This is a genomic window from Klebsiella sp. S69 (assembly GCF_016516145.1).
Lineage (GTDB): Bacteria > Pseudomonadota > Gammaproteobacteria > Enterobacterales > Enterobacteriaceae > Klebsiella > Klebsiella oxytoca.
This window is the reverse complement of the sequence record NZ_JACVUU010000007.1, coordinates 113,830-204,476: the sequence shown is the minus strand read 5'-3', so window position 1 is coordinate 204,476 and position 90,647 is coordinate 113,830. Positions and strand designations below refer to the sequence as shown.

At 53.8% G+C, this 90,647-nt stretch carries 78 protein-coding genes, 3 pseudogenes and 1 other annotated feature (1 of these 82 running past the window's edge); of the genes and pseudogenes, 19 read left to right on the top strand and 62 right to left on the bottom strand.

What is annotated here, in order from left to right; all coding sequences use genetic code 11:
• Positions 1–1,005: sodium ion-translocating decarboxylase subunit beta (locus IAE27_RS09465; RefSeq protein WP_200092338.1), on the top strand; the 1,005-nt coding region annotated here is incomplete at its 5' end.
• Positions 1,006–1,288: 283 nt separating this feature from the next.
• Here IAE27_RS09465 and IAE27_RS09460 read toward each other — a convergent pair.
• Positions 1,289–2,275 (bottom strand): transposase, encoded by a 987-nt coding sequence (locus tag IAE27_RS09460; RefSeq protein ID WP_115239579.1) that lies wholly within the window; start codon positions 2,273–2,275, stop codon positions 1,289–1,291.
• A gap of 339 nt (positions 2,276–2,614) precedes the next feature.
• Here IAE27_RS09460 and IAE27_RS09455 point away from each other — a divergent pair, with 339 nt between their 5' ends.
• A complete protein-coding gene (locus tag IAE27_RS09455) occupies positions 2,615–4,243 on the top strand; it encodes a sensor histidine kinase (RefSeq protein ID WP_108704214.1) in 1,629 nt (542 codons plus the stop codon).
• Positions 4,236–4,934, top strand: a complete 699-nt coding sequence (locus tag IAE27_RS09450) for a response regulator (RefSeq protein ID WP_004108295.1) — start codon at positions 4,236–4,238, stop codon at positions 4,932–4,934. The genes IAE27_RS09455 and IAE27_RS09450 overlap by 8 nt, the downstream gene beginning before the upstream one ends.
• Before the next feature lie 45 nt (positions 4,935–4,979).
• Here the strand turns inward: IAE27_RS09450 and IAE27_RS09445 are convergent, their stop codons facing one another.
• The gene (locus IAE27_RS09445; protein WP_108704215.1) at positions 4,980–5,609 is read right to left on the bottom strand and encodes a hypothetical protein; all 630 of its coding nucleotides are present in this window, start codon (positions 5,607–5,609) and stop codon (positions 4,980–4,982) included.
• Between the two features lie 92 nt (positions 5,610–5,701).
• Here IAE27_RS09445 and IAE27_RS09440 point away from each other — a divergent pair, with 92 nt between their 5' ends.
• Positions 5,702–6,655, top strand: coding sequence for a LysR family transcriptional regulator (locus IAE27_RS09440; RefSeq protein WP_004110488.1), 954 nt, complete (start codon positions 5,702–5,704; stop codon positions 6,653–6,655).
• Positions 6,656–6,710: 55 nt separating this feature from the next.
• On the opposite strand, the gene IAE27_RS09435 is transcribed toward IAE27_RS09440, so the two are convergent.
• The 4 genes and pseudogenes from IAE27_RS09435 to IAE27_RS09420 all read right to left on the bottom strand — a co-directional run bounded on the left by IAE27_RS09435 (position 6,711) and on the right by IAE27_RS09420 (position 13,109).
• Positions 6,711–8,999, bottom strand: coding sequence for a hydratase (locus tag IAE27_RS09435; RefSeq protein ID WP_200092336.1), 2,289 nt, complete (start codon positions 8,997–8,999; stop codon positions 6,711–6,713).
• Between the two features lie 70 nt (positions 9,000–9,069).
• A complete protein-coding gene (locus IAE27_RS09430) occupies positions 9,070–10,329 on the bottom strand; it encodes an SLC13 family permease (RefSeq protein WP_064356518.1) in 1,260 nt (419 codons plus the stop codon).
• 183 nt (positions 10,330–10,512) lie between these two features.
• A pseudogene (locus tag IAE27_RS09425) lies at positions 10,513–11,946 on the bottom strand (anion permease).
• A 107-nt stretch (positions 11,947–12,053) separates the two neighbouring features.
• Positions 12,054–13,109, bottom strand: coding sequence for a 4-oxalomesaconate tautomerase (locus IAE27_RS09420; protein WP_200092334.1), 1,056 nt, complete (start codon positions 13,107–13,109; stop codon positions 12,054–12,056).
• 279 nt (positions 13,110–13,388) lie between these two features.
• Between IAE27_RS09420 and IAE27_RS09415 the strand changes: the two genes are divergently transcribed.
• Positions 13,389–14,327 carry a LysR family transcriptional regulator gene (locus IAE27_RS09415; RefSeq protein WP_070557718.1) on the top strand — a complete coding sequence of 313 codons (939 nt, stop codon included), beginning with the start codon at positions 13,389–13,391 and terminating at the stop codon, positions 14,325–14,327.
• 28 nt (positions 14,328–14,355) lie between these two features.
• Here the strand turns inward: IAE27_RS09415 and rihC are convergent, their stop codons facing one another.
• The 6 genes from rihC to ribF form a co-directional block, all read right to left on the bottom strand.
• A complete protein-coding gene (rihC, locus tag IAE27_RS09410) occupies positions 14,356–15,270 on the bottom strand; it encodes a ribonucleoside hydrolase RihC (protein WP_200092322.1) in 915 nt (304 codons plus the stop codon).
• Between the two features lie 65 nt (positions 15,271–15,335).
• Entirely contained in the window at positions 15,336–16,286 is a 951-nt protein-coding gene (gene ispH / locus IAE27_RS09405; protein WP_004108315.1) for a 4-hydroxy-3-methylbut-2-enyl diphosphate reductase, read from the bottom strand.
• A gap of 1 nt (position 16,287) precedes the next feature.
• Positions 16,288–16,737, bottom strand: coding sequence for an FKBP-type peptidyl-prolyl cis-trans isomerase (gene fkpB, locus IAE27_RS09400; RefSeq protein WP_004098486.1), 450 nt, complete (start codon positions 16,735–16,737; stop codon positions 16,288–16,290).
• 97 nt (positions 16,738–16,834) lie between these two features.
• Positions 16,835–17,335, bottom strand: a complete 501-nt coding sequence (lspA, locus tag IAE27_RS09395) for a signal peptidase II (protein WP_004108317.1) — start codon at positions 17,333–17,335, stop codon at positions 16,835–16,837.
• Positions 17,335–20,151 carry an isoleucine--tRNA ligase gene (gene ileS, locus IAE27_RS09390; RefSeq protein WP_024273713.1) on the bottom strand — a complete coding sequence of 939 codons (2,817 nt, stop codon included), beginning with the start codon at positions 20,149–20,151 and terminating at the stop codon, positions 17,335–17,337. Before ileS ends, lspA begins: the two co-directional genes overlap by 1 nt.
• 44 nt (positions 20,152–20,195) lie before the next feature.
• Positions 20,196–21,134, bottom strand: coding sequence for a bifunctional riboflavin kinase/FAD synthetase (gene ribF, locus IAE27_RS09385; protein ID WP_004108323.1), 939 nt, complete (start codon positions 21,132–21,134; stop codon positions 20,196–20,198).
• Positions 21,135–21,464: 330 nt separating this feature from the next.
• Here ribF and rpsT point away from each other — a divergent pair, with 330 nt between their 5' ends.
• Entirely contained in the window at positions 21,465–21,728 is a 264-nt protein-coding gene (gene rpsT, locus IAE27_RS09380) for a 30S ribosomal protein S20 (protein ID WP_003018940.1), read from the top strand.
• Positions 21,729–21,827: 99 nt separating this feature from the next.
• Here the strand turns inward: rpsT and nhaR are convergent, their stop codons facing one another.
• From nhaR to IAE27_RS09300, 16 genes and pseudogenes are all read right to left on the bottom strand, one after another.
• Entirely contained in the window at positions 21,828–22,763 is a 936-nt protein-coding gene (nhaR, locus tag IAE27_RS09375) for a transcriptional activator NhaR (RefSeq protein WP_004108338.1), read from the bottom strand.
• 52 nt (positions 22,764–22,815) lie between these two features.
• Positions 22,816–23,991 (bottom strand): Na+/H+ antiporter NhaA, encoded by a 1,176-nt coding sequence (nhaA, locus tag IAE27_RS09370; protein ID WP_115240010.1) that lies wholly within the window; start codon positions 23,989–23,991, stop codon positions 22,816–22,818.
• A gap of 148 nt (positions 23,992–24,139) precedes the next feature.
• Complete coding sequence (locus IAE27_RS09365; protein WP_070557720.1) at positions 24,140–25,402, bottom strand: cytoplasmic protein; 1,263 nt, start codon at positions 25,400–25,402, stop codon at positions 24,140–24,142.
• A gap of 232 nt (positions 25,403–25,634) precedes the next feature.
• Positions 25,635–27,128 (bottom strand): annotated as a pseudogene (locus tag IAE27_RS09360) (sulfatase).
• A 433-nt stretch (positions 27,129–27,561) separates the two neighbouring features.
• Positions 27,562–27,861, bottom strand: a complete 300-nt coding sequence (locus tag IAE27_RS09355; protein WP_004108350.1) for a hypothetical protein — start codon at positions 27,859–27,861, stop codon at positions 27,562–27,564.
• Between the two features lie 62 nt (positions 27,862–27,923).
• On the bottom strand, positions 27,924–28,769 hold the full coding sequence (locus IAE27_RS09350; protein ID WP_017145021.1) for a DsbA family protein: 846 nt from the start codon (positions 28,767–28,769) through the stop codon (positions 27,924–27,926).
• A 29-nt stretch (positions 28,770–28,798) separates the two neighbouring features.
• Positions 28,799–29,503 carry a pili/flagellar-assembly chaperone gene (locus IAE27_RS09345; protein ID WP_070557722.1) on the bottom strand — a complete coding sequence of 235 codons (705 nt, stop codon included), beginning with the start codon at positions 29,501–29,503 and terminating at the stop codon, positions 28,799–28,801.
• Positions 29,496–29,993 (bottom strand): fimbrial protein BcfF, encoded by a 498-nt coding sequence (locus IAE27_RS09340; protein WP_064345449.1) that lies wholly within the window; start codon positions 29,991–29,993, stop codon positions 29,496–29,498. The genes IAE27_RS09345 and IAE27_RS09340 overlap by 8 nt, the downstream gene beginning before the upstream one ends.
• 35 nt (positions 29,994–30,028) lie before the next feature.
• On the bottom strand, positions 30,029–30,565 hold the full coding sequence (locus IAE27_RS09335; RefSeq protein ID WP_070557723.1) for a fimbrial protein BcfE: 537 nt from the start codon (positions 30,563–30,565) through the stop codon (positions 30,029–30,031).
• A complete protein-coding gene (locus tag IAE27_RS09330; protein ID WP_108704219.1) occupies positions 30,566–31,573 on the bottom strand; it encodes a fimbrial protein BcfD in 1,008 nt (335 codons plus the stop codon).
• Entirely contained in the window at positions 31,574–34,183 is a 2,610-nt protein-coding gene (locus IAE27_RS09325) for a fimbrial biogenesis usher protein (RefSeq protein WP_064345448.1), read from the bottom strand.
• A 10-nt stretch (positions 34,184–34,193) separates the two neighbouring features.
• Entirely contained in the window at positions 34,194–34,877 is a 684-nt protein-coding gene (locus IAE27_RS09320; RefSeq protein WP_070557726.1) for a fimbria/pilus periplasmic chaperone, read from the bottom strand.
• A gap of 84 nt (positions 34,878–34,961) precedes the next feature.
• Positions 34,962–35,504 carry a fimbrial protein BcfA gene (locus IAE27_RS09315; protein ID WP_200092319.1) on the bottom strand — a complete coding sequence of 181 codons (543 nt, stop codon included), beginning with the start codon at positions 35,502–35,504 and terminating at the stop codon, positions 34,962–34,964.
• A gap of 417 nt (positions 35,505–35,921) precedes the next feature.
• The gene (locus IAE27_RS09310; RefSeq protein WP_168217150.1) at positions 35,922–36,638 is read right to left on the bottom strand and encodes a winged helix-turn-helix transcriptional regulator; all 717 of its coding nucleotides are present in this window, start codon (positions 36,636–36,638) and stop codon (positions 35,922–35,924) included.
• Positions 36,639–36,950: 312 nt separating this feature from the next.
• Positions 36,951–40,010, bottom strand: a complete 3,060-nt coding sequence (locus tag IAE27_RS09305) for a chitinase (RefSeq protein WP_200092317.1) — start codon at positions 40,008–40,010, stop codon at positions 36,951–36,953.
• 91 nt (positions 40,011–40,101) lie between these two features.
• Entirely contained in the window at positions 40,102–42,216 is a 2,115-nt protein-coding gene (locus IAE27_RS09300) for a glycosyl hydrolase family 18 protein (RefSeq protein ID WP_200092315.1), read from the bottom strand.
• Positions 42,217–42,606: 390 nt separating this feature from the next.
• Between IAE27_RS09300 and IAE27_RS09295 the strand changes: the two genes are divergently transcribed.
• Together IAE27_RS09295 and IAE27_RS09290 are read left to right on the top strand one after the other, a co-directional pair.
• Entirely contained in the window at positions 42,607–43,050 is a 444-nt protein-coding gene (locus IAE27_RS09295) for a winged helix-turn-helix domain-containing protein (RefSeq protein ID WP_004108388.1), read from the top strand.
• Positions 43,051–43,066: 16 nt separating this feature from the next.
• Entirely contained in the window at positions 43,067–43,600 is a 534-nt protein-coding gene (locus IAE27_RS09290) for a glycoside hydrolase family 108 protein (RefSeq protein WP_004110420.1), read from the top strand.
• A 76-nt stretch (positions 43,601–43,676) separates the two neighbouring features.
• Here the strand turns inward: IAE27_RS09290 and IAE27_RS09285 are convergent, their stop codons facing one another.
• From IAE27_RS09285 to dnaK, 4 genes are all read right to left on the bottom strand, one after another.
• A complete protein-coding gene (locus tag IAE27_RS09285; protein WP_004108395.1) occupies positions 43,677–44,024 on the bottom strand; it encodes a phage holin family protein in 348 nt (115 codons plus the stop codon).
• 124 nt (positions 44,025–44,148) lie between these two features.
• Positions 44,149–45,096, bottom strand: a complete 948-nt coding sequence (locus IAE27_RS09280; RefSeq protein ID WP_154022786.1) for a LysR family transcriptional regulator — start codon at positions 45,094–45,096, stop codon at positions 44,149–44,151.
• Between the two features lie 166 nt (positions 45,097–45,262).
• Positions 45,263–46,396, bottom strand: coding sequence for a molecular chaperone DnaJ (gene dnaJ, locus IAE27_RS09275; RefSeq protein WP_004108399.1), 1,134 nt, complete (start codon positions 46,394–46,396; stop codon positions 45,263–45,265).
• Positions 46,397–46,483: 87 nt separating this feature from the next.
• A complete protein-coding gene (dnaK, locus tag IAE27_RS09270) occupies positions 46,484–48,400 on the bottom strand; it encodes a molecular chaperone DnaK (protein ID WP_004108401.1) in 1,917 nt (638 codons plus the stop codon).
• Between the two features lie 386 nt (positions 48,401–48,786).
• Between dnaK and IAE27_RS09265 the strand changes: the two genes are divergently transcribed.
• The 3 genes from IAE27_RS09265 to satP all read left to right on the top strand — a co-directional run bounded on the left by IAE27_RS09265 (position 48,787) and on the right by satP (position 50,625).
• Positions 48,787–49,191, top strand: coding sequence for a DUF2541 family protein (locus IAE27_RS09265; protein ID WP_115240015.1), 405 nt, complete (start codon positions 48,787–48,789; stop codon positions 49,189–49,191).
• A 28-nt stretch (positions 49,192–49,219) separates the two neighbouring features.
• A complete protein-coding gene (gene msyB, locus IAE27_RS09260) occupies positions 49,220–49,969 on the top strand; it encodes an acidic protein MsyB (RefSeq protein ID WP_004108405.1) in 750 nt (249 codons plus the stop codon).
• Positions 49,970–50,058: 89 nt separating this feature from the next.
• Positions 50,059–50,625, top strand: a complete 567-nt coding sequence (gene satP / locus IAE27_RS09255) for an acetate uptake transporter (RefSeq protein WP_004110413.1) — start codon at positions 50,059–50,061, stop codon at positions 50,623–50,625.
• Between the two features lie 47 nt (positions 50,626–50,672).
• Here satP and IAE27_RS09250 read toward each other — a convergent pair whose 3' ends face one another.
• The 3 genes from IAE27_RS09250 to tal form a co-directional block, all read right to left on the bottom strand.
• Positions 50,673–51,983 (bottom strand): MFS transporter, encoded by a 1,311-nt coding sequence (locus IAE27_RS09250; RefSeq protein WP_200092313.1) that lies wholly within the window; start codon positions 51,981–51,983, stop codon positions 50,673–50,675.
• A 120-nt stretch (positions 51,984–52,103) separates the two neighbouring features.
• Positions 52,104–52,691, bottom strand: a complete 588-nt coding sequence (gene mog / locus IAE27_RS09245; RefSeq protein WP_004108410.1) for a molybdopterin adenylyltransferase — start codon at positions 52,689–52,691, stop codon at positions 52,104–52,106.
• Positions 52,692–52,790: 99 nt separating this feature from the next.
• Positions 52,791–53,744, bottom strand: a complete 954-nt coding sequence (tal, locus tag IAE27_RS09240; RefSeq protein WP_004108412.1) for a transaldolase — start codon at positions 53,742–53,744, stop codon at positions 52,791–52,793.
• Positions 53,745–53,947: 203 nt separating this feature from the next.
• Between tal and IAE27_RS09235 the strand changes: the two genes are divergently transcribed.
• Positions 53,948–55,378 carry an alanine/glycine:cation symporter family protein gene (locus tag IAE27_RS09235; protein WP_004108414.1) on the top strand — a complete coding sequence of 477 codons (1,431 nt, stop codon included), beginning with the start codon at positions 53,948–53,950 and terminating at the stop codon, positions 55,376–55,378.
• Between the two features lie 77 nt (positions 55,379–55,455).
• Positions 55,456–56,229, top strand: coding sequence for a peroxide stress protein YaaA (yaaA, locus tag IAE27_RS09230; RefSeq protein ID WP_070556339.1), 774 nt, complete (start codon positions 55,456–55,458; stop codon positions 56,227–56,229).
• Between the two features lie 51 nt (positions 56,230–56,280).
• Here the strand turns inward: yaaA and thrC are convergent, their stop codons facing one another.
• The 6 genes from thrC to yjjY all read right to left on the bottom strand — a co-directional run bounded on the left by thrC (position 56,281) and on the right by yjjY (position 62,546).
• Positions 56,281–57,561 (bottom strand): threonine synthase, encoded by a 1,281-nt coding sequence (thrC, locus tag IAE27_RS09225; protein WP_004108418.1) that lies wholly within the window; start codon positions 57,559–57,561, stop codon positions 56,281–56,283.
• Between the two features lie 3 nt (positions 57,562–57,564).
• Positions 57,565–58,494: a homoserine kinase gene (gene thrB, locus IAE27_RS09220; protein ID WP_004110407.1), complete on the bottom strand. Its 930-nt coding sequence runs from the start codon at positions 58,492–58,494 to the stop codon at positions 57,565–57,567.
• Position 58,495: 1 nt separating this feature from the next.
• Positions 58,496–60,958, bottom strand: coding sequence for a bifunctional aspartate kinase/homoserine dehydrogenase I (thrA, locus tag IAE27_RS09215; protein WP_023320300.1), 2,463 nt, complete (start codon positions 60,956–60,958; stop codon positions 58,496–58,498).
• 25 nt (positions 60,959–60,983) lie between these two features.
• Positions 60,984–61,101: a sequence feature (Thr leader region), on the bottom strand.
• Positions 61,040–61,108 carry a thr operon leader peptide gene (gene thrL, locus IAE27_RS09210; RefSeq protein ID WP_004222578.1) on the bottom strand — a complete coding sequence of 23 codons (69 nt, stop codon included), beginning with the start codon at positions 61,106–61,108 and terminating at the stop codon, positions 61,040–61,042. (Overlaps the previous feature by 62 nt.)
• Positions 61,109–61,320: 212 nt before the next feature.
• Positions 61,321–62,007, bottom strand: coding sequence for a tRNA/rRNA methyltransferase (locus IAE27_RS09205; RefSeq protein WP_017145035.1), 687 nt, complete (start codon positions 62,005–62,007; stop codon positions 61,321–61,323).
• Positions 62,008–62,405: 398 nt separating this feature from the next.
• A complete protein-coding gene (gene yjjY, locus IAE27_RS09200; RefSeq protein WP_001541509.1) occupies positions 62,406–62,546 on the bottom strand; it encodes a protein YjjY in 141 nt (46 codons plus the stop codon).
• 95 nt (positions 62,547–62,641) lie between these two features.
• Here yjjY and arcA point away from each other — a divergent pair, with 95 nt between their 5' ends.
• Positions 62,642–63,358: a two-component system response regulator ArcA gene (arcA, locus tag IAE27_RS09195; RefSeq protein WP_002887843.1), complete on the top strand. Its 717-nt coding sequence runs from the start codon at positions 62,642–62,644 to the stop codon at positions 63,356–63,358.
• A 53-nt stretch (positions 63,359–63,411) separates the two neighbouring features.
• On the opposite strand, the pseudogene creD reads toward arcA, so the two are convergent.
• The 4 genes and pseudogenes from creD to creA form a co-directional block, all read right to left on the bottom strand.
• Positions 63,412–64,770 (bottom strand): annotated as a pseudogene (creD, locus tag IAE27_RS09190) (cell envelope integrity protein CreD).
• 57 nt (positions 64,771–64,827) lie between these two features.
• Positions 64,828–66,252 (bottom strand): two-component system sensor histidine kinase CreC, encoded by a 1,425-nt coding sequence (gene creC, locus IAE27_RS09185; RefSeq protein ID WP_154022784.1) that lies wholly within the window; start codon positions 66,250–66,252, stop codon positions 64,828–64,830.
• A gap of 2 nt (positions 66,253–66,254) precedes the next feature.
• Positions 66,255–66,941: a two-component system response regulator CreB gene (creB, locus tag IAE27_RS09180; protein ID WP_154022783.1), complete on the bottom strand. Its 687-nt coding sequence runs from the start codon at positions 66,939–66,941 to the stop codon at positions 66,255–66,257.
• Positions 66,942–66,953: 12 nt separating this feature from the next.
• Positions 66,954–67,427, bottom strand: a complete 474-nt coding sequence (creA, locus tag IAE27_RS09175) for a protein CreA (RefSeq protein WP_004110391.1) — start codon at positions 67,425–67,427, stop codon at positions 66,954–66,956.
• Between the two features lie 209 nt (positions 67,428–67,636).
• On the opposite strand from creA, the gene robA reads away from it, so the two are divergent.
• Positions 67,637–68,506, top strand: a complete 870-nt coding sequence (robA, locus tag IAE27_RS09170; protein ID WP_004108433.1) for an MDR efflux pump AcrAB transcriptional activator RobA — start codon at positions 67,637–67,639, stop codon at positions 68,504–68,506.
• Here robA and gpmB read toward each other — a convergent pair.
• Positions 68,503–69,150, bottom strand: coding sequence for a 2,3-diphosphoglycerate-dependent phosphoglycerate mutase GpmB (gene gpmB, locus IAE27_RS09165; RefSeq protein WP_004108435.1), 648 nt, complete (start codon positions 69,148–69,150; stop codon positions 68,503–68,505). The genes robA and gpmB overlap by 4 nt on opposite strands.
• A 114-nt stretch (positions 69,151–69,264) precedes the next feature.
• On the opposite strand from gpmB, the gene yjjX reads away from it, so the two are divergent.
• Entirely contained in the window at positions 69,265–69,786 is a 522-nt protein-coding gene (gene yjjX / locus IAE27_RS09160) for an inosine/xanthosine triphosphatase (protein ID WP_016809140.1), read from the top strand.
• Here yjjX and trpR read toward each other — a convergent pair.
• Complete coding sequence (gene trpR, locus IAE27_RS09155) at positions 69,767–70,099, bottom strand: trp operon repressor (protein WP_004108439.1); 333 nt, start codon at positions 70,097–70,099, stop codon at positions 69,767–69,769. The two genes, yjjX and trpR, sit on opposite strands and share 20 nt — an antisense overlap.
• 117 nt (positions 70,100–70,216) lie before the next feature.
• A complete protein-coding gene (gene sltY / locus IAE27_RS09150) occupies positions 70,217–72,154 on the bottom strand; it encodes a murein transglycosylase (protein WP_004108446.1) in 1,938 nt (645 codons plus the stop codon).
• A gap of 223 nt (positions 72,155–72,377) precedes the next feature.
• Between sltY and ettA the strand changes: the two genes are divergently transcribed.
• Positions 72,378–74,045: an energy-dependent translational throttle protein EttA gene (gene ettA, locus IAE27_RS09145; protein ID WP_004108448.1), complete on the top strand. Its 1,668-nt coding sequence runs from the start codon at positions 72,378–72,380 to the stop codon at positions 74,043–74,045.
• 189 nt (positions 74,046–74,234) lie between these two features.
• Here ettA and nadR read toward each other — a convergent pair whose 3' ends face one another.
• The 3 genes from nadR to serB are packed head-to-tail and all read right to left on the bottom strand — an operon-like array spanning position 74,235 to position 77,852.
• A complete protein-coding gene (nadR, locus tag IAE27_RS09140; RefSeq protein ID WP_004108450.1) occupies positions 74,235–75,467 on the bottom strand; it encodes a multifunctional transcriptional regulator/nicotinamide-nucleotide adenylyltransferase/ribosylnicotinamide kinase NadR in 1,233 nt (410 codons plus the stop codon).
• Positions 75,468–75,488: 21 nt separating this feature from the next.
• Entirely contained in the window at positions 75,489–76,871 is a 1,383-nt protein-coding gene (radA, locus tag IAE27_RS09135) for a DNA repair protein RadA (RefSeq protein ID WP_004110386.1), read from the bottom strand.
• 9 nt (positions 76,872–76,880) lie between these two features.
• On the bottom strand, positions 76,881–77,852 hold the full coding sequence (gene serB / locus IAE27_RS09130; RefSeq protein ID WP_004108454.1) for a phosphoserine phosphatase: 972 nt from the start codon (positions 77,850–77,852) through the stop codon (positions 76,881–76,883).
• A gap of 104 nt (positions 77,853–77,956) precedes the next feature.
• On the opposite strand from serB, the gene IAE27_RS09125 reads away from it, so the two are divergent.
• The gene (locus IAE27_RS09125; protein ID WP_004108456.1) at positions 77,957–78,598 is read left to right on the top strand and encodes a YtjB family periplasmic protein; all 642 of its coding nucleotides are present in this window, start codon (positions 77,957–77,959) and stop codon (positions 78,596–78,598) included.
• A 10-nt stretch (positions 78,599–78,608) separates the two neighbouring features.
• Positions 78,609–79,625: a lipoate--protein ligase LplA gene (lplA, locus tag IAE27_RS09120; RefSeq protein ID WP_023329219.1), complete on the top strand. Its 1,017-nt coding sequence runs from the start codon at positions 78,609–78,611 to the stop codon at positions 79,623–79,625.
• A 54-nt stretch (positions 79,626–79,679) separates the two neighbouring features.
• Here lplA and deoD read toward each other — a convergent pair whose 3' ends face one another.
• The 11 genes from deoD to yjjG all read right to left on the bottom strand — a co-directional run.
• On the bottom strand, positions 79,680–80,402 hold the full coding sequence (deoD, locus tag IAE27_RS09115; protein ID WP_004108460.1) for a purine-nucleoside phosphorylase: 723 nt from the start codon (positions 80,400–80,402) through the stop codon (positions 79,680–79,682).
• Between the two features lie 93 nt (positions 80,403–80,495).
• Complete coding sequence (gene deoB, locus IAE27_RS09110; protein ID WP_004108462.1) at positions 80,496–81,719, bottom strand: phosphopentomutase; 1,224 nt, start codon at positions 81,717–81,719, stop codon at positions 80,496–80,498.
• Positions 81,720–81,771: 52 nt separating this feature from the next.
• Positions 81,772–83,094: a thymidine phosphorylase gene (gene deoA, locus IAE27_RS09105; protein WP_004108464.1), complete on the bottom strand. Its 1,323-nt coding sequence runs from the start codon at positions 83,092–83,094 to the stop codon at positions 81,772–81,774.
• A gap of 78 nt (positions 83,095–83,172) precedes the next feature.
• Positions 83,173–83,952, bottom strand: coding sequence for a deoxyribose-phosphate aldolase (gene deoC, locus IAE27_RS09100; protein WP_004098396.1), 780 nt, complete (start codon positions 83,950–83,952; stop codon positions 83,173–83,175).
• A gap of 414 nt (positions 83,953–84,366) precedes the next feature.
• The gene (locus tag IAE27_RS09095) at positions 84,367–85,644 is read right to left on the bottom strand and encodes a NupC/NupG family nucleoside CNT transporter (RefSeq protein ID WP_004108467.1); all 1,278 of its coding nucleotides are present in this window, start codon (positions 85,642–85,644) and stop codon (positions 84,367–84,369) included.
• A gap of 145 nt (positions 85,645–85,789) precedes the next feature.
• Complete coding sequence (locus tag IAE27_RS09090; protein ID WP_004108469.1) at positions 85,790–86,569, bottom strand: metal-dependent hydrolase; 780 nt, start codon at positions 86,567–86,569, stop codon at positions 85,790–85,792.
• Positions 86,566–87,639: a patatin family protein gene (locus IAE27_RS09085; protein WP_004108471.1), complete on the bottom strand. Its 1,074-nt coding sequence runs from the start codon at positions 87,637–87,639 to the stop codon at positions 86,566–86,568. The genes IAE27_RS09090 and IAE27_RS09085 overlap by 4 nt, the downstream gene beginning before the upstream one ends.
• A 120-nt stretch (positions 87,640–87,759) precedes the next feature.
• Positions 87,760–87,921 (bottom strand): DUF1328 domain-containing protein, encoded by a 162-nt coding sequence (locus IAE27_RS09080; protein ID WP_003856556.1) that lies wholly within the window; start codon positions 87,919–87,921, stop codon positions 87,760–87,762.
• 124 nt (positions 87,922–88,045) lie between these two features.
• Positions 88,046–88,657: a molecular chaperone OsmY gene (gene osmY / locus IAE27_RS09075; protein ID WP_154022770.1), complete on the bottom strand. Its 612-nt coding sequence runs from the start codon at positions 88,655–88,657 to the stop codon at positions 88,046–88,048.
• Between the two features lie 217 nt (positions 88,658–88,874).
• Positions 88,875–90,464 (bottom strand): peptide chain release factor 3, encoded by a 1,590-nt coding sequence (gene prfC, locus IAE27_RS09070; protein WP_004108474.1) that lies wholly within the window; start codon positions 90,462–90,464, stop codon positions 88,875–88,877.
• A gap of 92 nt (positions 90,465–90,556) precedes the next feature.
• Positions 90,557–90,647 carry the 3' end of a pyrimidine 5'-nucleotidase gene (gene yjjG / locus IAE27_RS09065; RefSeq protein WP_135800797.1) on the bottom strand. It continues 587 nt past the right edge of the window, so the window shows 91 of its 678 coding nt (coding positions 588–678); its start codon lies beyond the right edge, outside the window; the stop codon is at positions 90,557–90,559.

Below are 90,647 nucleotides of genomic sequence, written 5' to 3'. Positions count from 1 at the left end.
CTGGCCCTGCCGTCGGTGCAGGGGCAGATGGAGGACCTCGCCGTGGATATGGGCTACTCCGCCGGGGTGCTGGCGATTTTCTATAAGGTCGCCATCGGCTCGGGCATCGCCCCGCTGGTGATTTTTATGGGCGTCGGGGCGATGACCGACTTCGGCCCGCTGCTGGCCAACCCGCGGACCCTGCTGCTGGGGGCGGCGGCGCAGTTCGGCATCTTCGCCACGGTGCTGGGGGCGCTGACGCTGAACTACTTCGGCATCATCAGCTTCACCCTGCCGCAGGCGGCGGCCATCGGCATCATCGGCGGCGCGGACGGCCCGACGGCGATTTACCTCTCCGGGAAACTGGCGCCGGAATTACTCGGTGCCATCGCGGTGGCGGCGTACTCGTATATGGCGCTGGTGCCGTTAATCCAGCCGCCGATTATGAAGGCGCTGACCAGCGAGAAGGAGCGGAAAATCCGCATGGTGCAGCTGCGCACGGTGAGTAAGCGGGAAAAAATCCTCTTCCCGGCGGTGCTGTTGCTGCTGGTGGCGCTGCTGCTGCCGGACGCGGCGCCGCTGCTGGGGATGTTCTGCTTCGGCAACCTGATGCGCGAGAGCGGGGTGGTGGAGCGCCTGAGCGACACGGTACAGAACGGGCTGATAAATATCGTGACGATATTCCTCGGATTATCGGTGGGCGCGAAGCTGGTGGCGGACAAGTTCCTGCAGCCGCAGACGCTGGGGATACTGGTGCTGGGGGTGACAGCGTTCTGCGTGGGCACGGCGGCGGGCGTGCTGATGGCGAAGCTGCTGAACCTGTGCAGCCGGCACAAAATCAACCCGCTGATTGGCTCTGCCGGGGTGTCGGCGGTGCCGATGGCGGCAAGGGTGTCGAACAAGGTGGGGCTGGAGTCGGACGCGCAGAACTTCCTGCTGATGCACGCGATGGGGCCGAACGTGGCGGGGGTGATTGGCTCGGCGATTGCCGCCGGGGTGATGCTCAAGTACGTGCTGGCGATGTGAATCGTTACCTTTCCCCGGATTGCGCCGTAAACGGCTTATCCGGGCTACTGTATCGCAGACGGCTGTAAACCCGTAGCCCGGGATAAGGCGTCAGCCGCGACCCGGGGATCCTCCCGGAGGCGGCGCTTAACGCGCCTTGTCCGGGCTACCGGATCGCAGACGGCTGTAAACCCGTAGCCCGGGTAAGGCGTCAGCCGCAACCCGGGGATTTTCCCGGAGGCGGCGCTTAACGCGCCTTGTCCGGGCTACAGGATCGCAGACGGCTGTAAACCCGTAGATACTGTTATGCCATGCAAGCATTTTTCGTATGCAGTGTGGCATCGAACGGGCGTCCTGATTTCAGGACGCCGTATGCCACCTGGGCCAGTTTCCTCATCATCGCACCGATTATCAGCTTTGCATTTTTTCCGTTCTTTTCCAGCCGTTCCCTGAACACCCGACCCCATTCTGTTTTATACAGCGTCACCATCGCCGGCATATACAATGCACGACGCAGCGACACATGGCCCATTTTACTCATCCTGCTTACCCGCCTGATGCTGCTGCCTGACTCATGTTGCCGCGGCGTCAGACCCGCATACGCGGCGAACTGCCTCCCCTCCCTGAACCTGTCTTTCAGACCCACATAAGCCAGCAGCACCGCCGCGGTTTTGGGGCCGATGCCCGGGATACTGTCCAGCAGTTTGCGCCGGTGTTTCAGATCCGGGTCATCATCCGTCAGGTCTTTTATCTGCTTTTCAAGACGTTTCAGTTCCGTCTCCAGCCACAGCAGATGCATGTCTATGCTTGGCAACTGTACCTCACGCGCGCTTTCCCGCCGGTTCTGCTCCTGAACATGCATCTCCGTCAGCGCCTGATACCGCAGAACCAGCGCCCGCAGGGCGCGTTCAACCGGATGGGGAGCTTCCCATATCGGCGGGCGTTTCTCCCGGCAAAAATACGCCAGCTGGCGGGCATCCACCGTATCCGTTTTGCTGCGTATTCCCTGACTCTGGACGAACGCTTTGCTGAGCATCGGATTGATAACAGAGACCGGATACCCCGCATCAGAGAGATGAGTGGCGACATCTTCCATATACGTCCCGGTCGCTTCCATGCAGACATGGGCATGGATGACCTGATGTCCCCGCAACCAGCTGACGAGCTCGTCATGTCCTGTTGGGGTGTTGGCAAATTTCTTGCTGCGGTGACGGCCATCAGGCCGCAACATATCGACATCGAGTTTAGCTTTGGCCACATCAATGCCGATAAAGTGAATGTCGTTTTCCATGGTGTAACCATCCTTGCAAATGCGGGGTACCGGGTGAACCGGTCCATGATACTGTTCGGTTTGTCACTTGTGGATAGCGGTGGTCCGGTGCAGGCATCTACTGTACAGACTAAAAGTCTGAGCCCGGGTACGGCATCCGGACCACCACCAGAGAGAACTGGCCGGTTCTTTCTGGTTTTTTAATAATACAAGCCCGGGTAAGGCGTCAGCCGCGACCCGGGGATACGTAAAACGTCGTATTCCATCTGGATGTGTTCTGAAATCCATAAAACTGTGGGCCGATTCCGCGCCGTCGGTCGCTAAAAAAGAGAAAATGGCCTTTTGATGTCAATTCGCCCAATGTTTAGCCGAAAAATCACGCACTGGTTTGCCCGACGTTCGTTCCAGAACCGCATCTTCCTGTTGATCCTGTTTACCTCGACAATAGTGATGCTGGCGATGTCATGGTATCTCACCAGCATCACGGAAGAGCGTCTGCATTATCAGGTCGGCCAGCGCGCGCTGATCCAGGCGATGCAGATCTCCGCCATGCCTGAGCTGGTAGAGGCGGTCGAAAAGCACGATCTGGCGCGAATTAAAGCGCTTATCGACCCCATGCGATCGTTTTCCGATGCCACCTACATCACCGTCGGTGATGCAAAAGGCCAGCGTCTGTATCACGTGAATCCGGATGAGATCGGCAAATATATGGAAGGCGGAGACAGCGACGAAGCGCTGTATAACGCTAAAAGCTACGTGTCGGTGCGTAAAGGATCGCTCGGCTCTTCATTGCGCGGTAAGTCGCCGATCCAGGACAGCACCGGGAAAGTGATCGGCATCGTCTCGGTGGGCTACACCATCGAACAGTTAGAGAACTGGCTGAGTCTGCAAATCGGATCGCTGATGATCCCGATGGCGATCATGCTGCTCCTGCTGCTCTACTGCGCCCGACGCTTCTCGCTGCATATCAAAAAACAGATGCTGAATATGGAGCCGCAGCAGTTATCACAGCTGCTTATCCAGCAAAGCGTCTTGTTTGAATCGGTCTTTGAGGGACTGATAGCCATTGACTCTCACTACCGAATTACCGCCATCAACCAAACCGCAAGGAGATTATTAAACCTCAGCCAGCCGGAAACCATGCTGATTGGCAAAAGCATCAGCAGCGTGATCTCTCAGGAGACGTTCTTTTATGACGCGCCGCAGACAAATAAAAAAGACGAAATTGTCACCTTTAATCAGATCAAAGTTATCGCCAGCCGCATGGCCGTCACGCTCAATAGCGAGCCCCAGGGATGGGTCATTAGCTTTCGTAGTAAAGACGATATCAACACCCTGAGCCTGCAGCTCAGCCAGGTCCAGCAGTATGCGGATAACCTTCGCGCCGTGCAGCACGAGCACCGCAATTTGATCTCCACCATTGCCGGGCTACTGTTTTTGAAACGCTACGATAACGCGCTGGATCTCATTCAGCAGCAGTCTGAAAGCCACCAGAAAGTTCTCGATTTTATTGCCCGTAATTTTAAAGTGAACCATCTTGCCGGGCTGCTGATCGGCAAATATTACCGCGCCAAAGAGCTCGGATTAGAGCTGGTCTTCGATCCCGCCTGTCACGTGGAAACCCTCCCCTCATCGCTTTCGCATAATGAGTGGATCTCGATCGTCGGTAACCTGCTGGACAATGCCTACAATGCCGCCTTACGTCAGCCGGCAGGATCGAAGCAGATCGAGTGCCTGATCAACAGCGAGGGCGGCGAAGCGATCGTCGAGATCGCCGACCAGGGCTGCGGAATTGATGAATCGCTGCGCGATCGTATTTTTGAGCGCGGCGTCACCAGCAGCGACAGCGGCGATCACGGTATCGGGCTATGGCTGGTACGCAGCTACGTCGAGCAGGCGGGCGGCAATATCGTCGTCGACGACAACATCCCTTTTGGCACTATTTTTACTCTTTATATCCCCCTGACCCGAGATGAACACCATGGATAGCATCACAACTCTCATCGTTGAAGACGAACCTATGCTGGCGGAAATTCTGGTGGATACCATCAAGCAATTTCCCCAGTTCGAAGTCATTGGCATTGCGGATAAGCTGGAAAGCGCAAAAAAAATGCTTCGTCTCTATCAGCCCCAGCTGATTCTGTTGGATAACTTTTTGCCCGATGGCAAAGGCCTCGATTTGATCCGTCACGCCGTCAATATCAATTATAAAGGACGTATCATTTTCATCACCGCCGACAACCATATGGATACCATCAGCGAAGCCCTGCGGATGGGCGTTTTCGATTATCTGATTAAGCCGGTTCACTATCAGCGATTGCAGCATACGCTTGAGCGTTTTGCCCGCTATCGCAGCTCCCTGCGCTCGAGCGAGCAGGCGAGCCAGACCCACGTTGACGCCCTTTTCAATATTCAGGCCAAAGAGCACGCGGAAGCCGCCGGCACTGCCCTGCGCGGAATCGATGAAAGCACCTTTAACCGCGTATTACAGCTCTTCACCGACCCGGGGATCGTCCATACCGCAGACTCCCTTGCGCGTATCCTCGGCAGCAGCAAAACCACTGCCCGCCGCTACCTGGAGCAAGGGGTCAAAAACGATTTTCTTGAGGCCGAAATAAGCTACGGTAAAGTCGGCAGACCGGAGCGGATTTATCACGGCAAAAATAGTGAGCACGTTTAAGGATCGCGGAGATGCTTTGTTTAGCATGCATCTCCTTTTATTCGTTTACGCTATAGCGTAGCTAACAATCATCTGGCCTTTTTTCATCTTCACCTGGGTAATGACGACCTCTCCCAGTTCTGACAGGCTGGCCACGTGCGTGCCGCCGCAGGGATAGCTCGGCATATCGCCGAACCCGACCTTGCGCAGACCTTCGGCAAAAGAGATCCGACGCGGTAAATCCTCCGCCTGCCATCCTTCGATCTGCGCCAGCAGGGCGCTGGCTTCGGGCAGTGACGCGTTCGTCCCGGCGGCAAAGGTGATGCGCCCTTCTCCCGGCCAGTGATGCGCCTTAATCGGCCGCCAGCCAAAGCGCTCTCCGGCCTGGCCAATCAGGTGCCCGGCGGAATGTAGCCGGGCGTGCAGCCGTCTCGCGTCCTCGTCCACCCGGATCGCCACCTCGCCGGACGGTAGCGGCTGCGCAACAATATGCACGATGCTCTCGCCGCGCGCGGCAACGCTCTCGACCGCAAGCTCGCCAATCCAGCCGCGATCCGCCGGCTGTCCCCCGCCCTGCGGATGAAACAGCGTGCGGTCCAGCTCAATGGCATAGCGGCCGTCGGCTTCGCCCAGGCAGTTGACGACTCGCGCAGGGCATTCAGTGGCATCGCTGGTGTAATAAAGTCGTTCAGTCATGGTTGTCCTCCCCTTAGTCAGGACAGTATATTGATATTAACGACAGCGATAATCCCGCCGATCATCAATGCAATTTTGCTCTGGAAGCACAAATGAATCTGAACTTACTGCCCGATCTCGCCCTGTTCGTGCAGATTGTCGATCAGGGCAGCTTTTCCGCCGTCGCGCGCCAGACAGGCGCGACGCCTTCCGCCATTAGCCGCAGCGTCTCGCGGCTGGAGCAGGAAATGGGCTGCAAGCTGCTGCATCGCACCACGCGCAAGCTGCGCCTTAGCGATGCCGGGAAAACGGTGTATGAACATGCGCTGGAGATGCTGGACTCGGCGCGTCTGGCCATGGATTCCGCCGGCAGCGCCCAGGCGGTGCCGCAGGGTAAGCTCACGCTAAGCGTGCCGAAAGCCGTGGGACGGTTTGTCATTCATCCGCTGATGCTGGAGTTTTTTAGCCGCTACCCGAAGATCGACGTCTGTCTGCGCCTTGAGGATCGGGTTCTCGATTTTATCGATGACGGTATCGATCTGGCGCTGCGCATCACCCATACGCCCTCGCCGGGGCTGCACGGTAAGCCTTTGCTGTCCGTCAGCCATATCGTCTGTGCGACGCCCGGCTACCTGGCGCAATATGGCAGACCGCGAACGCCGCAGGATCTGCGCGAACATAGCTGTATCAGCCTTGGGGAAACGCCCGCCGATTCGCGCTGGAAGTTTCGCCGCGACGGCAAAACGGAGACTATCCAGACCCACGGTCGTTACGCGGCAAACCACACCGCCGTACGCCTTGATGCCGTCAAGCAAAATCTGGGTATCGGCAGCCTGCCGTTGTTTACCGCCCGTGAGGCGCTGGCGAACGGCGAGATTGTGCAGGTTTTACCGGAATGGGAGTTTATCAGCCGCTATTCCGGCCAGCTCTGGCTACTGTGGTCGGGCAATAAGCACATGCCCGCCAGAATGCGGGCAATGATTGATTATCTTAGCGAGAAGATGAAGCCGACTGCAGGCAGCACAGCCATAGCGCAACGTTCGAAAATCACGGATAAGCCGCTATGAATAAAAACGGGGATGCTATATCACCCCCGTTTATTACCTTAATGAGGACTATCGTTTACTGATGGTGGGAAGTTAAGCGTGATTTATTATAATTAATCAGGCTTCCTGCCTTAATAATCTCCCGCTCTGATGAGGTCAGGCCCTCCATGTAAAGCGCGATCTCTTTTATGGGGCGCTCGCGGCTAATGACAAACGCGGTAATATGACCCAGCTCGCTGTCTAAGGCGGATTTTATGCCCGGAATAAAGATAAAATCCCCCACTTCAAATTCGGGTAAGGCTTTCATTTGCAGCGGCAGCATTCCCCAGTTAATCACATTCGAACGATAACGTTTCGTGGCGTATTCCTGCGCAATATTTGCCAGCCCCCCCAGCACGCGCTGGCAGCTGGCCGCTTGTTCTCGTGCTGAACCATCGCCCGGTTTTATCGCATAAACCATACTACCTATTTCCGTCTGCTGCAGGGTGACGCTCTCCTGTCCCGGCAGCTGGCGGATTTGGGTAAAGATGTCCTCAAGTTCAGGATGCAGCCTGCAAGGATTGTCCCCCGCGACGCGCAATTGTTCCAGAGCGGCAATCTCCTTACTGCGGCCAACATAGCCCGGATCGCGCCGTGAGAGGGTAAACTCCGCCAGTCCTGAGGGGTTAGAGCGAAATGATGAGGTTTCTCCCGATGGGATAAGCTCGTCAGTAGTCGTCACCGGATCCATGATTTTAGAGGTAACGTTTAAGAGAATATTTTCCGTTAACTCACTCATTTCCGGCCAGTCTTTTATATTGGGTCCATAAATCAGCGATTGCTGGGATGCGCCTTTAATAAAGCCTTGATAGACACGGTTTTTATAGGGTGAAGCGTCAAATTCATATTGCGGTATGTTCTCCCAGCAATCGAGCTCTGACGCCGAGGTCAGAATACCACCGTTGGCAGCCGTCGCCGCAATTGAGCGGGCATCCATCAGCGCGACAGCCGACATTTGCCCATTTCCGGGTTTTGAACCTTCCCGGTTTGGGAAATTGCGCGTTGTATGGCGAATGCTCAATCCATTATGCATAGGCGTGTCGCCTGCGCCAAAGCAGGGCCCACAAAATGCGGTACGCATAATCGCGCCAGCGCTTAATAAATCGGTCGTTATCCCTTTTTTGGTCAGATCCATCAGCACCGGCTGGGATGAGGGATATATCGAGAGAGAGAAAACGTTGTCGCCGCAGGAGTGATGCTTTAAGGCATTTGCCGCTTCAACTACGTTGACGTAATTCCCGCCGGCACAACCGGCAATAATTCCCTGCTGGATCCGGAGCTTACCCTTTTCGACTTTATCCAGCAGGGAGAGTTTTGCGCGCCCAAGCGAAATTTTTTCGGATTCCATTTCGACTTCATGCAAAATATCCGGCAAGTTCTCCTTCAGCGTATCAATTTCATAGACGTTGGCGGGATGAAAAGGTAAGGCGATCATCGGCTTGATAGCGCTTAAATTGACTTCTATACAACCATCGTAATAAGCCATATCGGATGCTGAGAGCGAACAATAGTCTTGCTCCCTGCCATGAACGCGCAAGTAGCTTCGAGTCTCTTCATCGGTTTGCCAGATAGACGATAAGCAGGTGGTCTCCGTCGTCATGACATCAACACTGTTGCGGAAATCGGTAGACATTGTCGCCACCCCCGGTCCCACAAACTCCATTATCTTGTTTTTCACATAACCGCGCCGGAACACTGCGCCAATTATCGCCAGGGCAATATCCTGAGGCCCCACGCCAGGGCTGGGTTTACCTGTCAAATACACCGCAACAACCTCGGGATAATCAATATCCCAGGTCCCTCCCAGCAGTTGCTTAACTAACTCGCCGCCCCCCTCGCCGACGGCCATCGTCCCTAAAGCGCCATAGCGGGTATGGCTGTCCGAGCCCAGCACCATCTTGCCACCGCCGGCCATCATCTCGCGCATATATTGATGAATAACGGAAATATGCGGCGGAACATAAATCCCGCCGTACTTTCTGGCCGAAGATAAACCGAATATATGATCATCACTATTAATGGTACCGCCGACCGCACATAGCGAATTATGACAATTAGTTAATACGTAAGGCAGTGGAAAACGCTGCATTCCAGACGCTTTAGCGGTTTGGATTATCCCCACAAATGTAATATCGTGTGAGGCCATACAATCAAATTTTATTTTTAACTTGCGGTGATCGCCTGAAGTATTATGGGCGGAGAGGATCGACCACGAAATCGTGCCTTTACGCGCCTCCTGCTTGTCCACCGGGAAGGAAGGATGACCAACAGGGATAATACCATGCTGGTGTGATATACATACTCCATGGTCATACAGTTTTATCATGACATATATCCTTATATAAAAAACAAGGTCTGACAGAATAGCAACGTTTTTTAATCACTACCGTTATCGGCTAATAAAATGGAAAAAACACAGGCAATAAAATAAAGCTGACGATTACCGATATAACAATAAGCGGCAATCCGGTTTTAACGTAATCAATAAACTTATAGCCGCCCGCAGAAAAAATCATCATATTGGCGGGCGTACCCACAGGGGTTGCATACGCACACGAGCAGCCAATAACTATAGCCATTAATACCGCCCGGGGATCGGCCCCCATCGAATGCGCAATAGATAGACCAATCGGCATTAATAAAGCGGCGGTTGCCGTATTGGACATGAAGTTTGTTAACACACAGGAGATGAGCAATACCGCGCTTAAAAGTAAGAAGGGGGAAGCGTGATTACCCAGTTGTTCAATCATTGCACGCGCCATGATCGCACCAGCGCCGGTGGTTTCCAGCGCTTTTGCTAGTGCCAGCGTTCCGCCGAACAGGAAAATGGTCTGTGAATCGATGGCCTGGTATGCCTGTTTTTCAGTAATCACCCGGGTGACAATCAGCGTTAAAGCACCAATTGAGCCAACAATAGCAATCGGCAATCCAATCTGTTCTTCGAAAATCATGCCGGATACGGTTACGATTAGTACCGACAGCGCAATCACCTGCTTGTATTTCGGGCACGCTATCTTGCGCATACTTTCAGCGCGTTGCTGGTGTAGCGTACTTTTTTGCGGTAATAGTCGGTAGCCTATCGTGACAAAATAGAGAATACCGCAAGCCAGCATCGGAATACCCAGCTTAGCATATTCAAAAAAACCAAAACGTTGGCCAACCTGCTCCAGCGCCGACTGCGCAATCAGATTTCCTGGGGAACCGATAAGCGACAAATTTCCCCCCAACGCAGAGGCAAAGGCCAGGGGCATAAGCAGACGTGACTGGGCATAACCTGATTTTATCGCTGCGCCGATCACAACAGGTATTAACACTGCAGCCGTCCCGGTATTCGATAAAAATCCAGAAAGGGTCCCACACACTAACATAATAATGACTATCAGCTGTTTTTCTGTACGCGCATAGCGTGTCACGATACCGCCAATTTTATCGGTTACGCCGGTTTCGAATAAAGCCCCGCCTACCACAAACATAGCCACAAATAAAATAACATTCTGATTAATAAAACCTGCAAAAGCAGTTTTGACATCGAAGACCCCGGTGACAACCAGAGTAATACAAACTATCATGGCAGTTACAGCTAATGGTATTTTTTCCCAAACGAACATGACGATCGAAAAAACCAATAGCGACAACGTAATCGTAACTGGAGACATAAATATATTGCACCTCACCTTGTTAAAGGTCATATAATAATATTTGCGATCATGTGAGTTTTTTCATACTTAAATCATTAAACTCCAGGTAAGATAATAACCACATGGCAATGGCATCATCTACAATTGTCCTGGGCATCAACCGATGCCCAGAGATTCACGGCATTCTTTCTCAGTAACGACTTAAATCATCCCGGATGATATGAGTATTTCCCACCACCATACCCCGAGGGTGATGTGCAAGAGGAATGTCAGTACCGCCAGTATTCCACCTATAATCCACCAGGATTTGATATCGTTATAACCCACACCAAAAATAACTGGTCCCGCCGCGCCACCATAGTGAGTGACCATTCCGCCATAAGAATTGCTGAATAATAGCGCGAGTGCGGTGAGGGTTATCGGTGCGCCAGATACATTCGCCAGCATGGCAAAGACCGGAACCATAGCGACGATATAAGCGCTTCCCGAGGCGAAGAAATAACGAACCAGTATGCTCAAGGCGACAATAACAATAAAGGCTATATTACCGTGACCATCAAATTAAATATTATTTTTTAATAAATCAGCCAGCCACACGAAAAAGCCAACTTTTGATAATAACGAGCTTAAGCCAATAATCCCACCGTACCAAATGAGCGTATTCCAGCCGCCTTTATTTTTTATCACATCATCCCAGGTTACGATTTTCAGCACTAACATCAAGGCCATGACGCAGATAGCAACGGTTGACTCATTAACCCCCAGGGCGCTGCTGAACACCCAACCGCCCAGTGCCAGAACAAAGAGGCAAGAGAGCATCTTTTCACGCAGGGTCATGGGTCCCAAAGCTTCGATGCCCGTTTTGGCGATCTTTTTATTATCAACCCGCTTTAATTCCGGCGGATAAAGCTTGTAGGTAATCAGCGGCGTCAGCAGCAGCATAATGATACCAGGTAATCCTGCGGCCAGCGCCCAGCCACCCCAGCTTAATTTGATGTGGCAGATATCTTCAATCATCTTCAGCGCAAGAATATTGCCGGCCATTGCGGTAAAGAACATATAGCTGGTTGTTTTCGTCACCATATAGATGTTCAACATAAGATAGTGACCAACTCGCTTTGCGCTGTGCTCCGGCTCCGAGCCAAGGGCGACTGCGACGCTATTAATGATCGGTAAAACAATCCCCCCAGCACGTGCTGTATTCGATGGCGTTGCGGGGGCCAGGATCAGGTCAAGGAAGGCGGTTACATAGCCAAGGCCCAACGTTGTACTACCAATTTTTCCGATAAGAAAATAAGCAATTCTTTTACCTAGCCCGGTAATAACAAAAGCTGCACTCAGAGTAAATGCGGAGAAAACTAACCAGGTGGTGCCGGATGAATATCCGCTTAATACGCTGGCGGCTTTTACCGAACCATCACCCAGATTGCCGGTGACCACCATTGATGCGGCGACGGCAATCAGCAGTACCACAGGCTCTGAAAAGGGTTTAATGACTAACCCCACAATGGCTGCCAGATAAATGCCTGATAAAACCCAGGCAAGTGTTGATAATCCTTGCGGTGCCGGGAATAAACTCATGAGTAACGGTATTGCTATTATAACCAGCAGCTTCCATAACTTATTCTTTTGCATTTCCATTCCTTAGCTGTACTCAATATTTAAGGATGCTTGTGGAACGCATTCACATAGCTCCCCGCCTCAATCCACGGTAATTTTTCGTTAAGGAGGGGACTCGGTATTTAGTCGGCAATATAAACCGAGCCGGAAAGAATCTTCCGTGCCGTGCGAATAACAGAGGCGCGGATCGCTTCAGGGGCTTCGGTCGTATTACTTAAGTCGACCGCAATACTCCCGCTGGGGTGCTCGATTTTAACGATGCCATCACCAGACAATTTCGTCAGTTCATTAGCAATCGTTCCCGGAATAATACATGCACTCGCCAGGCCGATAGCGCCGGTAATCGCCAACGATTTATGGCAACTGTGGGGCATAAAATATCGAACATTTAAATTTCCGCCGCTAAGCGCAGGAGAAATCAGAACCGGTTTCGGGATAACCATATTTGTCACATCGCCAAACCCCATCGCCTTTCCCGCTTGTCGACGAATAGACTCCAGCGATTCTAAAAGCGCTGTGTCCCGGTCTAATTCGCAGGCAGATTCATAACCGGTTTTTCCCAGGCTCTGAGCTGGAATCACGACCATCGGCATTGCCATGTCAATACAGGTGACTTGCGCATTATCAAATACGTCCAGCCGATTCCCGGTAGGGAAAAGCTGGCCGGATTTTGCACCCGCAGAATTCAAAAAGGTTAATGCAACCGGTGCGGCACGGCCGGGAACGCCGTCTATCTGCGTATCGCCGTCGTAGATAACCTTTACCTCAGGCGTTTGAATGTCAGCCTCAATAAAAGTATTGGTGTTCACATTCCTTATGCGCACTCTCGTGACCGGAGAATCCGCTTTAATTAACCCCTGTTCTATTGCGAATCCCCCTACAGCACACAGCATATTACCGCAGTTCGGCGTGGTATCGACCCGCCGTTCGTTGACGATAACCTGAACAAACAGATAATCAATGTCCGCTTTTTCACTAACAGATCGACTAATAATGGCCACTTTGCTGGTTTGTGGGCTTCCACCGCCAATTCCGTCAATTTCCAGCTCATGGCCCGATCCCATGATGGATAACAGGAAGTCATTACGTTGGTTAATATCCCTAGGTAAATCATCCGCTAATAAAAAGGCGCCTTTGGATGTTCCACCACGCATTAATACACAGGGAATGCTCTTCATAGCAAGTTCCTCACCCGATAAAACATAGAAGAATTAAACGAAATGCCTTGTGAATTTAATTTGCTTTATGCTGTTTAAGTTTTTTATTTACTTAATTCACCTGCTACATCATTCACGCCAGGCATTTTACAAATTCATTCTACTTGCAAGATTTTTACCGGTTGATAAAATTTCGCCATAAGAGTTATTCCTGCCAGGAATTAATAAAAGTGCCATTGCCGATTAATAATCACTTGTCATCTACTTAGAGAAACACTTATTAGGCCCTACGGAGCAATAATGAAAAATGAACTATCCGGGATGAAAGCCTTTGTCACCGTTGCAGAGCTAGGCTCTTTTAGTAAAGCCGCCGAACAATTAAATCTTACGCAACCGGCATTAACTAAGAAGATAAAAAAAATAGAGAGTAATCTGGATATTGCGCTGTTCGAACGAACGACGCGAAAGATTGCGCTGACGCAAGCCGGGAAAATGCTTCTCCCAAGAGCTAAATCTTTGATCTCCGGCCTTGATGCGGCAATATTTGACCTCAACGATTTAACGTCTCAATTGCATGATACGGTTACGCTATCCTGCATTCCTACTGCCGTATTTTATTTTTTACCGCGCGCTATCGTGCAATTTAATCAAAGCTACCCCAACATTAAAGTACGAATTTATGAACAAGGTATTGAAACCTGTATGGACTCGGTACGAAAAGGCGATGTTGATTTTGGTATAAACATGAACTTCATCACACATCCGGATATCGATTTCATTCCCCTGGTGAACGAGCCTTTTGTTCTGGCCTGCCGGCAAGATCATCCTCTGGCAACCAGGAAACTGGTCGAATGGCGGGAGCTTGTTAGCCAGACGTTAATCGGCGTCAGGAAATCAAGCGGCAATAGACAGTTGATCGAGAAATGCCTGGCGGATCAACCCTGGCAGCTGAGCTGGTTTTATGAAGTCAGACATTTGTCGACCTCGCTCGGCCTTGTCGAAGCAGGCCTCGGAGTCTCGGCACTCCCCTGTCTGGCAATGCCCCAAAGCGGAGGGAGCGCCGTGGTGAGCGTCCCGCTTGTGGAGCCGGTCATCAGACGCACGCTGGGTATGATTCGCGTTAAAAACAGGCCTCTTTCCGCAGCGGCAGAGCGCTTAGCTTCCCTGCTACTGATGATGTGGACGGATGAAGCGGGCACGCTCTGGCGCAACGTCGTGGATTCAACGCAGAAAACCTGAAAGCCATACCGGCCGCTTCATCGCCAGATTAGGGCGCTAAAGCAATCACCTCCGCTGCCCAGCGCTGAAAACCTTCTACATCCAGAGCCAGCGCCACCTGCACGTTTGCCGGTTGGCCCAGTTTGCCTTCGATATCGACCACCGTCGTTCCCGAAGTCCAGGTTCCCTGGGTTTCTACCGTCACAAAACAGGGCTTGAGGGTGAAGAGCTGCGGACGAACCAGCCAGGCAATCGCGCACAGGTCATGCATACGCAGGCCGCTGCTCATGCTCCCGCTCCGGTAGTGGCTAAATAGCGCATGCAGCATCTTCCCGGTCTGATTCAGCGTCGGTAGCGTAGCAAGGTAGTCCGGAGCCAGCATCGCCTCGTTGGTGACATCCAGCCCGCACATCACAATCTCCAGCCCGCTATGGAAAACTTTCGCCGCCGCTTCCGGGTCGATAGCGATATTGAACTCCGCATTCGGCGTAAAGTTACCGCGCCCGGCGGAACCGCCCATGATAAACAGCCGACGGATATTAAAGCGGCATTCGGGATACTGGGTCAGCAGAAGCGCGATATTGGTTAGCGGGCCAATCGCCACCAGGGTCATCGGCTCCGGAGCGTGCATCAGCGCATCGCGGATCGCCTGAAATGCCGGTTTTGCCAGCGGCTGACGGTTATGTTCCACGAAATCGTAGCCTTCCATCCCGGACTCGCCGTGTACGGAGGCGGCGTCGCGCAGCGGGCGGACCAGCGGCATAGAGGCGCCTTGAGCCAACGGAACATCGGCGTTCCAGAAATGCAGGAGCTGCAGGGCGTTGCGGGTGGTTTTCTCCACGGATACGTTCCCCGCTACCGTGGTCATCAGCTGTAGGTCCAGCTCGGGAGCGAACAGCGCCGCGGCAATCGCTGCGGCGTCATCAATGCCGGGATCGGTATCCAGAATGATAGGTAAGCGCATAGTTTCTCCATAAAAAATGCCAGACGTTAAGCCTGGCATCTTCCCATACTGCGGGGAAAAAGAACTTACTCTACTTCACGGACGTCTACGCGCAGCTCTTTCGGCACTTCGAAAACAATGTTCTCTTCACGGCCTTCCAGCGGCACAGCTTCGCCGCCGCCCAGCTCCTGCAAACGCGAAATCACGTTCTGTACCAGAATATCCGGCGCCGATGCGCCTGCGGTTACGCCGACGCAGGTTGCGTCTTTCACCCAGGCTTCCTGGATATCGGTCGCATCATCGATCAGATAGGCAGCTTTCCCCATCCGCTGGGCCAGTTCGGCCAGACGGTTAGAGTTCGAGGAGTTCTTCGACCCCACCACCAGCACTACGTCAGCCTGCCCGGCCAGCGCGCGGACGGCCTCTTGCCGGTTTGTCGTCGCATAGCAGATATCATCTTTGCGCGGCCCGACGATTTTCGGGAACCGTTCGCGCAGGGCGTCAATCACGTCGGAGGTATCATCAACGGAGAGCGTCGTCTGAGTCATAAACGACAGCTTAGCGTCGTTTTTCACATCCAGCTTCCAGACGTCATTCGGCGATTCCACCAGGTACATCCCCCCCTGCGGGTTACTGTACTGGCCCATGGTGCCTTCAACTTCCGGGTGACCGGCGTGACCAATCAGGATCGACTCTTCCCCCCGACGGCTGGCGCGAGCAACTTCCATATGGACTTTGGTCACCAGCGGGCAGGTAGCGTCAAAAACCGTCAGATCGCGGCTTTTCGCCTCGTTGCGTACGGCCTGAGAGACGCCGTGGGCGGAGAAAATCAGGATCGCGCCGTCCGGCACTTCGCTAATCTGCTCGATAAAAATAGCGCCGCGTTGACGCAGGCTGTCGACAACATAGCGGTTGTGCACGACTTCATGACGCACGTAGATCGGCGCGCCATATAGCGTCAGCGCGTTTTCAACAATGCTGATAGCGCGGTCAACGCCTGCGCAGAAGCCGCGCGGGTTAGCCAACAGAATCTGCATGTTACCCCTCCAGCGCCGGATCGATCTCCAGCACTTCAACATCAAAATGAACGGTACGCCCGGCCAGCGGATGGTTGAAATCAACGGTAATCGAATCGCCGTTTACTTCACGGATCACGCCGGGCATTTCGCTGCCATCCATTGCGGTAAAGAGCATAATCGCGCCGACTTCCGGCTCGCCCGCATCGATAAATTCCCGACGCGAGAAATATTGGATCAGGTCCGGGCTCGGTACGCCAAACGCGGCGTCCGGTTCCAGCGAAAAGGTGGTTTTATCCCCCTCTTTTAGCCCCAGCAGATGCTGTTCCAGACCTTCAGACAGGGAAGTATCGCCCAGACGAAAGAGCGCCGGTTTACCGTTGTTGCGGGTTGACTCTGCGGTGGAGCCATCGTCGAGCTTTAAGGTGAAGTGCACCAGCACCGCACTGTTGCTCTGTACTGATTTAGACATGCAGGTTGCTCACTAGTTTTGTCCGGTGACGCTGGCGCTGAACGGGCCTACGGAGAACGTAGACCCGTGCAAGCGTCGCGCCGCCCGGCGGGTATTGTTACGCCTGTTTCTTCGCAGCCGCGTTCGGCAAGAAGCCTTCCAGCACAATCAGCGCCGCGCCGATACAAATAGCGGTATCGGCAAGGTTGAAGGTGGCGAAATGCCAGTCCCCGACGTAGAAATCGATCATATCGACGACAAAACCATGCCAAAGCCTGTCGAATAAATTGCCCAACGCGCCGCCAATAATCAGCGCATAGGCAATGTTATTCAGCTTTTGCGTCGCCTTAGAGCGATACATCAGCACCGCAAGGATCACGCAGATACCGATAGCGATACCGGCGAAGAACCAGCGCTGCCAGCCGCCACTGTCGGCGAGGAAGCTAAAGGCCGCGCCATAGTTACGCGCATAATGCAGATTAAGCGATGGGAACAGCGATACCGTATCCCCCAGAGCGAAGTTCTGGAGGATCAGGAATTTGCTGCCTAAATCGATAATCAGCACGGCTACGACGACCCAGAGCCAGCGTAGCCCCGTTGAACTAATCGGTTTACTCATCAGGCAAATTTACGTTTTTCGCCGTCACCGGCGATGTTGCTGACACAGCGTCCGCAGATATCCGCGTGTTCCGCCACCTTGCCGATGTCCGTCGTGTAATGCCAGCAGCGCGGGCACTTATCACCTTCGGCTTTGCTCAGCACGACTTTCAGGCCTTTCAGCAGCTCACTCTGCCATGCGTCGGCCGGAGCCTGCGCATAATCGGCAACTTTCGCTCCTGAGGTCAACAGGACAAATCGCAATTCGTCGCCCAGCGCGTTGAGCTTCGCCGCGAGATCGGCGTCGGCATACAGCGTTACCGCCGCTTCCAGAGAGCCCCCCACCTGCTTGTCAGCACGCGCCTGTTCGATAACCTTGTTGACTTCGCCGCGCACTTTCAGCAACTCGTCCCAGAAACCATCGTTCATCGCTTCGTCGTCGGCCAGGCCAAACAGACCGGTGTACCATTCGCCGGTAAAGACGTATTTCTCGCGGTCGCCCGGCAGGTAACCCCAGATTTCGTCAGCGGTAAAGGACATGATCGGCGCCATCCAGCGTACCAGCGCTTCGGCAATGTGATACAGCGCGGTCTGGCAGCTACGGCGCGCGACGCTGTCCGCCTTGGTGGTGTACTGACGGTCTTTAATGATATCAAGCCAGAACGAACCCATTTCGATGGAGCAGAAGCGCATCAGACGCTGCACGACTTCGTGGAAATCGTAAGATTCATAGGCTTTGACGATATCGTCCTGCGCCGCTTGCGCGCAGCCTACTGCCCAGCGGTCCAGCACGACCATCTCTTCCGGTTTCACCATATCTTTAGCTGGATCGAAACCATTGAGGTTCGCCAGCAGGAAGCGCGCGGTGTTACGGATACGACGATAGCTGTCGGCGGCGCGTTTAAGGATCTCGTCGGAGACCGCCATTTCGCCAGTGTAGTCGGTGGAAGCCACCCACAGACGCAGAATATCCGCGCCCAGTTTGTTCATCACGTCCTGCGGAGAGACGGTGTTGCCGATAGACTTGGACATCTTGCGGCCCTGGCCATCAACGGTAAAGCCGTGGGTCAGTACCTGGCGGTAAGGCGCTTTGCCCTTCATCGCGGTAGAGATCATCAGGGATGACATGAACCAGCCGCGGTGCTGGTCAGAACCTTCGAGATACATATCGGCGGCGTGACCGGCAAATTCCGGACGCACGTCAACAACGGAGGAGTGGGTCGATCCGGAGTCAAACCACACGTCCAGCGTATCCGGCACCTTCTCATAGCTATCGGCATCGGCGCCGAGGATGTCGCGGGAATCGAGATCCCACCACGCCTGAATGCCGTCGATCTCAACGCGTTTCGCCACTTCTTCCATCAGTTCGAGAGTACGCGGATGCAGCTCCTGCGTCTCTTTATGCACGAACAGCGACATCGGTACGCCCCAGGTACGCTGACGGGAAATACACCAGTCAGGACGGTTGGCGACCATCGATTCAATACGCGCCTGGCCCCAGTCAGGGATCCACTGCACGCCTTTGATTTCGGCAAGCGACTGCGCGCGCAGGCCTTTCTGATCCATGCTCACGAACCACTGCGGCGTGGCGCGGAAGATGATCGGCGTTTTGTGACGCCAGCAGCACGGGTAGCTGTGCTGCATTTTCTCTACGTGCAGCAGCGCGCCTTTTTCAGACAGCAGCGCAACGACAATATCGTTGGCTTTAAACACGTTTACGCCATCCAGCGTCGGGTAAGTTCCCGGCAGATAGGCGCCGTCCGGACCCACCGGGTTAGCGACTTCCAGGCCATATTTTTGACCGATGACATAGTCATCCGGGCCGTGGCCTGGCGCGGTATGTACCGCACCGGTACCCGCGTCCAGAGTGACGTGATCGCCCAGGATCGCCGGGACGTCGAAATCGAGGAACGGATGCTTAAAGCGCATCAGCTCCAGCTCGGCGCCGTTTACCACCGCAAGGATGGTGTAATCAGCAATGCCGGCGCGTTTCATGACGCTGTCGACCAGATCTTTCGCCAGGATCAGCGCCTGGCCGTCAACCTGCACCAGCGCATAGTCAAACTCCGGGGACAGGGAGATGGCGCGGTTCGCTGGCAGGGTCCACGGGGTGGTGGTCCAGATAACCAGAGAAACCGGACCGTTAACGTCGGCCACGCCGAATTTCGCCAGCACCGCCGCTTTATCGGTCGCGTGGAACGCCACGTCGATGGACGGAGAAGTTTTGTCGTAATACTCAACTTCCGCTTCCGCCAGCGCGGAACGGCAGTCTACGCACCAGTGCACCGGCTTAGCGCCTTTGTGCAGGTGGCCGTTGCCGATGATTTTACCCAGCGCGCGGATGATGTTGGCTTCCGTTTTGAAGTCCATGGTCAGGTACGGGTGCGACCAGTCGCCGAGCACGCCCAGACGGATAAAGTCTTTGCGCTGCCCGTCAACCTGGGTGGCGGCATATTCGCGGCACTTGGCGCGGAACTCGGCGGCGGTGAATTTCTCGCCCGGCTTGCCGTATTCCTGCTCTACCTTCAGCTCGATTGGCAGACCGTGACAGTCCCAGCCCGGTACGTACGGAGAGTCATAGCCCGCCAGCCCTTTGGACTTAACGATAATGTCTTTCAGAATCTTGTTAACCGAGTGACCAATATGAATGCTGCCATTCGCATAAGGAGGGCCATCATGCAGAATGAAGGTTTTTTTGCCTTTTTTGGCTGCACGAATGATGCCGTACAGGTCATCATCGGTCCAACGCGCCAGCATTCCCGGTTCACGCTTGGCGAGGTCGCCGCGCATCGGGAACCCTGTTTCCGGCAAATTCAGGGTCGATTTATAGTCACTCATCAGATTCTCGGTTCCGTATTTCGGTTTGATAAACACCGTCAGGGTTATGCCTGCCCGGTTAGCCCAAAGAAGTCGCGGGCCGTTAACTCATCACGTGCGATTTGCGCTTTTAGCTCATCAAGCGACGCAAATCGCTGCTCGTTACGTATTTTTTTACGCAGTATTACATCTATATGGCGACCGTAGAGGTCCATTACAACATCCAGGAGATGGACTTCCAGCTGCTGACGCACGCCGGACACCGTTGGACGAGTACCAATGTTGGCGACGCCCATAAAAGGTTTGTCGCCAAGCCCTGTCACTTCTACCGCATAGACCCCTTTAACCGGGGAAACCTGACGACGCAGCGGTAAATTCGCCGTCGGGAAACCTATTGTGCGCCCGAGTTCATCACCGTGCACAACGCGGCCGGAGATGGTAAACGGATGCCCCAGCAGCGTCTCCGCCAGGGGCAGATCGTCGTCTGCCAGCGCCTGGCGCACCGCGGTGCTGCTGATGCGCACGCCGCCTTCACAGAAGGTTTGGGTGCTGGTGACGTCAAAGCCGTACTCCACGCCGGCTTTTTGTAATAACAAGAAATCCCCCTGGCGACCTGCGCCAAAGCGGAAATCATCGCCAACGGCGAGGAACTGAACGCCCAGCTGGCGGACCAGCAGTTCGCTGATAAAGTCCTGGGCGGTCAATGCCGCGAAGCGCCGATCGAAACGCACGCACAGGACGTAATCGACGCCGCTTTCAGCCAGATAGTTCAGCTTCTCACGCAGGCGCGTTAAACGTGCCGGCGCTTTATCGGCGGCAAAAAGCTCAAGCGGCTGCGGCTCAAAAATCATCACCACCACCGGTAAGCCACGCTGGCGACCTTCTGCGCGCAAACGCTGCAATAATGCCTGGTGCCCGCGATGCACGCCGTCAAAATTTCCAATGGTCAGCACGCACCCGTGCGGGGCCTGACTGAGATTATGTATGCCGCGTATCAGCTTCATGTCTGGCTCAAAACAGTGAAAATCGTCCGAGTATACCTTGTACAACTGGCGACGTTAACCAGCGATTGCACCTCTTCACCGAAAGATCCCGGGAATTCATTCACTCAGCGCGAGATTGCGGGAAAATCTCTCCGGCGTCGTCGATTTTTATGGTTGAAAGGCTGTATTCGCCTGCAACAAGCTGGTAGAATCTTGCGCCATCACTACGTAATGAAGCGTTGTTCGTTTAAACGACGCTTATTTGCACAAATCCATTGACAAAAGAAGGCTAAACGGGCATTCTCCTCGGCCTTTGAATTGTCCATATAGAACACATTTGGGAGTTGGACCTTGGCTAATATCAAATCAGCTAAGAAGCGCGCCGTTCAGTCTGAAAAGGCCCGCAAGCACAACGCTAGCCGTCGCTCTATGATGCGTACTTTCATCAAGAAAGTATACGCAGCTATCGAAGCTGGCGACAAAGCTACTGCACTGAAAGCATTTAACGAAATGCAACCAATCGTGGACCGTCAGGCTGCTAAAGGTCTGATCCACAAAAACAAAGCTGCGCGTCATAAAGCAAACCTGACCGCTCAGATCAACAAACTGGCTTAATCGTCTGCTTGTTGTCGCTTTGTAAAAAAACCCGCGAAAGCGGGTTTTTTTATGTCTGTCGTCTATCGCTCAAAGCGGCAACCATCGCGCTTCTGGCAACTATTGCTTTGCCGAACCGCCAGAAACAGCGCTGTCCTGGGCCTGCGGCGGCGTAAAGAGCGCCGAATAGTCGCGATGACAAATACGCTGCACCGCCGGATGCTGGATCATTCGTTCAGCGAAGATCGCGTGATACTCTTCCATGACGTTGTCCATCCGTCCGATCTCAACTATCGACTCATCGCTATAGAAATCATGCGCATACAGCGTCGGGGCAACGAATATCGCATTATGCGCCGCGCCGAAGGCTTTCATCAACGCCGCATCGTCAAACTCGCCGAGGATTTCCACCTGCAATCCCTGCGAGTTAAACCAGTTGAGCAGCTTGCGCCCTAACATCGAACGACGGCCAGGGATCAGTAAGCGACGCTCTTCCAGACAGGCCGGGAACGGCTTTTTCGGCGGCGGATTCATGCACCAGAAGCTGACGCTGCATTCGCCAATTTTCACTGAAAACAGCCCTTCCTGCTGGGTTGAATCAATAGGGCAGTCGGAAATAATCATATCGAGCTTATGCTGGCTAAGCTGCTCCAGCAGCATTTCGTGGGTCGATTCGAAACAGCGTAAATGGATCTGTTCGTTATCGACAACGGCAGCATCCAGTACCCCGCTCACCAACCTTTTCGACAGCGCGTCCGCGACGCCGACGTCAAACAGCAGATTCGACTCTTTACGATAGTTAACGATATCGAGCATTTCCTGGCTCAGCGTAAACATGCGATCCGCATAGCGGAAAACCAACTCGCCTAATTCGCTGGGCTCCAGCCCTCTTCCTTTTCGCTTGAACAACTTCCCCTGCAGGCGCTCTTCCAGCGCCTTAATTTGCCCGGTAATGGTCTGCGGCGTCAGGAACAGCGCTTCCGCCGCGCCAACAACGGAGCCTTCTTTATAGACATGCCAGAAGTAGTACAGATGGTTGTAGTTGATATGCGACATGCTTCTCTCCCTGATAATGTCCAGGAGAGCCGTAGCGGCTCTCCGTGAGATGTTAAGCCGCGTAGCCCGAATCCGTTACGCGCTTACGCAGTATGATGTATCCCGTGACTGCCGATAATATCGATCCAATCAGGATGCCAAGCTTGGCCCAGTTGATCAATCCGGGGTCGACGCTGCCGAAGGCCAGGGTGGCAATAAAAATCGACATTGTGAAGCCAATCCCACATAGAATGCCGACCGCCATAATTTGCTTGCAGGTTGTCCCTTCCGGCAACGAGGCCCATTTCAGCTTCAGCGCCAGCCAGCAGAATACGCTAATTCCCAATGGCTTACCGATAAACAGCCCGGCAATAATACCTAACGGCAGCAGCGAGGTCAGCCCTTCTACCGTGACGCCCTGCAAAGAAACGCCCGCGTTAGCGAAGGCGAACAGCGGCAGGATCAGGAAGGCCACCCACGGATGCAGCACGTGCTCAAGCTGCTTCGCCGGCGATTTACCGTTCTGCTCTTTTAGCGGGATCATAAAGCCGACAATGACGCCAGCCAGCGTTGCGTGAACCCCCGACTTCAGCACCGCAGTCCAGAGTATGGCGCCGACCAGAATATAGATCCCGGTACGCCGTACGCCGCTCAGATTCAGCGCCGCCAGCACCATAATGGCGCCGGCAGCGACAACCAACGACACCACGGAAAGATCGTGCGTGTAGAACAGCGCAATAATAATAATGGCGCCCAGATCGTCGATAATGGCCAGCGCCATCAGAAAGATCTTCAGCGCAGCGGGAACCCGATTGCCCAGCAGGGCCAGTACGCCCAGCGCGAAGGCAATATCGGTCGCAGCCGGAATCGCCCACCCTTCTCTGGCAATCGCATCCTGGCCGTTAAAGGCCAGATAGACTAACGCCGGAACCACCATGCCGCCCAACGCCGCGACGACCGGGAATACGGCCTGGCGACGGCTGGCCAACGCGCCCTGTTTCATCTCGCGCTTTACTTCCAGACCTATAAGCAGGAAAAATACCGCCATCAGCGCGTCGTTTATCCACAACAGCATGTTTTTGTTGATCTCTAACGCGCCTACGCGCAGCTGAACGGGCGTCTCCAGAAAAGAGCGATACAGGCTGCTGGTCAGGCCCGTATTGGCTAATAGCATCGCCATAGCGGCGGCGAAGATGAGGATTATCCCCCCGGATGCCTCGCTATGAAAAAAACGCTGTAGATGTTTCACTTTTACCTCACCTTATCGGCAAACAACTCGATAAAAGTATAATACAGACGCAAATACATCGAAAAAAGTAGGTTTAAATTGCCGTTAAGATCGTTTTTTACGAATGCACGCCCGTCAAATGCTGACCGGGTTAACCTGGAAGCGAAGTTTAAAAAGGCAGGCAGGAAAGACGGTTGTTATATTCATATTTCAAATGATTTAGCGCAGACGTCACGTTGGCAGGCGACATCCTGGTGAGCCAGGGAAGGAAAGGATGGCGATAAATATAGTCTATAAATTCGCTGGCGCTTCGTAGGGTCGCATGCCGTAACAGGCCGGTTTTCTTACTTCCGGTCAGGTTACAAACGGCCATGGCGTAGTCCCGCGTGGAGAATGTTCGCCAGACATTGTTGCGGATCCCGCCGCTGTAGAACAGTCGCGGTGGCATTTCGCCCTGCGGGGGGTTAACACCGCGTTCTCTGACGAATGAAATATGGCAGCGCCCCTGCCGGACCTGCGCCAGGTTTGCCATCATACATCCGCCAAGGATGAAACACTCATGATCGAGATAATGCTGCACATTCAGCGAACGCTCATCGGTTAACATTCGCACCAGTTCAAAATGTCGATAGGCCGGCAATACGGGTTTAACCAGCATACCTCGCACATGCCGGTGCAACGTTCCCGGCCCGTAATCAATATCAAACAGCGCGCCACGACGCCGCATAGTCAGCATTTCTTTGCGTTGCACGAGATACGCCAGCGTGCCTGGGGGCAGTCGTTCTTCATATTGCGATTGATACTGATACGCCGGCTCAACCGGGCGTGGAGTATAGTTCGTCGAGATAGCCACCACTTTACCGCTTTTTTCCTCAGCGGTGACCAGCACATACAGCCGATTCTCTCCACCGTTAAAACCAAGGCTAAACGCCCGGGTGGTGAGAACAATATCAAACGCCGGAAAGTCAAAAGCGCGCTCCGCCAGGTCCGCGCGATAAGAGAGGTTAGCTAATTCGCGGCCTAATGTAGTGTTATCGATAGCCAGTAGAGTGCGAATATCGTTAAGCGAGCTGCCTTGCTGGATGAGAGCGGCAAGCTCCTGCTGGCGAGGCGTGAGAGTCAGACTGTCCGGTATCACGAAGGTCTTGCTGCAGTCGCGACATGCCATACGCCGCTCGCCCTGCGCCGAGTAGCCGTAGCGTTTTAGAGAAACGCTGCCGCATCCCGGACACTGCCTAACCAGCCCCTTCCATCCCTGGTTTACCGTGCGGCGAAAAGCGTTAAGGGAAATCGCCGAAATGGGCGGAAAGAGAAAGCCGCATTCCCGGCACAGGATATTTTCTCCCTGACGAAGGTAATCAGGGCTATTAAGCACGCCAAGATTTTTACAACCGGGCGTTTTGCAACTATTAACATTAACGTCGTTAAACATATTCACTCACTGCGAATATTTCCCTCGGGCCTCGCTGATTTTATCACTATTATTTCTCCAGGGTAAAAGCGCGTTATCACCCTTTTTTTGATTATGAGTAACGGTTCAGGTTATTGCAGCCTCTGTCTATCCGCCGATGCGGGCCAATAAAAATACCTGATTCAACGTCAGAACGCTGAATCAGGCAGGTATGGCGCCTGGTAGCATACGATTATGATATGCTAATATTTCATCAGCCCCACGTCACCGGCGTCGGTTTATCGCCGCGGGCTTTCATCAGTGAATCATTATCGATGTCATTTTTATATTTCAGAAACTCAGCGAACATCCGCTGCTCAATTTCGGGCTGCTTACCGATTTGATTTAGCGTTTCTGCGCGATCCTGCTTCAGATTATAGAGGTATTTAGCCTTACCTTGGCGGTCAATAATCATTTTCCAGTCGCCGTCGCGAATCGCCCATTCATCGGTCGGATCGTCCTGGAACGGCATATCGATACCGAAAATCAGCGGTTTTTCCCGCTTGAACGCTTGCTTCTCCAGTACCGGTACGATTGACTGGCCGTCATAGGTACGGTCCTTCGGCAGAGGGAAGTTCATCATCTGCGCCAGCGTCGGCATCCAGTCCAGACCCGACATCGGCGTTTCTGAGACCATCCCCTGCGGAATATGGTGACCATATTTGATAATCGCCGGGACGCGAATTCCGCCTTCCCACAGGTTATCTTTACGACCCCGCAGCCCATCCGTTTCACCAGCAAGGTTCAGCTCATAAACTTTTCGCGCTTCGCGGGTAACCGGGCCGTTATCGCTGGTAAAAATTACGATCGTGTTATCTTCTTCACCCATTGCTTTAATCTTGTCGAGAACTTTCCCTACCTGAGCATCCATATAGCTGATGTTGGCATAGTACTCACCGGCGCCGCGCCAGGGCTTATCCGCCCAATCACCGTAGAACAGATCCGGGTGCTGCTTCGCATAAGCGCTGATATAAGGCGCGTACATATCGAGATATTTCTTCGGCGAGGCCAGCGGGCTATGCACTTCGGTAAAGGCGACGTAGAGGAAGAAGGGGTTGTTATCTTTCTTCTTATCCAGCCAGTTGACGACTTCCGAACTCACCAGCTCGCCGCTGAACGTCTTCGCGCGACCGATAGGTTTCTCGTTGCGGGTAAAACCGGTGGGATAGACCATGCCCTAGCGAGGACGCTCTTTGGCGTTATCCAGCGTTGAGTCGCTCACGAACCCGGCGGTATTGACCAGCCTGTAGTCAAAGCCCATGTCCTTCGCCTGCGGCTGGTCGGTACGATCGCCGCCGGCGTTGAGATGGAGTTTGCCCATAATCGCCGTATCGTAACCCTGCTGCTTCAGCAGATTCGCAATCGTCAGCTCGTTACGGCCTAAGGCAACATTTTTCCCCTCCGGGATCCACGATCTAATGCCCGTACGAAACGGCATGCGGCCGGTCAACAGGCCCGCCCGCGAAGGTGAGCAGAGCGGCGCCGGAGCATAATAATCGGTGAACTTCACCCCTTCCTGAGCCAGCTTATCAATATTGGGCGTTTTGACGATTTGATGCCCATAGGCGCCCAGGTCACCATAGCCTAAATCATCTGCCAGAATGATGACCAGATTGGGATGTTTAGCATCAGCGGCATAAACAGAATGCATGGCGCTACCTGCGCATAATGCCAGGCCAATCAGGCCGGCAACACATGTTTTTGTCATGTTAATCCCTCAGAAAAAAATTTAAAAATTGATAACGCAACATATAACGCATTTAATCCCATAAGCCCTCTGGCCAGATGTATTATTGCTCTCTCACCAGCCTATAATTGCAGATATTCATGGGAGTAAAATTGATGTATCCATAGCCAAACCGGCCAATCGGGAAAGAAGTATCAATCGAAAAGAAAATGATATTAGTGATTGAAATCTCACATAGCAACGGCATAAAAACTCATGCCAAAAGGGTGTCAATGAATGTTGTTAATAACCACATAAATGAATGTTTCTGTTGCAGAGAATATTCTCTTAACAATAATGAAAACGGCACTGACTCATTAAACAGATGCGCAAGAAATACCCTCTTCTCCGCTCCCTCTCTTGCCTGAGGGACCGGGGCGATCGGGTTATTGGCAATGACAGACGGGCGTGAGGATCAGTCATAGACCACGCGTAGCAGCGTTAGCTGTTTGTCCTCATCCAGGTAGGACTTTTCAATCGTGGCATAGGGGGAGGATATGGGCACAATGAGGTTTTCCACGGTGATATGACGCTCAAGACGATCCTGACGCTGGCATAAAATATCGGAGGTTCCCGTTTCGTTCCAGCAGGCGGCGGTTATCACGCTACCGGAAAACTGAAGCTGACCGCCGGAGGCGAGGCACGCGCAGCCGATAAACCATAGCGGCAAGACCAGCGCGGGCATCACACTATGTATGAGGGGCATTTTTTCCATGTTTCGACACTCCTGTGTTTGATTTCACCGGGGCGTGACCACCCCGGTGGAGAACGCCGTCCCTAGCCTTTCGCTTTCTGAATCGCCGTCTGCAGAGCGTCCTGCGAGGAGCTGCCGGGCATCACCGAGACGCGGTTAGCCTCCGGCGTTTTCGCCTGTGGCATCACGACAAACGCGGGGGTACCGGAAAAGTTCATATGCTGGGCCAGCGCCTGATTTGCCAGCAGAGCGTCATGAACCGCCCCGCTATCCTGCGCCTGCTTGACCTCCGCGATCTTCTCTTTCGACAGATAATGCTGCGCCAGGCCATAGACATCCTGTTCCGTGAGCGCGCCTTCCACTTTACCGGTGGCATAGAGCGCGTTATGCCAGTCAAGATATTTGGCGCCGCCGTCGCTTAACCACACCTGTTCGCCGATCCTTGCTGCCAGCCCCGATACCGGCCAGCGCGAAGAAAAAATAGGGAACTCTTTGAAAACAAAGCGCGTATCCGGGTTGGCTTTGATCAGCGCCTCGATAACCGGCGCCATTTTGCTGCACCATGAACACTGATAATCAAAGAACATGACCACTGCAGCTTTCGCATCTGCCGGGCCAACGGATGGGCTGGCGCTGCTCAACAGCCCGGCCTGATACTGCAGGGCCAACTGTACGTAAGCCTGCTGTTGGGCGATCTGCTGCCGCTGATGTAGCGTTTCGCTGGCGGCGATGAGAAATTCCGGGTGATTCGCCAGATACGTGGCTACGGCTTCGCCGACTTTATCCGGATGGCTGGCGATATAGGCCTCCGCCGCCGGACCAATCTGCGACGCCGGCTCGCCGTTCTCCGCCTGCGCCGGTAAAGAAATCGCGCCGCTAACCAGCGCCAGCGCCGCCAGGCAGCTCAGCTTTAAAGATGAATCGTGCATAAAACAAACTCTCATTCCAGGGATAAAAATCAGCGCGCCAGCAGTACGTTCGCCGCTATCGGCGGCAGCACGCGGCCATAATCATTAATGCTTTGCCAGCGCACCTCGCAGCGGGTCGCCCGCTGGCACCAGTCGGTTTTGCGCGTCGAAAAAGGGGCGACGACGCCTGCGGTATCGATGGGCCGGCCGTTGGCCTTGAGCGAGAAGAGCGTGACGTAATAAGGGCCCGGGTTCTGTACCGACAGCCCCTCCGGGGTCAACGTCCAGCGCAGCCCCCGGTACGCCTGCTGGGGATTGCCTGCCAGGCCAGCAGGACGATAGATAAGTTTCAGCGCGGAACGAAAGGCCATCTGAACATGATGGTCGCCAGGCTTACCGGAGGGTATGGCGGCAATACTCAATGTGAACAGGCTTTCCCGGTCGGGGGGGAGCGCGTCGCCGGTCCAGGTCACGCGCAGCGTATTCTCCTGCTCTGCCGCAAGACGGAACAACGGCGGCGTAATGATAAAGGGGGGTCTGTTCCCTGCGGCAATAGCCGCGCCGGTCCATCGTCGCGCCGACTGAATGTGGCTATCAATAAGCCAGCTCTCAGAAGAGGTGTTGCTCACCGGCACGCTTAGGGTCGGCATCTGCGCATGATAGATAAACCGCGTCCCGCCGATCACCACGCCCGCCTGAGCCACAGGGATCGGCAGCAGCCAGATCATCACGATATAAAAAAGAAGTTTATTCATAGGCGAGGATAAACGTGGCTGAAGCATTCGCCTTTCCGGCCGTAACCGCGCTGCCGTCCGCGACATAACGAGCATAGAACTGCAGATGCGCGGAAGTCTGCCCCGGAGAAAGCGCGATGACTTCGCTCGTCTGCCCTGGCGGAATAAGATGTTTATCCTGGTCATAGAGGCCAATGCCAATCCCTGTGGCATCGTCCGCCGCGTCGATAAGCGCCAGGAGATCCGTATTTCGCTGATTTGCCGTCCCGCTGAAGCTCACCGTAACGCCACTGACGGTGCTGCCGCAGTTTTGCAAATCAATGGCGAAAGGCTGCCAGGCGGAACCATCGCCAGCATGGTAAAACTGACGGTTCGATACGCTGCCCATCTCCACGTTAATGTTTTCTGAATCCGGCGACAGCGTGCAGGTATTGTCGGTAATCGTGCCGGTGACATAGACACGCCCGTCATGCGCGTCTGCTGTTGCTGTCGTCAGAAGGCAGCAAGCCATGCAGGCATAATAAGCATATTTATTCATCGCCGCGCCTATTCGTATTGCAGGTCGAAATACATCACCGCCGTCGCATTGCCGGAGGTGACCACTGGCCGTGTCGATTTGTAGCGAATGTAGAAGGAGAGCGTATTGCGCCCGGCCTTGAGGGGATAAATTACTGATTCGCTATTATTCATACTGACATCATCTTGATCTTCATCAAGCAGCTCCACGCCGATGCCGCTGGCCAGCATATTTTCGTTACCCATGCCGGTATCGGTCAGCGCCAGCAGCGATGGATCATCACTGTCTGCCGTGCCGGTAAACCAGATTTTGGTTCCGGTAATTCCCCGGGAGCAGTTTTTCAGATTAATGTTAAACGGCTTAAATTTTGTCGTCGTTCCGGTTGCGGGAAAATCCTCAACCGAAAACTGCCCCAAATCGATACTCTGGCTGACGCTGGAAATCTCCACATCGCAGGTTTGCGCAACGATCGTGCCGGTAAATTCCAGGTTATTGCCGGTATCACTGGCCTGGCAAAATGGGCTCCCGCAGAGGAGCGCTAAAAAGAGACCGCGTTTTAAGCTCATTTAGTCGAAGTCCACCCGCAGGTTAGCCAGCGCGGTAAATACGCCCTCTGCGGGGATTTCACCGGTCGTGCTAACCGGATAAGCCTGCAGCGCGATGTTGGCTTTGCCCGCATCGTCAGTGACGAAAGGCACCACGCTGCTGGCATCGTTTGGCGTCAATACCGCGCCATCGTTGGTCTCAACCACCACGCCGACGTCCGGATTATCCGAGGCGATAGCCTGGTTAAGGTGAGTATCCGCTGTCGCAATCAGCCGCAGGCTTAAATTAACCTGCGAATTCACGCCGCTGCATTTCACCGGCACCCTGAATTTTTTATTTCTGACGCTCACCGGCTTTGCCCCGGCGCGGTTGAAGCCACCGCTATAAAGCGAGCCGAAATCCACAAGAATGGTCTGCCCTGCGTTGATTTCGCAGCTTTGTGGCACGGTTACCGTTCCGCTGTAAGCAATGTTGTAAACCACGTTGCTCAGGGGATCGCTCGCCCCTGTCGTCACGTAGACGTTAAACATGGTCTTCGGAGTGATAGTGACGGTCCCCACGAAAGGCCTGGCAATCTTGAGCTGAAACACCAGGTTAGAGTCGCGGATGTAGAACGGTTTGCCGGCGTTTACGCTGTCATCGGTGCCCATATAGGCGTAGTTGGTAGGGAGATAAAGGGTTCCTGCCGCGGAGTCGTCAATTCTCATCGCCCCCTCCAGATAGTCAGGGTCGAGCTTTAAATACTTCCAGGGGCCGCTGGTTTCAACCACGGCGTAGGGTGAAACATAGGAACGATACGTCCGGTTCGAGAATGCCGATCCAGCGGGACACACGGCCTGAACGTTCACTTCCTGGTTTTTGGTCAACTGAACCGTATTCCCCGCCGCGTTTTGGGCCGCCGTGAGGGTGGTACTCAGATCGTAATCGACCGTAGTAGGCGCGCCGTTGACGTTTTGACAGACGGCAGCCTGAGCCGCATTGGCTAACAGCAGACCCACCAGCGGAATAAAAAATAAACCTGTCTTCATTTAGCGGCATTCCACGCGTTGTCGCACCAGGGCCTGCCGGGTTGCGGGAAGTTGATAATGCACCAGACACTGGCGGGAAGCTCCCCGGCCCCACTGCACCTTAAGCGTCCCCTGAGGGCTCAGACCGGCCAGGTAAACTTCGCCGCCATCGCCGACGATCGCCTCCTCCGCTGACGCATCGGTCGAGGCGGTCGCGCCGAACGGTACCGGCTGCCCGTCATGCAGCAGCGTCAGGAGCGCACGTTCGCCGACGCGCGCTTTAAAGCTGGCCAGTACCAGCGCGCCCTGCGTAGGCACGACGTTCACGACGGCATCGTCGATATCCACGTCATCCGCCATCGAGTTCACATCCAGCGCCATGCGATTTTGGCGATAGGTGGTGGCGTAAGGCACCACCGCATAGCCCCGGCGATCGGTATGAATGCCCGGCTCGTCATCAATATTGACATTGCCTGCTCCCGGAGCGGCGATCAGCACGTTGGTCTCGCCCAGCGGCTGGCTCAGCGTTAAGCCGTGCGCATGCGCCACTATGCCGCCGCTCAGACCGTAATTTATCTGCTGATAATCGCCGTTATTGCTGGTGTTATAGCCCACGTTGACATTGCCTTCGGCGCCATCATATTCGAGGCTGGCGGCGCCGCTTTTGCCAACACCATGATTTTGATAACCCTGCTGTACGCTATAGCTGAGATTGTTTTGCGCCAGCGCGGTACCGCTTATTCCGGCATTTTGGCTGACGCCGCCGTGCCGATCGGTACTGGTGCTGAACGTGGCGTAGATATTGTGATGCTTGTGGGTGATATCATCGCTGTGATGTAGCCACTGGCTGAGCGGCAGCGAGAGATTCAGGGCAATAAGCTGGTCGCTCTTGTCCTCTCCCGGGGCACGGCTTTGGTTATAAGACAGGCTCCATGACACGCCCGCCAGGGTATCGCTATAGCCCACTTGCAGCAGCGTGTTCTTCTCATCGGTATGCCAGTAGCTCTGCTGACTACCGGTTACATAAAGCGAACCAAAACGCCCAAGCTGCTGCGAGATATTCAGCTGAATCTTGCCGCGTTTGGTGTAATAGAGGTTGTAGTAATCGCTCCAGCTACGCTGGTCTTCGTTTTCGTCGGTTGGACCGCTATAGCCAGACATGCGCTTCCACGCCGTCTCGTCGAGGGTATAAAAACCCGATGTTGAGTAGCGATAGCCGAGCAGCTGAAAGTTAGTTCCCAGACTATTCAGCGATTTAGCGTAAAGAAAACGCGTGGATTGCCCCTGATGCTCGCTATCATCAGCCAGGGTGCTGCGCGCCTGGGTCAGGTCGACGGAAATCGCCCCCCAGTCGCCCAGATTGGCTCCCGTACCTAACGCCAGCGCGCGATAATGATCGGCAAACTGCGTCCCGCCGTAAACGGTAAAGCCGTGCGGCAGGCCCCATATCAGCGTCGCCTGGCCAAACTTAACGTCCTCTTTCTGGCTGCTGTCGCCGCGATAGCTCGCCGCCGTGGCCGCGTATTTCAACCGCCCTTCACGTTGCAGAATTGGGACAGCGGAATACGGCACGCTATAGCGAGTGATGCTGCCATCGGACTCTTTTATCTCAACGCTCAAATCACCGCTGCTGGCCGTGGAGTAAAGGTCGTCAATGGTAAATGCGCCGGGAGAGACGTAGCGCTGGTCGATGGTGTAGCCATTCTGCCGAATGGTCACCTGGGCATTGCTTTTAGCGATACCGTGGATGGTCGGTGCGAAGCCTTTCATACTGTCAGGCAGCATGTTGTCATCGGAAGCCAGCTGAATGCCGCGAAAGGGCAAACTGTCGAAGATCGCGGAAGGCGTATAGCTATCTCCTGCGGTCAGTTCGCTTTTCAGAGCGCGCAGATCGCGCTCTACATACGTGCTGATATGCTGCCAGTCGCTTTTATTACTCTCGCCGCCGCTGTTATCGTTCCAGGTGGAATAATTACGCAAGCGCCAGGCGCCGAGGTTCAGGCCGCTGTTGAGGCCGAGAAACAGGGTATGGGCATCAACACCGCCCTCGCTGCGATCGCGGCTATTCGCACCGGTAAACGTGTAATTAAGCAATAGCGCGTTGATCCCTTCATCCCAGTATTCAGGTGCAATATAGCCCCTGGCGCTGTTCTTCATCGCCGCCTGGGGAATACTGATATTCAGGCGCTGCTGGGTGAAATCAAAGCGCGCGAAGGCCGCAGGAATGGCGGCGGCAATATCCACGCACCCTTGAGAAGAGGGCTTTAACAACCCCGGAAAGGCCTCAACGTTCACCTTCATCTCTTTGAGCATATCAGGCGTCAGACAAGCGCTTAGCCCGGAGTCATCTGCGGCTGGCGTCCTGGCGGAGGGTTTCGCTTCGTAGAAGGTCATATCGCGGGTGGCAAGAAAGGCGCCATTCAGATAGACGTCGACCCGATAGACGCCAGGCGCCTGGCCATTGCCTTCAAAACGTGAAAGATCGGCGATCTTTGACGGATCGTCCGATAAAAACGCGGGATTAAAATAGTTATCCGCCCAACTCTTCGGCAGCGTTAACACGCTGACTAAAGTCAGGGTCATCAGCACCGGTTTACTGACAGACGGCGATTGACGCTTTATAGCAGCCATTTTCTGCACGCTAAGATTGGCTCTGGCAGGTTTGTACAGGCGTGGTCGCACCAAAATCATTGACGGTCTGGAAGGTTACCCGGCTTTCACTGCTCTGCAACGTCAGTTCGCTTTTCGGCGCGACCATGGCATTCGGCAGTTTTCGGCTTCCAGCATGTATTTCAACCAGAGAGACATAGTAGGGCGACGGATTGGTAACGATTAATCGACCGTTTTGGCTATGGCAGCGCAGCATCGCGGGCGCATTTGCGGAAGGAACGGGCAAATCCGCAGGACGAATAAAAAGTTTAATGACGCTTTGGGTCGCAATTTGCAATGAATTATTCGCCAGCCTGGTTTTATCGACCGAGGGGATCGCTTTGCTATTGAGATAGAACACGCTTTCCCGGTCGGTGGGCAAAGACGGACCGATGTACATAATTCGCAGGGTGTTCTCTTTTTTCGGCTGAATCACGAACAGCGGCGGGGTAATAATAAAATCAGCGCTCCGGCTACCATCAGCATTGGCAACCCAGGACTGAATCAGGAAAACGTTGTTCTCCGAGGAGTTAATAACCGGCAGAGAGACCTGCTTGCTTCCCTGCGGATAGATAACGCGGGTTGATCCCAGAGCGATACCGCCCGCGTGCGCCTGGTTTATTATTCCAGCGATAGCCAGCAGCAGCGATAAAAATTGAATTGTTCTTTTAAGCATTTTCTAAGTAAATAAACGATTTTGGGCGCAACACAAATAGCGTTTCCTCCGCGCAAGATGCGCGGAGGAATACCTGAAAAGAAATCAGGAGTACACCATACTAAAGGTGGCGGTGGCAGAGACGTTACCGGCAACTACAGCGCCGGTGGCGATATAATCGACGCTCAGCGGAACCACGTTTTCACCATCAATTAACGTTACGGTGCCAGAAGTATCGCCAATATTGAGCGGCTGGCCGTCCGGACCATACAGCTGCAGAGCGACGTTGGTAGCCGCACCAGCACCTGCGGTGTTGGCAAGGGAGCCGGCCAGCGTACCGTCCTGCTGACCGTTAAAAATAACTGCGGCTTCCTGGCTTACCGTGGTATCGCAATCTTCCAGTTTGATCGAGAAATCTTCTTTTTGATTCGCAACCATGCCGGCGGCCGTTAATTTGCTGGCACGAACCTGGCTTGAGGTGACCGTTTGATCAACGGAGTCAGCAGAAACAGAACAGGCGGCATTAACAACCTGGCCAACAAAATTAACAGTGCCACCAGAAACGGTCGCCGTATCCGCAAAAGCGGAAGTCATCATGCCGCCTGCAGAAATAGCAGTCACCATCATGGCTAATAGATGCTTTTTCATATAATCCCTTTTAAATTTAATAAAAACCCAGTGTTATAGTTTGATAAATATCAGACATTGGTGGACAAGGGCTTTCGCTCAGGCCAGCCTGACGACTTCTGGTTTTATATGCTACAGGAAGACACTCACGTCATTAATATGAGATAACTTACTGACCAGTAATCGCCTCACTCAAATAAACACTCTGACATTAGTTAATTATTATAAAAGGTATAAACAGTTGCAATCATCACCTGCTGTTTTTATAGGACTACAGATAACCTCATGTTTTAAAAGAGCTATAGTCATGAGGCACACCCTATGCCATCAGGACTATTGACTTTTTAATTAATACATGAATGCACGAAAGGCAACCGTTCGTAATATTTTTTAAAAGGTGTTTAATTGATGTAAAAAAACACCTTTTATGCAACATTGTTAATAGGCTGTCGGTAATTTCTTCATGTCTAATAAACGACCGCCATCGATACTAATGTAACCCCCTTTCTTAAGTTCAGAGAGGAGTTTCATCGTACGGCTACGGGATATGCCCGTTCGTCTTTGAATAAAGTTAAGGACGTTAATGCTTTGTCGATATTCGCTGGCATAAGCCCAAAGCTCGATTAATAATGCGCGCACCTTCAGATAAGAATCCACGCCAACCAGCTCCCGATCCCGTACGCTCATCACCATCAGACGATAGGCAAGTATTCGTGCGACATCGTGCCACAGATCGCACTCATCGACGGTCTTAATAAAGTCGGGCAAAGAAACCGCACGTCCACTGCACTCGGTTTCGGCCACCAGAAAGTGCTCCGGTCGGGTCGGAACATCGTAGGTCACCCCGTAGCTGTCAACTAATCCGACAATAGAGGGCGCAAAAGCGGAACATACATGAAGTCCGCTGCCGCAGCGGCAAAATGAAAAAATTCCGGACTGCAGAAGAACTATTTTACTTTCTCCGGAAGAATTCAGTAAAAACTCATCGCCAGGATTTAAATTAAAAGGCTTACCAAAAGACCATAATGCGGAGAAGAGCGCATCAAGCGCTGCATAAGGTTTAGCCTGCTGGGAAAATAAATATGAGTGTAAGGTATTCTCATTATCGTTTTCAGCAATGTCAACTTTCATTTTTTCATTAAAAACCATAATCATAGGTCAACCCAACATATACTTAATGAAAGGTGTCTTCAATTAATTATAAATAAAACCACCTGGTAGTATATCTGTACCAACCCCGCACAAATACGCAATACTTAGCACGATGAGTAAATTCTTAATAAGAATATCAACAAGCTCAATTAATTCTCAAAACATAATATTAACAGGAAAATAAAATTACAAATGAAACTATTTTTCGAAAAATAAAAAAACCTCATAAAAAATAGTGATTCAGAATATTAAACACTCTGAATCACTATGAGCAAGACGATGTTCTTTCACTACATAACAAAGGAAGAAAAGAGATTAGCTAAAATATTTTGGCGCTGAGTAATATTCCACCATTTTTTCTGCCAGCCAACCGCCATCTTCACCGTTAGAGTGAATCGTCGTAATACTTACCGTTGAGCCTCCGCCCCAAAGTACCGAGAAAACGTTATAGTCAGGGAGATTTAATGCCTGCATCTGCCCCCAGTCGTAGCCATTATCCTGGCGTAAAAAGTCACCGACTGTCGCTACGCCATAAGTCGCGCTATTCACCGTCGTATTTAACAGATCCGAAGCGATGGTATTAAGATCGCTGCCAATACGCGCATCGCCCATAAAGAAGCTTCCGCCCGACGCGTAGTGCGCGGCGGCAATTTTACTGTTGCCTTCGTCTACGGTTGGCATATGGCCCCCCGGGATTTGCCATAGCATAGCCGGTTTATGCAGGTCTTTAGCCGCTTGTTTTACCATCCCTAAATAATTAAACCAGCAGGTCGCGTTCCAGCCATAGTGCGCTAATGCATCCGGGCTAAAGCAATCGCGTTCAAATTTATCAAAGGCGATAAAATCTGGCGCATACTCACCGCTATACACTCCCAGCTCATTGATAAAGCTGGCTATCGCTGTCCCCTGGGCCACAGGATCGGCATTTGCTCTGAGTACCCAGTCTGCCGTTCCCGTCGCCCAGACGTTGGTCTGCCAGCCGAAGGCCACGTCCGGCGCAAACTGGCGCACAATATAGTTAATCGCCTGGACATAACCATAAAGATCGTTAGAAAACGTCGGCAACAGCGGCGCGCTGAATCCCGGAAGAGCAGGCAAAGCGTTAATCGCCGCCGCCAGCTGGACATTAACCTGTACGCTATTCGCTTTACGTACTGCGGTATAGCCGTACGGCTCCTGCTGTATCGCGCCAAGGAAATCCGGATTCAGCACAAAGGTGGCGGGTACGGCGTGCTGGTCGTCCTTCCAGGACTGCGCCGCAAGACACTGGGTGATGAAGTTACCAAAGTGGTTACGTAACCGCTGTCCGTCCTGAAGATCCGAGAGCGCGCTGCCGCCGCTGGCGTTAGCGGTATAAACTACCATGACCGGCATCACGGAGCGTCCCGCCTCTTTTTCAATCTCACGCACCAACGGAACGGTTTTGTGAATCGGCAGCGAGTCATAATCAAGGAAGCCGTCACCGTTTTTATCCACTTCCGCCGCCGGTATCGGGTCGCCGCCGCCGTCAAAACCATCATATTTAAACAGGGCGCTAAAAGGGACGTCGCGATATAGCGATACGGTATCCGCGGCATTCACCGTCACCCCGCCGTGGGCAAGATAGTCCGGCCAGCCTTTAACCTGCAGTGGAACGCCCTGCACAAACTCGAGCGTAATGTGGTTGACGCTTTTCAGCAGCCGCAGCGGCGCATCCTTTTCACAGCGCCACGGTGTACCGGCGACGTAAACATCGGGAGTCTCAACGCTATACTGGCCGGGAGCCAGATGCATCGCCAGTGTTTGCAGACGGGCATCGCTCTCCAGCATCACGGTATATTGATATTGCCCGCAGCAGAACCGATAGCGCTGAGGCGATACGCCCTCAGGTAAACCTAGTATCGTCACCTGAACTTCGACAAAATCATGACTATCAACCCCGGTCTGCTGGAAGCCGATGCTCACCTCTTTCACCTGGTCCTGCTCAGGGGTAAAAATCGTCGGTCGGGCGGGATGGCTAATCATCTGGTTATTGATTACCGTCGACTGTAAGCCAATCTCGTAGCAGTGACCGGCGATAAGCCGATCCACCAGCTGTATTTGGTTGACGGGCATCGTCAGGGTTCTTTCGCATACCCCAGACTCCGACCACAGCTCAACCACCATTTCCGCGCCAGCAAACTCAGGGGCATCGACGATAAGGCGTACTGAAGCAAACTGTACCGGCGCCTGATACGCGACCTGACAGGTCTGGCAGTCAGATCCGCCAGCCAGCTTCAGCCTGAACGTCGATTCAACGGGTACGATCTGCATATCATCATTACTCAGCTCCAGCACAGCGATCGTGTACTCACCCGCGCTAAGATCGCTGATGGTCAGCGTCTCTCCCCACTCGCCTGCAAAGCGTCGTGAAGTCGCATCCGGATAGAACAGGTCGATCGTCGGCTTCAGGGTGGTGTTTTGTTTTAACGAAGGGAACTGAATATTGATCTTGCCCTGACGGCCTGGGTCGTGCGCGAGGATTGCCGTTAAGCCGCTCATAGTGACCGGAGTTTGGGTAGCGGAAAGATAGAACTGCAGCTCAGCGCTTGCGCCGCCCTTTAGCCAGAATTGCCCATCATTATTTATCGTAATCGTGTTCTTTTCGATTGGCCAACCGCCGTCGCTGCCCAACGTTACGGGCTTGTTGCCGAGCAAAGATCCGCTGAACGCGCTGTAAGGATCGGGATGCGCGCTGGCGGTAAACTGCAGCTTAAGTTGGTTAAGGTCGATAGCCTGGGCATAGAGGTTGGTCAGCGTCAGAGTCACCCGTTGATACCAGCTGGTCGTGCTCAGCGGGCTTGCGACAACAGTCATTCCCTCTCCTTCCACAACCGCATCATCGCCCTGCTCTTCAGGCTCAGGAGCCATCTCATCCGTACCCTCATCGTCAGGGATAATCTCTTCCGGTTCAGGCGCGACATCATCAGTTTGATCATCGACGGGGGCTTCAGGTTCCGGCTGCCCCTCTTCCGCAGATTCATCAGCGCTATCATCTTGCGCAGATGAGGCCAGGGTTAAGCTAAAAGTTGAGATTTTGACCGGCACCTGAGTGGCGGCAAAGCTGAAGAATAACGTGCCGCTTTCACCGGGCTGCTGTAGCAGCGGTTGGCTGTTATTAATAATGATTTCATTGACATCGAGGGTTCCCTGCGCTTTACCGCTTAAGGTGAGGGGCATATCCCCTTTAAGCGTACCGCCAAAATTGCCCCACGGATCCTGATGTCCGGACCCGGTAAAACCAATGGCCGCATGATTGATATCCACGGCGCTGTTATTTTCATTGGTGATGGTTAAGGTGATTTTTTGATACCAGCTGTTCACATCGATCTGGCTGTTTTTAATCGAGACCGTCATTGACAAAATTCCTCATTCCCTGGTGGAAAAAAGCCCCGGTAAACCGGGGCTTGCATTTTTTAGCCCACTATTTTTCGCTTAACGAAAAGGATCAGTAAGCACCAAGGTCTGTCCATGCCTGGCCCGCAGCGCAGTTCAGATCCGGCTGGTCGCCCTGAGACCACCATTTCACCTGGTAGTTATGGCCTTTCCAGCTGACGGTTTCAAAGGTACCCCAGTTGCCGCCATAAACGGTGCTGGCATCCCAAAGCGGGTAAGGCGTCGTCGCGTCATCCGTGGAAGTGTCATCTTCCGCAGGCGTGGTGTCTTCTTCCGGTTCGACAGGCTCTACCGGAACTACGGTATCGTCCTCTTCAGGCTCAGGCTGCACCTGAGACGCCGACGGAACGACAACCAGCACATAACGCTGCTGGGAAGAAGGCTCGCCCCAGGCATCACGAACGAACAGGGTGAACTGGAAGTTGGTGTTAACGGTCACTTCCGGAACGACGAACTCGATGACGGCACTGGTCTTGTCTGCCACGCTGATTTCAGAAGGAACGCCCCAGCTCCAGGTAATCTCGTCTTTATCTTCATCAGAAGAACCTTCACCAGAGAGCTGTACGGTAGAACCGCCCACAACGCGCAGTTCAATGGCAGCCTTCGGCGCGTGGTTGATCGCCGGTTCAGGCTGAACGCTATCGTCATCCTGTTCATCCGCCGGATCGACGTTGATGCCTTCGAAATAGAACGGCTCCATATCGATAACTTCAGAGGCCATTTCATAGCCCAGACCTTCACGCGCGGCGTTCACCAGCACGCCGTTGTCCTGGTCGATAGTCCAGGTGAACATTCCCCCGAGCCCCAGCTTCGCGGCGTACTCGCCCTTAGCTTTAACAGAACGCGGCGTGTCCAGAGACATGAACAGTTTGCTTTCCGGGTTGTAGAGGTAATCCGCATTGGCCACCTGGTCGGTATAGACGTTGAAACCGTTGCGGCCTTTCTGGTTTTCCAGGTCCAGGTAGTTATAAATAACGTCATACCATTCGGTGGTACCGGATTCGAAGGTACCGGTGGTGGTACCGGTACCCGGGTTATAGGAGCCTTTCAGCGGAGACAGAGATTCCAGCTCAACGCTGCGGCCATTGCGGGTATAACCGGCATAGCCAATGTTAATGCGGTCTGCCGGGAAACCTTCGGCCAGCAGATGGTCGACGATGGTATTGACCGCCCAGCCGCCTTCTTCCAGCGCGTTCAGGTTGGTGTGATGGGTCAGGGTTTCCGCCCACGGCGTACCGAAGAAGTCATAGGTCATCACGTTGATGCCGTACAGACCGGCCTGCAGCAGCGCTTTCACGTTGGAGTAATCGAAGGTCTTCACTACCGCGGAGCTGGCAATGGAGATTTTGACGTTGCTCAGACCGGCGGAATCCAGCTGCTTACGCAGCTCGCCGATCAGCAGCGCATAGTTTTCGCCGTCTTCCGGGCCGTAAGGGTTGCCCGCGCCTTCCGCGTTCGGGTATTCCCAGTCGATATCCACTTCGCTGAACATCGGGAACTGTTTGAACAGTTTTACCACGCCTTTTGCGAAGGTTTTACGGGCGGAATCAGAAGCTGCGGTTTCGTGGAAGCTGTTACTCATGGTCCAGCCGCCGATGCTCATGGACAGCACCAGATCGTGACCCTGCTGCTTCGCTTTGGCCTGCAGATCGCGCAGGCCGCCGAGCAGACCTTTGGTATTCGCCTGAGTGACGGTTTTCGGATCGACGTCCCAGCCGCTGACGGAGTGGCCAACGTTAACGTAGGACTGGAAATCGCCCCACGGGTCGAGGAAGGTCGGCTCATATTTGACTTTTCCGCACTGCTCAGCGCCTTCGGCAACCACATCCCGATACTGACCATCAATTTTATGGAAACCAGTCACCCCGACGAAGCCGACGATGATTTTGTCATAAGCGGTAGGCGCGACGTTGGTCAGATCGTAACCGCGACCGCGGTTATCTTTCGAATCGTCTCCCTGCAGGCGACCATCATACTGGGACCAGTCGGTGTAGTAGCCGAATACTTTGGGCTTAGCCGTGGAAGACTTGTACTGGTTATATACAGGCTTCGCGACGCGAGCAGAAGTATAGCTGTATGCGCTGACTTCTTTCGCTGGGTTAAAGCCGTCTGCGGCGTTGCTGGTTTCGGTCAGCGTATCGCCCTGAATCAGTTTGCTAGTAGCCATTATTAATTTCCTTTTAAGTTTGAAAAATTGTCGCAGTTCGTTCTGCCGGACCAATAATTCAATGCTTACGAGACAATGGCTAATCACATAACATCATGTTTTCAACATCTCATTCACCCTATTTTTATGCGAGAAAAATGATGACGGTAATTCTTAAATCATCAGCGGATATACGTATCTCAGCAAAATCACGGCGAAAACATCAGCAGCACATTAAATCTCATTTATCAGCGGGTTAAATATCATTTACTTTACATGAGATTATGTGATTAAGCTCTCATCATCAAATGACATTAGAATAATACGAATGACAAGTAATAGATTAAGCCAATTCTCGTACAATATATTGAACCCACGCAATCAGGATCTCTATATCTAAAGGACGACAACATGAAAACTTATCTCATCAATGATAATTGCGTTTACAACGAAGGAAAGTATGAGCTGAGAACCACCTCAAACTCACAGGTCATTAAAATGACGGCAATGAGGGCGAAGTGCCTGAGCTTCATCATCGAAAATGCAAATATGGATATTATTGAACGGCAAAAAATAACTTCAGAATTATGGGGAAGCCGTAGTCACTTTGTGAATGACGCAAATTTAACGCAAATACTCTACTTAATCAGAAGAGATCTGAAGTCCCTTGGGATAAATGACCTGTTTATCACCATCCCAAGACAGGGCATTCAGGTTAATAAAGAGATTCCTATTAAAGCCATGGAGAGCGAAAAGAAAGGAACAAAACGACAGGTGTTCAGAAAGACGCTGGCAGCATTAACCACCGTGTTTTCTGTCACCCTCGGCACGGTGATGTACCTGCACATTCATTAATTCAAGGAAATGAAAAATGAACCCAATTATTGATGGTATTTTAGTAATGGAAGGCGGCTATACCAACAATCCTAAAGATAAAGGTGGAGCCACCAACTGGGGGATCACTGAGGCAACGGCCCGAGCTCATGGTTATACAGGAGAGATGATCAACCTGACGCGAGCTGAAGCATTTTCTATCCTCGAAGAGGATTACTGGATCAAACCCGGATTTGAGCAGATCTCAACTATATCCTGGCCCATTTCTTTCGAACTCTGCGATGCCGCAGTCAATATTGGCCCCCACTATCCTTGCGTCTGGCTACAGCGCTGGCTCAACGCGCTAAACCGGGAAGAAAAAAGTTACCAGGATATCAAAACCGATGGCAAAATTGGCCCTCGGACCCTCTCCGCTCTCAATCACTTTCTGGCCTTAAGGGGCAAACAGGGTGAAGAAGTGCTGATAAAAGCGCTCAACTGCAGCCAGGGAGCCTACTATCTGGATATCACAGAAAAAAACAAAGGTAATGAAGAGTTTATTTATGGCTGGATGAAGGCCAGAATCACCTAAGATCATCGTGGCAATACAGCTAATAAAAGACTCAGGGACGAGACTTTTATTAGCATAAATATAGACTGGACATCACTTAATGAATTTTTGCATTTTCCAGAGCCTTTTTAATCTTCTCGCCAAGAATTTTCAAAATCGGCCCTGCAAATACCCCGCCAAGCCCCGCGGCGAGCAACACCATATTAAAACTAAGCTCTTTTTCAATCGCCACGGCGCTGAGCAAAAAACTAGTAAAACAGGAAACCACAACCTGGGTTAAACAGTGCATGATGCCCTTATGGGAATGATCATCACCTTCTTGCTTATCACGCCGGATAAGGTAGCTAACAAACCCGCCCCAGGCTCCGATAGCAATAATGGTGATAAAAATTTCGACTTCCAGCAAAACGACTTCCGTTGTCGCCAAATGATTTGGAATAGACATAGAACACTCCTTGATGAAGGCGTACAAAATGGTACCCAATAAGTGTAAAGAGGTTAGCTATTTACCAGTAATCAAAGAGCATCAAACCAAACCATATTAACTATATCGTTTGAAGTGATACTCCTCAGCGACGAAATGATGACAGAGTGTGTAACATGGAAACAATTTCATTTATCACTGATATATTTTCACTGTTTCTGTTCCATGATGCATAAATCTGTATAGATTTAAAAGTAAGTTCCGGTGGCGGTTGCACAAACTTAATATCATATTTACGCTGATTTTTATAGAATAGCGCCAACTTCAACGGCATTAAGGCTATTAATGAAGTACGTTCAATCATACTCATCAGGCCATTGAGGGAGTCGCTACGATAGCCAATAATACGTGAGCCTTTATAATAAAGAACATCTTTAAAAAGACCCTTATCATTAATAATCATCGGGGAGTGCATGCCCGGCTGATACATCGCGTGACGGGAGGAATAGAAATGATGTAACGAAAGATGAGGTAAGGTGCTTAAGATATGATTACTGGCAAAAATGCAGACAAAGCTTTTGAAGCTATCGATCAGTTGATTATCAATCCCGGGGACGTTCAACGGCTCGGTACCAATCAGAACATCACATTCTGCTGTAAGCAGTAGCTCCGTCATCATCTCACGAGAGAGATTTCTTGATGAATAATGGTTGAGTAATACCCGTTCAAAGATATCTCCGGCATAAAGCTGTGAGAGATAGTAAGCCTCAACGATATCACCGCCTAAAATAGTCAGCCGGGCATCACGACTCCCTTTATGCTCGGGAATAAAGGTACTATTTATCAGTTCCATAACCTGACGGAAATTTTGATGGATCTCGATCGCTTTAGCGGTGGGTAACAGGCCATCTTTACCACGGATAAACAACTCTTCCTGATAATAGCTCTGTAAACGGCGAAGCGCCAACGAGACCGCCGCCGGAGTGATACCAAGTTTTTTTGCTGCTTTGGCAGCATTTCCAGCTGAAATAACAGCGTCAAGGGTCTTGATTAAATTGTAATCAAAATCCTTGTTGGCACCTTTCGATCCCATCCGCTGTCAGCCTCTAAAAACGAAAAAAGCAATATAGATAATACTCAAAATAAATCAATTCTTAGCCCTTATAAATAATAGGTTAATTAAAAAGATAGGGCTGCGGATAGAAAAAAGCCTGAACGCAAAGGCCCAGGCTTAGTGGAAGACTGAAAATGAAATGCAATTAGCGGGTCAAATCATCGAAAAATTTCTTCACGCCATCGAAGAAACTTTTGGAGCGCGGGCTATTCTTTTCACCCGTTGGGCCACCAAAGCTTTCCTGCAGATCTTTCAGCAGCTGCTTTTGTTTATCATTCAGGCCAACCGGCGTTTCGACGACCACGCGGCACAGCAGATCGCCCTGCGCGCCGCCGCGAACGGACTTCACGCCTTTACCGCGCATCCGGAACAGCTTACCTGTCTGCGTCTCGCCCGGTATTTTAAGATTTACACGACCGTCCAGCGTCGGGACTTCGATTTCACCGCCGAGAGCAGCCATAGTGAAGTTAATCGGTACTTCACAGTACAGATTATTTCCTTCACGCTCGAAAATGGCGTGCTGCTTAACCTGAACCTGAACATACAGATCGCCTGCCGGTGCGCCATGCTCGCCGGCTTCACCTTCACCTGCCAGACGAATACGGTCGCCGGTATCAACGCCCGCCGGGATTTTAACCGACAGCGTTTTCGTTTTCTCGACGCGGCCATGACCGTGACATTTATTGCACGGATCTTTGATCAGCGTACCGCGTCCCTGACAGTGCGGACAGGTCTGCTGAACGGCGAAGAAGCCCTGGCGCATCTGAACCTGGCCTGCCCCGTGGCAGGTCGGACAGGTCTGCGGCTGGCTGCCCGCTTTGGCGCCGCTGCCGTGACAAACGTCGCACTCTTCCAGAGTCGGGATACGGATCTCTTTCGTTACGCCGCGAACGGCTTCTTCGAGCGTAAGATCCATGTTATAGCGCAGGTCTGAACCGCGCGATGCGCGCTGACGACCACGTCCGCCGCCGAAAATATCGCCGAAAACATCGCCAAAGATATCGCTGAAATCCGCGCCGCCGCCAAAACCGCCGCCGCCCCCCATACCGCCCTGCTCAAACGCAGCATGGCCGTACTGATCGTAAGCTGCACGCTTCTGGGCATCAGTCAGGATTTCATACGCTTCTTTGATTTCTTTGAACTTTGATTCTGCCTCTTTATCGCCCTGGTTGCGGTCCGGGTGATACTTCATGGCCAGGCGCTTGTACGCCTTTTTGATTTCACGCTCTTCCGCTGTTTTGGAAACGCCTAAAATCTCGTAATAGTCTTGCTTTGCCATTGGTGTTTTTCAGCCCCTTAACATGCGTGCACGGGCGGAGAGGAAACCTCTTCGCCCGTGCCAGTGTTTTACCCGTTCAAAGGGCGATTATTTTTTGTCTTTCACTTCTTCGAACTCAGCGTCAACAACATCGTCGTCCTTCGCGTTGCTCTCGGAAGCGTCAGCGCCGCCAGCCTGCTGCTGGGCGTGCTGCTGCTGAGCGATTTCCATCAGCTTCTGGGAAGCCTGGGCCAGCGCCTGCATTTTCGCTTCAATATCGGCTTTATCTTCACCTTTCAGGGAAGTTTCCAGCGCGGTCAATGCAGACTCGATAGCGGTTTTATCGTCAGCCGGCAGTTTATCGCCCGCTTCTTCAACCTGCTTACGGGTGCTGTGCAGCAGATGGTCACCCTGGTTACGGGTCTGAACCAGTTCTTCAAACTTACGGTCAGATTCCGCGTTAGCTTCTGCTTCACGAACCATTTTCTGGATCTCTTCTTCGTTCAGGCCAGAAGAGGCTTTGATGGTGATCTTCTGCTCTTTACCGCTGTTTTTGTCTTTCGCGGAAACGTGCAGGATACCGTCGGCGTCAATATCGAAGGTGACTTCGATCTGCGGCATGCCGCGCGGCGCCGGGTTAATCCCATCCAGGTTGAACTGACCCAGAGATTTGTTATCAGATGCGCGTTTACGCTCACCCTGCAGCACATGGATGGTTACCGCAGACTGGTTGTCTTCCGCAGTAGAGAACACCTGGCTGTGCTTAGTCGGGATAGTGGTGTTCTTGTTGATCAGCGCAGTCATCACGCCGCCCATGGTTTCGATACCCAGAGAAAGCGGGGTAACATCCAGCAGCAGTACGTCTTTTACTTCACCGGTCAGAACACCGCCCTGGACAGCTGCGCCAATGGCCACGGCTTCGTCCGGGTTAACGTCTTTACGCGGCTCTTTACCAAAGAACTCAGCAACTTTCTTCTGCACCATTGGCATACGAGTCTGGCCGCCAACGAGAATAACGTCGTTGATGTCAGACACGGACAGGCCAGCATCCTGCAGAGCAACTTTCAGCGGCTCGATGGAACGGTTAACCAGATCTTCTACCAGGCTTTCCAGTTTCGCACGGGTCACTTTAATGTTCATGTGTTTCGGACCGGTGGCATCTGCGGTGATGTACGGCAGATTCACGTCGGTCTGCTGAGCAGAAGAGAGTTCAATCTTCGCTTTCTCAGCGGCTTCTTTCAGGCGCTGCATCGCCAGCGGGTCGTTACGCAGGTCGATGCCCTGATCTTTCTTAAACTCGTCAACGAGGTAGTTGATCAGACGGGTGTCGAAGTCTTCGCCGCCCAGGTGGGTGTCACCGTTGGTCGCCAGAACTTCGAAGGTTTTTTCACCGTCAACTTCGTCGATTTCGATAATGGAGATATCGAAAGTACCACCACCAAGGTCGTATACCGCAATAGTACGGTTGCCGACTTCTTTATCCAGACCGTAAGCCAGCGCAGCGGCTGTCGGTTCGTTGATGATACGTTTGACTTCCAGACCTGCGATACGGCCGGCGTCTTTGGTTGCCTGACGCTGAGCATCGTTGAAGTAAGCTGGTACGGTGATTACCGCTTCAGTTACCGGTTCGCCCAGGTAATCTTCAGCCGTTTTCTTCATTTTCTTCAGCACTTCAGCAGAGATCTGCGGCGGTGCGGTTTTGGTGCCTTTCACATCAAGCCATGCGTCGCCGTTATCTGCGGCCACGATTTTGTACGGCATGATAGAAACGTCACGCTGGACTTCTTCGTCCTGGAAGCGGCGGCCAATCAGGCGTTTAATCGCAAACAGGGTGTTTTGCGGGTTTGTCACTGCCTGACGTTTAGCCGGCTGACCAACCAGAGTTTCACCATCCTGGGTATAGGCAATGATAGAAGGCGTGGTGCGATCGCCTTCGGCGTTCTCCAGCACGCGTGCAGTAGTGCCATCCATAATCGCTACACAAGAGTTGGTAGTACCCAGGTCGATACCAATAATTTTACCCATCTAAACGTCTCCACTAAAAATTCAGTCAACATGTGGTTGTGAACCTGTAATAAGGGCGAAACGTGCGGTTTCAACTACCCAGACATCATTTTTTTTCAGGTTCATTCACTGCGGTTGACTACAAGATGGGGTCACCCGCGACTTCATCAAGGGGGGGGATACAAAAAATTTTTACTCTGACCGCGCCGCCGGGTACGTCCCGGCAGCCGAAAACGCGCGAAATGCCGCGCTAAAAACGCCCATTACATAATTTAAAATTATAATTAAACCTAAATACATTCACACCGTAATTGACATAATCCGCAATCATTACGTGCTAAATACAATAAAGTTCCAGTGATAAAATGCGTCGTCCTAATAACCCATCTAATAATCAGGAAATCCTCATGAAATCACTGATTCATATATCAGCAGGATTATTTTTGAGCGCAACGTTAGTCGCGTCGGCGTCCGCTAACGATCATAAAATTTTAGGGGTTGTCGCCATGCCGCGAAATGAGACTAACGATCTCACCCTGAAGCTACCGATATGCAGGGTAATTAAGCGTATCCAGCTGACTGCCGATCGCGGCGATGTCCAGCTGTCCGGCGTAACGGTGTACTTCAAAGTCAGCAACAGCACCAGCCAAAGCCTCAGCGTCCCGTCAACTATAAAAGAAGGGGAAACGACCGGCTGGATTAATATTAATAGCGACAACGACAACAAACGCTGCGTTAAAAAAATCGCTTTTTCTGGTCACACCATTAACTCTTCCGATATGGCCTCGCTAAAAATTATCGGCGACGATTAATATTCCGGTTCACATTATCAAAACGCTTATGAAGATTAATTATCTGGATGATGAAGACCTCTCTTTTCTGCATCGCTGCAGCGAAGAGCATCTGGAAACATTCACTCGAATTCTGACTCACAATGAGAATGGAAAACCCCGGCTTTCAAGTACGCTATTGCGTAATGAAACCTTTCAGGCGATGGAAGGACACCCTGAGCGCTATCGCCGCAACTGGCAGCTCATTGCCGGGGAACTCCAGCACTTTGGCGGTGATAGCATCGCCAACACGCTGCGTCGTCATGGCAAGTTCTATCGCGAAATTTTGCTGGACGTCTGCAAGAGACTAAAAATCAAAACCGATAAACAAGCCTCTACCCCGGAAATAGAACAACATCTCCTGGAACACTTTCTGGAGCATAGCTGGAAAAAGATGGATGAGCGGCAAAAAGCCGACTTCTTTAGTGCCGTTGAGTGTCGTGTCAAAGAGCAGAAAGAACTGCTTCCCCATCTGCTTCAGACAAATAAGTTAGCGCAGGGAGTCTCGCATCTTCTTGAAACCCGACTGACGAAGATCCTCCGCACCCACGCCGCGGTGAGCGTCATCGGCCACGGGCTGGTACGCGGAGCAGGGCTTGGCGGACCGCTCGGCGCCGCGTTTAATGGGGTAAAAGCCGTGAGCGGCAGCGCATATCGGGTGACCATTCCAGCCGTGTTGCATATTGCCTGTTTAAGGCAAATGACCAGACTTCATCAGGGAAAAAATGAAATTGGCGAAAAATACCCCGCCAGATCATAGACAGTATCGTAACGCCTAATTATTATGCCGCGCCCCGACGCAGAGACGGCGGGGAATGCTTCCCTTTCTAATCATTATTTTGAGGAATTATGGGCAACACTAAGTTGGCTAATCCGGCACCGCTGGGCCTTATGGGCTTCGGCATGACCACTATTCTGCTTAACCTGGCAAATAGCGGCCTGTTCGCGTTTGATGTAGCTATCCTGGCGATGGGCATTTTTTATGGCGGCATTGCGCAGATTTTTGCCGGCCTGTTGGAATTTAAAAAAGGCAACACTTTTGGCTTAACCGCATTTACGTCTTACGGCGCTTTTTGGCTGACGCTGGTTGCCATTCTTCTGATGCCGAAAATGGGCCTTGCTGAAGCGCCTGATGCACACTTCCTCGGTATGTACCTTGGATTGTGGGGCGTTTTCACCCTGTTCATGTTCTTTGGCACTCTGAAAGCCGCACGTATGCTGCAGTTTGTTTTCCTCAGCCTGACCGTGTTGTTCGCTCTGCTGGCGATTGGCCACCTGGCTGATAACGAAGGCATTGTGAAGATTGCTGGCTGGGTGGGTCTGGTCTGCGGCGGCAGCGCCATCTATCTGGCGATGGGTGAAGTGCTGAACGAACAGTTTGGCCGCACCGTTCTGCCAATCGGCGAAAAGCATTAATTCATTGTCGCCGCTCGTTCGCGAGCGGCGACATGGGTCACCTTGATTTAAGGCAGACGCTGCAGTTCAGCTTTCGGCGCTGCAACCTGCTGATCCAGTCCCTGACGCAGCCAGATCCCCAACCCCAATCCCATAAACGACAGTGCCAGCACGTACCACGCGGGCGCCATCGGCGAAACGCCCATCAGCATGGTCACCGCAATCGGCGTCAGGCCGCCAAAGATGGCGTAAGAGACGTTATAAGAGAACGAAATACCGGTAAATCGGACCTCCGCCGGGAACGCGCGCACCATCACATACGGAACCGCCCCGACCACGCCAACGCATAACCCCACCGTACCGTAGAGCAGGAACAGGCGCTGCGGGCTATCACCGGAAAGATGATAGAAAGCCCAGCTTGCCGCAGCGAGGAATAAGCTGCCGACAATAAACGTGCGGCTGGCGCCAAAACGATCGGCGGCCAGGCCTGCCAGCAGGCAGCCGATACAGAGCATGATGGTAGCGATGCTGTTCGCCTGCAGGGTGATGGCGGGAGCAAAGCCGTAGTGTTTTTGTAGCCAGACCGGAGACATGAGGATCACCACCACCACGCCTGCGGATAACAGCCAGGTCAGCAGCATTGAGACCACAACCGCCTTCTGATGCTTCAGCGCGACGGCTTTAACCGGCAGCTCCTGCGCTAATGCCTTACGCTGCTGCATTTCGAGGAAAATCGGCGTCTCCTGAAGCCAACGGCGCAGATACATGGCGACGAGGCCAAATGCGCCGCCTAACAGGAACGGGATACGCCAGCCGCCATCGTGGATACCCTGAGGGGTGAGGTGCGTATTAATCAGCGTCGCGACGACCGAACCGAGTAAAATACCCACCGTCAGACCGGCAGTCAGCGTACCGCAGGCGATACCTATTCTTTTTTCCGGTACATGCTCGGCAACGAAGACCCAGGCGCCGGGAACTTCGCCGCCAATTGCTGCGCCCTGAAGAATGCGCATTAGCAACAGCAAAATCGGCGCCACGATGCCCATCGACGCGTAGGTAGGCAGCAGACCAATCGCCAGCGTAGGCAGCGCCATCAGTAAAATGCTCAAAGTAAACATTTTCTTACGACCAACCAGATCGCCAAAGTGGGCCATAATGATGCCGCCAAGAGGACGCGCTAAATAGCCTGCCGCAAAAATGCCGAAAGTTTGTGCCTGTCGCAGCCACTCAGGAATATCCGCCGGGAAAAACAGCTCGCCGACAACGGCGGCAAAGAAAACAAAGATGATGAAATCATAAAACTCCAGCGCGCCGCCAAGCGCGGCAAGCGTCAGGGTTTTATAATCCTGTCGGTTCAGGGGTCGGGTATAGTGTGACATAACGAGCAATCATCCAGAGGTGTGAAGAGATTCTACGCAGTGTGTAAAGTAAAAAACACTATATCGTAAATAAAACAACACACCACTGATGTTGTAGGTTATTTCAGGAATGCATTAAATTCAGGATAATGTTTCACGTCTCGCGCTTTTAGGGCGAAAAGCTGCTACAACATTGCCGTTTGTTTCGACATATGGCCCCTCAAGCAACTGTACACAATACGGTACACTTGCAAAAACTCCGTGCACCAGCACGTTACCCTCAGCATCTTTTACGCCTTCCAGGGTTTCTTCAATCGCTTTCGGCTGCCCGGGCAGGTTAAGGATCAGCGCCTGCTTGCGAATAACGCCAACCTGGCGAGAAAGAATGGCCGTCGGCACAAAATGCAGGCTCACCTGGCGCATTTGCTCGCCAAAGCCTGGCATCACCCGATCGGCAATCGCCAGCGTCGCATCCGGGGTCACGTCACGGCGAGCCGGGCCCGTGCCACCGGTAGTCAGGACCAGATGACAGCCCATTTCATCAACCAGTTCGCACAGCGTTTGCTCGATAATAACCTGTTCATCCGGGATCAAGCGGGTTTGCAATTCGAAAGGCGTGGATAGCGCACGGGCCAGCCACTCTTCGAGCGCCGGGATGCCTTTATCCTGATAGACGCCGCTGGAGGCGCGATCGGAGATGGAAACTAAGCCGATTCGTAAGGTGTTCATGATTATTCCGTTCAAACAGTATTAATAGCCAGAATAATACACCGAGGGGAGCAAGGCAGACAGTTTAATGTGGCCGACGGGCGTCGGCCACATGGGAGATTACAGCAGATCGCCGATCATTTTTTCCAGTTTTTCCTGGTCGATCGCAAACTTACGGATACCTTCCGCCAGTTTGTCTACCGCCATCGGATCCTGATTGTGCTGCCACAGGAATTCGGATTCGGTGATGCGAGCCGGACGGGCTTTCACTTCGCCGCTGAAAGACAGTTTACGCTCAACCGCGCCTTCGCTTTCAGCCAGCTCTTTCAGCAGGGCCGGAGCGATGGTCAGGCGATCGCAGCCGGCCAGTTCCAGGATCTCGCCGAGGTTACGGAAGCTTGCGCCCATAACCACAGTTTCGTAGCCGTGCTGTTTGTAGTATTCGTAGATTTCGCTCACGGACACTACGCCCGGATCTTCTGCCGGCGCGTATTCTTTCTTATCGGTGTTCGCTTTGTACCAGTCGAGGATACGGCCCACAAACGGAGAAATCAGGAATACGCCCGCTTCCGCGCAAGCACGCGCCTGAGCGAAGGAGAACAGCAGAGTCAGGTTACAGTTGATGCCTTCTTTTTCCAGCTGCTCAGCGGCGCGAATGCCCTGCCAGGTAGAAGCCAGTTTGATCAGAATGCGATCGTTACTGATGCCGGCATCGTTATACAGCTTGATAAGGCGCTTAGCTTTGGCGATAGATGCATCGGTGTCATAGGACAGACGAGCATCGACTTCGGTGGAAATACGGCCAGGGATCAGCTTAAGGATTTCGAGACCAATGTTCACCGCCAGCTTATCGGAAGCATCGATAATCTGCTGCGCGCGATCGCTACTCTGGCCGCGAGCCCAGGCAACAGCGTCATCAATCAGCTTACGGTACTCAGGGATCTGAGCCGCGCCGAGAATCAAAGAAGGGTTAGTCGTGGCGTCCTGAGGCTGATACAGCTTCATTGCCGCGATATCTCCGGTATCAGCTACGACAGTGGTGTACTGACGCAGAGAAGTCAATTTATCCGTCATGATAGTGTTTCTCTTAAACAGCAGTTAAGGGGATGTAACCGGTCTGCCAAGATGATAACACGCTGCCGGGGCAGCGCAACCGCCTACAATGCATGAGCGCAGAGTGTGATAAACTGGGCCAATTAATTACCTGAACACTAAAGGATTGTCACTGGATTGGTAGCGCTTACACTCGCGCGCCGATATGGGCAAGAGGATGCTTGATGCCTGATTTTCTGTCGTTTATCAATGAAATACTTTGGGGCTCGGTAATGATCTACCTGTTACTGGGCGCTGGCGTCTGGTTTACCTGGCGAACAAAATATATTCAGTTCCGTTATATCCGCCAGTTCAGCAAAAGTCTGAAAAAAAGCCTTCAGCCGCAGCCCGGCGGCTTAACGTCTTTTCAGGCGCTGTGCATGAGCCTGGCGGCGCGCGTGGGCAGCGGCAATATGGCTGGGGTTGCGCTGGCCATTGCCGCTGGCGGCCCGGGCGCCGTTTTTTGGATGTGGATCTCGGCGCTGCTCGGCATGGCCAGCAGCTTCGCCGAATGCTCTCTGGCGCAGCTTTATAAAGAGCGCGACTCTCGCGGCCACTTTCGCGGCGGTCCGGCCTGGTATATGGCCCGGGGGCTCGGCATGCGCTGGATGGGCGTGCTGTTCTCTATTCTTCTCCTGCTGGCCTACGGTGTTATTTTTAACACCGTCCAGGCCAACTCCGTTGCCCATGCCATGGAGTATGCGTTTCGTTTACCTGATGTCATCACTGGCGGCGTGCTTGCGGCCCTGACCCTACTGGTCATCATTCGCGGTATTCGCGGCGTAGCGCGGTTGATGCAGTGGCTCGTGCCGGCTATGGCTTTGCTGTGGGTGATGGCCAGCCTGGTCATTGGCTTGTGGCATATCAGCGCCCTGCCGACGATTTTTGAAATTATTTTCCGCTGCGCTTTCGGTTGGCAGGAGGCCGCTGCAGGCGCGGTGGGCTATACCATCAGCCAGGCGCTCACCAGCGGCTTTCAGCGCGGGATGTTCTCCAATGAAGCGGGTATGGGTTCGACGCCAAATTCTGCCGCCGCCGCTGCCTCCTGGCCACCTCATCCCGCAGCGCAGGGGATCGTACAAATGATCGGCGTCTTTATTGATACCATCGTCATCTGTACCGCCAGCGCCGTGATCATTATGCTGGCGCCAAGAGACGGCAATGAAGGGGTGGCAAACGGTATTCAGGCTATCCAGCACTCGATGAACAATCTTGTCGGCGACTGGGGTGCCAGCTTTGTCGCTTGTATCGTGCTGCTGTTCGCCTTCAGTTCGATCGTCGCAAACTATATCTATGCCGAAAATAACCTCATCTTTCTGCGCATGGATAGCCTCCGCAACATCTGGCTGCTGCGTCTGCTGACGCTGTGCATGGTCATCACCGGAGCGGTAGTCAGCCTGCCGGTAGTCTGGCAGATGGCGGATATTATCATGGCGCTGATGGCGATAACTAACCTGACGGCTATCCTGCTGCTGTCGCCGACGGTGCGCATCATTGCCAGCGATTACCTGCGGCAGCGCAAGCTGGGCCAGCGGCCGGAATTTGACGTCACCCGCTACCCTGAAATCCATCAACAGCTGGTACCGGGAACCTGGGATAACCTGCCGCGCGAATAGCGCGGCAATCGCAGCTATCGATCCTCTCTTGAGGTTTTTTTGCTAAAGTCGTCAAAAATTTCCCGTAAGGACTGGATATGCTCATTCTGATTTCACCTGCCAAAACGCTTGATTATCAAAGTCCGCTGGCAACGACGCGTTATACTCAGCCAGAGCTGCTGGAACACTCTCAGGAGCTTATCGGCATTGCCCGCCAGCTGTCGGCACCACAGATTGCTAAACTGATGGGCATCAGCGACAAGCTGGCCGATCTGAACGCGACCCGCTTCCACGACTGGCAGCCAGACTTCACCCCGGACAATGCCCGTCAGGCGATCCTGGCGTTTAAGGGCGATGTCTATACCGGCCTGCAGGCAGAGACCTTTAGCGAAGCTGATTTCGATTTTGCCCAGCAGCATCTGCGGATGCTGTCCGGCCTGTATGGCGTTCTGCGCCCGCTGGATCTGATGCAGCCGTATCGCCTGGAAATGGGTATTAAGCTTGAGAATGCGAGGGGTAAAGACCTGTATCACTATTGGGGAGACGTCATCACCGATAAGCTGAATCAGGCACTGAAAGCCCAGGGCGACGATATCGTGGTCAACCTTGCCTCTGATGAATACTTCAGGTCGGTGAAAGCCAAACGGCTTGAGGGCCAGCTGATTAAGCCGGTATTCCTTGATGAGAAAAACGGCAAGTTTAAAGTGATCAGCTTCTACGCTAAAAAAGCGCGCGGCTTGATGAGTCGTTATATCATTGAGAATCGCTTAACGAAGCCTGAGCAGTTGACCCACTTTGATAGTGAAGGCTATTTCTTTGACGCCGAGGCTTCGGATAACGGAGAACTGGTCTTTAAACGCCACGAGCAGTAAAAACACGCTCCCCTGCTGCGGATAATGCAGGAGGGGAGCGCTGAATCAGGCTTAACCCATCATCAGCTTACGCAGCGCGGCAAAATCAGCCGGCAGATCATGCGACAGCAGCGGCAAATCGGCACGATCGGCCAGCTCTTTCGGCAGCGGCAGCGTCTCCTGCAGAATCTCTTCCACGCTCTCTTTAAATTTCGCCGGATGCGCCGTGCCGAGGAACAGGCCATATTCGCCAGGCTGCAGCTGGTCGCGTAGCGCGCGATAGGCAATCGCCGCATGCGGTTCAGAGGTATAGCCGATGGCTTTCAGCTCACGCATGGTCTTCTTGGTGGTTTCATCATCCACCGCCGCGTAGCCCAGCTCGTTCAGACGCCAGATTTTACGGCGGAACAGCTCTTCCACACGCGGCCAGTTGTTCGGCTGGCTGACGTCCATCGCGTTAGACAGCGTGGCCTGAGTCGCTTTTGGCGACCAGTTACCGTCCTGCAGGAAGCGCGGCACGGTATCATTGGCGTTAGTCGCCGCGATAAAACGCTTGATCGGCAGCCCCAGAGATTTAGCCAGCAGACCGGCGGTCAGATCGCCAAAGTTACCGCTGGGTACCGAGATAACCAGCTGATTACGGGCTTCCTGAGGCAGCTGAGCAACGGCTTCAAAGTAGTAGCAAATCTGCGCCAGCAGGCGGCTGATATTGATTGAGTTAGCCGAGTTAAGACCCAGCGCAGCTTTCAGCTCTTCATCATCAAATGCCTGCTTAACCAGCGCCTGGCAGGCATCAAAGTCACCGTCGATTGCTACGGTTTCAATGTTGCCGCCCAGGGTGCAGAACAGCTTTTCCTGCAGCGGGCTGATTTTGCCGCGCGGATAGAGAATGACGACTTTGACGTTAGGCAGACCATAGAACGCATGCGCAACCGCCGCGCCGGTATCGCCCGAGGTGGCCGTCAGAATAGTGACCGGTTTGTCGCCTGCGATATGGGTCAGCATTTGCGCCATAAAGCGGCCGCCGAAGTCTTTAAACGCCAGAGTCGGACCGTGAAACAGTTCGAGGCAGCCGACGTCGTCCTGCACTTTACTTACCGGTGCCGGGAAGGTAAAGGCGGCGCCGATACGTTCTTGCAGAACCTCCTGCGGGATCTCGTCGCCGATAAATGCCGACAAAATTTTTGCGCTACGCGACACGAAGTCCTGCTGCAGCATTTCGTCGATTTCAGTCAGGCTGAATTCCGGCAGATCGTGCGGGAAGAACAGCCCCTGATGCTTGCCAAGCCCCTGCGTAACGGCCTGCGCAAAGCTGACCTGTTCGTTATGATCTTTTAAGTTATAGAGTTTCATTGGTTATCCCACTACTCGAGCGCCCGCCGTGTCCAGCCGGCAAATATGAACGAAGCCTTCCTTATTTTGCAGATAGTGCGTAGCCAGCCAGTCGGCGACGCGCTGCGCGGTTTCCGGTTTATCGCATAATGCAAACAACGTTGGACCGGAACCGGAAATGCCGCACGCCTGCGCGCCAATTTCCATTGCTGCCTGACGCGCTTCGCTGAAGCCCGGCAGTAGTTTGGTACGATACGGTTCGGCAATGACATCTTTCATCAACTTCGCCGCCAGCTGAGGCTGACGGCTATAGCAGGCGTGAATAAAGCCCGCCAGATGGCGACCGTGGGCAATACAGTCCTGACGGCGATACTGCGCCGGGAGAATGGCCCGCGCTTCCGCAGTTGAGACTTTAATCCCCGGATAGGCCAGCACCCACAGCCATTCATCAAATGCCGGTATCTGCTGGCTGATGATGCCGTTTTCCTCAAGCATCAGCTGAATCCCGCCCAGATAGCAAGGGGCGACGTTATCATAGTGAATGCTGCCGGAAATCCGCCCTTCCATCTCGCCCATCAGCGCCAGCATTCGGCTCTCATTGAGCGGCTTACCGCAGAATTCATTCATCGCCACCAGCGCGGCAACCACGGAACAGGCGCTGGAGCCCAGGCCGGAACCAATCGGCATGTTTTTTTCCAGCGTCATCGCCACCGGTACCTGTTTGCCAATCTCCTGGCAAAAACGCTCCCAGCATTGATAGACGATATTCTCCTGCGCAGCCGTCGGCAGTTTACTGGCGAAGCGACCCACGTTTTGCAGGCTAAAGCTCGCCGCCGCTTCAACCGAGACGTTGTCCCCCAGCAGCGTGCCGTCGACCGGCGTTACCGCCGCGCCCAGCACGTCAAACCCGACGCTCATGTTGGCACTGGAAGCCGGGGCATATACTTTGACCATCTTAAACTCCTAACTTCCATGACAGGGTACGCAGCAGATCGGCAAAAACGCCAGCCGCGGTGACATCATTCCCCGCGCCATAACCGCGCAGCACCAGCGGCAGTGGCTGATAATAGTGGCTGTAAAACGCCAGCGCATTCTCGCCGTTTTTCACTTTAAACAGCGGATCGTTGCCGTCTACCGCGGCAATTTTCACGCGGCAGGTGCCATCCTCTTCGATATTGCCAACATAACGCAAGACTTTACCTTCATCGCGCGCTTTAGCGACCCGTGACGCAAACTCATCATCCAGTGACGGCAGACGCGCCATAAAGCTGTCAACATCACCGCTGGCATCAAAATCCGCCGGCAGCGCCGGCTCTACGATAATGTCAGACAGCTCCAGCTCTCGCCCGGTTTCACGAGCCAGAATCAGCAGCTTACGCGCGACATCAACGCCAGAAAGATCGTCGCGCGGATCCGGTTCGGTATAGCCCATCTCACGCGCCAGCTTCGTCGCGGCAGAGAAGCTTACGCCCTCATCCAGCTTGCCGAAGATAAATGACAGCGAGCCGGACAGAATACCGGAGAAGTGCAGCAGTTCATCACCGGCATTCAGCAAATTTTGCAGGTTCTCGATTACCGGCAGCCCCGCGCCGACGTTGGTGTCGTAGAGAAACTTGCGTCGTGAGCTGCTCGCGGCATGACGCAGCTGATGATAGTAATCCAGCGATGAGGTATTGGCCTTTTTGTTCGGCGTCACCACGTGGAAGCCTTCGCGCAGGAAATCGGCATACTGATCGGCCACCGCCTGGCTGGAGGTACAGTCGACAATCACCGGATTCAGCAGATGGTACTCTTTCACCAGACGAATGAGTCGTCCCAGGTTGAACGCCTCTTTGGCTTCCGCCAGCTCATCGCGCCAGTGTTCCAGGTTCAGACCGTGTACGTTGGTCAGTAAAGCGCGAGAGTTGGCTACCCCGCAAACGCGCAGGTCAATATGTTTACTCTTCAACCAGCCCTGCTGGCGCTTAATCTGTTCGATCAACGCGCCGCCGACGCCGCCGATGCCAATCACAAACACTTCAATCACCTGATCGGTATTGAACAGCATCTGGTGAGTCACGCGAACGCCTGTGGTCGCATCATCGTTGCTGACGACAACGGAGATGGAGCGCTCGGAAGAGCCCTGTGCAATCGCCACAATGTTGATATTGGCGCGCGCCAGCGCAGCGAAGAATTTGGCGGAAATCCCGCGTAGCGTCCGCATGCCATCGCCGACAACCGAAATAATTGCCAGGCGTTCCATGATCGACAGCGGCTCAAGCAGCCCCTCTTTCAGCTCCAGATAGAATTCATCTTCCATTACCCGCTTCGCCCGAGCGCAGTCGCTCTGCGGCACGCAGAAGCTGATGCTGTATTCGGAAGAGGATTGGGTGATAAGTACGACGGAGATTCCCGCACGGGACATAGTGGCGAACACGCGCGCCGCCATGCCAACCATCCCCTTCATCCCCGGACCGGAGACGTTGAACATCGCCATGTTGTTGAGATTAGAGATACCTTTCACCGGCAGATCGTCTTCATCGCTGCTGCCGCCGATAAGCGTACCCGGCGCCTGCGGATTACCGGTATTTTTGATTAAACAGGGGATCTGGAACTGGGCGATGGGGGCGATAGTACGCGGGTGCAAAACTTTAGCGCCGAAGTAGGAAAGCTCCATCGCTTCCTGATAGGACATCGACTTCAACAGACGCGCATCCGGGACCTGACGCGGGTCGCAGGTATAAACGCCGTCAACGTCGGTCCAGATTTCACAGCAGTCGGCGCGCAGGCAGGCTGCCAGTACCGCTGCGGAGTAGTCAGAGCCGTTACGCCCCAGCACCACCAGCTCACCCTTTTCGTTACCCGCGGTAAAGCCCGCCATCAGCACCATATGGTCAGCCGGGATCTGGCTGGCGGCAATGCGACGAGTCGACTCTGCGATATCTACGGTGGATTCGAGGTAATGGCCAACGGCAAGCAGTTTTTCAACCGGGTTAATCACCGTGACGTTATGACCGCGCGCTTCCAGCAAGCCGGCCATAATGGCGATTGAGAGCTTTTCACCCCGGCAAATAAGGGACGCGTTAACGCTATCCGGACACTGCCCAAGCAGGCTAATACCGTGCAGAACGTGTTTGATTTGCGCAAATTCCTGCTCGACAAAAACCTTCAGCTGAGCGTGTGGAAAGCCCGGCTGAGCATCGGCGAGCCCTTGCAGAAGTTCGGCGAAAATGCGTTCGGCATCAGCGATATTGGTCAACGCATCCTGCCCGCCGATCGTTTTTTCGATCATCGCAACAAGGTGGTTAGTGATCTTCGCCGGGGCAGACAGTACGGTCGCTACCTGCCCCTGCCTGGCATTACTTTCCAGAATATCGGCAACACGCAGAAAACGTTCTGCATTTGCCACTGATGTACCGCCGAACTTCAACACACGCATGGTTATGACCCCTTGATTTTTTATCGAAAAAAAAGCCCGCACTGTTCAGGTGCGGGCTTTTTTCTGTGTTTCCTGTACGCGTCAGCCCGCACCGTTACCTGTGGTAATAGTGGTGGTGATAATCGTGGTGATCATGCCGATGCGATTCATGGATGTTGTGTACTCTGTAATTTTTATCTGTCTGTGTCCTGTGCCTATATTGGTTAAAGTATCTGCCGACTTAAGTCAATGAATTTCTACTTTTAGCCGGTTTTTATGCACCTGGCCAATACGCCACAACAACCTGATACTTCATCCGTATTTACGCATCTCTTCGTTGTTTTTTAGCACATAAAACTATGTTGAAACAACATGGCAGAGCTTTACTCTGGAAGGTTTTTTTCAATATCATGCAGTAAACGATGCAGCATGGCGGTGTCTCGCTGCTGCAGCAGACCTATTCGCTGCTGAAGCCAGTCGGTCAATTTTATATCGTCGCCTACGCCGAGGCGATTGAGCAGATCGAGCGTGCGCAGACGTAACGCCTGCAGCTGATTGTCATCGACGCCTGGGGCTACGGTCGTGGTTTTTTGCAGCAAAGAGGTCAGCTGATAGCAATATACCATCACCGACTGCCCCAGATTCAGCGAAGGATAGTCTGCCGCCATCGGCACGCCGGTCAGCACATCGGCAAGCGCCAGCTCTTCATTGGTCAGACCGGAATCTTCACGGCCAAATACCAGCGCGGCATGATGCATCCACTGCGCTTTCTCTTCCAGTAGCGGTAAAAGCTGCTGCGGCGTCGCGTAGTAGTGAAAACGAGCCCGACTGCGGGCCGTCGTGGCGACGGTAAAATCGACATCGTGTAGCGCCTGCTCCAGAGTGGCATAAGTCTGAATATTATCGAGAATATCGCCGGAGCCGTGCGCGACCCAGCGCGCGGCAGGCTGCAAATGAGCCTCGCTATCGACGATCCTCATATCGCTAAACCCCATAGTTTTCATTGCCCTGGCTGCCGCACCCACGTTTTCTGCCCGCGCCGGGGACACTAATACTATTGATAAACGCATTCGTTCTCTCTTTTGCTTTTCCAGGCGTGGAAATGACAATTCATCCCTTCATTTTACGCGCCGTAAATTTACAAATTTGCAACAAAAATCACTAAATTTGAGCTTTATCACCCATAAAAAAAACTAAACTATTCCCAAGGCACCATGACACAGAGTATGTTAACAGAACAGCTTTATCCGTATGTTTGGCAATGAGATTTATGCCCGAATACGTTTTGAAGCTTTGGATTCACCACGTTTATTATTTTCTCATTGCAACTAGTTGAGCAGGGTATGAATTGTGAGTATGAATCCGGTTTAGATGCAATGATTTCACATGACTGTTAACGTGCTACAATTGAACTTGATATATGTCAACGAAGCGTAGTTTTATTGGGTGTCATGCCTCACTTAGCCTGTTATGTTGCTGTTAAAATGGTTAGGATGACAGCCGTTTTTGACACCGTCGGGTCCAGAGGGAAAGTACCCACGACCAAGCTAATGATGTTGTTGACGTTGATGGAAAGTGCATCAAGAACGCAATTACGTACTTTAGTCATGTTACGCCGGGCATGTTAATTTGCGACATGCACCAGGCAGGTCAGGGACTTTGGTACTTCCTGTTTCGATTTAGTTGGCAATTTAGGTAGCAAACATGCAGACCCCGCACATTCTTATCGTTGAAGACGAGTTGGTAACACGCAACACGTTAAAAAGTATTTTCGAAGCAGAAGGTTATGATGTATTCGAAGCGACCGATGGCGCGGAAATGCATCAGATCCTGTCTGAAAATGATATCAACCTGGTGATCATGGATATCAACCTGCCAGGCAAAAATGGTCTCCTGTTAGCACGCGAGCTGCGTGAGCAGGCGGACGTCGCGCTGATGTTCCTCACCGGTCGCGATAACGAAGTGGATAAAATCCTTGGCCTCGAAATCGGCGCCGATGACTATATCACTAAACCGTTCAACCCGCGTGAACTGACGATCCGCGCTCGCAACCTCCTCTCCCGTACCATGAACCTGGGTACCGTGAGCGAAGAACGCCGCAGCGTAGAAAGCTATAAGTTCAACGGCTGGGAGCTGGATATCAATAGCCGTTCGCTGGTAAGCCCAAATGGTGAGCAGTATAAGCTGCCGCGCAGTGAATTCCGCGCCATGCTGCACTTCTGCGAAAATCCGGGCAAAATCCAGTCGCGTGCAGAACTGCTGAAGAAAATGACCGGCCGTGAGCTGAAGCCGCACGACCGTACCGTGGACGTGACCATCCGTCGCATTCGTAAGCATTTTGAGTCCACTCCGGACACCCCGGAAATTATCGCCACCATTCATGGCGAGGGGTACCGCTTCTGTGGCGACCTGCAGGAATAACTCCGTTTTTCTTGCTGTCATAACGTAAAAACGGCGCTATTCGCGCCGTTTTTTTATTTCCAGATCCTGAGCTTATCGTCATCATCGCCAACACATGGCTGATTATCTTTGGCTTTCGGTAGAGATAACGCGTACCAGTCAACATGGCGAGTCAGGAACATAAGCGCACTTAACGCCAGCAGCAGCACACCGGTACCCAGCAATAATGCGCTATCTTCCGAACGCAGCAGCAGCCACATAATGCCATCCAGCAGCAGTAGCGCACAGACGAACAGGAAGCTATTCCGCCACCCTTTCAGCACCGCCTGAAGATACACGCCATTGATGAGCGCGCCGATCAAACTGGCGGCAATCCATGATGACGTAAAGCCGATATGTTCGGACAGCGCCAGCAGCACCAGATAGAACATAACCAGCGACAGCCCCACCAGCATATACTGCATGGGGTGCATACGATAAAGGGTTAAACTTTCAAACACAAAGAACGCCATAAATGTCAGTGCTATCAATAGAATGGCATATTTTGTCGCCCTGTCGGTCAGCTGATATTGATCGGCAGGCGTGGTGACATTCACGTTGAATGCAGGTAGCTGACGCCACTCAATTTCCCGGTCATCGACAAAAAACCTGGCCATATTGTTGGCAAACCAGGTGCTTTGCCACTGTGCGCTATAGCCTGTTGGGCTAACCTCACGCTTGCCGGGTAAAAAATCGCCAAGGAATCCCGGATGCGGCCAGTTGCTGGTTAGCTGTAGCGTGCTGTTGCGCCCAAGCGGTACCACCGAGAAGCTGCCGCTACCATTCAGATTAAGTGTGAATTCAATATCCAGCGCTTTTTGTTCAGGTAACAACAGCGGCATTGGCATATGAATGCCCTCTCCGCTCTCGCCAGTGCCGGGCCCTGGCTCAACGGACAGCGTCTCGCCGTTGACCTCAGGAGCCTTAATCTCGCCAATCCCGCGCGCATCGCTAACGCTAACGACCAGAAATGGCCTCCCCAGCGTAATCGTACTTTTCCTGAGCGCCGTGATTCATGCCGGGTCAAAATGCGCCTTGATGCTGAGATTATTGTGCCAGATTTGCCCTTCATAGATACCGACCCGCCGGGATTCAACGTCCTGATTACCGTTAATCGCCAGCGTCTCCGGCAGCCAGTAATGCACCCATTGGTTCTGATATTCGACCGTTTTTTTGCCCTCAACCCGAGTCAACGTCTCGGTTACGGGAATGGCGATGAACGGCCCGGCCAGCTTCTGCGCCCCGCTGGTGCTGCTTTCCAGAGCCTCAATGACGTCGCTACGATAATCCGCGCGTTCGTCGATCAGCTGTCTGACAATCATCAGCGGGATCGACAACAGTAAAATACATCCCAGCAGGGTGCTCATTTTCCAGAATAGTGGTGATTTCAACATAGCCCTCTCCTTAGTGATGCGCTCACCTTAAAGAGGCTATGTGGGGAGAGTTTGAAGCTATGTGAAGTGAGCGTGAAGTCTCAGCAAAGCGCACACCCCGCCTTCAGGGCGATTAATCAGCTGAATATCCCCCTGATGCAGGCGCGCAACCTCACGCACAAATGCCAGCCCCAGGCCGCTGCTTTTATGTCCATCGTCGCTCGGCAGTGAGTAGAAACGCTCAAAAATACGCCCCAGCGCATAATCTGGAATACCGCTTCCCGTATCGCTTACGGTCAAGAGTACGCCGCCATCGTTTTCTTCCGCGCCAAGCAGGATCTCTCCTTCCACAGGAGTGAAATCAATAGCGTTATCAAGGAGATTGCCCAACGCCTGCGCCAAAAGCTCGCGATCGCCCTCAACCGTCAGGGTTGTCTCCTGCCAGCGTAGCCTGAGTTTTTTCGCCGCCAGCGCGATCTCTCGCTCCTCGGCAAGGCGGCGAAAAAGCGCCGCTACAGAGACGGGACGCCTGGCGATCTCCAGCCGATTCTCCAGTCGGGCCTGCTGGAGTAAATTTTCTACTAGCGACTGCATACGCGCATTCTGCGCCAGGATATTACGGGTAAAACGCGCGGCGATCTCAGGCGGAGGCGCTTCCTGGAGAATTTCTGCCGCGCCGCGAATCGCCGCCAGCGGGCTCTTCAGCTCATGGGTCAAGGCATACACGTAGTTTTCAATGGCGTTTTTTCCTTCCAGCTTAAGGCGCATACTCTCCAGCGCCTGCGCCAGCCTACGCAGTTCGCTGCCGCCGACATCCGGCAACGGAACCGGGCGGTCGGCGGTCACGGAGTCCGCGTAACGAACCAGCTTGCCGATGGAGAAATTAATCCACCACACCATCCCGGCGCCGATCAGTAGCGCGATACCCAGCAGCGCGCCTCCGGCCCACAGAATACGGCGCTCGCTGCGTTTGATTACCGGGGCCATGGCCAGATTGGGTTTCCCAACGCTCAGCACGCCAATGATCCGGCCATTGTCGCTCACCGGCGCGGCAATATACATCACCGAGCTGTTGTCGTCGTTCGGGTCGCTGCGGGTACTGCGCGCCCCATATTGACCGCGTAAAGTGAGCCAGACATCGTTCCAGCGCGAATAGTCCTGTCCCAGCGCTTTGCCCGCCGAATCAAATACCACTTTGCCCTGCGCGTCGGTCAGATAGATATGATATTCGTTACGCACTTTATTAATGCCGGCGATATTGGCGTTAATCGGTTGTCGATGAAGCGACTGGAAAGCCTGGGCCAGCCGCCCATGCTGGGGATCGGCGGAGAGTAAATCCTCGCGGGCCAACTCGGCAAGCAAGGTGGCCGTATCAATCAGCGTACCTTCCGTTGCCCGCCGCACCCCGGGCTTAATCTCCTGGACAAAGATGGAAAGCACAAACCAGGCCGCGATAGCGACAATCAAAAAATAGCCCAGCAGCAGCCGCATTCCGATGCGCATCACTAACCTTCAAGGCTGTATCCCATGCCGCGATGCGTACTAATAGGGGAGATATTGGGGTTAACTTCTCGCAGCTTCGCGCGCAGCGTTTTGATATGGGTATCCACGGTGCGATCGAAGCTCTCGTTCGCGTCGCCCCAAACTTGCTCCATCAGCAGCTGGCGAGAAAAAATGCGGCCGGGAGAGTGAAGCAGCGTTTTTAATAATAAAAACTCATAGCGGGTCAGATTCAGGGGCTGTCCGCACCACGTAACCTGAGCCGCAGCGTCATGCAGAGTAAATTCCCCTACCCGTAGCAGCGGCGAAGGCGCGGCAAATTTTTGCAGCCGCCGCAGGACGGTGCGCACCCTGGCGCACACTTCACGAGGGGAAAAGGGCTTGGCGATATAATCATCGGCGCCGATTTCCAGGCCAAGCAGCTTATCCACCTCTTCGCTGCGGGCCGTCAGAAACAGCACCGGCAACGCCGGATAGCGGGCCAGCAGACGACGGCATAGCTCAAAACCGCTGATATCCGGCAGCCCGACGTCGAGGATCGCCAGGTCAGGTATTTGATGATGGGCGGCATCCAGAGCGGGTAGCCCGCGCTCAAACGCCGTAACGATAAATCCTTCCTGTTGCAGCATGTAGACAAGCGTATCGGCAATGCTGAGCTCATCTTCCACCAACCAGATCCGCGGTTGTTGCATCGGCGTTCCCTGTTATTTATTCCATGGCATAATCGGCACGGCGCTAAGCGCATTCTTCGGCGAGCCATCAACGATTTTATCTGAATAGGTCAGATAGACCAGCGCATTGCGTTTCGCATCATAAAAACGCACGACCTGCAGCTTTTTAAAAACCAGCGAGGTGCGTTTCTGGAATACCACATCCCCCTGCTTTTTCCCGTTTTTAATTTTATCCGTCAGCTCAATGGGCCCCACCTGCTGACAGGAAATTGCGGCATCAGAGGTATCTTCCGCCAGGCCTAACCCGCCTTTAATTCCGCCGGTTTTCGCGCGACTGATGTAGCACGTCACGTTCTGGACATCCGGATCGTCAAAGGCCTCCACGACGATTTTATGATCCGGACCAAGAAACTTAAATACCGTATCCACGGAGCCGATTTGCTCCGCCTGGGCCACCTGACAGCCGGCCAGTAAAAACATTCCTGCAACTAACTTCTTGTATTTCATATTGTTACCATTCTTAAAAATTTAGCTGAGTGATTATCACTCATTATGAAGAAAAGTTTTATAGATCACAGCTTTACAAAATTACCACCGATACTTGTGGAATAATCGCATTTAAAAGCAAAAAAAACACTGAATGCTAAAACATCAAAAAATGCTATTATCCGCTACCTTTAGTATCAGGCACCTGAGTTTAAGGATGGGGATATTTTATGGATCAAGCAGGGATTATTCGCGATCTCCTTAGCTGGCTGGAAGGTCACCTGGATCAGCCACTCTCACTGGACAATGTGGCAGCGAAGGCAGGTTATTCCAAGTGGCATCTGCAAAGAATGTTCAAGGACGTCACCGGCCACGCCATCGGTGCCTATATTCGCGCCCGTCGCTTATCTAAGTCAGCGGTTGCCCTGCGCCTGACCGCACGTCCGATTCTCGATATCGCGCTGCAGTATCGTTTTGATTCGCAGCAGACGTTTACGCGTGCTTTCAAAAAGCAGTTTTCGCTGACGCCAGCCCTCTATCGACGCTCTCCAGACTGGAGTTCTTACGGTATGCGCCCTCCGCTGCGTCTGGGCGAGTTCACCATGCCGCAGTATGAATTCGTCACGCTGAACACCACTCAGCTGGTTGGCGTCACTCAGAGCTATACCTGTAAGCTGGAAGAGATCTCCGATTTCCGTAATCAGATGCGCGTTCAGTTCTGGCGTGAATTCCTCGCCAATACGCCGTCAATTCCCCCGACGCTGTACGGCCTGCACGAACCGCGCCCCAGCATGGATAAAGACGATGAGCAGGAGGTGTTCTACACCACCGCGCTGACGCCGGAGCTGGCTAACGGTCACCTGCACAACGCCCATCCGGTGACGCTGGAAGGCGGCGAGTACGTGATGTTTACCTACGAAGGACTGGGTACCGGGTTACAGGAATTTATTCTGACGGTTTACGGCACCTGCATGCCGATGCTCAACCTCACCCGCCGTAAAGGTCTGGATATCGAACGTTTCTTTCCGGAAGATGAAAGCCGGAATCAGGAACCGCCCATTCAGCTACGCTGCGAATACCTGATCCCGATTCGTCGTTAACGCTGTAGTTCATCCATCGCGGGGGCATCAAGATGCGAAACATCCCCCGCGGTTTCCACTACCCATCCTGACGCCAGCCAGGGGCTCTGCTGATAGTCAACGCGGGAAATGGAGCAGTTGCGCAGACGCAGACGTCGCTCCGCGTATGCCGGCAAACCAAGAATCGTACTCACCAGACATCCCAGCGCCATGCCGTGGCTCACCAACAGCGGCCGGCTGCCTGCGGGCAGTTCCAGGCAAGATGCCAGCGCCGCATGCATACGCTCGCTCAGCTCCTGCATCGATTCCCCCTGCGGGATACGCCCATCGGGCGTGCCGTTGACCAACTGGCGACGCCAGCCCTCTTCTTCTTCGCTTAGCGAGTCAATATGGCGCTTTTCCAGCACGCCCATATCCAGCTCACGCAAGCGTGAATCGGTTATGACGCTGCATCCGCAGGCTTCAGCGATGATTTCTGCGGTACGCCGCGTCCGACCTAAGTCGCTGGCAATTATATGCGTAATCCCCAGCGTTCTGGCGCGCTCGCCTACCTGCCAGGCCTGACGCTCACCGTGGGCGGTAAGCGGACTGTCGGACTGGCCCTGAATACGTCGCTCGGCGTTCCACTGCGTTTCACCGTGGCGAACAAGGTATACCTGTAACATGCTTTATTATCCGTTATGAGCTCTTAACCCTCTCGCTTCAAGCATAGCCGCCTGCAACAAGAAGGGTTTGGAGTATACTGCGATGATGTTAAGTCATTCTGAGTTATTTTGATTATGCACCATGTTGTCTCAGCTACCACTAATCCCGCCAAAATTCAGGCAATTCTGCAGGCTTTCAACGAGATCTTCGGCGAAGGATCCTGCCACATTGAGTCCGTCTCCGTCGAGAGCGGCGTGCCGGAACAGCCTTTTGGCAGCGACGAAACGCGCGCTGGCGCACGAAATCGCGTGGCTAACGCGCGTCTTGCGCAGCCAAATGCGGACTTCTGGGTCGCCATTGAAGCCGGAATCGACGAGGGCAGCACTTTTAGCTGGGTGATCATCGATAACGGTAGCCTGCGCGGCGAAGCGCGCTCGGCAACCCTACCGCTGCCGCAGGTCATTCTTGAAAAAGTTCAGGCAGGGGAAGCGCTGGGTCCAGTGATGTCTCAGCATACCGGCATCGATGAAATTGGCCGTAAAGAGGGCGCAATCGGCGTATTTACGGCCGGAAAACTGACCCGCAGCAGCGTTTATCATCAGGCCGTCGTGCTGGCGCTAAGTCCGTTTCATAACGCTATTTATCGCCAGCGTTAAACAACGACTGCTCCAGCCATAAACGCAGCTCCGGCGGCGCTGACTTGAGGCTGTTCGAACCGCGGGTGATAGTCGCGATGCCGGCGCCGAGTTCATTTTTTAGCTCGCGCTGGCTCATCTCACCGCGCAGCAGCTCTTCAATAATACGTACCCGCGTACCCAGCGCCTCGCGCTCGTCGGGGGTCAGCATAAGCTGTAAAAGCGGCAGATGAAGATCGTCGGCGTACGCCTGCTGTAAGAGCGCGACAAAACGCAGCCACTCCTGATGACGCTGTTCGGCTACCGCTGCTGAATAGGGGGATTGTTGGGTCATGTTACGCCACCTGTCGGATGTACTCACTAACGAGTACAAAGCATAACATACTTCTGTCCGGACTCTACGGATTTCGGGCAACATCGCCTTTTGCTATGTTGCCCGAAAACGACAGCGCTAGTAGCGCAGCTTCCACTCCGCATCGCTCAGCAGAGCATCTTTCTGGCCCATAAAATAGCGATAGTAGGCATCATAGGACAAAACGTTTTTGACGTAGCCGCGCGTTTCAGAGAACGGAATGCTCTCGACGAACGCCACCGCGTCAATACGGCCGCCGCTGTTGCCCCGCCACGTGCGCACCCGCCCTGGCCCGGCGTTATAGGCCGCTGAGGCGAAGATACGGTTATTGCCAAACTGCTGATAAACATACTGCAGATAGCTGGTACCAATGTTGATGTTCATTTCCGGATCCAGCAGCTGCGATGGACCGCTATAGCCAGGGATACTGAACATGCTCACCGTATGCGTCGCCGTACCCGGCATAATCTGCATCAGACCGCGGGCACCTACCGGTGAACCGGCTTTCGGGTTCCAGGCGCTCTCCTGACGCGCAATGGCCATCGCGTAGCTTTGCGGAATATCTTTCCCGCTGATGTAGCGTTTGAAAAGATCGTTATAGGCCAGCGGGAAACGCTCTTCCAGCTGATCCCACAGTTTCCCGGCGATCGTGGCCTGAACGCTGAGATCCCACCAGTTCTGATTAAACGCGTAACGCGCCAGCTGTGCCTGCTGATCTTTGGTCTTGCTGGTGACCAGATTGGCCCACTCGCTGCGGGCGGTATTGTCCATATTCCAGTACATGAGCTCGCGGACTCGAGCCATTTCCGGCCCGGAGGTCAGCGCCGGATCGAGATTAGCGGGAGCTTTATCAATACGGAAAGTGTACTCCTCGCCCAGGCGCTGGGCTGCGACCATCGGGTAGAAACCGCGCTGCTGCATCAGCGAGCGCAGAATATCTTTCGCTTCATCATCGCGCCCGCGCTCCAGCAGCAGATCGGCCTGCCAGTAGCGCCATTCATCCTTCTCTTTCGCTTCCATCGGCAAACGCGCCAGCCAGGTATTCAGGCCGCGACGATCGCCAAGACCAAGCGCCATACGTACCCGGCGCTCCACCAACGAAGTGGATTGGGAGCGCATGATAGCGTCGTCGCGCCAGATGGCCTGCTCTTCGGTCACGTCACTGCCCATCAGTCGCCAGGCGACGATGTCACGCAGCTCCTGGATTTGATCTTCATTAAGCTGCTGCGCCTGCGCTAATGAAGGGATCATCAGGCGCGCATTTTCCACGTCCTGCCGCGCAACGCTGGCAAAGGCGACCGCCGCCATCTGGCGGGTAAAATCCGTCGCGCCGGTTGTACGGGCAAAGGTCATAACGCTATTCGGATCGTTAGCCAGCGCGATAACCGCCGTCGCAATCGTTTGATAATCGGACGGCATCTGCTGGGCCAGAACCCTTACCAGGCTGGTATTTCCCGCCTTCATCGCCAGACGGATCCGTTCAAGATAGGCCAACGGATCCTGCTGACCTGAGGCCCGCCAGGCGCCAAATAGCCGATCGCAGGCGTTTGGCTGGCTTTTGCCGCTCAGCCACAGCGCTTTCGCCCCATCCCAGGCTTCCTGAGTCTGGCCGACGTTCCATTTCGCATAGTAGTAATTACACTGCGCTTCGGTACCGGTCGGTTTCTCCGGGCTAAACGCCAGCAGGCCTCGCCAGTCGTCGCGACGCGCCAGTTCGTTAACAAAGCGGGATTTCAGCGATCGTGCGGGAGGCAGCGTAGGGTTAGCGGCGATAAAATTGGTGACCACCAGCGCCGGTTGGTTCATCAGATCGTCGGTTATCTGACGATACTGGAGATAAGGATAAAGCGGATAGGTCGTCAGGGTGGGCATCAGCTGATTGACGACATCCATCTGTCGGTTGTCCCATGCCTGTTTAGTTTGAGCATAGCGGCTGCGCTGTTCATCCAGTGAATCCGCATGCGCCAGTTGGCTTAACGTCAGCAGACTTACGCCGGCGGCCAGAAGACGCCACGTCACAGTTTTGGCTTTTTCCACAAGCTCTTCCTCTATTCAGGTACATCACAGCAGCATCATGCCGCGGGCAAAAATTTCAGGTATTACGTAGATATGCTAATCAGACAACGCGAATCGCGCCACGTCCCGGACATTTTTTTACTCTTTTGTGAAACCCATCGCCTCGCTGGGATTAAAGCGCGAAAAAGGCTACACTTCGCCTTTGAAAACTATCTATCATTATAAATGAGAGGCGAAGTCCAACGTGGCTCAATTCGTTTATACCATGCATCGTGTCGGCAAAGTGGTTCCGCCGAAACGTCATATTCTGAAAAATATCTCCCTGAGCTTCTTCCCTGGCGCAAAAATCGGTGTTCTCGGTCTGAACGGCGCCGGTAAGTCTACCCTGCTACGCATCATGGCCGGCATTGATACCGATATCGAAGGCGAAGCTCGTCCGCAGCCGGGCCTGAAAATCGGCTATCTGCCGCAGGAGCCGCAGCTCAACCCAGAGCAGACCGTACGTGAGTCGGTTGAAGAGGCGGTGGCCGAAGTGGTCAATGCGCTGAAAGGTCTGGACGAGGTGTACGCGAAGTACGCTGAGCCGGATGCCGACTTCGACAAGCTCGCCGCTCAGCAGGGCAAGTTTGAAGAGATTATCCAGGCCCACGACGGCCATAACCTGAACGTGCAGCTGGAGCGCGCCGCAGATGCCCTGCGTCTGCCGGACTGGGACGCGAAAATCGCCAATCTCTCCGGGGGTGAACGCCGCCGCGTCGCGCTGTGCCGTCTGCTGCTTGAAAAGCCAGACATGCTGCTGCTCGACGAACCCACTAACCACCTGGATGCGGAATCCGTAGCGTGGCTGGAACGTTTCCTTCACGACTTCGAAGGTACCGTGGTGGCGATTACCCACGATCGTTACTTCCTCGACAACGTGGCCGGCTGGATCCTTGAGCTTGACCGCGGCGAAGGTATTCCGTGGGAAGGTAACTACTCCTCCTGGCTGGAGCAGAAAGACCAGCGTCTGGCGCAGGAAGCTTCTCAGGAAGCGGCGCGTCGTAAGTCAATCGAGAAAGAGCTGGAGTGGGTCCGTCAGGGCGCGAAGGGCCGTCAGTCTAAGGGTAAGGCCCGTCTGGCGCGCTTTGAAGAGCTTAACAACGTCGAGTATCAGAAACGTAACGAAACCAACGAACTGTTTATTCCGCCAGGCCCGCGTCTGGGGGATAAAGTCGTGGAAGTCAGCAATCTGCGTAAGTCCTACGGCGACCGCGTGCTGATTGACGATCTGAGCTTCTCAGTACCGAAGGGCGCTATCGTCGGCATCATCGGTCCTAACGGCGCGGGTAAATCGACCCTGTTCCGCATGATGTCCGGTCAGGAACAGCCTGACGCCGGTTCTATCACCCTGGGTGAAACCGTCAAGCTGGCCTCCGTCGATCAGTTCCGCGACGCTATGGACAACAGCAAAACCGTGTGGGAAGAAGTTTCCGGCGGCCTGGATATCATGAAGATCGGCAACACCGAGATGCCGAGCCGCGCCTACGTGGGCCGCTTTAACTTCAAAGGCGTTGACCAGGGCAAGCGCGTTGGCGAACTGTCCGGCGGTGAGCGCGGTCGTCTGCACCTGGCGAAGCTACTGCAGGTTGGCGGTAACGTCCTGCTGCTCGATGAACCGACCAACGACCTGGATATCGAAACCCTGCGCGCGCTGGAAAACGCCCTGCTGGAGTTCCCGGGCTGCGCGATGGTTATCTCGCACGACCGCTGGTTCCTCGACCGCATCGCGACCCACATTCTGGACTACCAGGATGAAGGTAAGGTGGAGTTCTTCGAAGGTAACTTTACCGAATACGAAGAGTATAAGAAACGCACCCTCGGCGCCGATGCGCTGGAGCCGAAGCGTATCAAGTACAAACGTATTGCGAAATAAGAGCATAAGGGCAACGCAGGTTGCCCTTTTTAGTATTTGTCTCTCTCCCGCCGGGAGAGTGTTGTAGCCCGGCTCAGGCATTCATGCCGCCAGCCGGGAAACCAACCGCAATACCGCTTCAGCCATTTCCCCGGCTCACGCTGCGCTTAGCCGGGCCAGGGATTCATGCGGCATCAGGCCGCAGAAGGCCTATCCCTGCTCGCCCATCATCTCTTTCACCAGCTCAACGCAGCGCAGGAAGCGGGCGTCGTAATCAGCCTCTTTCACATGCACAAAATCTATCTCGTTCTCCCTGAGCAGCGACACCAGCAGCGACTGGAACTCTTTGCGGTCTACGGAGCTGCCAAGGCTTCGCAAGCCATCGGCTACCCACGGCGTGTTGTTTTCCAGCAGAATGACCAGGTCGAAGCGATACTCATCGATCAGCGCCTGAACAAAGGGATGTTCCCGCCCTTCATACTTCAAACAAAACGCCTGAGTACTGACAAAGTCAGTATCGATAAATGCCACTTTGTTGGCATATTTTACTGCAAAATCAATATACTGCGCATGACCGAGAGCGATTTTGTCATAGTCGGAATATTGCAGCGCCATCTCATCCCCACCGAGGTGCGAAAAGACGTAGTCGCGGCCATACTCCCAGGCGCTGGTGGTATTAAAGATATTGGAAAGCTTATTCACCAGCGTCGACTTCCCGCTCGACTCACCGCCGAGGATCGCCACCGTGCGTACGAAAAAGGGCTTCACTTCGGTAGGAATATATTCCCAATAGCGGAACGGATTCTCACGAATCTGCCCGCCGCTGATGTTCATAAAGGTGCGTTTAGGATCGATAAGAACGGTTTCAATCCCCAGATGATCCAGATACTGCGGCGCGTCGCCCTCTTCCGAGGTGTAGATCCAGTTAGGCTCAATGCCCTTCTCGCTCATAAAGGCGCGGATCCCGCGGCTCCAGACGTCCCAGCCGTGCGGATAAGGCTCCATTCCCTCTTCATTGAAGGCGTGGATGCGGATATTTTTTTGATATTTGAACGTTTGCAGCAGCCAGCGCAGGCGGTCAGGCACGGTCGGCTGCTGCGACATCGCGCTCTTTTCAAACAGCTCGCGATCGCGGGGATCGTCGTAGCCCATAATGATATGCAGCTCATCGACCTGGCTACAGGCGCGCTGAATCAAGTAGATGTGCCCGGTGTGCAGCGGGTAAAACTTACCAAATACCACGCCAACGCTTTTTTGCCGACGCGGAAACTCAAGCCCGAGAAACCGGTGCAGCGCTTCCAGCTTTTGCGCGCTGGGGCTTTTAATTTTGGCGTTCAGCAGCTGGCTCAGGTAGCCTTTTGTCATTCCGCTGGCGTCCGCCACCTGCTGTAGCGTACAGCCCTTCTGCTTTATGGCGCTTTTTAAATAGTCAAATGACGACATGGCGAGTCTCCTTTTAACTTATTATAAGTCGTCAAAGACGCTTAGCGCGTCCGCAAGCTTTTTCACGCCAAAGATTTGCATCCCTTCCGGCACTTTTTTCGGCACATTCGCGGCCGGCACAATCGCCCGACGAAAACCATGCTTAGCCGCTTCGGAAATACGCTCCTGGCCGCTCGGCACCGGGCGAATTTCGCCCGCCAGACCCACTTCGCCGAAAACCACCAGGTCCTGCGGCAGAGGACGGTCGCGCAGGCTGGAAACCATCGCCAGCAGCAGCGCCAGGTCGGCGCTGGTTTCGGTGACCTTCACACCGCCAACAACGTTGACGAACACGTCCTGGTCAGCCATCTGCAGACCACCGTGACGATGCAGTACCGCCAGCAGGATCGCCAGACGGTTCTGCTCCAGCCCCACCGCCACGCGGCGCGGGTTGGACATCATTGAGTGATCGACCAGCGCCTGGATCTCCACCAGCAGCGGTCGGGTACCTTCCCAGACCACCATTACCGAACTGCCCGAAGTCACTTCGTCACCGCGGCTCAGGAAGATAGCCGAGGGGTTGCTCACTTCACGTAGCCCCTGCTCGGTCATAGCGAATACGCCCAGCTCGTTGACTGCGCCGAAGCGGTTTTTATGGCTGCGCAAGGTGCGAAAACGAGAATCGGCGTCGCCGTCGAGCAGCACGGAGCAGTCAATACAGTGCTCCAGCACTTTCGGCCCGGCCAGCGAGCCGTCTTTGGTCACGTGGCCGACCATGACGATCGCCACGCCGCGCGTCTTGGCAAAGCGCGTTAAATAGGCCGCCGTTTCGCGCACCTGAGCCACGCTGCCCGGCGATGACTGCACGTCGGCCATATGCATCACCTGGATGGAGTCGATAACCATCAGCTGCGGCTTTTCTTCGTCGGCAATCTGACAAATCTGCTCAATGCTGGTTTCTGACAGCATATTCAGGTTGGCGGTGGGCAGACCTAAGCGGTGAGCGCGCATCGCCACCTGCTGAAGCGACTCTTCCCCGGTGACGTAGAGCGTTTTCATGCCTTCGGAGAGCTTACACAGGGTTTGCAGCAGCAGCGTCGACTTGCCCGCGCCGGGGTTACCGCCGATCAGAATCGCGCTTCCCGGCACCACGCCGCCGCCGAGCACGCGGTCAAATTCTTTAAATCCGGTCGAAAAGCGCGGCAGCGCTTCGAGGCTGATATCAGAGAGCTTTTGCACCTTCGATACGCCGGCATTACCGGCGTAACCTGACAGGCGTTCGTTTCTTGCCACCTGCGGCGAAGCGGCAATGCGCATCTCGGTTATGGTATTCCAGGCATGACAGGCGCTGCACTGCCCCTGCCAGCGCGGATAATCCGCACCGCATTCATTACAGACAAATGCGCGTTTTGGAGCTTTCGCCACGTTAACCTCTTACTTTTGATTCATGCTGCCGGAGAGAATACAGAATACCCCCATCAGGTCAGCGTGGCGGATTGTCACTTCCGCCAGTTCATTCACTTTGGGCTTAGCATGATAGGCGATGCCGAGTCCTGCCGCTTTAATCATCGGCAGATCGTTTGCGCCATCGCCAATAGCGACGGTTTGCGCCGGCGGGATTTCATACTTTTCCGCCAGTTTACGCAGCGTACTGGCTTTATATTTCGCATCGACGATATCGCCGATGACGTTGCCGGTCAGCTTACCGTCCATGATCTCCAGTTCGTTGGCGAACACCGCGTCGAGATGCAGCTTGTCGCGCAAATACTCGGCAAAGAAGGTGAAGCCGCCGGAGGCGATCGCCACCTTCCAGCCGAGCGTTTCCAGCTTCAGCACCAGCTGGGTCAGCCCCGGCATCAGCGGCAGCGTTTCACGCACCTGCAGAAGAATGTTGGCATCGGCATCTTTCAGCGTCGCTACCCGCTGACGCAGGCTGGCGGTGAAATCAAGTTCGCCGCGCATCGCGCGCTCGGTCACTTCAGAGACCAGCTCGCCGGTACCGGCCAGTTTGGCGATTTCATCAATGCACTCGATCTGAATCGCCGTCGAGTCCATATCCATAACCAGCAGGCCCGGCGTGCGTAAATGCGGGATTTTCCCCAGCGGCGCGACGTCAAACCCGGCCTCATGGGCCAGACGGGTCGCTCGTAGCGTTAAAGAACCAGCCAGACGAATCACCTGATAGTCGTCAACCGCCCAGGAGGCAACAATCACCAGGGCCGCCCCCAGCTCCCGCTGCCACTCGGTCAGACGACGCTTGTTGAGACCGCGACCATACAGCAGCCAGCCGCTACGTCCGGCATGATAATCCAACGGCATAACCTCATCACCGCTCAGGGAAAGCGGCAATCCAGGCCACTGGGAAACATCTTCAGGCAGGTCGCACCAGGTCAAACTGTTTGGCATCACGGCTCCACATAACTTCATTCAGGCGAGGAAAATAACGCATGAGGCTACCTTGTAACCAGCGCTTCTGGCAACATTAAGCTGCAAATTTTCAAAGGTGGAATATGGTACGCGCAAAACTTAAATTCCGGCTGCATCGCGCGGTGATAGTTCTGATCTGTCTCGCACTCCTCGTCGCCCTTATGCAGGGCGCTTCGTGGTTTAGCCAGAACAGTCAGAAGCAGCGCAATCCGCAGCTGGAAGAACTGGCCCGCACGCTCGCCCAGCAGGTCACGCTGAACCTGGCGCCGCTGATGCACAGCGAAACTCCCGACGAAAAGCGAATTAGCCAGCTGCTGGACCAGCTTACCCATAAAAGCCGGATCCTCGACGCCGGCGTGTATGACGAACAGGGTGACCTGGTGGCGCGTTCCGGCGAAAGCGTCGAGGTACGCGATCGGCTGGCGCTGGACGGGAAAAAAGCGGGCGGCTACTTCAACCAGCAAATCGTTGAGCCTGTTCAGGGTAAAAACGGGCCGCTCGGCTACCTGCGCCTGACGCTGGATACCCACACGTTAGCCACCGAAGCGCAGCAGGTCGATAATACCACCAATATCCTGCGTCTGATGCTGCTGCTATCTCTGGCTATCGGCGTCGTCCTGACGCGCACCCTGCTGCAGGGAAAACGTACCCGCTGGCAGCAATCGCCTTTCCTGCTTACCGCCAATAAGCCGGTGCAGGATGAAGATAAAGATGAATCAGAATAAGGAAATCGCTATGCCCACGCTGCGCCTGCTGCTCTCTGACTCTTACGACCCCTGGTTCAATCTGGCGGTTGAGGAGTCCATTTTTCGCCAGATGCCCGCAACTCAACGGGTGCTGTTTCTGTGGCGCAACGCCGATACGGTGGTCATTGGCCGCGCACAAAACCCGTGGAAAGAGTGCAACACCCGACGTATGGAAGAAGACAACGTGCGCCTGGCGCGTCGCAGCAGCGGCGGCGGCGCGGTATTCCACGATCTGGGCAATACCTGCTTTACCTTTATGGCCGGAAAGCCAGAGTACGATAAAACCGTTTCCACGAATATCGTCCTGACGGCGCTGAATTCGCTGGGCGTCACGGCGGAAGCCTCAGGCCGTAACGATCTGGTCGTAAAAACCGCTGAAGGCGACCGAAAAGTCTCCGGCTCCGCCTATCGCGAAACGATGGATCGCGGCTTTCACCACGGAACGCTGCTGCTGAACGCCGATTTAAGCCGTCTGGCCAACTACCTCAACCCCGATAAGAAAAAGCTGCAGGCTAAAGGCATTACCTCCGTACGCGGGCGCGTAGCCAATCTGGTCGAGCTGCTGCCGGGCATTACCCATCAGCAGGTCTGCGAGGCGATCCAGGAGGCGTTTTTCGCCCATTACGGTGAACGCGTCACTGCAGAAGTGATCTCTCCGGAGAAAATGCCGAACCTGCCGAATTTTGCCGCGACCTTTGCTCGCCAGAGCAGTTGGGAGTGGAACTTTGGCCAGGCACCTGCTTTCAGCCATCTGCTGGACGAACGTTTTACCTGGGGCGGCGTAGAGCTCCATTTCGACGTCGAAAAAGGCCATATCACGCGCACTCAGGTCTTTACCGACAGCCTTAACCCGGCACCGCTGGAAGCGCTTGCCGCCCGACTGCAGGGCTGCCTGTACCGCGCGGATATGCTGCAGCAGGAGTGCGAGGCTTTATTCGTTGATTTCCCGGAGCAGGAGAAAGAGCTGCGTGAGCTGTCAGCGTGGATTGCCGGCGCGGTACGCTAACGTGCGGTCAGATCACGTCGCCCCTCTCCCATAGGGAGAGGGAGGAAGAGATGATTACTCTTTATCGCCCAGCAGAACGGATTCCAGCGCGATTTTGATCATATCGTTGAAGGTCGTCTGGCGTTCAGCAGCCGTGGTCTGCTCGTGGGTACGGATGTGGTCAGATACGGTGCAGATGGTCAGCGCTTTCGCACCGAATTCCGCCGCGACGCCGTAGATCCCGGCCGCTTCCATTTCCACGCCCAGAATGCCGTATTTTTCCATTACGTCGAACATCTCACCGCCGTCCGGCGCATAAAACAGATCAGCAGAGAAGATGTTGCCCACGCGAGCGTCAACGCCCAGCGCTTTTGCCGCGTCAACCGCGTTACGCACCATGCCAAAGTCGGCAATCGCCGCAAAGTCGTGGTCTTTGAAACGCATACGGTTAACTTTAGAGTCGGTGCAGGCGCCCATGCCGATAACCACGTCGCGCAGCTTAACGTCCATACGCACCGCGCCGCAGGAGCCTACGCGAATGATTTTTTTGACGCCGAAGTCGGTGATCAGCTCTTTTGCATAAATGGAGCAGGAGGGGATACCCATACCGTGACCCATAACGGAGATTTTGCGGCCTTTATAGGTACCGGTGAAGCCCAGCATACCGCGGACGTTGTTTACTTCACGGATATCTTCAAGGAAAGTTTCGGCAATGTGCTTCGCGCGCAGCGGGTCGCCAGGCATCAGCACAACGTCAGCGAAATCGCCCATTTCTGCGTTAATGTGTGGAGTAGCCATCGTTAAATCCTTCTGAATGTTATACCTGATGGCGGCTACGCCTAATCAGGCTGACAAAAAAGGCCCGGTGAGCGTGACTCACCGGGCAAAAAATCACAGCATGTTTTTGCCGTATTCCATCGGAGACGTACCGAAGTACGTTGCCAGAGTCTGGCCGATATCGGCGAAGGTTTCGCGGTGACCCAGCGAACCCGGCTTCACTTTCGGGCCATAAATCAGTACCGGAATATGTTCGCGGGTATGGTCAGTACCGGTCCAGGTCGGGTCGCAGCCGTGGTCAGCGGTCAGGATCAGAATGTCATCTTCCCCTACCAGTTCCATCAGCTCCGGCAGACGGCGATCGAACAGCTCCAGGCCCGCAGCATAGCCAGCAACATCGCGGCGATGGCCCCAGGAAGAGTCGAAGTCCACGAAGTTGGTGAAGACGATGGTTTCGTCCCCCGCTTCTTTCATCTCTTTAATGGTGGCGTCAAACAGCGCATCCAGGCCGGTCGCCTTCACTTTTTTGGTAATGCCGCAGTTGGCATAGATGTCGGCGATTTTACCGACCGAAACCACCTGCCCCTTTTTCTCGTCAACCAGCTTCTGTAGCACCGTCGGTGCCGGCGGCTCAACGGCCAGATCGTGGCGGTTACCGGTGCGCTGGAAGTGACCGGCTTTGTCGCCGATAAACGGACGCGCAATAACGCGGCCGATGTTGTAGCCGCCTTCGGTCAGCTCTTCACGCGCGATTTCGCACAGTTCGTACAGCTTATCGAGACCAAAGGTCTCTTCATGGCAGGCAATCTGGAACACCGAGTCAGCAGAGGTATAGAAAATCGGCTTGCCGGTTTTCATATGCTCTTCGCCCAGTTGATCGAGGATAACGGTACCGGAAGAGTGGCAGTTGCCGAGGTAGCCCGGCAGATTTGCGCGCTTAACCAGTTTATCAAGCAGCTCCTGCGGGAAGCTGTTTTCATGCTCAGGAAAGTAGCCCCAGTCAAACAGAACCGGCACGCCGGCGATTTCCCAGTGGCCTGACGGGGTGTCTTTGCCGGAAGAGAGCTCATGCGCCCATGCGTAAGCGCCGATAACTTCCGCGTTGCCGTCCATACCGGCTGCAACTTTACCGGTAGAACCTTCATGGGCCTTAACCAGCCCCAGGCGGGTCAGATTAGGCAAATTGAGCGGACCTTTACGGCCGTTGTCAGCCTCGCCTTTGGCACAAGCTTCTGCAATATGGCCCATGGTGTCTGAACCGACGTCGCCAAAGCGTTCAGCGTCTTCAGTCGCACCGATGCCGAATGAGTCCAGCACCATAATAAATGCACGTTTCATATTATTCTCCGTACCTTTTGCGCTGCAAAAAAGCGATCAGATCAGTATATAACTATTCGGTGATACGACGATAGACTGTCGGCGTAATTTCAGGCGCTTTATCGTCAAGTTTTATGGCCGCTTTCACTGCTTTGGCCGCTTCCTGCCAGCTGTTCTCATCTTTCGCATGGATAACCGCCAGCGGCTGCTGCGTATCAATGCGCGCGCCGAGGGGAACCATGTCGGTGAAGCCGACGCTGTAATCAATTAGATCTGCAGCCTGACGGCGACCGCCGCCCATAGAGACCACCGCCATGCCCAGCGCGCGAGTGTCCATTTCGGCAACAAATCCTTCGCCTTCGGCGTAGACCGCTTTGCTTAGCATCGCGCCCGGCAGGTATTTATCGTAGTTTTCCACGAAATCGCCAGGGCCTTTTTGCGCCGCCACCATCCGGCCAAAGACTTCTGCGGCTTTACCGTTATCCAGCACCGCCTGAAGCTTAGCCCGCGCATCGGCATCGTTCTCCGCCAGCTTGCCGGAAATCAGCATCTCAACGCAGAGCGCCATCGTCACCTCAAGCAGCCGCGGATTGCGGTACTCGCCGGTGAGGAACTGCACGGCTTCCCGCACTTCCACCGCATTACCGGCGCTGGAAGCCAGCACCTGGTTCATATCGGTCAACAGGGCTGTCGTCCGCACGCCGGCGCCGTTAGCAACGCCGACGATCGCTTCGGCCAGCGCGGCGGAAAGCTCATAAGTAGGCATAAAGGCGCCGCTGCCGACTTTGACATCCATCACCAGCGCGTCCAGCCCTTCCGCCAGCTTCTTGGCGAGAATCGAGGCGGTGATCAGCGGGATAGAGTCCACCGTCGCGGTGATATCACGCGTGGCGTAAAAACGTTTGTCCGCCGGTGCCAGAGAGCTGGTCTGCCCGATAATCGCGACGCCGACATCTTTAATGATTTCACGGAAGCGGCTATCGTCCGGGAAGATATCGAAACCGGGGATCGCTTCCAGCTTGTCCAGCGTACCGCCGGTATGACCGAGTCCGCGCCCGGAGATCATCGGTACATAGCCGCCGCAGGCAGCGACCATCGGCCCCAGCATCAGGGAAGTCACATCGCCTACGCCGCCGGTAGAGTGTTTATCGACAATCGGGCCGTTAAGATTAAGGCTCTTCCAGTCGAGGACGGTTCCTGAATCCCGCATCGCCATGGTCAGCGAAACGCGTTCCGGCATAGACATATCGTGGAAAAAAATGGTCATCGCCAGCGCGGCGATCTGCCCTTCAGAGATGGTGTTATCGCGGATACCGTTAATGAAAAAACGAATTTCTTCATCGCTCAGCGCATGACCATCACGTTTTTTACGAATAATTTCTTGTGCGAGAAACAAGATTACCTCCCGAGGAAAGAGTCAAAGACCAACCTCAGGCCGGACGACATCCGGCCTTAAGGTCAGACAAATTACGTTTTAGTAGCTGCTGGCGCTCTTACCATCGCCGTGACCTAAAGCTTTCAGCAGGCTTGCCAGCAGGCTGGAAGCGCCGAAGCGATAGTGGCGAGAATCGGCCCAGTCGGCCCCGAACAGCTCATCAGCAATGGCGAGGAACTTTTGCGCGTCTTCCGCGCTGCGCACGCCGCCTGCCGGTTTGAAGCCAACGCTCTGCTGAACACCCATATCGCGGATGACTTCCAGCATAATGCGCGCGCTTTCCGGGGTCGCATTCACCGGAACTTTACCGGTCGACGTTTTGATAAAATCAGCGCCGGCTTTGATGGAAATTTCAGACGCTTTACGAATCAGCGCTTCTTCTTTCAGCTCGCCGGTTTCGATAATGACTTTCAGCAGCACGTTTGCTGCCGCGCAGGCTTCTTTACAGGCTTTGACCAGGTCAAAACCCACCTGTTCGTTGCCCGCAATCAGCGCGCGATAAGGGAACACGACGTCGACTTCATCCGCGCCGTAGGCAATCGCCGCGCGGGTTTCCGCCAGCGCAATATCGATATCATCGTTACCGTGCGGGAAGTTGGTCACCGTCGCAATGCGGATATCCGGGGTTCCCTGTTCGTTCAGCGTTTTGCGCGCGATCGGGATAAAGCGCGGGTAGATGCACACTGCGGCGGTATTCCCTACCGGTGTTTTGGCCTGATGACATAACGCGATCACTTTCTCATTAGTGTCGTCATCATTCAGGGTGGTCAGGTCCATCAGTTTCAACGCGCGCAGGCTGCTTGCAGTTAAATCAGTCATTTCATACTCCGACGGCGTATTGCCGGTTAAAAGTTTGTTCACCTTGCGAGTCTGTTACTATTGTAACATTGCCTCGCCGCCACACTTCGATATACATCACAGTTAATGAAAACTAATTGCCAATTTGCATTACTGTGACGTGATATAAATCACACTAAATAGCCAAGCCCGGGCTTCATGAGCGTACAGCACTTTATAAGCATAAACAGCAATCTCCGTCCCGACGGAATGTTATTATTATAACATAACCGAACGCGACAACTCGATATAAGCAGGGTCATTTTGTGCGAACAACGGCGAAAAAGAGCACTAACGATGGAAAAACAGATCGTTGCAGGATGATGGAATTTTAACAATTGTGGTAAAAATACCGGCGGCAGCGCCGCCGCCGGTATTTTCTCGCTGAAGGACGCGTTATAGCGCGAGGAAGACGCCTGCGATGGTGGCGCTCATCAGATTTGAGAGCGTACCCGCCGCCACCGCCCGCATGCCCAGCTGTGCGATTTCCTGGCGGCGATTGGGCGCCATACCGCCTAAACCGCCAATCAGAATGGCAATGGATGACAGGTTGGCAAAACCGCAAAGGGCAAAGGAGATAATGGCCTTAGTGTGGGTTGAAATGACCTGCAAACCTGCGGCAGCCACCTCGGCGTCGGCTTTCAGATATTCGCCGAAATTCATATAGGCTACAAACTCATTGATGATCAGCTTCTGGCCGATAAATGAGCCGGCCACGGTGGCTTCACTCCATGGAACGCCAATCACCCACGCCAGCGGCGAGAAGACCCAGCCGAGAATCATTTGCAGCGACAGATCCGGGTAGTTAAACCAGCCGCCCACGCCGGAGAGGATCCCGTTAACCAGCGCAATCAGCGCGATAAACGCCAGCAGCATCGCGCCAACGTTAAGCGCCAGCTGCATCCCCGAAGCTGCCCCGGATGCGGCAGCATCCAGTACGTTTGCCGGCGCTTCCGGATCGGCGTCATTTTTTTCCAGCGCCGGGCTATCTTGCGGCTGCTCGGTTTCCGGCACGATAATTTTCGCAAACAGCAGGCCGCCCGGTGCCGCCATAAATGAAGCGGCAATCAGATATTCCAACGGTACGCCCATCTGGGCATAACCGGCCAGAACGGAGCCTGCGACCGAAGCCAGGCCCCCGCACATCACCGCAAATAGCTCAGAGCGCGTCATGGTGGCGATGTAAGGACGCACGACCAGCGGCGCTTCGGTCTGGCCAACAAAAATATTCGCCGTGGCAGAGAGCGATTCCGTGCGCGAGGTTTTCAGTACCGCGCGCAGCGCCCCGCCGAGTATGCGGATCACAAACTGCATAATGCCCAGGTAATAAAGCACGGCTATCAGCGATGAGAAGAAGACAATGACCGGCAGGACGCGCAGGGCAAAAACAAACCCGCCGCCGCCGAAGACCTCAAACATCTTGTCGGAAACCAGACCGCCGAAAATAAAGCCGATCCCTTCATTGCCGTAAGCAATCACGTTGGCAACGCCGTTAGACATGGCCAGCAGCGCCGTGCGCCCGGCCGGCACGTAGAGAATTAACGCGCCGATCCCCACCTGGATAATCCAGGCGCCGAGGACGGTGCGCAGGTTGATGGCTTTTCGATTACTGGAGAGGAGCACTGCGATGGCTAACAGCACCACCATGCCGATAAGTCCCATGATAATTTGCATACAGAATCCCTGTGTATTGATAGTTCAGCGTAAAACCCCGCGATTATAACGGTATGGAACCATCACGCTCATCACAGCTCACACATTTTAGGCAAAACAATGAGATAAAAAGGCAGGAATGAGACACATGTCACTCAATAAAAGGTTATAAAATAGCAAAAACCTCTTTTGTATTACAAAACATGGTATTAGCTATCTCTTCAGCAGGCTCAGAGCGTAGCTCACATAAGGCGGTGAAGACGCGAGCCGCTTGCTCAGGCCTGTTCGGCTGCCCCTGGAAACCGTTTAACGGCATATCCGGCGCATCGGTCTCCAGTAACAGCGCAGAAAGCGGTAGCTGCGCCATCACGTCGCGGGTCTTGCTGGCGCGCGGGTAGGTAATGGTACCGCCAACGCCGATTTTATAGCCCAGTTGGACAAAGCGTTCGGCTTGCTGAAGACTACCGGCAAAACCGTGCACCACGCCGGTACGCGGTAAAGCGTGCTTTTTTAGCAGCATCGCCAGCTTGTCATGAGTGCGTCTGGAGTGGAGGATGACCGGCAAGTCGTAGCGTTTCGCCAGACGCAACTGCGCCTCCAGGAGAGAAATCTGGCGCTCGAACTGCGGATCTTCGCGATAGAGATCGAGGCCAATTTCCCCAACCGCGATCAGCTTAGCATCGCGTTTCGCCAGGCAGGCTTCAAGCCGCACCAGACTCTCTTCTTCATGCCGCTCAATTACTATCGGATGAAGCCCCAGGGCCGCGTAGAGCGGAGCATACTGCGCCGCAAGCCCTAATACGCGGGCAAAGTTATCCGCTTCCGTCGCCGGTACGATGATTTGCCTCACGCCAGCCTGAGCCGCTCGGGCAATACTGGCAGTTTCGTCGCCGGTGAAAGGAGGGAAATCGAAGTGACAGTGGGTATCAATAAATCGCAAGGTCACGCGAGGTCCTCATTATCAAAGCTGGCATCATTGGCCTGCTCAGCCGCGATGACCGGAACCTGAGGGATCTCGTTGGCCACGGGCGCCGGCGGGATAACCACCGTTTTCGGTACCGCAATGCGTGGCGCATGACGCAGCAAAGGAGGCCTGTCGGCCAGCAGTTTACCGACCGTAGCGAGGAAATAGCGCCCGCACTGGCGCCCGGTTTTGTAGTCTTCCAGTAAAGCAGGAAGACGGCTGCCTAACGCCATACTTTTCAATGGCTTCTGTGGATATATTTCCAGAATTCTCAGCTTACCCGGCGGCTTCTCAATGAACTCTTGCGTGGAGCGATAGGTGGTTTCGTGGTGCTGTACCAGATTCACAAACGGCTGCAGGCTACTTTCGCCAAGCCAGCGCTCCATCCGTTTAAACCACTGCGGGGTGTAGTACATCTGCGAAGGCACGGTGCGGATCACTACGATTGTTTGCGCGCCCCGACGGGCGGCCTCCTGCACCGGGATCGCATCGCTGACGCCGCCGTCCAGATAGCTCACCCCATCCAGCATAACGCCGCTGCGGTAAAAACCGGGAATAGCGCTGGAGGCGCGAATCAGATCGAGCCAGGTTTGCTGGGTAGGGGAAAAGTAGTTGGGCGTATAATCATCGCCGCGGCAGGCGCACATCCAGAACTCTTTACCCTGAGCAAAACGGTCTTCAGCATAAGCCATCGCCAGCGGCATTTTTTTGGCGGTGCTGTCGACCAGCCAGTCGAGATCGATGAGGTTGCCTCCGCGGACAAAACGCATCGGGTCGAAAAACTCGCGGGCGGTGGTGTAGCGCGTGATCACCTTGCGGGCATAGCCGGGCTGGTTGCACAGATAGGCCGAGAGATTTTGCGCCCCGGCAGAGGTGCCAAACAGCATATCGAACGGGTTAAATCCCGCGCGCATAAATTCGTCCAGCACCCCGGCGGTAAAAATGCCCCTCTGTCCCCCACCTTCGCACACCAGCGCAAGCCTGCCCGGCTGGAAGGGTTTAACAGATAACGGCGTAATGTTGCCCAACGTCACGGGAATTCGCTGCCCCACCCTGCTTTCCTGTCTGGCTTATTATAAAAACAAAGGTAACGCAATTTTTAACGCCCTGAAACAGAGAAAGCCAGTCTCATTGACTGGCTTTATGTAAGACGGTATTTCACTGATTAACGTCTAGGGACGTCGACGGCCGGTGAACAGGCTGACCAGGAACAGAATAATACCGACAACAAAGACAATTTTAGCAGCCCAGGCAGCGGTACCTGCCAGGCCACCAAAACCCAGAGCGGCGGCAATTAAAGCGATCACCAGAAAAATAATGCCCCATCTAAACATACGTCTCTCCTTACCATAGTTAATGACGGTCGATTTTCTGCGCACTCAGGCCGCGCATACACAACCCTGTGGTGCTACACATCCTGCGGAAAGACCGCAGAATAAATTCTTTTAATGAATGGATTTATTTAACGCTAAGATCGTTCTTCACGCTTTTGACGCCGGAAACGGCTTTAGCAATGCCTTCCGCACGTTCCGACTGCTTGCTGGACTCGACCGTGCCGGATAAATGTACAACGCCATCGGTGGTCTCAACTTTCACGTTACGCGACGGGACGATATCGTCAGCCAGTAATTTAGCTTTGATCTCGCTGGTCACCGCGGTATCGCCCGCGTAGCCCTTCAGCGACGCTGATTTTTCGTTCTGCACGCTAAGCTTGTCGTTTACCGAGCTCACGCCTTCAACGGCTTTAGCTACGCTAAACGCTTGTTTATGCTGCTCTGAACTATCAACTGTACCGCTTAACGTGACGACTTTATTTTCCGTTTTCACCGAGATATCGGTGCTGCGAATATCCTTATGATCGATCAGCGCCGCTTTCACCCTGGCGGTGATGGTGCTGTCGTCCATAAAGTTTCCGACTTTGTTCATCGAATTATCAACGGCTTGACCGGCATTGCTGGCTGCAGATTTTGCGCTGTCTACGGTCGAGTTTTCTGCATACGCCGAAGCGCTGATTATTGCTGAGCCCAGGAAGAGGGCCAGGAGTGTCTTGCCGCTCTTAAGTCTTGTCATCGTCGTTCCTCGTTATATCTAAGCAGGTAAAGCAAAATAAGTAGTCTATTAAGCCAGGATTCCCAAAATTACTTATTAAATGTAGTAGATACACGGAAGAGTGCGGCATGAACGGGTAAAAAAGCAGGCAAAACGGTAAGAATTAAGAACTTTCCAGATAGGGGCTTCTGAAAGAAAAACGACGTGGAGCGCGGCGAAAACCGCGCTCCGGAGAGGATTAGTGCTCGCGAGTTTTACGGAACTGGACGTCAGGATAACGCTCCTGCGTCAGGTTCAGGTTAACCATGGTCGGGGCGATGTAGGTCAGATTATCGCCGCCATCGAGCGCCAGCTGAATTTCGTTCTTACGCTTAAACTCTTCGAATTTCTTCGCGTCGCTGCATTCCACCCAGCGGGCGGTGGCGACGTTGACCGACTCGTAGATCGCCTCAACGTTGTATTCGCTCTTCAGGCGAGCGACGACGACGTCAAACTGCAGTACCCCCACCGCGCCGACGATCAGATCGTTATTGGCGATCGGACGGAACACCTGCACCGCGCCTTCTTCAGAAAGCTGAACCAGACCCTTCAGCAGCTGTTTCTGCTTGAGCGGATCTTTCAGGCGAATGCGGCGGAACAGTTCCGGGGCGAAGTTCGGGATACCGGTGAACTTCATCATTTCACCCTGGGTGAAGGTATCGCCAATCTGGATGGTGCCGTGGTTATGCAGACCCAGAATATCGCCCGGATACGCTTCTTCCACATGCGAACGGTCGCCGGCCATGAAGGTCAGCGCGTCGGAGATCACCACATCCTTGCCGATACGCACCTGGCGCATCTTCATGCCCTTCTCGTACTTACCGGAAACCACGCGCATAAAGGCCACGCGGTCGCGGTGTTTCGGGTCCATGTTGGCCTGAATTTTAAAGACAAAGCCGGTGAACTTCTCTTCTGAGGCTTCCACGGTGCGGGTATCGGTTTTACGCGGCATCGGCGCAGGCGCCCACTCCACTAAACCGTCCAGCATATGGTCAACGCCGAAGTTACCCAGCGCGGTTCCGAAGAATACCGGCGTAATTTCGCCCGCCAGGAACAGATCTTTATCGAATTCGTTAGACGCGCCCTGCACCAGCTCCAGCTCGTCGCGCAGCTGCTGCGCCAGGTCTTCACCCACCGCCGCGTCCAGATCCGGGTTATTTAACCCTTTAACGATGCGCACTTCCTGGATAGTGTGACCTTTACCGGTCTGGTAGAGATAGGTTTCATCTTTATAGAGGTGGTAAACGCCCTTGAACAGCTTGCCGCAGCCAATGGGCCAGGTGATCGGCGCGCAGCCGATTTTCAGCTCGTTTTCCACTTCATCCAGCAGCTCCATCGGGTCGCGGATGTCACGGTCAAGTTTGTTCATAAACGTCAGGATCGGCGTATCGCGCAGACGGGTGACTTCCATCAGCTTACGGGTACGATCCTCAACGCCTTTCGCGGCATCGATAACCATCAGACAGCAGTCCACCGCCGTCAGCGTACGATAGGTATCTTCGGAGAAGTCTTCGTGCCCCGGAGTATCCAGCAGATTGACCAGACAGTCGTGATACGGGAACTGCATTACGGAAGTGGTAATGGAGATACCGCGCTGCTTTTCCATTTCCATCCAGTCAGACTTCGCATGCTGACTGGAGCCGCGGCCTTTTACCGTACCGGCGGTCTGAATAGCCTGTCCGAACAACAGCACCTTTTCAGTAATGGTCGTTTTACCGGCATCCGGGTGAGAAATAATGGCAAAAGTGCGGCGCTTGGCCACCTCCTGCAAATAAGGAGACAACGTCATAATTCAATCTTCTTAGTAAACGCGGCAATGCGCCGCGCATGTTGAATACGAAAAAATTGCGGCTATTTTACCCATCAATGGGGGGGAGGCAATCAGTGTTTACACAGGAGTTGCTCCAGTTCGTTTAAAGAGGTGACCGTCCAGTCCGCGCGGAGGTCGGCGGGCAACTCGCGTTGATGAGGG

What these genes read in the sequence shown, in the direction of transcription:
- IAE27_RS09460 (WP_115239579.1), bottom strand. Translation starts at nt 2,275, where the DNA reads ATGGAAAACGACATTCACTTTATCGGCATTGATGTGGCCAAAGCTAAA.
- IAE27_RS09455 (WP_108704214.1), top strand. Translation starts at nt 2,615, where the DNA reads ATGTTTAGCCGAAAAATCACGCACTGGTTTGCCCGACGTTCGTTCCAG.
- IAE27_RS09450 (WP_004108295.1), top strand. Translation starts at nt 4,236, where the DNA reads ATGGATAGCATCACAACTCTCATCGTTGAAGACGAACCTATGCTGGCG.
- IAE27_RS09445 (WP_108704215.1), bottom strand. Translation starts at nt 5,609, where the DNA reads ATGACTGAACGACTTTATTACACCAGCGATGCCACTGAATGCCCTGCG.
- IAE27_RS09440 (WP_004110488.1), top strand. Translation starts at nt 5,702, where the DNA reads ATGAATCTGAACTTACTGCCCGATCTCGCCCTGTTCGTGCAGATTGTC.
- IAE27_RS09435 (WP_200092336.1), bottom strand. Translation starts at nt 8,999, where the DNA reads ATGATAAAACTGTATGACCATGGAGTATGTATATCACACCAGCATGGT.
- IAE27_RS09430 (WP_064356518.1), bottom strand. Translation starts at nt 10,329, where the DNA reads ATGTCTCCAGTTACGATTACGTTGTCGCTATTGGTTTTTTCGATCGTC.
- IAE27_RS09420 (WP_200092334.1), bottom strand. Translation starts at nt 13,109, where the DNA reads ATGAAGAGCATTCCCTGTGTATTAATGCGTGGTGGAACATCCAAAGGC.
- IAE27_RS09415 (WP_070557718.1), top strand. Translation starts at nt 13,389, where the DNA reads ATGAAAAATGAACTATCCGGGATGAAAGCCTTTGTCACCGTTGCAGAG.
- rihC (WP_200092322.1), bottom strand. Translation starts at nt 15,270, where the DNA reads ATGCGCTTACCTATCATTCTGGATACCGATCCCGGCATTGATGACGCC.
- ispH (WP_004108315.1), bottom strand. Translation starts at nt 16,286, where the DNA reads ATGCAGATTCTGTTGGCTAACCCGCGCGGCTTCTGCGCAGGCGTTGAC.
- fkpB (WP_004098486.1), bottom strand. Translation starts at nt 16,737, where the DNA reads ATGTCTAAATCAGTACAGAGCAACAGTGCGGTGCTGGTGCACTTCACC.
- lspA (WP_004108317.1), bottom strand. Translation starts at nt 17,335, where the DNA reads ATGAGTAAACCGATTAGTTCAACGGGGCTACGCTGGCTCTGGGTCGTC.
- ileS (WP_024273713.1), bottom strand. Translation starts at nt 20,151, where the DNA reads ATGAGTGACTATAAATCGACCCTGAATTTGCCGGAAACAGGGTTCCCG.
- ribF (WP_004108323.1), bottom strand. Translation starts at nt 21,134, where the DNA reads ATGAAGCTGATACGCGGCATACATAATCTCAGTCAGGCCCCGCACGGG.
- nhaR (WP_004108338.1), bottom strand. Translation starts at nt 22,763, where the DNA reads ATGTCGCATATCAACTACAACCATCTGTACTACTTCTGGCATGTCTAT.
- IAE27_RS09365 (WP_070557720.1), bottom strand. Translation starts at nt 25,402, where the DNA reads ATGTTTAACGACGTTAATGTTAATAGTTGCAAAACGCCCGGTTGTAAA.
- IAE27_RS09355 (WP_004108350.1), bottom strand. Translation starts at nt 27,861, where the DNA reads ATGGAAAAAATGCCCCTCATACATAGTGTGATGCCCGCGCTGGTCTTG.
- IAE27_RS09350 (WP_017145021.1), bottom strand. Translation starts at nt 28,769, where the DNA reads ATGCACGATTCATCTTTAAAGCTGAGCTGCCTGGCGGCGCTGGCGCTG.
- IAE27_RS09345 (WP_070557722.1), bottom strand. Translation starts at nt 29,503, where the DNA reads ATGAATAAACTTCTTTTTTATATCGTGATGATCTGGCTGCTGCCGATC.
- IAE27_RS09340 (WP_064345449.1), bottom strand. Translation starts at nt 29,993, where the DNA reads ATGGCTTGCTGCCTTCTGACGACAGCAACAGCAGACGCGCATGACGGG.
- IAE27_RS09335 (WP_070557723.1), bottom strand. Translation starts at nt 30,565, where the DNA reads ATGAGCTTAAAACGCGGTCTCTTTTTAGCGCTCCTCTGCGGGAGCCCA.
- IAE27_RS09330 (WP_108704219.1), bottom strand. Translation starts at nt 31,573, where the DNA reads ATGAAGACAGGTTTATTTTTTATTCCGCTGGTGGGTCTGCTGTTAGCC.
- IAE27_RS09325 (WP_064345448.1), bottom strand. Translation starts at nt 34,183, where the DNA reads ATGGCTGCTATAAAGCGTCAATCGCCGTCTGTCAGTAAACCGGTGCTG.
- IAE27_RS09320 (WP_070557726.1), bottom strand. Translation starts at nt 34,877, where the DNA reads ATGCTTAAAAGAACAATTCAATTTTTATCGCTGCTGCTGGCTATCGCT.
- IAE27_RS09315 (WP_200092319.1), bottom strand. Translation starts at nt 35,504, where the DNA reads ATGAAAAAGCATCTATTAGCCATGATGGTGACTGCTATTTCTGCAGGC.
- IAE27_RS09310 (WP_168217150.1), bottom strand. Translation starts at nt 36,638, where the DNA reads ATGATTATGGTTTTTAATGAAAAAATGAAAGTTGACATTGCTGAAAAC.
- IAE27_RS09305 (WP_200092317.1), bottom strand. Translation starts at nt 40,010, where the DNA reads ATGACGGTCTCGATTAAAAACAGCCAGATCGATGTGAACAGCTGGTAT.
- IAE27_RS09300 (WP_200092315.1), bottom strand. Translation starts at nt 42,216, where the DNA reads ATGGCTACTAGCAAACTGATTCAGGGCGATACGCTGACCGAAACCAGC.
- IAE27_RS09295 (WP_004108388.1), top strand. Translation starts at nt 42,607, where the DNA reads ATGAAAACTTATCTCATCAATGATAATTGCGTTTACAACGAAGGAAAG.
- IAE27_RS09290 (WP_004110420.1), top strand. Translation starts at nt 43,067, where the DNA reads ATGAACCCAATTATTGATGGTATTTTAGTAATGGAAGGCGGCTATACC.
- IAE27_RS09285 (WP_004108395.1), bottom strand. Translation starts at nt 44,024, where the DNA reads ATGTCTATTCCAAATCATTTGGCGACAACGGAAGTCGTTTTGCTGGAA.
- IAE27_RS09280 (WP_154022786.1), bottom strand. Translation starts at nt 45,096, where the DNA reads ATGGGATCGAAAGGTGCCAACAAGGATTTTGATTACAATTTAATCAAG.
- dnaJ (WP_004108399.1), bottom strand. Translation starts at nt 46,396, where the DNA reads ATGGCAAAGCAAGACTATTACGAGATTTTAGGCGTTTCCAAAACAGCG.
- dnaK (WP_004108401.1), bottom strand. Translation starts at nt 48,400, where the DNA reads ATGGGTAAAATTATTGGTATCGACCTGGGTACTACCAACTCTTGTGTA.
- IAE27_RS09265 (WP_115240015.1), top strand. Translation starts at nt 48,787, where the DNA reads ATGAAATCACTGATTCATATATCAGCAGGATTATTTTTGAGCGCAACG.
- msyB (WP_004108405.1), top strand. Translation starts at nt 49,220, where the DNA reads ATGAAGATTAATTATCTGGATGATGAAGACCTCTCTTTTCTGCATCGC.
- satP (WP_004110413.1), top strand. Translation starts at nt 50,059, where the DNA reads ATGGGCAACACTAAGTTGGCTAATCCGGCACCGCTGGGCCTTATGGGC.
- IAE27_RS09250 (WP_200092313.1), bottom strand. Translation starts at nt 51,983, where the DNA reads ATGTCACACTATACCCGACCCCTGAACCGACAGGATTATAAAACCCTG.
- mog (WP_004108410.1), bottom strand. Translation starts at nt 52,691, where the DNA reads ATGAACACCTTACGAATCGGCTTAGTTTCCATCTCCGATCGCGCCTCC.
- tal (WP_004108412.1), bottom strand. Translation starts at nt 53,744, where the DNA reads ATGACGGATAAATTGACTTCTCTGCGTCAGTACACCACTGTCGTAGCT.
- IAE27_RS09235 (WP_004108414.1), top strand. Translation starts at nt 53,948, where the DNA reads ATGCCTGATTTTCTGTCGTTTATCAATGAAATACTTTGGGGCTCGGTA.
- yaaA (WP_070556339.1), top strand. Translation starts at nt 55,456, where the DNA reads ATGCTCATTCTGATTTCACCTGCCAAAACGCTTGATTATCAAAGTCCG.
- thrC (WP_004108418.1), bottom strand. Translation starts at nt 57,561, where the DNA reads ATGAAACTCTATAACTTAAAAGATCATAACGAACAGGTCAGCTTTGCG.
- thrB (WP_004110407.1), bottom strand. Translation starts at nt 58,494, where the DNA reads ATGGTCAAAGTATATGCCCCGGCTTCCAGTGCCAACATGAGCGTCGGG.
- thrA (WP_023320300.1), bottom strand. Translation starts at nt 60,958, where the DNA reads ATGCGTGTGTTGAAGTTCGGCGGTACATCAGTGGCAAATGCAGAACGT.
- IAE27_RS09205 (WP_017145035.1), bottom strand. Translation starts at nt 62,007, where the DNA reads ATGCGTTTATCAATAGTATTAGTGTCCCCGGCGCGGGCAGAAAACGTG.
- yjjY (WP_001541509.1), bottom strand. Translation starts at nt 62,546, where the DNA reads ATGACTAAAGTACGTAATTGCGTTCTTGATGCACTTTCCATCAACGTC.
- arcA (WP_002887843.1), top strand. Translation starts at nt 62,642, where the DNA reads ATGCAGACCCCGCACATTCTTATCGTTGAAGACGAGTTGGTAACACGC.
- creC (WP_154022784.1), bottom strand. Translation starts at nt 66,252, where the DNA reads ATGCGCATCGGAATGCGGCTGCTGCTGGGCTATTTTTTGATTGTCGCT.
- creB (WP_154022783.1), bottom strand. Translation starts at nt 66,941, where the DNA reads ATGCAACAACCGCGGATCTGGTTGGTGGAAGATGAGCTCAGCATTGCC.
- creA (WP_004110391.1), bottom strand. Translation starts at nt 67,427, where the DNA reads ATGAAATACAAGAAGTTAGTTGCAGGAATGTTTTTACTGGCCGGCTGT.
- robA (WP_004108433.1), top strand. Translation starts at nt 67,637, where the DNA reads ATGGATCAAGCAGGGATTATTCGCGATCTCCTTAGCTGGCTGGAAGGT.
- gpmB (WP_004108435.1), bottom strand. Translation starts at nt 69,150, where the DNA reads ATGTTACAGGTATACCTTGTTCGCCACGGTGAAACGCAGTGGAACGCC.
- yjjX (WP_016809140.1), top strand. Translation starts at nt 69,265, where the DNA reads ATGCACCATGTTGTCTCAGCTACCACTAATCCCGCCAAAATTCAGGCA.
- trpR (WP_004108439.1), bottom strand. Translation starts at nt 70,099, where the DNA reads ATGACCCAACAATCCCCCTATTCAGCAGCGGTAGCCGAACAGCGTCAT.
- nadR (WP_004108450.1), bottom strand. Translation starts at nt 75,467, where the DNA reads ATGTCGTCATTTGACTATTTAAAAAGCGCCATAAAGCAGAAGGGCTGT.
- serB (WP_004108454.1), bottom strand. Translation starts at nt 77,852, where the DNA reads ATGCCAAACAGTTTGACCTGGTGCGACCTGCCTGAAGATGTTTCCCAG.
- IAE27_RS09125 (WP_004108456.1), top strand. Translation starts at nt 77,957, where the DNA reads ATGGTACGCGCAAAACTTAAATTCCGGCTGCATCGCGCGGTGATAGTT.
- lplA (WP_023329219.1), top strand. Translation starts at nt 78,609, where the DNA reads ATGCCCACGCTGCGCCTGCTGCTCTCTGACTCTTACGACCCCTGGTTC.
- deoD (WP_004108460.1), bottom strand. Translation starts at nt 80,402, where the DNA reads ATGGCTACTCCACACATTAACGCAGAAATGGGCGATTTCGCTGACGTT.
- deoB (WP_004108462.1), bottom strand. Translation starts at nt 81,719, where the DNA reads ATGAAACGTGCATTTATTATGGTGCTGGACTCATTCGGCATCGGTGCG.
- deoC (WP_004098396.1), bottom strand. Translation starts at nt 83,952, where the DNA reads ATGACTGATTTAACTGCAAGCAGCCTGCGCGCGTTGAAACTGATGGAC.
- IAE27_RS09095 (WP_004108467.1), bottom strand. Translation starts at nt 85,644, where the DNA reads ATGCAAATTATCATGGGACTTATCGGCATGGTGGTGCTGTTAGCCATC.
- IAE27_RS09080 (WP_003856556.1), bottom strand. Translation starts at nt 87,921, where the DNA reads ATGTTTAGATGGGGCATTATTTTTCTGGTGATCGCTTTAATTGCCGCC.
- osmY (WP_154022770.1), bottom strand. Translation starts at nt 88,657, where the DNA reads ATGACAAGACTTAAGAGCGGCAAGACACTCCTGGCCCTCTTCCTGGGC.
- prfC (WP_004108474.1), bottom strand. Translation starts at nt 90,464, where the DNA reads ATGACGTTGTCTCCTTATTTGCAGGAGGTGGCCAAGCGCCGCACTTTT.